We start from the raw sequence: 115343 nt of genomic DNA on the forward strand, positions 1-115343 counted from the left end.
GCAGACGGGCTACTTGGCGTAGGTACCAGGCTGCCGCTCAGGGATGATCTTGCAGAAATAACCGATTGGATCAATACCCGGAAAGCAAAAGTGGCCGCCATTGACGTACCGACGGGAGTGGCGGGGGATACGGGTGATGCCGATCCGCATACCGTACACGCGGATTATACGTTTTCTCTCCATGGATTGAAACCGTCCAGCCTGTTATTCCCTTCTTCCGCTTATTTTGGCAAAACAAAGGCTGTCGAAATCGGCCTGCCGCATACATCAAAATGGAAAATTTGGTCGGAAGAAGATGTCATCCGTTCGCTTCCCGAAAGAAGCGGAAATGTCCATAAAGGCACGTTCGGGACCGGGCTTTTGGTTGCCGGAAGTGACGATATGCCGGGCAGCGCGGCGTTGGCTGCGATCGGCGCGATGCGGATGGGGATCGGGAAACTCTCCGTTTTTACGGAAAGCGGTGCTCGGAATGTAATTGCCACACTCGTTCCTGAAGCCACTTATTTAAAAAGGGATTTTTCAAAGCGGCTGAACGATTTGGGGCAGAAGTTTGCCGGGGTGGCCATCGGTCCCGGGATTGAACCGGATAAGCAGCTGGAGTCTTTCATTCAGGGCGTTTTAAAAGAACCGCTTCCTGTTGTCCTCGATGCGGGTGCATTACATAAAAGGGCATACCCGAAACGCACGGCTCCGGTCGTTTTAACGCCGCATCCGGGGGAATTTTCAAGGATGGCGGGCATTCCGGCCGGGCAAATGGCATCGGACAGGATCAGGCTTGCTTCCGCTTATGCGCAGGAACACGGGGTCACCGTCGTTTTAAAAGGGCAGTACACGGTGATGGCTTTTCCGGATGGCAGCGGCTATGTAAATGCAACCGGCAACAGCAGCCTGGCAAAAGGCGGAAGCGGCGATACATTAACCGGCATGCTCTTGGCAAATATATGCACGTATGCTAATATCAAGGAAGCGGTTGCCAATGCCGTTTATATTCACGGGGCATGCGCCGACTTGTGGATCCGGGAAAACGGGTCCTCTACACTCACTGCCCATGAATTTTCCCGGCTGCTTCCAAAAGTGATGCACCAATTGGAAACGGCCGCAAAAGATGCAGGGAAAGCGCCGGGTTTAGGAGAACGGTGACCGTTTTATAAAGAGGTGACAAATGATGCAAAAAATCAAGAAGGCGATTATCCCGGCAGCGGGGCTTGGAACACGTTTCCTGCCGGCGACGAAGGCAATGCCGAAAGAAATGCTTCCGATTGTCGATAAGCCGACAATCCAATATATTGTGGAAGAGGCCATTGATTCCGGCATTGAAGATATCATCATCGTAACCGGGAAAGGGAAACGGGCGATTGAAGACCATTTTGACCATGCATTTGAGCTTGAGGACAATTTGATCGCAAAGAAAAAATTTGATCTGCTTGAAAAAGTGCGCCAGCCTGCAGAAGTGGATATCCATTATATCCGGCAAAAGGAACCAAAAGGATTGGGCCACGCGATTTGGTGTGCGCGCAAATTTATCGGAAATGAACCGTTTGCCGTGCTCCTTGGAGATGACATCATCCAGGCTGAACCGCCTTGCCTGAAACAAATGATCGATGTTTATGAACAGGTCCATTCCAGCGTGATTGCCGTCATGGAAGTCGCGCGCGAGGAAACCAACCGTTACGGGATTATTGACCCGCTCGATCAAAAAGGAAGAATTTATGATGTGAAAGGCTTTGTAGAAAAGCCGAAAGTGGAGGAAGCGCCGTCAAATGTCGCCATTATCGGGCGGTATATTTTAACACCGGAGATTTTTGATTTCCTTTCATTGCAAAAGACCGGTTCAGGCGGAGAAATCCAGCTGACCGATGCCATTGAACAATTGAATGAAATCCAAAAAGTGTATGCCTATGCTTATGAAGGGAAACGCTACGATGTCGGCGAAAAGTTCGGGTTTATCAAATCGACGATTGAAATGGCGCTTTCCCGGGAAGATCTGCGCGATGATTTGCTCCGGTATTTGGAAGATTTGCAATGGAGAATACAAAACGACCGGATCTGAAGCTGCCGGGTCTGCCGGTAAAAACGCCTGTTTCGCGAAATGTGCGAACGCAGGCGTTTTTTATCGGACCTGTGTGAAGGGGGTGCGGGATACAATCTGAAGCTCCGGCTGCTTTTATGCAAAAAACAAACCCTGTCCATTGGCAAAAATCACACGGCCGGATGAAAAAAGATGTAAGATAGTAGCGAAAGCAAGGAAAGGATGGCACATTTTGAAAAAAGATGACCAAAGATTTAAACAGGCGCATAAGGAAGCATGGATCGGCGTCGGGCTTGTGCTGTTCAATTTTCTCTGGTGGTACGGTTTCGCTTACGGCTTAGGTACACGGCCGGCCAAACAGTACCATTATATATTTGGCATGCCGTCATGGTTTTTTTACAGCTGCATTGCCGGCTATATTGTCGTGACGGCGCTTGTCATCTTCATTGTGAAGTTCTTTTTCAAAGATATTCCTTTCGATGATGAAGAGGGGGACAAGCCATGAACTGGCCGGTACTGGCACCACTGCTCATTTTTTTGCTCATTATTTTTGCCGTTGGTTTTTGGGCCAATCAATATGTGATCAAAACGCAATCTTTTGTACATGAATATTTTCTTGGGAAACGGCAGCTCGGCGGCTTTATCCTTGCGATGACAATGGTGGCGACATACGGGAGCGCCAGCAGCTTTATCGGCGGCCCGGGCGTGGCGTACACGCAGGGGCTTGGCTGGGTGCTCCTTTCCATGGCGCAGCTTTCAACCGGTTATTTTGTCCTGATGGTACTCGGGAAAAAATTTGCGATTATGGCACGCAAATATGATGCGGTGACGCTGATTGACTTTTTAAAAGGCCGCTATCAAAGTGATACCGTCGTCATTTTGGCGGCAGCAAGCATTATTATTTTTCTGTTTTCATCCATGACGGCACAGTGGATCGGCGGGGCACGCCTTGTTGAATCGCTGACCGGCCTGCCGTATACGGCGTCGCTCCTGATTTTTGCCGCTTCTGTTACGCTGTTTGTCGTAGTCGGGGGATTTCGCGCAGTGGCGGTGACAGATGCGGTCCAAGGGACGGTCATGTTTCTCGGCACGCTTATTTTACTGGTGGCAACCATTAAAGCGGGCGGCGGGATGGAACATATTATGCACAATCTTGCTGCGCAGGACCCGGACCTGATTACGCCGTTCGGGCATGGGCACAGCCTGGCCCCTGCCTATGTATCGTCGTTTTGGATTTTGGTCGGGATCGGTGTCGTCGGCCTGCCGCAAATTACGGTCCGGGCGATGTCTTATAAAGATTCCCGGGCGATGCACAGGGCGATCATCATCGGTACCATTGTCATTGGTTTTATTATGTTCGGCATGCATTTTATCGGCGTGATGGCACGCGCTGTCATACCGGGTGTGGAAGTGCCGGATACGGTTATGCCGCTATTAACGATGAAAGTGCTGCCGCCAGTGCCGGCCGGTATTGTGCTCGCTGCCCCGATGGCCGCGATTATGTCCACCGTTGATGCGCTGCTTATTCTCGTCGGTTCTGCGCTCGTCAAAGACCTTTATTTGAATTATGTGAAGCCGGACGCATCCGAAAAACAGATGAAAGTAGCGAGTTTCGGCGTGACCGCAGCGGTTGCCGCCGTTGTCGTGCTGTTGTCGCTCAGCCCGCCGAAATTGATCATATGGCTCAACTTGTTTTCCTTTGGCGGTCTGGAATCCGTATTTATATGGCCGGTTATTTTCGGCCTGTACTGGAAAAAAGGAAACAAGTACGGCGCGGTTTGTTCCATGATACTCGGTATGGGCTCGTACATTTTGCTGGACCGCCTGCACCCAAACCCGTTCGGATTGCATACAGTTGTGCTTCCGGTTCTTATTTCATGCGCCGGGTTTATTGCGGCGAGCCCCCTCTTCGGGCGCAAAAGGGCTGCCATTCGGGCCGGGGCCGAGTAATCCGGCGCCCCAAATTGAAATTTTGGCTAAAAATGCGCGGTGCCCGGGGAAAGCCTGCAAAATAAGAATCAATCGGACCGGGACGAGTCATCCTCCCGGCCCCTGATTGAAAGACAGCCTCGAAAATTTTGCCGAAAAAGCGAAGCTGCCCGCAAATAATTTGGTGTAAATCCGCAAAAAATGGCCAAAATTTTCCCCGGGATAAATGCACGGCAGATTGGAAGCGTTTCAAAATGGGGTAGCCAATTATGGTTGGAACCGAAGCTTTCGCTGTTCTTCTGCCTGAAGCAGGTTCATGATGGCTGGAATTTAAGGCTGCGAAAAAATTTTTCGTTGCATCTCTCCCGGAATTGTGGTAATATAATGATTGTCATCTGCGGGACATTAGCTCAGTTGGAAGAGCAGCTGACTCTTAATCAGCGGGTCGTGGGTTCGAGCCCCTCATGTCCCATCACGAAGCAATATGATGCACAAATGTGACATTATATTGCTTTTTTTATTTTTATAAAGTTTTTTAGGCGGATAAATCGGCTAAAAAATAACAAGCGGACATATTCAGGCATACTATATTGTGGTATAATAAAATAGTTGCAGGTTTCGCAGCTATTTATGAATCGAAGAAAAAAGGAGATGATAACTGATGGATTCTGACGCGCATCCGAGGTCGTGCATGAAACATAAGCAAGAGGAAGTCTTCATACTGGCCTCGACCAATCCTACAGGTTATCAGTTTCTGGAAGAGTAAAGTATGCTTGAGCTTCCTCAAAAGTGAAGAGGAGGTGGCCTGCATGTTAAATATGTATTTAACGGACGAAAACGGCAAACTGAAGGAAACAGAAACTTTGTCAAAAGGATGCTGGGTGAACCTGGTGAACCCGACAGAGGAAGAAATCAACCAGGTTGTCCAGCAAACGAATATACCGGCCGATTTTATTAAAGACCCGCTGGATGTCGATGAACGCTCCCGTATTGAAAAAGAAGACGATGATATTTTAATCATTGTCGGCCTTCCCGTTAAGGTAAAGGACGATGTGGACTCCGCGCTGTATGATACGATTCCGCTCGGGATTATCGTCACGCCTTTTTATTTCATCACGGTCTGCCTGCAGGATAATCCGATTATCGGAAAGTTTATCCACAGACGGGTGCGCGGGTTTTACACCTACATGAAAACCAGATTTACCCTTCAAATTCTATATGAAGTTGCAAGTTATTATTTAAACTATTTAAAATATATCGACCGCAGATCAAGCCTGATCGAACGCGAATTGCACGAATCGATGCGAAACGAGGAACTGTTCGAACTGCTGAGCCTTGAAAAGACACTCGTGTATTTTACGACCTCATTAAAAGCCAATAAAATCGTCATGGAAAAAATGACACGGCAGCATTTCCTAAAAGTATATGAAGATGACATGGACTTACTGGATGACGTCATGATTGAAGTCAAACAGGCAATCGAAATGTGTGAAATCCACAGCAATATTTTAAGTGGTATGATGGATGCCTATGCTTCTGTCATTTCCAATAACGTGAACGGCGTGATGAAATTTTTAACGACGGTCACGATTATCCTTTCCCTGCCAACGATGGTATCTAGCTTTTTCGGAATGAATCTTCACGGCCTGCCGTGGCAATCAAGCCCCCATGGTTTTTGGCTGGCGTTTTTGGTCTCTCTGGTTCTTTCCAGTGTCACAGCCATCATTTTTTGGAAAAAAAGGTATTTCTAACACATCCGGGAGATGGATTTGCATAAAATTCATCTCCTTTTTTGTTTCTTCCTTGTGAATGTGCAGGTTTCACAAGCGGGAAGCGGTTTTTTTGCGGCAATCTCTATACGGAATTCTGCATAAATATGCAAATATAAAATGGAAGCACTTACAATGTAAAAAGGCGGGAAAAACCTATTTTAATTGAATCGCGGCTGGAAAGCAATATTTGAAAGAAGAAAGTTTATAAATGATTTATTCATTTGTCACCAATCTGACACAGCCATAGCATGTGAAATCGCATATAATAGAGCCATAAAGAAAAGAAATATTGAAAAACAGCAGAAAATCATGTGAAATTATTCACAAACTTTATTTTTTACCCTTTTATGTGAAATTCTTCACAAAATCACCAGAATGGAGGCCACGATCATGGCAATTGATGAAAAAGTTGTTGGCAAATCCGCACAAATCACGGAAATGGTAAATTCCCTCGTCGCCAAAGGCCAAAAAGCACTGCGTGAATTTATGGAACTGGATCAGGCGCAAGTGGACAATATCGTAAAACAAATGGCGCTTGCAGGGCTGGAACAGCATATGGTGCTCGCCAAAATGGCCGTGGAAGAAACAGGGCGCGGCGTATATGAAGACAAAATTACAAAAAACCTGTTTGCAACAGAATACATCTACCACAATATTAAATATAACAAAACAGTCGGCATCATTGATGAAAACAATAATGAAGAAATTGTCAAATTCGCGGAGCCAGTCGGCGTTATTGCCGGGGTCACGCCTGTAACAAACCCGACATCAACCACGATGTTTAAAGCGTTAATTGCGATTAAAACACGCAACCCGATCATTTTCGCATTCCACCCGTCCGCGCAAAAATGCAGCAGCCATGCCGCAAAAGTCATGCTGGACGCTGCTGTGAAAGCCGGCGCGCCGGAAAACTGCATCCAATGGATCGAAAAACCGGCCATTGAAGCGACACAGCAATTGATGAAACATTCGGGCATTTCGCTGATTCTTGCAACGGGCGGTTCCGGCATGGTAAAGTCCGCATATTCGAGCGGGAAACCTGCGCTTGGCGTCGGGCCGGGGAACGTCCCTTGCTATATTGAAAAATCTGCTGATATCAAACGCGCCGTCAATGACCTGATTTTATCCAAAACGTTTGACAATGGCATGATCTGTGCGTCGGAACAGGCTGTCATTATCGACAAAGAAATTTATGACCATGTAAAAAACGAATTGATTGCAAATCATTGCTACTTCCTGAATGAAGCGGAGAAGAAAAAAGTTGAGAAAACCGTCATCAATGAAAAGACGCAATCCGTCAACAGCGCCATTGTCGGCAAACCGGCCTATGAAATTGCAAAAATGGCAGGCGTGGACGTCCCGGAAGATACCAAAATTTTAATTGCTGAACTTACAGGCGTCGGCCCGGACTATCCACTTTCCAGAGAAAAATTGAGCCCGGTTTTGGCCTGCTACAAAGCCAGCAGCACAAAACAAGGTTTCGAATTTGCGGAAGCCATGCTCGAATTCGGCGGACTCGGCCACTCGGCTGTGATCCATTCGACAAATGATGAAGTCATTGAACAATACGGCTTAAAAATGAAAGCCGGCCGGATCATTGTCAACTCCCCGTCTTCGCAAGGGGCAATCGGCGACATTTACAATGCCTACATGCCTTCTTTGACGCTCGGTTGCGGCACGTTCGGCGGCAACTCAGTGTCCACAAACGTCGGTGTCATTAATCTGTACAATGTAAAAACAATGGCGAAACGGAGAGTCAATATGCAATGGTTTAAAATTCCACCACGCGTGTATTTTGAAAAGAACTCGGTCCAATACCTGGAAAAAATGCCGGATATCTCAAGTGCCTTTATTGTCACCGATCCGGATATGGTCCGGCTCGGATTTGTTGAGAAAGTGCTATACTACTTGCGGAAACGCCCGGACTATGTCCACTGTGAAATTTTCTCTGAAGTCGAACCGGATCCGTCCATTGAAACAGTACGGAAAGGCGCCGAAGCAATGGCAAGCTTCCAGCCGGACGTCATTATCGCGCTTGGCGGCGGGTCGGCCATGGACGCTGCAAAGGGCATGTGGCTGTTCTATGAGCATCCGGAAGTTGATTTCAACGAATTGAAGCAAAAATTTATGGATATCCGGAAACGGGTTGCCAAATTCCCGAAACTGGGTGAAAAAGCGCAGCTGGTCTGCATTCCGACCACATCGGGCACCGGTTCTGAAGTGACTTCTTTCGCCGTCATTTCGGATAAAAAGAACAATACAAAATATCCGCTCGCAGACTACGAACTGACGCCGGATGTTGCGATCATTGACCCGCAGTTTGTCATGACCGTCCCGAAATCCGTAACAGCCGATACCGGGATGGACGTTTTGACCCATGCGATTGAAGCCTATGTTTCCAACATGGCCAATGACTATACGGACGGCCTGGCAATTAAGGCCATCCAGCTTGTTCACGAATACTTGCCGAAAGCATACGCAAATGGGAGCGATCAACTGGCACGCGAAAAGATGCACAATGCATCGACTTTGGCAGGGATGGCATTCTCGAATGCATTCCTTGGCATCAACCATTCGCTTGCCCATAAAATCGGCGCTGAATTCCATATTCCGCACGGGCGGGCCAACGCGATTCTCTTGCCGCATGTTATCCGCTATAATGCGCAAAGGCCGAAAAAATTTGCGGCATTCCCGAAATACGAACATTTCGTAGCGGATCAGCGCTACGCGGAAATTGCGCGTATTCTCGGGCTGCCGGCAAGCACGACAGAAGAAGGCGTCGAAAGCCTTTGCCAGGAAATTATCCGGATGTGCAAACTGTTCAATATGCCGCTTAGCCTGAAAGCAGCCGGCGTGAACCGGGCGGACTTTGAAAAACGGGTTGCCGTTATTGCAGACCGCGCATTTGAAGACCAATGCACGCCTGCAAACCCGAAATTGCCGCTTGTCAGCGAATTGGAAGACATTTTACGCAAAGCTTTTGAAGGCGTTGAAGAAAAATAAACGATTTTTTAAGAGCCCGGCTGTGAACCGGGCTCTTTTCTTTTCCGGCCGGGGTAGTGTATGATAAAAGGACTGGAAAAGGAAGGTCAGGGAAAAACAATGGAACCTACATTCATTCATCATTTACAGCCTTTTTTACAACAGGCATGGAAAAATTCAACATTTGAACATCCTGCTTTTGTACAGGAAAAAGTGATTCCTGCTGTGCTGGACGGCCGGGATGTGATTGCTGTGGCACCGACAGGATCGGGAAAAACACTCGCCTACCTGCTGCCTGTGCTCGACCGGATGGATCCCGGAAAACAAGCGGTCCAGGCTGTCATTTTGGCGCCCTCTAAAGAACTGGTCATGCAAATACAAGAGGAAGCCGGAAAATGGTCACAAGGAAGCGGAATACAGAGCATCCCGCTGATCGGCGGCGCAAATGTGAAAAGGCAAATTGAAAAACTGAAAAGACATCCGCACCTTGTGATCGGGACGCCCGGGCGCATCCTCGAATTGATCCGCCAGAAAAAACTGAAAATGCATGAAGTGAAAATGATGGTGCTCGATGAAGGGGACCAGCTGCTCGGAAAGGAATACAGCCTTACAGTCGGACAAATTGTAAAATCCGCCATGCGCGATTGCCAGATCCTTTTGTTTTCAGCCACTCTGCCTGATGCAGCAGCCCAAAAGGCAATAGACCAGATGAAAGAACCCCTATTGATCCGTATTGCAAAAGAGGAGGCGCGGAGCCCGGTTGAACATATTTATATCGTAACGGGCGACCCGCGCGGCAAAATCGAGCAGTTACGAAAAATTGCCCGGATGGGGGTCCGGGGGCTCGTGTTTTTCAATAACAAATGGGATGTTTCGGTTGCAGCGGAAAAGCTCCGGTTCAAAGGGCTGGCCGTCGCCGAACTGCATGGCGATATGCGCAAGGAAGAAAGGGAAAAAAGCATCCGGTTGTTCCAAAATGGCGATGTCCCGCTCCTTTTGGCAACGGATGTTGCTGCCCGCGGCCTGGATATCCCGGTGATTACGCATGTCATTCAATTTGATTTGCCGGGAGATGTATCCGCATATGTCCACCGCTCAGGGCGGACAGGCCGGCTCGGTTCGAACGCCGGCACAGTTGTCTCCCTTGTGACGCCCGGAGAAGAAAAGGTGTTGAAAAAATTCGCAAAAGCGCAGCATGTGGAACTGGGGCGGAAAGACATCAAGCGGGGCGAACTGGTGGATCCCGAATAAGCATGTGGGCAAAACCTGTTTTTTGAAATGCGGAAAATTTGTCGGATGGTGGCTTCATTCCGCGGGCGGATTCCGAAAGCGGGAAAATGATTCTGCTTTTTAGCTTTAGAGAAGAAGAAATGCAAAGTTCTGTACGCTTTATTATGCGGAAGAAAGGCCTGCCGGAAATCGATTTCCGGCAGGCCTTGTGTTTTGAAACTTCTTTTTGAATGAGCATCAGCAATCGCCCGGTCGTGTTTTGAACCTTCTTATGAATTAACATCGTCCGGGAGGCTGGCCGGTGACAAGCCGGCTTTTTTAAATACTTTGCCGAGTTCATCGTTGGCTTGTTCCAGCTTTTTGTTCGCAGCATCCAGCGAAGGGTTCGCTTTTTTCAACTCATCCGCTTTCATTTGGTAGGACTGTTGCAAATCTTTTACAGCGGTTTTTATCTCCGATTGATAGTTGTTTAATTTGGATGGGATTTTCGTATTTTTTACTTCCTTTCCCACATTTTCTGCGGATGACTGCGCCGCCTTCTGCATGGTGGCAAGCTCGGTTTTCGGCGGCCTGTCGTTCGTCTTAGCGATCGCCTGTTCATACGTATTTAAATCCCTGTCCTGGGCGTTGATACGATTGGTGAGATCCATGTAAAAATTCATCAAAGCCGTTTTTGTGGCGCTTTTTGCCGGTTTTTTTGCCCCGGACTGGCCCGAATTTCCGGAACATGCGCCAAGTGCGAGCACAAAGGCAAGGCTAAATAGTGCAAACCAAATTTTTCTCATGCTGTAACCCTTCCTAAATCTGTAAATTTTTAATAGATTTGCAGTACGATCATAGCATTTTTTGTTTCTTATGGTAAATAGGGGAGGGAAAAATAAGATTTATGGAAAAAGTTTTAATTCATCTTTTTCGTATCCTCGTTTAAATACCCAGGGAAAGGGTAGGGGCAAAAAAAAACATCGGGACTCTCCGAAGTTTTTTGTCTCAAAGCCTTTTCGCCCCGACGTACCGCGGTTTCCAATAAGGATTGCTGAGGAGGTCGATCTTGACGCCTTGCGATACGGAGTGGATGACTTGATTATGGCCGATATAAATGGCGACATGTGAAACGCCTTTTGAATAAGTATGGAAGAAAACCAGATCGCCCGGTTTTAAATTTGACTTGCTGACTTTTTTTCCTTTTTTGTAAATGCTTGCTGCTGTTCTCGGCAAGTTTTTTCCGTTCTTTTTAAATGTATAACCTACAAAGCCGGAACAATCAAAACCTGACGGGCTTGTGCCACCCCATCTGTATGGCGTCCCTATATATTTCTTTGCCGTACTGATGACTTTTGACGGGGAATAGGATGCAGCAGCCGCTTGTTTAGCAGGCAGTAAAAAACCGGTCCCCAGCATAAGCGCAAGCAATATTGGAGCTACTTTCTTCAAATTTCCCACCTCTGTCTATGAATCCCGTAATCCCACTATACCAATTTTTGTCGATTCTTTGATTACGCTCACATTAAATAATATTACAAAAACATTACTTATACGACAAAAGTGTGAAAAGATTGGCAGCATCCGGCATGCGGGGCGCGGTAGCTTTTTTTGTTCGGATGAACCATGGATTTTGATATCTAACGTTATTTCTATATAATGGAGTCATGACTTTAAAGCAGAAGGGAACGTTCAACATGATCGTCAAGTCAGAAGCAGATTTGGAAGGATTGAAGAAAATCGGGCGGCTTGTTGCCAGCATTCGCGATGAACTGAAGGAAAAAGCCAGGCCCGGCATTACAACGAAAGAATTGGATGAATGGGCAGGCAAAAGGTTTGCAGAAAACGGGGCGGTCTCCGGGCCAAAGGGAGAGTATGATTTCCCTGGATACACCTGTATCAGTGTGAATGAAGAAGTGGCGCATGGCATTCCGGGAGACCGCGTGTTAAAAGAAGGGGATCTTGTAAATGTGGATGTATCCGGATCGCTGGATGGATATTATGCGGATACAGGCATCTCTTTTGTTGTCGGAAAGGGAGATCCCGAATTATTTGCGCTGTGCGAATGTGCGCAGCGGGCGTTTGACAGCGGTTTGAAGAAGATCAGGGCCGGAAATAAGCAGAATCAAATTGGCCGGGCGGTTGAAAAAGCAGTGTACAGCAGCGGGTTTGAAGTGCTCCTGAATTTGACTGGTCACGGTGTCGGGAAGGCCTTGCACGAGGATCCCGAGTATATTTTAAATTACTATGATCCGGACGATACAGGTTTGTTACAGGACGGCATGGTCATTGCGTTTGAACCGTTTGTCTCGACCGGCGCCGATGAAGTGGTCGAATCGGGCGACGGCTGGACGTATGTAACGCCGGACGGAAGCTTTGTATCCCAAGTGGAACATACCGTCATTGTAACAAAAGGGCCCCCTATCGTTTTAACGCGATAAGGGGAACCTGCTCCGGAGTATGCCCCGCCCGAAGCATGCACCATTCGGGCAGACATGGAGCAAGTGGAATAAATGGCCCGCTCGTTTTAATCGTAAGCGGGGGCTGAAGTATGCATTTGAAAAGATCCCGCCGTCTTACCGCGTTTTAACGCAGTAAGCGGAGAAATGCCCTCTTCGGAATACCGCCCCGCCCGAAGATTGCACCGTTTCAGGCGGAGCAGTATAAGCGGGCCATTCTACCGTTTTAACGCAATAAGCGGGGAAACGGCTCTGATCCGGTGTGCCAGCCAGCCTGCAACCAAGGATAAAATAATGTCTTTCGGCAGCGGCACCGCCATCCACATCCAGGCGATTTTGTAGCTGAACGCTTGCGGGGCCTGCGCCCATATTTTATAAGCGGCGTACATCCAGTTGGTCCCAATCAAATAGTTTACAATCATGCCGATGATGGAAGCGGTAAAGTACGCTGCCATGTTTTGGCGCTTTTCCACAATCTTGCCCGTGGCCCAGGCTGCGGGGATAAAACTAAGAATAAATCCGAATGATGGGCTTAATACGGTTTGAAACCCGCCGCTGAATCGCGCAAAAACCGGTGCCCCCAATAAGCCGATCAGCATATAGGCGACCATCGAAATCGCTCCAAGCCTGCTGCCGAGCACTAAACCCGCCAGCACGGCAAAAAAAGTTTGCAATGTGATCGGCACCCCGCCGATGACAAGAAACGGCGCAATAGATGTAATATTTGCCCCGATGGCCATCAGCGCCGCAAACATACCCGCATAACAAAGATCAATGGCACGGAATTTTTTCGCTGCCATTTTTTTCACTCCCCTTTTTTTCTTTATCTATTAATAGATTAAAAAACCGCGGCATATATGTCAACTTAAAAATAAAATTAGTTTACATATTTTAAAGGATTTTGGGAAACATAAAAGTTGTAATAAATTATAACTTTTTATAAGTTTTCTGTAACGGCACTCAACCTTTCTCGCGTCTGCAATGCCGTTGCTTCAATCGGCATCATGCGCCGGGCATACCGGGAAGCGCGGGCCTATGCACTGAGACGGACGGCAATGGCGTTTGTAAAACATTTCGAAGAGATTGTGATGGAAAAGGTGCCGGCAAATGAAGGAAATTAATTGTCACCCACCGGCTTTTGGGCGAATACACTAAACGGAAAAAGCCTGGATAAAGAGGTGGTCCATTTGTATTGGCTCAAGCCAGATATGTATTTTTCCCGGACGGAACCGGGTTACCAAAATTACCGGCAAAAATATGCATTTCCGCCCCAGCACCAGCCGGAACAGCCGGGGATTGAAAAACTGATGCACCCGCGCCCGCTGATCGAAGACCCGTCCTATAAGGGATCTGGAAAGCTTGAAAATAAAGTGGCGATTGTAACCGGCGGGGACAGCGGGATCGGCGCAGCCGCCGCGATTGCGTTTGCGAAAGAAGGCGCGGATGTCGTGATCCCGTATTATTCCAATTATGAAATAGAAGATGCCGGGCGGACAAAGCGAAGGATTGAAGCGTTCGGGCAGCGTTGCCTGCTGATTCCGGGGGACTTAAAAGATCCGGAGCATTGCCAAAACGTTGTGAAGCAAACGGTGGATACATTCGGGCATCTGGATGTGCTTGTGAACAATCACGCCATGCAGTTTGTGCAGCATGATTTGCTGGATATTACGAATGAACAATGGGATTTTACCTTTAAAAACAATATTCACAGCTTTTTCTACCTGGTAAAAGCCGCACTGCCGTATTTGAAAGCCGGCAGCTCGATTATTTTCACTACTTCTGTAACGGCGTATGAAGGAAATCCAAATTTGATCGATTATTCTGCAACAAAAGGGGCAATTGTGGCTTTTACCCGGTCTTTGTCGCAAAATCTGGTTAGAAAGGGGATCCGGGTCAATGCGGTGGCACCGGGGCCGATTTGGACACCGCTGATTCCGGCAAGCTTCTATCCGGAACAGGTTGCCAAATTTGGCCGTGATGTGCCAATGAAGCGGGCCGGCCAGCCGTACGAACTGGCTCCGACTTATGTTTATCTTGCATCCCGTGATTCCAGCTATGTAACAGGGCAGGTGCTGCATGTAAACGGCGGGACGATTACTGGCTCGTAGGCAGGAGGCAAGACAGGCATGTCCGCCCGATTCCGCCCGGTGCAAACAAAGGCACATGACGGGTTTTCCCGTTTCCGCAAGACGGAACAAAAGGAAGTTTGTGCCATGCCGGGTTTTGCCTTTTTTCCAACAACGAAGCCGGCGGAGACGTAAAGCAAAGCAACTAAAATTGGTGCGCATGCTTTGCGCCAACTTCCGCAACGGAGGCGGTACAGCTGCAAACAAAATGCGTGAATGATCTGTCCGCCCTATTTAAAAACGAAACCAGTGCCGTGCATGGGGTGCCCACCCATTTCCGCAGCGGAACCGGTACCGGCGTACAAAAAGAAAACTAGTGGTGCGCTTTTTCCGCATCTGCATATAAATCATCCAAATATTGCACGGTAAAGTCGACGAGCGCCCGCTGGTTGATAAGCCTTGACGGGGCAGCGCCGACAAAACCGGTTTTTACCTGATGGCTGCGTTCAAAGGCGCGGCCAATTTTATTGAATAAGTCGGAGTTTTCCTCGTAATCTTCGTATGATTGCCAGACTCTTTTTCCGTTTATTTTCATCGCGCAGCTCTGCGTACATCGTTTTGTATGCTTGGACCTATATTCGCCGAGATGCATGGATGTATTGACTTGGTAATCGACGCCGAGCAGCAAAATACAGCCATCCCGGTCATAAATCCGGGCGAGCGGGGACTTTTCCCCGAACGGGAAGTCGAGCGAGTGCCCGCTCAAAATCGATTTTGCATCCCGGCCCCAGGCGGTAAACGAGCAGTTCGGATGGTTGCTCCTTAAAACTCCCGGAAACGTCCGGAAAAGTTCGGCAATCCGGCCCATGCCGTAAGTTGGGGTAATGGCAGGGTCAAAAGCAGGCAGGGTCCGCCGGATTTCTTCCCACCATGCTTCCGGAACGGGCGGGTTTTCCCAAAAGGCGGGGTCGGTATTATTCGCTGTTTGGGCCGGCATCACAATGGTGCCGCGGTCTGTCACCACTTCCATTAAAGCCCGAATGACGGCAACCTCTCCCCCGCAAACCCAGCCGAGCGCGCTTAAAGACGAGTGGACGATGACCACCATGCCTTCTTTCAGCCCGAGCTTGCGAAAATCGGCTACTAATCTTTCTTTTGTTACGAGCGTTTGTTTTTTTCGAATTACATTTTCTTCTGTCACAGGAGTTCCTCCATCTCTATTGATTTATTTGTAATGATTCTCCAGGCTTGCCTCATATCCTTTAATATTGAAAAAGTTTTTCTTGATAAGGAGAAGAGGAAGAACATGGCAGTGTTTTTTAAAGGGGCATTTATGCTGATTGGCGTTGCTTTTATCGGGGAGTGCATTGAATTTTTAACCAATATGGTACTTGCAAATGAACTTGGGGCGCACGGCATGGGGCTGTACATGTCTATTTTGCCGGCCATTTTTTTAATTGTCACCATCGCCAGCATGGAACTGCCCATCTCCATTTCAAAATTTGTTGCGGAACAGGAAGAAAAATATCATCGTGATATGCTGAGGTTTACCATCCGGCTGGCATCTTTGTTTGTCCTGTTGCTCATGGCGGCAGTTGCATTGTTGCTGCCGGCGCTTCCAATTTTCCATCATTACCACCCGTATCTTCGCTGGCTGATCATTGCGCTGATCCCGATGATCGCCTTTTCCTCAATTGCGAGAGGTTACTTTATGGGTGTCCAGCAAATGGGAAAGATCGCTGCTGCCAACTTCCTGAGGAAGATCATGCAGCTTATCCTGCTTGTCTTGCTATTTCATTGGATGGAATTTGATGTGCAAATGTCAATTTTTATTGCGATATGCACGCTTGTCGGCAGTGACCTGATTGTGCTGCTGTATCTTTTTCATATGTTTGTGCTGCAAATGCGGACGCTTAAGAAAAAAGAACAGGCTCCAATGGGGGGGAAGGAAATCAGAAGAAGCCTTCTTTCCGTATCATTGCCGACAACGGGCATGCGCGTGTTCCATGCCGTAACAAATGCGATTGAACCATTTTTTATCAAATGGGTATTGCTTAAATCCGGCATGACGGAGGGAATGGCAAACGAACATTTCGGACTGGTGGCCGGCGTCGCTTTTACGATCGGATTTTTTCCGGCCTTTATTGCCCATTCCCTGTCCACCGTATTAATTCCAACTGTTTCTGAAGCTTATGCCAAAAGAGATGGCATAAAGCTGCAGAAACTGCTTCAGCAGGTGATGATGATGACGTTTCTTTACGGGCTTCCGGCTGTCATTGTCATTCAGTTATTTTCCGTACCGCTAACAACCTTGTTTTCCCATTCGTCTGCCGCCGCCGTTTATGTCCGTCTGTTATGGCCGTATTTTCTGTTTCACTATTTTGTCATTCCGATGCAGGCGTTTTTAATCGGCCTCGGCCTGGTCAGGGATGCCCTCGCGCATTTTATTTGGTCAACAATGGTTACGTACTGCCTCATTTATTATCTTGGCTCAAATCCCCAGTACCAAATGGCCGGCGTGATCATTGCCATGAATACGGGAACATTGCTTATCATGATGATGCATTATTTGACGATTTGTAAAAAAATTGAAATTTCCTTGGTTCTCCGCAAACCGGCGAAACATACTTTTTAACGGGACATGCGGGTTCCGGCCTGGCATTTTGTATGATTGCCCGGGCTTTTTAAGCGTCCGCAGTATGCTTATGGAGGCTTTTGCCCAATTAGATTAGCCTGTCCGGTATTTCAGGACAGGCTTCTAAGCAGGGCTATTTTATAATCAGTACCGGGCATTTGGCGAGCTGGGTGACTTTCTGGCTGACGCTGCCAAGCATGAGCCCCTTCAGATTTCCGAGCCCTCTGCTCCCCATAATAATAAGCTGATAGTTTCCTTCTTCTGCCTTTCTGACAATCTGGGCAGCGGGATCGCCCGTTTCATAAAATTTTTCTATCTCAATTTCTTCCTCTTCGGCAAGAGCAGCGGCTTGGTCTAACAAAACATCTCCGTCTCTCTGCTGTTCAGAATAAAGGGTATCTATTGACGCATTTGGCATCCCATCCGGAATAACCGGATTTTTCTCCACATGGATCACACCGATTTTTGTAAACCTTTCTTTTGCAAAATTCAGTGCGGCTTTCAGTGCTTTGTCGCTCATTTTTGAACCGTCTATTGCCACAAGAATGCGATTAAACATAAAATCATCTCCATCGGCTTTCTTCTCATCAACCTTATCATATCATAAAAAATTGCAACAATTAACAGAGAATATGGAAGGAATACAAAAAATTTCCGCCCTTGGGGAAGACAGGCCGGGGTAGGCAGGCGCGGTTTTTTTGCATGTTCGCCGGATATTTTCAGTTCTTTTCGGAAAAATAAAGGGTATTGAACCATACGAGGTGATACGAAATGAGCGAAAACAAAAAGCAGGGAAAAATGGACAACCCTGAACAATTTGCAACAGAAAACGAAGACATGCATGATAAATTTATGAGTGAACAAACAGTTGACCCGATTCCAATGGAAGACTTGCGAGAAGAAAAGCTTGAAGAAAAAACGGATCATGACAAAAAAACGACTTCATCCAGCGAAAAAAAGTACAAACCGTAAACCTTGTAAGTAAAGCACCCGCGGGATGGCCGGTAAAATGGAATCCGAATCCCCGGGTGCTTGTATAAAATGAACTCAAATTACCCGCCAAGCAGCAATGTATCTGTCTTGCCCGGAGCGGGAGTGAAATAAAGCAATGCAGGCATACCCGCCATTAGAAACCGCTGTAAGAATGTTAACGGAACAGGCTGTTTGAGCACCTGTTCCGTTAATTTCTTACAACCAGTTATTGTCATCCGATCCGCTGTCCCATCCGCCGAAGTCATTGTCATCATTGGAAGTGAAATTGGCTAAATCGAAACCGGTACCCTGCTGGCCGTTGTCTCCATTATCCCCATTGTCATGGCCATCATGGCCGCTGTCTTCAAAGTTCCTTAACGAATCCTCAAGATGGTCAATTTCATCCTGCTGTAAAATATTTTGCTCTTCCAGCTCATGCAGCAGGTCGCTGCCGTCAAGATTTTGAAAATGCTCGAACTGGTCATAACCGATTCTGCCCTGTTCCAGTAAATACGTCAGCAAAGCGCCTGTTGCCATCCCGCCGGCAAACGTGCCAAACCGGCCGATTCCGGAGCTGCCCCCACCGTTCCATCCGGTTTGCTCCGGGTGCGGCTCGTAGGCATCCCCGTTGTAGATGCTTCTTCGCGGTTCAATAATTTGCGGCCGGTTCCGCTCGATCAAAGGACGGATGATTAAAAAATGCACGAGCACGATTATAATGATAATCCCGATCAACCAACCCAATTTCATTCCCTCCTGATCAAAAGTCAATTCGCTGCTTTTATTCATCTTTGCTGCGTATTTTAACGCAAAAGAAGGAAAATAACCAGGATAAAAGTAGTTGAGATTACGAGAAAGCATGGGGCAGGCGCGCCCCATTCGCCTGTTTCTCAGCCCATCCGGGAAGAGGGGCCCTGCATGCCGATGACAGCTTTTCGTTGGGTAAAATCAATATTTTTATAGTAAGCATTTTTGACTAAAATGTTCGGCCCGAGGCATCTGGCTTGCGGGCAATGGCAGTTCAGCGATTTTGCAATTGGCGTTTTGAGCCATTTTTCAAAGACGTCGGGCAGCCTGTCATGGCGGATATTGCCAAGCGGCGGTGTATCGCCGAAATCCGTGACAATCACATCACCGGTAAAAATGTTTACATTCAGGCGGGAGCGGCCGTCCGGGTCATTGCGGATGGTCACATTTTTGCTTTCGTACAATCTTTTCAACAATGCCTGGTCTTCTGGATTGCTGCTGCACGGATAAAATGGCAGCGTGCCAAACAGCATCCACACGCTTTCATCACGGATATCGAGCAAATGGTGGATGGCTTCCCGAATTTCATCCAGGCTGAGCACTTCAAGATCAGCAGCAAAATCGCTTGGGTACATTGGGTGAATTTCGTGCCTTGCACATTTCATTTCTTCGACAATCTGATGATGGATTTGTTCCATATAAGGCAATGTACGCTTGTTTAACATCGTTTCTGCAGAAACCATCACGCCCATCTCTGACAAGGCGCGGCTGTTTTCCACGATACGCCTGAACATTTTTTCACCCTGCTGATCGCTTGGCTTGATCCGCATGTTGGCAAACCCGCCGTCAATATAATCACGGACAGTTCCCCAGTTGTGGGAGATGTGCAGCACATCGAGATAAGGTGCAATTTGCACATATTTTTCGAGTTTCATTGTTAAATTGGAATTGATTTGGGTGCGGATCCCTCTTTCATGCGCATATTGTAACAGTGGCAGAACGTAATTTTCAACAGATTTGGTTGACAGCATCGGTTCGCCGCCGGTAATGCTGATGCAGCGCAGTGTGCTGATTTCATCCAGCCGCCTGAGCAGCAGATCAAGCGGTAGCGCATCCGGATCTTTTGGCTGCAGTGTGTAACCGACTGCACAATGTTCGCAGCGCATATTGCATAAAGTGGTCGTTGTGAATTCAATATTCGACAAAGTCAGTTTGCCGTGTGTCGTAATGTCCATGTATGCTTCCCACGGATCGTATTCAGGTGTAATGCTTCGTGATGTTTCTTCTTTTAACATGTTTGTGCTCCTTTTTTGAAAAATCAACCCGGGCGCCTGCTTTGCCCGTGTCCACCTCCAAATGGCAGGCCCCATCTTTTTTCTGCTTTTTTCCTATATATGCCATGGTTCATTATAACATGCAGCCTGTTTTTTTTTCGCACATTCCATTTCCTGGGGTCCGGGTGTCGAAAAACAGCCGGCGCAATTATCAGGACAGACGCTCCTACCACAATGCGTGCGGCAACCAAAAATCGGCGAAAACCGGCCAAAGCAATTTATCCGGCTTGTTATTTTTGGGATTGGATTTTGTTCTTTATAAACTGATTGAATTTTTCCGTTTCATCGCGGATGCTGATGCTTTGTTCCCATGACGCAGCAATGGGGCAGGAAGAACGTCATGATGATTTCGACAGCCCTTTCCCTGATTTCTTATGCCGGCTTGCAATTTACAGCATTTTCCTCCATTCCGCTGATTTTGTTTTTGTTGTTTGTTTCCGGTTTTTTTACCACCCCGCTGAACACGCTCGCATGGGGGATGCTTGCGGATTGTGTGGACTATGCAGAGTGGAAAACGGGAATCCGCGCAGACGGTGTGGTCATTTCCAGCATGAGTTTTACCAATAAACTGGGCGTTGCGCTCGCCGGTTCATTTTCAGCATTTTTTCTAAACAGGTCCGGCTATGTTCCGAATGCAGCCCAATCCGTTTCATCCCTTCAAGCGATTAAGGACATGAATGCAATCATCCCCGGCATTTTTATTCTGCTGTCTGTTTTGCTGATCAGCTTTTATCCTATTACAGAAAACAGATACAAGAAGATGATGAAAGAACTGGAGCAGAAAAGATGAAACCGCTGTACGAGGGTTTTGAACAGAAGACCGAGGGGTCGGTGCTTTTTCCCCGGTAAAACGGGAGGGCTGCAGCCACCAGCCCTTTTTTGCATGTCCCCATCTTTTTTAACAGGCAGGCTTTCTATTTCAGTGCCGAAACAGATTTTGTAAAAATAAAAATTGACATGAAATGCGTTTCATTATTTACACTATAAATACATAAAAATGAGCCTGCTGGCTGGGGCTTGGTTTAAACACTTCCATCCTAAAGCATGGATGCCTGCTGAAAAATCGCAAGTGTTTTAATAGGTGAGGTTATGACAAATATAAGAGACTTGGCGAAAATGGCCGGCGTGTCTGTGACGACCGTCTCCCGTGTGCTGAACAATCATCCGTATGTAAGTGAAGAAAAAAAGAACGCCGTCTTAAAAGCGGTGAAAGCGACCCGGTACCATAAAAACATCAATGCCGTCCATTTAAGTAAAGGGAAAACAAAATTGATCGGAGTCGTTTTGCCGTTTACAGATCATCCTTATTTTGCCCTTTTATTGAAAGGGATCGCAAAGCAGGCGCTTGAGTATAACCATAAACTGCTTTTGTTTCAAACAGACTATATGGAAAGCAGGGAAACGGAAGCCTTACAAATGCTGCAACAAAAGCAAATTGACGGTTTAATCATTTGTTCGCGTGCCTGCAGTATGCGCAAAATTGAAGAATACTTGCCATTCGGGCCGATTGCGCTTTGTGAATGTGTAAAAGGCGGAGAAATATCGTCAACCTATATTGACCACTATAAAATTTTTATGGATGCACTGGAATTTTTGTACCGGAAAGGCCATACGAAAATCGGGTATTGCATCGGCAGGAAATCCGGCACCAACAGCCGGAACCGCGAAAAAGCCTATTGGGATTTTCATAAAAAATACCATTTGCCGCACCATCCGGAATATGTTTTTGACCAATGCTACGACTACGAGGATGGAGAAAGGGTTTTGTGCTGGGTAAAAGAAATGGACCCGCCTCCTTCGGCATTGCTTGTAACAAGCGACCAGGTTGCAGCGGGGATTGTCATCAGTTGCAACAAACAGCAGATTTCTATTCCGGATGAGCTGGCCATCATCGGATTTGACAATGAACCGATTGCCGGAATGCTGAATATCACAACCATAGATATTCCGCTTGTTGAAATGGGCCGGAACCTTGTCCGCCAGGTTTTGACGAAGGAAATTAAAAACAAGGAAATTTCTGCAAAACTCATTGAAAGAGGCACGGTATAGGGAAAAGGGAGGCTGGAGAAGTTCCGTTCAGTTCTGCCGCGTGTAAAGCTCGGCCAGCCCCAGCCTGCCAAAACAATCACTGTGCCCGAAACGGCGCCGCAAAATGGATACTTTTGTTTGATCAAACGGGGAGGGAGAAAAGTGAATATACTGGAAGATGCAAAGGCCGTGGTTTTAGAACTGTATGCCAGTTTGTGCAGCAAAATAGGCGATCAACCATTAGAGAAGGTTGTAGAGGTGATTGGCCGGTCGAACCGTTTGTTTTTGGCAGGAACGGGCTGTTCGGAAATGATCCTCCGTGTCTTTGCCAACAGGCTGGTCCATTTGGGGTTCCGGGTTGGGATGATCGGCGATTTGATTTCACCTGTTCCTGAAAAAGGGGATACCATCCTGTTCAGCTCAAAATCGGGAGAAAATCCCGCTTTATTGAATGCCGCCCGAAAAGCTAGGCTCCACGGCATAAAAATGGTGGCCATAACGGCTTCTCCCGAATCAACTCTTGCAAAAATGGCGGATGTGACGGTTTTGTTGCCGGACGAATCGTCTGAATTTGAAAGCATAAAACAGGCCGGCCCCACCCCGGAAAGAATCGGAACCTTATTTGAACTGCTGAGTTTTTTGATTTATGATGTCATTACAGCATCTTTAATGAAAAAGCGCCAGCCTGAAAAAGTATGCCTGAAATAGAACGGGAAAGGATCAGGAAGAATATGAAACAACAAAGCGTGATTTTTTTTGATATAGACGGGACTTTGCTGACACATGAGAAAAAGCTGCCTGCCACAACCAAAAAAGCGATAGATAAGCTGAAAAGCGATGGCCATGTCACAGCCATTGCAACGGGCAGGGCCCCGTTTATGTTTGAAGATTTGCGGAAGGAACTCGGGATGGATACGTTTGTAAGTTATAACGGGCAATATGTTGTTATGAACGGAGAGGTATTGTTTAAAAATCCGTTAAACAGGCAATCGCTTGAAGAATTGACTGCATATGCCCTTTCCCACCAGCATCCGCTCGTCTATATGGACCATGAAGACATGAAAGCCAATGTGCCAAACCACGAGGATATTGAAAAGAGCATTGCGTCTTTGAAAATTGGCCGGTTGCCTGCGTATGACCCGCATTATTATAAAGGGCGGGAATTGTACCAGGCGCTCCTGTTCTGTTCAGAAGGGGAAGAGAAACAGTATGAACAGGCATTTCCGGATTTTGAATTTATCCGCTGGCATCCGCTCTCCGTCGATGTTTTGCCAAAAGGCGGGTCAAAAGCGAGAGGAATTGAAAAAATTGTTGAAAAATTGGGTTTTCCTCCAGAACGCCAATATGCATTTGGCGACGGGTTAAATGATATTAAAATGCTGTCCATGATTAAAAACAGTGTGGCAATGGGAAATGCGGAAGAAAAGGTAAAGGCCGCCGCCAAATACATTACAAAATCGGTGGAAGACATGGGCATTCCCCACGGCCTGCAAATTGTCGGGCTGCTATAACCTGTAAAGAGCTTACTAAATAGCGCTTGGTGAATAAGCACAACGCTTAGATTTGGCAAGGATGCTGACAGCTTTGGCAACCATTTAAATGCTAGGGTTTTACAACAAATCCGGTGAAAAGCTTGCACTCAAAAGCCAATTCAGATAAAATCACCCATTTTCGTAAAAAAATTCTGCTATATTTTGAGACAGAGCTTGCAGACAAACTCAGAAGCGAATTCGTTCAGCAAGCCCTAAATAAAGGTGTCACGTTTACTGTGGCAGGAATGTCTATGCCGTTTTTGGGCATTTAAAAAAACACACAAAAAAGAAGCGCCGGCAAAACTACTCCCTTCCGGGCGCTTCTTTCTCTTGGCTGATTTTGCTGAAGTATGCATATTCTGTTTCAAGTTCCGTCAATGTCAGGGTAAAAAGCTGCTTGTCATCTTCCCGATAGGCACCAAGGGCAATCAGCTGTTCTATCAAATATTGCCGTTTTTTCTCTATCGCGTGCCGCAGAAAATTTTTCAAATGAGCATCCTCCCATCCTTTTGGAGCATGATTTAAAACTCATCATATTTCCGTACGGGTTTCGATATGCGCAATTTCTTGAACAAATAATGAACATTGTGCCGCAATCCATTCTTTTTCATGATCCATTGTTGCGACATGATAAGAGTTGCGGAGCGGGATGATTTTTTTCCAGCTGGCATGAATATGCGCGGCAATATAATCTGTATTTTCAGGAGGCACGACATGGTCTTCTGTTGATTGGAAAAACAGTGCGGGGCAATGGATGGCGGAGAGGTTTTCCCGCGTTTCCCGCATCACGGACAGAAGTTCACGGATGGAAGCCACCGGCACTTTTTCATATGCAATTTCATGCACGCCTGCTGCTTTGATATCCGGCGGGCCCTCTTGAATAAACCGCCCTTTCGCCAGGCATTTTTCAAGTTCAGGGATGTTTTGGATAGCCGCGTTGATACACACTATTCCCTGGATATCCGGGTGTTTTTCCGCGAGATGCAAAGCCAACGTGCCACCCATTGACTGGCCGATAACAAAAATATCGCGGCAATGCTGTTTCAGCAACTGATAACCTTCTTCAAGGCTAGCAATCCAGTCTTTGTAAGTGCAGCGTTCCATTTCCAGGATATGCGTCCCGTGTCCCTTTAATCTTGGCGCGCAAACCGTAAACCCGTCCGCTGCCAGTGCCTCTCCCAAAAAGCGGACGCTCTGCGGGGTGCCGTTGAAGCCATGCGAGATGAGAATGCCCATTTCATTTCCTTTTATAAAAAAGGATTCTGCACCCGTAAGAACGGGATAGTTTTCATGCATAAAAAAGCTCCTTCCTAACGTTTATACGGTCAGTGAATTTAAAATGTTAACATAATTTTAAACCAATTAATCCTAGTTGTAAAGTATGTTTTATCGGTAAAATGACGCAGGATAGGTAAAAACCATTGTAAAAAAGGGCTAACTATAGTCCCGGATATGGAGCGGAAAATGCCTTTCAAGAATTTTTTTGAACGCCGGATCCTGGACATGCTGGAGCATATATGCCATGTTCGTAATCGAGTTGACACAGCCCATCGCCAGTTCATTTAAACCATACAGTTCATGTGCGGCTAATTTCATGATTCAACCTCCACTTTTTTTGAACCAACCTTATTTTGTTTTAAACGGGGCAGGATATACAGGAACGTTTTCATTGTTTTTTGCAATGGCCGGTGCTACTGTAAAAATGAAACCGTCCCGCAAATGGGCAGGAGGAGGAGAGGGTTGTGAAGACAGAAACTTTACGTTTAAAGGCGCATCAGGATGCTGAACTGACGGCGTACGTACTGGACGGATCCCCCGAGTTCAGCAATATCGGGGCGCGCCCGGGTGTGCTTATTTTTCCCGGTGGCGCCTACCGGTTTACCTCGGACAGGGAAGCGGAACCGGTTGCGATGGCATATTTGGCGGAAGGATTCAACGCGTTTGTACTGCGCTACTCGGTCGGGGAATCATTCCGTTTTGAAGCGGTTTTACAAGATGCGGAAGAAGCCATGGAGCGGATTCGCGACTATGCGGGGGCATGGCATACAGACCCTGAAAAAATTGCGGTTGCCGGTTTTTCTGCAGGAGGGCATCTTGCCGCCGCACTCGGTACGATCGGGAAAAATAAGCCCAATGCATTGATTTTAGGCTACCCTTGTATTTTGGATTCGATGAGCGGGAGCCTTGCTTTTCCGGTGCCGTCTGTTGACAAGGAAGTGACTGCCGAAACGCCGCCGGTCTTTCTGTTTTCAACGTTTGAAGACCAAACCGTGCCGATTGAAAACTCGATTGCCTTTATGCAGGCGTTGAATGCACACGGCATTCCATTCGAGTCGCATATTTTTCAAAAGGGAAAGCACGGGCTGTCTCTCGCCAAACCCCACACTTCAAACGGATTGAAAGCCAATGTGGATGCAGATGCGGCGCAATGGTTTGGCCTGAGCGTTTCCTGGCTTCATAAAGTGCTCGGCCAGTTTCCGGCTAATGCCTGATTGCGGAGATTTGACCGGCCGGAAAAACGGTTCCAGATTGATAAAATCAGAAAATTTTGCCACGCATAACTGGGGACGAGCGGCGCTGTATGACAAACCATTATGTAAAAATTGGGAGGTTTGCACATGTCATGTTTAAATGAAACCTTTGTATTGGAAAATGGGGTGGCGATTCCGAAAATCGGCCTTGGCACATGGCAAGTCCCGAACGGCGAAACCACTTACCATGCCGTATCCTTCGCTTTGAAAAACGGCTATCGCCACATTGATACCGCCTATGCTTACCATAATGAAGAAAGTGTCGGCAAAGCAGTGCGGGATTCCGGCATTGACCGGCGCGACATTTTTGTCACGTCCAAGCTGCCGGCGGAAATCAAGTCGTATGACAAAGCGCTGAAAACATTTGACGAAACAATGGAAAATCTTGGCCTTGAGCAGCTCGACCTTTATCTGATTCATGCCCCGTGGCCATGGAGCGAAAAGGGGGCCGATTATACGAAAGAAAATATTGAAGTTTGGAAAGCGATGGAGAAAATCTATGAAAGCGGGCGCTGTCGGGCAATTGGCGTTTCCAATTTCAGCGGTTCCGACCTGAAAGCCGTGATGGAAAATGCGAAAATCAAGCCGATGGTCAACCAAATCCGTTACTTTATTGGACATACACAGGAAGACGTGACAGCGTTCTGCCGGGACAACGGCATCCTGGTTGAGGCCTATTCGCCGCTTGCTACAGGAAAAATTCTGGAAAACGCCGAGATCCAAAAAATTGCAGACAAATACGGCAAAACACTTCCGCAAATCTGTATCCGTTACTGCCTGCAAAAAGGCGTGCTGCCGCTTCCAAAATCGACGCATGAGGCATTTATCCTGCAAAATGCGGATGTGGACTTTGAAATTTCCAGTGAAGATATGCAATATCTCGATCAGTTGAAAGAGACAGAAAAATAAACGGAAAGAAAAAGGCTGTTCATTTGGACAGCCTTTTAAATTGTATCGAAGCTGATTCCGAAGCGTGATTAAGTGCAACCGTTCTTTTTTCATATTATAATGGTTACAAAAGAACAAAGCTGTTGTTTACAGAAAAGGCATAACAGGAATGTTGGCGGCAGTCTGCTGTAAATCACTGGAAAGATTGCCCGGCCGGCACATGCTGTTTGAAAAAAATAGAGAAATCTGCGAACTTTTTACCGGCATTGAAAATATACAGCAAAGAACCAGGGGGAGCATAAATGAAGATTGTTGCACTTTCGGGCTCGCGCGTCGGCTCGAAAACAAGAACAGCGATGAACTACGCGGTAAACGTGATCCGCGGGAAATATCCAAACGCGGAAGTCACGCTCCTTGATCTGGCGGATTACGATGTGCAGTTCAGCGATGGGCGCCATTATATGGATTATGAAGGGGATACAAAATTTGTGGCGCAAACTGTCATGGACGCGGATGCGCTTATCATCGGCACGCCGGTTTTCCAGGCATCGATTCCGGCAACATTGAAAAATGTGTTTGACCTGCTGCCAGAAAAATCACTTCGGGATAAGGTGGCAAGCATCATTGTCACGGCTGGCTCACCGAAACATTATTTGATTGCCGAGCAGCAGATCAAACCGATTTTGTCTTACATGAGGGCCCAAATTGTCCAGTCTTATGTTTTTATCGAAGAAAAAGATTTTTACCGGAAAGAAATTATCAATGAAGACGTCCTCTTGCGGATCAGCCGGCTTGTGGAGGACACAGTCATGCTTACGGAAACGTATGCAAAAATAAAAGAAGCAAAAGAAGCAGCGTACACCTCCCGTGACTAAAGCCTCACGTGGATGGATCAGAAAAGGGCGGACAGCTAAAACTGTCCGCCCTTTTCTGGCTGAACGAGAGAATGCGACAAAAAGCGGAAGTTTTAAGAGATAAAGTTTCCTGTTGGTTAACTTTTTCCATCAAAGTCAACAGATAATCCATCGACAGGTATAAGCGAAGGAAATACAATGACGTTAAGAGGTGAACAGGATGAATGAACTGAATATTAGCAAATGTATCCTCCGCAAGCGAAAGAAAAATTACACCGGAACAGCCAAAAGGTTCTGTATTCAAGTGGAAAACGGGCAAAACTTTCCCCTGTTTTATGCAACGTAAATATGTGGAGTTATTAATAGAGAAAGGAGGGCACCAAATGTTACCATATTTTTTAACGAAAAAAAGACAATTTATACTATTGATGTTGAGCCTATTGCTTTCAATTGTTTTTTATTTTTTTATCGGTAAAGATATGGCTTTTCATCTTAACGGATATCTGCGCCCAGACTTTAGTGTAGACAAAAAATGGGCCTGTTTATTTTTCCTGCTGCCATGGTGATCTGTCTTTTTTTTAAAGAAAAATATATCATTCCGAAATATTTTTTCTGTATGTTTTTCGTGATTCATTTATTCATTTTATTCATGACAGTGCTAATTCAACTTTTACCTTTCCTTTAAAAAAAGTGAAACTCAACCGTCTTCATCAAAGTCAACAGATAATCCATCGACAGGTAGAGAGACAAGGAAATACAATGGCGTTAAGAGGTGAACAGGATGAACGAACTACATATTGGCAAATGCATTATCCGCAAGCGAAAGGAAAAAGGCATTACACAGGAACAGCTTGCAGATTACATGGGTGTTTCAAAAGCCTCTGTATCCAAATGGGAAACAGGGCAAAGTTACCCGGACATTGTGATTCTCCCCAAGCTGGCAGCCTATTTTAATATTACCGTCGATGAACTACTGGGCTATAAGCCACAACTTTCAAAAGCGGAAATTAAAAAAATCTATCACAGGCTGTCGGAAGAATTTGCCCGGAAACCGTTTGAAGAAACTATGGAAGAGGTCAACCAACTTGTAAAAGAATACTACGCCTGTTTTCCATTCTTGCTTTCAATCGCGCAACTCTTAATGAACTACGCCAATTTGGCAAAAACAGAAGAGCAAAAACAAGAAGTTTATACGTTTTGCATTGATTTGTGCCGCAGGGTAAAGGAAGAGTGGGCGGAAATTGGCGATTTAAAAACAGCAAACATATTGGAGGCGCTTTCCGAAATTGCGCTGGGGCATTATGACCAGGTTATTTTGCTGTTAAAAAACAGTTTAGCTCCGTATATGGGGGGAAGATGTGCTCCTCATCCAGGCCTATCAAATGAGAGGAGAGGAAGATCAGGCAGCCAGAACAGGGCAAATTTTCCTTTTTCAAAACATTTTGAGTACCTTACAGCTGTTGGTCCAAAACTTAGCCAGGGAGATGCAGGAACCAGCAAGATTTGAAAGAACGTACCGGATGGCAAAACACTTGATAGACGATTATGAATTGAAAAGCATCGGCACAAATGCTGCATTTACGGTCCATATTGTGGCTGCGCAAGGGTTTATCCAGCATCAGCAAAAAGAAAAAGCGCTTGAAGCCCTGGAACAATATGCAGAAACGGTTTGTAGCATCCCATTTCCTTTTAAACTGAGGGGAAACCGTTATTTTCCGGATGTCGAGCAATGGATAGAAGAAATAGGAATGATTGGTACCAACAGCCCGCGTGACGATGAAAGCATAAAAACGAGTTTCCTTTCACTGATTAAGGAAAATCCCGTTTTTGCAGTTCTCCGGGAAGAAAAAAGATACCAAAAACTGGTGAACGATATTCAATATAAACTGGGAATCGGCCGGGCGTAACTTCTCTGTTTCAATTGCAGCGGCTTGCAAAAGTATTTGGATAAATATAAAAATATTCAGAAAAACGTTTTTTCTCTTGATCATTCCCTCCCTGTCCATGTAAAATAAAAATAGCAAATAAATGTTCTCGTTTTTAAATTTGGGAGGGAGTGCCTTGTCTTTTTCATTTATCCATGCGGCTGATATTCATTTGGACAGCCCTTTGGCCGGCCTGGAGCAATACGAGGGGGCACCAGTGGAAAAAATCCGCGGTGCAACCCGTGAAGCATTTAAAAATTTGGTGGATGCGGCGATTGAACGGCAAGTCCATTTTCTCATCATTGCCGGCGATTTGTATGACGGCAACTGGAAAGATTACAATACCGGCCTCTTTTTCACAAGCCAGATGTTGCGCCTGCAGAAAGAAGGCATTCCTGTTTTCCTCATCCGCGGCAACCATGATGCGGCCAATTTGATGACGAAATCTCTGAAACTGCCGGAGAATGTCCACGAATTTCCGGTAAAAGCGCCGGAAACGGTTACCCTTGATGCCCTTGGCGTCGCCATTCACGGGCAAGGTTTTGCACAACGGGCAGTGGAAGAAAATCTTGTGAAAAACTATCCGCCGAAAAAAGAAGGCTATTTCAATATCGGCATTTTACATACAAGCGCGACGGGGCGTGAAGGGCATGAAAATTACGCGCCGTGCACGATAGAAGATATGATGGAGAAGCAGTATGATTATTGGGCGCTCGGCCATATCCATATGCGGGAATTGCTCCATCCGCATGATCCGGTGATTTTGTTCCCGGGCAATATCCAGGGACGGCATATCCGGGAGACAGGAGAAAAGGGCTGCACCTATGTGGAAGTAAAAGACGATACGATTGAAAAGTTGGAACCCATCCCGCTTGATGTGTTGCGCTGGACATTATGCCCGGTTGATATGGGCGACATCGAAACGATGGACGGGCTCATGGACGCGGCCCGCAGTGCGCTTGAAAAGGCATACGGGGAAGCAGACGGGCGTTACTTGGCGGTGCGTTTTGAATTGGCCGGCGCAACGAAAATGCACAGGGAACTGATTGCAAAAAAAGACCTCCTCTTGAACCAGCTGCGTTCCATTGCGCTTGAGACAGGTTTCGGTGAAATTTGGGTGGAGAAAGTAAAAATCAAAACAACAGGACTGAACGATGCCGATGCCTTTTCCGATGAACAGTCGCCAATCGGGACGGTGCTAAAATTTATCCGCAGCACGGCCGAAAATGAAGAGATGCTTGAAGCGCTGCTGGATGAGTTCAGTGATATCCGCCAGGCCATTCCGCATGAACTGAAAGAAGGGGAAGACGGGTTTGATTTTTCCAACCCCGGCCTGATCAAAAAGCGGATAAAAGATGTGGAAGACTTCATTCTTTACTCCTTAACGGAAACGGGGGCGGAAAAGGCATGAGATTTGATTATTTGAACCTGCTTGCTTATGGGCATTTTACAGACCAGATGCTTTCCTTTGATCCGGAGAAAAACTTCCATCTGCTGTTCGGGCCGAACGAAGCCGGAAAAAGCACAACACTCCGCTCGATTACGCATTTTTTATATGGATTTCCGCAAAAAACGAACGACGCTTTCCTCCATGGCAATACGAAATTAAGAATTGAAGGGCTTTTGCGCAACACAAAAGGGGAAGCTCTGCAGTTTACCCGCAGAAAAGGGAAAAAGAATACGGCACTTGGTCCGGACGGCAACCCGGTCCCGGAAAATACGGTCGCCGCTTTTTTAAACCATATGCCTGAATCCCAGTTTTTAAATATGTTTGCCCTTGACCATGTCCGTCTCCGTGAAGGTGGCGAAAGCCTTTTGGAAAGCGGCGGCAATGCCGGGGAAAGTTTTTTCACAGCCGCTTCGGGCATCAATGTGCTGCGCCGGGTTCTCGAGAACTTCGACAAACAGGCAGGCGCACTGTACAAAAAAACCGGTTCCGTCCCTGAATTAAATAAGCTGCTCAAGCGGGAAAAAGAACTTTCGAAAAAAATCAATGAGCAGCAGCTGAAAGTACAGGCATGGAAAGCTTTTGAGGCGCGTTACCGGGAGTTGGAAAAAGAACTCGGCCGCCTCACCGCAAAAATTAAAACGCTGCGCAGCCAAAAAGAACAGCTGCAACGGGTCAAATGGATTTTGCCGAAGATCGCAAACCGGAAAAATCTTTTGCAAAAATTGGAAGCGCTCGGCGATGTCCCGGATCTTCCGGATAATATTGCCGAAGTCCGTGCCGAAGCGGAAAACAAATGGAACGCTTCCCGGGCAAACTTGGACAAAATTTCCCGGCAACTGGCGGGCACCGAAGCGGAAATGAAAGAAATCAGCATTCCGGAACACATTTTGGAACAGGCTGCCGCGATTACCGGCCTTTACCGCCAAGTGCAACAGTACGAAGACGATGAAAAAATGCTGCCTGAGCTCGAAGGAAAAAAGCAGCAGCTCCAAGCCCAATTGATGTCCGTTATGAAGGAGATCGACCCGGACCGTGCAGCAGTTGAAAATATAGAACATTACCGGCTGCCTTCCGCCCAAAAAGAAATGATTCGCGAGCTTTGCAAGCAAAAGCCGTTGCTCGATCAGGCTTATGAATCATTGAAACGGGAAGGCGAAAAACTGGAAAAAGAGCTGGCAAAGAAGCTGGAAGAATTGGCTGCCTTGCCTGATCTGCCGGACGTGGAAAAACTGGAAGCCGTCCTGACCAAGGTGAACCGTGTGGGAGACGTGGAAGCGGCGATACACGAGCTGGCCGCGGAATGCCGGCAAAAACAGCGGCAAGTGGAAGAAGCCGTTCGTGCTTTGCCGTTATGGGATGGCGAGGCGGAAGAACTTGTCAAACTTCCGGTGCCCGGTTTGGAAGAAACGGTGAAAAAGTTTGAAAAAGAAGCGGAGCAATTGACGCGGCAGCTGGATTCGGTGCAAAGCCGGATTTCCCGGTTGAAAGAGGACATCGAAGCTTCAGAAGAAAGCATCCGCCGGCTTGATTCCATTGCCGAGATCCCGTCCGAAGAAAAGCTGTCGGCCGTCCGTGCCTTAAGGGATGCCGGCTGGCAGCTGATCCGCACCAAACTTGAAACCGGCCATTGGCATGAAACGGCTGAAACGTATACAAAGGGAGAGCCGGCCGCGTCGGTTTATGAGAAACATGTCCTTGAAGCTGACCAGATTGCGGATACGATGCGGCTGGAAGCGGAAAAAGTCGGCGAGAAGAATAAACTTTTAGCCGATATTAGAAAGTTCCGCGGGAAAAAAGAACAGCTTGAAAAAGAGAAATCAGGACTTGAAGAAGCTTTGCGTGCGTGGGAATCCGCCTGGCAAAATCTTTGGGCGCCGGCGCAAATCCGTCCGCTTACGCCTGGAGAGATGCGGGAATGGCTGCAAAAACACACGCAAATTAAAAGCTTGATGCAGGATTATGAGAAGGCGCAAGAAAAAATGCGCGCGCTTCATGATAGCCGTGCGGACTGCTGCAATGCGCTATCTGCCGTGCTGAAAACATTTGCCGCCGTTTCAGAAGGACAGCCGCTTGCGGAACTGGTGAGCCTTGCAGAAAATGAATTGAAACGAGTCCGCAATCTTGCAGCAAAGAAGGACAGCCTTGAAACGGCCATCCGCGATTTAAAAGAAAAACGGGAAGAAATGCAAACGGAGAAAGCGGAAATCGGGAAGAAACGCGAAGCATGGCTGGCAAATTGGTCTTCGGCTGTCGCGGGCACGGCAATATTGGAAGAGGTGCCGCCGGCGGTTGCTGAATCCCTGCTCGCCCGCTATGAAACATGTATGCAACTCTATGATGCATACAACCAGACTGAAAAAGAGCAGCAAGCCGTCACTGAAAAAATGGCGCGCTTTGAAGAAAAAGTGCAGCATATCCTTGAAACGGCCCAACTTCCATTGAGCGGGGAGAATGCTGCGGTTGCCGTAAGCCAGATGTATCAGCTGTTGCAAAATGCCCAACAGGACGATGCCGCTTTGAAAAAGCTCAAACGCCATTCAGAGGACTTGGAGAATGAGAGAAAAGAAGAAACAGAAGCACTGGAAGCAGCTGAAGCGGTTTTAACAGAACTTTTCCAACAGGCAGGCTGCAGCACAATTGAAGAACTCAAGCAGATTGAAACAGCTTTCCTGCTGAAAAAAAGTTTTGAAAAAGAAATCCGGCAAATCGAAGCGGACATGCTGGATGCGGGTGCCGGTAAATCACTGCAGGAATTGCTTGATGAGGCGGCCCGGTTTGATGCAGATTCGATTGACGCCGATTTGGCGGAAACCGGGCGTGAACTTGACCGTTTGGAAGCCTCGCGTTCCGAGGTGGAGCAGGAATATGGGGCGGTCAAAAAAGAATACGAAGAACAGATTCGCGGCGCCAACATGACAGCCATTGAAGCCGGCCAGGAAAGGGAAAGCGTGCATGCGCAAATCGCCAGTTTGACGGAGCAATATATCCAGTTGAAACTCGCTGCCGCTTTGCTGCAAAAAGGGATTGAATTTTACCGGAGCCAGAATCAGAATCCGATTTTAAATCGTGCGGGTGACATTTTTGCGCGGCTGACACTTCATTCTTTTGACGGGTTGGCGGTTGATTACAACGAGCAGGACGAGCCTGTTTTAATGGGCGTGCGCAGTGGGGAGAATGTGCCGCTGAACGGGATGAGCGATGGGACGACCGATCAGCTGTATCTGTCCTTACGTCTTGCGAGCATTGAAAAATACGCAGCTGAAAACGAGCCGCTGCCGTTCATTGTCGATGACATCCTCGTCCATTTCGATGACGAACGTTCAAAAGAAACATTGAAAGTATTGCTCGAACTTTCCAGCTGCACGCAAATCATCTTTTTCACGCATCATCAGCGCCTTGTCGACATGATGCAGGAAATCGCCCCGCCGGAAGCCGTCCAATATTTGGCTTTCCACGGGCAGAAAGTTGCCGTGCATTAAACAGGGCTTGCTGAACAAATCCGTTTTGGCTTTTTACCCGGCCCGTTCAGCAAGTGCTGCAAAGTTTGCCCAAAGTTTGCCATCGATAGAAAAGCTATAGGCTGATTTTTTTCTATCCATGGCTGCGGCTTTTGAATTAAGTTTTTTCCGCATTCTTGCATGTTGGCTGGAGCCTAAGTCCATGGCTTTTGCCCATTTAGCAGAGCAAAATAAAAAAGGCCCCGCTTTGTGTGGGCCTTTTTTTCACATCAGGAATTGGTGGAAGGATATTTATAAAAGCCTTCTCCTGTTTCTTTTCCAAGTTTGCCTTTGTCAATGTAATCCGTTTTCAGCAAGTCTGCTATTTTTCTATACAGTTCATCGCCGGTAGCTTCTGCTTTTGCCAAACTAATATTGTAGGCGGTGTTGATGCCGACCACATCCAGAATTTGGAATGGTCCGGCCGGGGCGCCTGTTGCAATGCGCCATGTTTTGTCAATCGTTTCCGGATCGGCAACCCCTTTTACCAGCAGCATTTGCGCTGCTTCCAACAGCGGTACGAGTAATGAGTTCAGAATATAGCCCGGCTGCTCTTTGTGCAAAGGCAGCGCTACCATGCCAATTGCCTCTGCGAATGCGATCACATCCTGAAACGCTTTTTCACCTGTACCAGGATGTTTCATGATTTCCGCTGTATTGTTTTTCCAAATTTCATTGGCAAAATGGAGCGCCAGAAATTTTTCCGGGCGGCCGGTTGCTTCTGCAAACTGGCTTGGCAGCAGGGTCGATGAGTTCGTTGCAAAGACCGTTTTTTCTGGTGCCAATTTTCCGAGTTTTTGGTAAAAGTCCGTTTTAATGGAAACCACTTCCGGAATGGCCTCAATGACCAGATCGGCATTGGCTACAGCTTGTCCCAGATCATCAGAAAAAGAAATTCTATGATAGGCTGCGTCCACTTCTTGCTCTGTTGCACCAAGATCTTTCTGGTATCGGGCCTTCAACCCGGAAATTCTTTCTTTTGCCTGTTCGATTGCCTCGGCAGAAATATCATAAACATATACATGAAAGCCTTTAAAAGCCGTTTGATAGGCGATTTGGCTCCCAAGTACACCGCTCCCTGCTATTGTGATATTTTGAAAGTCCATAACCATACTTCCTCGTATAATAAGTTTAAATCCAAAGTGGATGTCAATTTCCAGTTCATTCTGCTGCTCATTGACAAGTGAATATAAGATTTTGTATTCCGGGCGAGCCCGGAATACAAGTTCGGACTTGGACGCTTCGCGATGTTCCCGGATAATGGTCTTAGGATCGTTTGGGTCAATGCTTCCCCTCCTTGTAGCCTGACTACTCGAAAAGTCTGCATCCCCAGGTTCTTGCTTGAACGTCTAACCCGTAGGCCGTTCCTCCGGATCTCCGTGCTGGAAATGAGCAGTTCCAGGCAGCCCACGGCCCGGATGAGTTCTCATACGCGAGGCTGACAGATCGGCAAGCCATCTGGGGATATCCCGAAGCGTCCGATTCCATCGATCCCAATACAGAGAGGAGGAAATCATATGCCCTTATTTGTCGGTATTGACGTGAGCTCCAAAAACCTCGATGCCTGCCTGATGGATGGAATGGGGGAAACGTTAGCCACCCAAACGGTGACAAACAATCTTCCCGGTGCCTCTGAGTTAAGAGACACCATCCTCCAACATGCGGAGGCGGATGACACCATCCAGATCGCCATGGAGGCCACATCTGTGTATAGTTGGCACCCGGCAATGTTTTTCCATGAAGATCCCGAGCTGAAACAGCGTCGTACAAAGGTGTTTACCCTGAATCCGAAGCTGGTGAGAAATTTCAAAAAGGCTTATGCCGAGATGGACAAGACCGATCCCAAAGATGCCTGGGTAATTGCGGACCGCTTGCGTTTCGGGAGATTGCCGAAATCCGTGATTCAGTCAGAACAATACCTTGCCCTTCAACGGTTAACACGGATGCGCTATCACCTGATTCAAAGTTTAACCCGGGAACAACAGGTATTTTTGAATCATCTGTTTTTCAAATTCAGTGCCTTTAACCTTGAAGTGGATACATCGGTCTTCGGCCATGCCATAACGGAATTTTTGCTTGAGGCCTATAGCCTCGATGAAATTGCCCAAATGCCTCTGGAGGACTTAGCGATGTATCTCCAGACCAAAGGCCATGGCCGCTTTAGCGATCCCGAGGATTTGGCCGCATCCATCCAAAAAGCTGCCCGGTCCTCTTACCGGCTTTCTAAATGTGTGGAGGATTCGATTGACTTGGTCCTGGGCAGTTCTATTGAGATCATCCGGCATCTTAAACGCCAAATCAAGGATTTGGATAAGGCGATTGCCCGCGTTCTTGATGGAATCCCGAATACCCTCCAGACCATTCCGGGAATAGGCCCGGTGAGCTGTGCTGGGATTCTCGCTGAAATCGGCGACATTGAGCGCTTTGACGACCAAGCCGCGATCGCAAAATTTGCCGGATTGTTCTGGCCCCGCCACCAATCGGGTGATTTTGAGGCTGATGACAAAATGCTTGCGCGTACAGGCAATCGTTATCTCCGGTATTACCTGGTTGAGGCTGCCAATCTGGTCCGGCGACACGAACCTGAGTACCGCGCCTTTTACCAAAAGAAATATCGTGAGGTGCATAAGCACTCACACAAACGCGCCCTCGTCTTAACGGCAAGAAAACTGGTGCGCCTGATCGATGCGCTGCTCCGCAACGATCAAATTTATGCGCCGAAAAAGAAGGTGACGCGATGAGGTAACCAGGTAACCATCATCGATAGCCTGAACTTGAAAACTTCCAGATTATTCCAATTATCTGGAGGCTTAGTTCAGTATTGCCATTTTTATGACATAGAGCCAACAAAATTTCCAATTCACTTGTTTTTAACCCTTGACATCACACCGTAGGACTTTCCTATTTTATGTAACCCCTTACATATCCATCGTATCACCGTATCAATAGAGCGTCAAAATAAAAGATGCATATAAAATGAAAGAAATTTTGCCGTTTTCCCCCCACTGTAAAAGTAGGGCTTGCTGAATAAGCAAAAGTCCTAGACTTGGTAAGGATACTGACAGCTTTGGCCGAACTTTAAATGCAAGGGTTTTATAAAAAATGCAGGAAAAACTTTGCACTCTAAAGCTGATTCAACATACAGAGAGGACAGAATAAAGCATTTTCGCAGATGCATTCTCCTATGATATTGAGGTAGAGCTTGCTGACAAATCAGATACAAGCCATAATCGGATTCGTTCAGCAAGCCCAAAGTAGTTATCGTTCTTCCTGTGGAAAAACGGAAGTATATTTTATATGTAAATTTGGCGTGCTGGCGCTTGTTTTCCGGGTAATTTGCCATTCACAAAATCGTAAATTTCGCCAGGAGAAAAAGCTTTACTCTTTTTATTAAGGTGATATAATATGGGTTGCATTTAAAAAGAACGGACAAAAAAGCCCGCAAAATGAAGAAGAGAGGTCTTATGGAAATCAAAGCTGTCAAACTCAAGCAGAAGTCTACTTTTTACCTGAACAGATACTTAACGGGGGATTCTATAGATTACCGGGAAGTTATTGGCATTATTATCCCGGTTTTGGTGGACCAGGCGTTTTTGATCTTAATGAGTTTTCTCAACACGGCGATGATCAGTTCTGCCGGCGTCAGTGCTGTCAGTGCCGTGAACATGGTAGATTCATTGAATATTTTTCTTGTCAACGTATTTATCGCAATTGCAACCGGTGGAACGGTGATTGTTGCCCAGTATAAAGGAATTGGCAATAAAGAAATGGTATCAAAAACAGCGACACAGGCCATTTCTGCCGTTGCCATTTTTTCCGTCGTGCTTGCCGCGTTTGTGATTGTATTCAACACGCCGACGCTCAATTTACTGTTCGGGAAAGCAGATGCAGCCGTTTTTCATAATGCGAGAATTTATTTGATTGGCAGCTGTCTCTCATATCCTTTTATTGCGATTTTCCAGGCGGTACTGGGCGGTTTGCGCGGCGTCGGGGATACAAAGCCATGCCTCTGTTTGTCGCTGTTTATGAACTTAACGAACACCGTGCTCAATGTTGTGTTTATTACCTTTTTTCATATGGGTGTCGCCGGCCTTGTGATATCCATTTTATGTGCAAGAATTTTCGGCATGATCGCTTCCATTTTTTATGTCATGAAGTACAATGAGTCGGTTCGTTTTAAAATAAAAAATGCGCTTCACCTCGACTTTTCATTATTGAAGAAAGTGATGTTTATCGGGATCCCGTTTGCGGCGGAACAAATCTTTTTTAACGGCGGGAAACTGCTGACGCAGACATTTATTGTGCAGCTCGGGACATTGGCGCTGACGGAAAATGCGATCGCAAGTTCAATCACGCTGCTCTTCCAGATTGGACCGAACGCGCTCAGCATTGCGATTGTCACGATTGTCGGACAATGCATGGGCCGGCGGAATATCGTTGACGCGCGGAAATTTGCAAAGTCGTTTATTGTTATGTCTTCGCTGCTTTATGTCGTAACGTCAGCGGTTCTTTTGCCGTTTTTCCCTGTCATGATGAAGCTGTTTAATCCGCCTGAATCGATTATTCCGACGATCTTTACGATTGTCCTGATTTCTGCAGTCGGGCAGCCGCTGTTATGGCCGCAAAGTTTTATTATGCCGGCCGCGCTCCGGGCAGCAGGCGATTCAACATTTACATCGGTGGCTTCGCTGTTGTCGATGTGGCTTTTGCGGGTCATACTCGGTTATATTTTAGGGATCACATTCGGTTTTGGCATCACTGGCATCTGGGTTGCGATGATTGCCGAATGGGGCGTACGCGGGCTCATTTTCATGAACCGCTTCAAAGGTGCCAAATGGTATGCGCATAAACTGGTTTAACGACGGAAAGTAGTGCGGTCGCCCGCACTGCTTTTATATTTTCAAAATTTGAAAGCGTTAACAATTTCGACACAGCTTTTTCCGGATGCCCGTGCTATACTACAAGTGTAAGGAAGGAAAGCCCTTAAAGTTTGGGATTGCAGGAGACTCAACCATCCCGATTGGTTCCGTCTTCACGCGTATATTTCGAAAAGCCCGGAACGGTGAGCGCAACCGGTTCACGAAAAAGGAATTGGCGAATGTACTCCGCCCGTTCAGGCAGCTGAAAAGCAAACCTTTTGCCGGAACATAAACGATTGCCGAAAAAGTGATTTGAAGAATCATGGAAACTCCAGGCACTTGAGTAACATGAATGAAAGCAATTGGGGAACCTGTTTCCGAAGGTGAAAGTTTTCGAAGAAAGTTTTCAAAAAGGAAAAGGCCGCAAAGCAATTCATTCATGAGAAAAAGTGCTGAACAGTCAAATGAAATGTCAATGAACTTTCAGGCAAAAGAATATGGAAAGGCAAAGGAAAGCCGGATCAGTAACGGATCTTTTAAGGCACAAGCTTTAAAAGAAGCAAATCTTAACAAAGATTTGGATCTGTAACGGAGCCGACGACAGGCATCCTGATAACATCACACTCCGGCAGCCGGGAAAAGGCTGAAAACCCAATTCATACATTGGGGAGTGTACTCCCCGAAGGTGAAAATGTATACAGGATGCGGCATGGTTGGGTCCCCTGTAATACCAAACTAAAGGCAGTGCGATGAAGGACCCGTTCATCGCACTGCCTTTCATTTGGAAAGCATACTGTTTCAAGAACAGGATTGCCGGGGGACAAAAGGGGTGATCCGTGGTTGGAAATGTTTTTTAACGGCTTTCCGAAAGAAGTCTCCCATCCTCAAGGAATGTGGAGGTGCGAATCGCACCAATGAGTAGGTGGGAGATGAATTTCGGTTGGCTTTAGCCAAAGTTATTTTTCCAATCCTTTTTCTCAACAATTCTAAGATTGCGGCTTTTCTAGTTGGAATCCCATTTTCTTTTTGATATTGCTCCAATTTTTCTAATATCGTCTTAGGCATACGAATTTCTACACGTTCTTTCTCTTCTCTCATGATTATCACCTCATATTGATTGTACGGATTTTTTACGATATAATCAATATATACGAAATTTTTCCGCACAAAGTGAGGTGAATTGATATGGCCAAGCAAAACAAAGCTTTCAAGTTTCGTTTGTTACCAAACAAAGAACAATCCGCATTATTAGCTAAGACATTTGGTTGTGTTCGCTTTGTCTACAATAAGATGTTAGCTGAACGCAAAGAAACGTATGAAAAGTTCAAGGATGATAAAGAATTGCTTAAAAAGCAAAAGTTTCCGACTCCTGCAAAATATAAAAGTGAATTTCCATTCCTAAAAGAAGTGGATTCTTTAGCTTTGGCAAATGCACAAATGAACTTACAGACTGCTTATAAGAATTTCTTTGAAGGAAATGCGGATTTTCCAAAGTTCAAAAATCGTAAAGCAAAACAATCCTATACAACTAATATGGTCAACGGAAATATTAAGCTAGAAAATGGTCATATCAAACTGCCAAAAATCAAAAAGCCAATAAAAATGAAACAGCATAGAGAGATACCTGCTGATTATAAAATCAAATCTTGCACTATTTCTAAAACAAAGACAGGCAAATACTACATTTCAATTTTGACAGAATATGAGAAAGATATTCGTCCAGTTAAAATACAGAAAGTTGTTGGTTTGGATTTTGCTATGGATGGTCTATATGTCGAGAGTGAACAGGGTAAGAAAGCCAATTACCCACGTTACTATCGGCAAGCCTTAGATAAATTAGCAAAAGCACAACGAATTCTTTCTCGAAGAAAGAAAGGTTCTGCACGTTGGAACAAGCAACGACTAGTAGTGGCTAAGTTACATGAGAAAGTGGCGAACCAACGCATGAATTTTCTTCATCATAAGTCAAAAGAATTAGCTTCTAACTTTGATGCTGTCGTGATTGAGGACTTGAACATGAAAGGGATGTCTCAAGCCCTTCACTTTGGGAAAAGCGTTCACGACAACGGTTGGGGGATGTTCACTACTTTCTTAGCGTATAAGCTAAAAGAACAAGGGAAACAACTTGTGAAAATTGATAAGTGGTTTCCCTCCACTAAGAAGTGTTCATGTTGCGGCAAGGAAAAAGAAATGCCATTATCTGAACGTGTATATAAATGTTCTTGCGGCTTTGTATTAGATCGCGATCACAATTCAGCAATCAATATCAAAAATGAGGGATTACGCTTATTAGCGTTATCATAAGTAACAAAACTCTTGGAACAAGAGGGTTAGCTCGGTCAGTTTTCGTTGGCTAGTAAAAGCAACGATAAGTCGAGAAGCCCCCACTTCAATCAAACCGTAAGGTTGATAAGTGGTGGGTAGTTCACTCAGGGGAAACAGGTCGGGCTGCAGTGGTCAAAAGGACAAAAGTGCGTTTGGCAGCAGCCGAAATATCTTTTCCTTCGCTTTCCTAACGCGGCCAGCTACTTGGACAAAACCCGCACAGTGCGTGGTTCTTTTGTCCAATTGGGGCTTCTAACTAGACAAATCACTTGGGAACCGGGGGGCTTTTGTCCAATTAGGACATCATCCAATAACTTGGCTGTTCTCGAAACCTGCACGCTTTTACTGGAAAGACTGCCGTGAAAGGTTGCCGTTCCATTGACAGTGGCATTTTGTGAAACAATGTTTCCTTTAAAAGCCGCTATTCCATTGGATTCCAGGTTTTTACACTGGATCTCGCCGTTCACTGTTCCTTTTCCATTCACGATGACATCGCCAAAAGTCCCGCCGTTCGAGGATGCGACTCCGTTTATAACAAGATTTCCCACTTTTGCCCGCCTCCTATAGCCATTTTCCTTTTAATTCTGCCGATAACTCCATCAGATCAAGGTTGACAATCACTTTTGCTTCACGATCAAATAAAATGTCTTCCGCTTTTTTTGTCAAAAAGCAGGTGGAAACGCCGAACTTCCGGATCAGCCATACCTTTGTGCCTTCTGTTGCAAAAGATTTTTCCGCATCCTGCAAGAGCCGCACCAGCATTTTCCCTTCCTCAAGGGAAATCTCCCCGCCGTGCAGAAGTTTTTCCAATAAAAAAATGGCGAGCACTTCTTCAAATGGAAAAGCCTGTTCTTGCGCCTGCGTTTGTTCCATGTAAAAATGGAGTACAAAATCGGAAACAATGCCCCGTTTCAGCATGTCTGCCTTGCTGATCCGTTGCCCGCCGCCCGGTGCAAACATTTCGGCAAGCTCATCAAGCGAAAGGTTTTCTTTCATCGCCTGGATTTTTTCAATGCGCTCCAAAATGCGTTCGCGGGGGAAAAAGGTTTCCTGCCCGGTAAACGTGGATTTGCGGATAAACCAGTCTTCCGGAATCAGGTTTTTCCGTTTCCACCGGTATAATTGCCCATAGGAGATGCCGGTTTGTTCGAGCAGATCTTTTTTGGAGATTAAATCTTCATCCATTTTTGCCACTCCTTTGCCGCTTTTAATATAACATAACACTGTTGCGCTGTAAACAAGAAAGCAAATTTAGAAAATTTCATCTTAACGGGGCCAAAATATGGTATAGTTATATCTATACATAGGATGGATGTTCAGAAAGGAAGAAAAACATGATTGCGGAAGAATTCAAAAGGATGCTCGGCCAGAAATCGGTCATCCGGGAGATTGCTGAATACGGGGCAGTACGGGCGAAGGAAATCGGGTCTGAAAATGTTTTTGACTACAGCCTTGGCAATCCGAGCGTGCCGGTCCCACAAGCTTTTACCGAAAAACTCGTGGAACTTGCGCAAAACCCGGCGGTGCACGGCTACAGCCCGAGTCTTGGGATTGATCCGGTCCGTGAAAAAATTGCGGATTCCTTAAAACGGCGGTTTGGCCTGCCGTACCGGAAAGAACATATTTTTATGGCTACAGGGGCAGCCGGCGCCATTGCACACGCGTTAAGGGCGGTAACCGTGCCGGGAGATGAAGTGCTCACGTTTGCGCCGTATTTTCCTGAATACGTGCCGTACGTCAATCAAACGGGCGCGGTGTTAAAAGTCGTTCCCGCTGATACGGAAAATTTTCAAATTCATTTTGACGCGTTCCGCCGGATGATTTCGCCCAAAACGGCAGCCGTTTTAATCAACACGCCGAACAATCCTTCAGGCGCTGTCTATTCGGAAGCCACGATCCGGGAATTGGCGCAGATTTTGCAGGAAAAAGAGCGGGAATTCGGGCATGAGATTTATATCATCACAGATGAACCGTACAGGGAAATTGTGTTCAAGGATGTAGAGGCTCCGTACGTTGCAAAATATCATCCGTACACGATTACATGCTACTCTTTCAGCAAGTCGCTGTCACTGCCAGGCGAGCGGATCGGGTATGTAGCCGTGAACCCGGACTGCCCGGATGCGGAATTGATTGTCAATATGTGCGGCCAGATCTCACGCGGCATCGGCCACAACTGCCCGCCGTCGATCATCCAGCTCACTGTTGCCGAAGTGCTGGACATCACGGCGGATCTTTCAGTCTATGAAACCAACATGAATATTTTGTACGATACCTTGACCGATATGGGTTTTTCCATCACAAAGCCAGGTGGTACATTCTACATGTTTCCGAAAGCCTTGGAAGAGGATGCTGTGGCATTTTGCAAAAAAGCACTTGAATATGACCTGCTGCTCGTTCCTTCTGATACGTTTGGTGTTCCGGGCTACTTCCGGATTGCCTACTGCATCCCGACAGAGAAAGTGAAACGGTCGCTTGAAGCGTTCAAGAAACTGGCAAATGAATATCAGCAATGAAGCATTGGCCTGTCCGCCGTATTTCGTGTAAAAACAGACTAAAGTTTTCAAACTGGAGCCAAGCCGACGATTGCAGCCGGCAATAAAATAACAATGTTTCGCGCAAAATAAAGTGGACCTAACCTCAAAGCCATGCATCTATTTGCATGGCAGCTGCATTTTTTCAGAATGCGGTTCAACAGCCCAAATGGAAACCGGGCGTGCATAGAGAGAGGCAGGTTATGATTTTGAGATCATGGAGTCTAAATACTTGATGATCTCTTCTTTGTTTCCGGAGACGGATTCTTCCCTAAGCTGGTCTTTCTTCAATTTTTCGTGTGCTTTGTGCAATATTTTTTCTCCTTTTTCTGCCGGCACCACCACCACTCCGTCCGCATCGCCCACGATGATGTCCCCGGGATTTACGGCTACTCCCCCGCAGGAAATGGGGACGTTTATTTCGCCAACACCGCTTTTTCCGCTGGCTGCCACAGTTGTGCCCCTGCAAAAAACAGGATAGTTCAGTTTTATAACACCATCTATATCACGAATAACGCCGTCCACAACAATCCCGCTTATGCCCAAAGTTTTTGCCATCCCGACCACAAAGTCGCCGGCAATGGCTCTGTACTCGTCTCCTTTTGCGTCCACTACAAGAACATCGCCGGGTTGTGCATTTCTAATGGCTTTTAAGACGGCTAAATTGTCACCCACCGGCATTTTAACAGTAAAAGCTTTGCCGCAGAGAAAATAGGACGATTTCAATGGCTTAATCCGCGGGTGCAAGTTATTCAAACCATCCATAGCATCTGATATGCAGGTGGCAGGAATGGAACGGAATGCTTCTACTAATGCATCCATAGCTGAACCTCTCTTCCTTTAAGACTCGTTTTATGTATACTATACTGAAATAGAGAAAAAAATGAAAATAAAAAATTGTTATACCCATTCATAACAAAAATGAATAGGCGGGGAAAAGAAAACGGCAAGACACCGCCATTCACAGTGCCTCACCGTTTTTCAGTGCCCTCTGCCTGGGAAGAGGGGGAGTATTTTACTCGTACACCGCCTCAAACTCTGCTTTGTAGCTTGCAAAGTCCTGTTTGTTAAACAATGGCAAATACAGCCCGATGTTCATCAGTTCGTCGCCGCCGTAAATGTTGCCTGTTTCAATATGCCGGTAGTTTTTGTCCGGGTCAAGGCCTGCCAGTTTTAATATTTTCACCGGGCCGGCTGCTTCAGACAGTACGTTGAAAAAATAGGCAATGGTATGTTTCCGGTCCGGCGAGACAAATTGCCAGGCGGCGCTGTTGCCTTCAAAAGGGCTTATCAGGCGGTAAAACTGGCCAAACTGGAACAATTGACGGTGTGCTTTGTAAAATGCAATCTGCTCCCGGATCACCGCTTTTTCATCTTCCGTGCATTTTGTCAAATCCAACTCATAGCCGAAATTGCCGCCCATTGCCACGTCACCGCGCGTCGATAGCGGCGTAACCCGGCCGGTTTGGTGGTTCGGAACGGCCGAAACATGCGCGCCCATGGTAACCGGCGGATAGGCGAGGCTTGTGCCGTACTGGATTTTCAGCCGGTCGGCCGCATCGGTATTATCGCTCGTCCACGTTTGCGGCATATAATACAGCATGCCCGGATCAAAACGCCCGCCGCCGCCGGAACAGCTTTCAAACAAAATGTCAGGGTAACGCGACGTCAACTTTTCTAAAAAGTCATACAGCCCGAGCATATAGCGGTGGGCGGTTTCTTCCTGGTTTTCCGGTTCCAGCAGGGCGGAATGGACTTCTGTCATATGGCGGTTCATATCCCATTTGATATAATCGACATGGACATGATCCAGAATATCCGTCATCTGCCGGAAAATATTTTCGCGCACATCCCCGCGGCTAAAATCGAGCACATATTGGGAGCGCCCTTCGGAAATCCCGCGGCCCGGAATTTGCAATGCCCAGTCCGGATGTTCACGGAAAAGGTCACTGTCCCGCGAAACCATTTCCGGTTCAAACCAGAGCCCGAATTTCAAGCCGCGTTTATGGATTTCTTCCGCCAGATTTTTGATCCCCATCCGGATTTTTCCGGCGTATTCATACCAGTCCCCTAAAGAACTGCGGTCATTGTCCCGGTGGCCGAACCAGCCGTCATCCAGCACAAACAGCTCAATGCCGAGCTTTTGCGCCTCGTCGGCGAGTTCAAGCAATTTTTGATCATGAAACCGGAAATAGGTCGCTTCCCAGTTGTTGATCAACACCGGGCGTTCCGCATCTTTATGTTTGCCGCGCAAAAGATGGCGGCGGTAGAGCGTGTGAAACGTTTGCGACATCCCGTTCAGCCCGTCTCTGCTGTATGCCATCACTGCTTCAGGGGAATAAAAAGTGTCACCCGGCTGCAACGCCCAGCTGAACCCGAAATCATTCAGCCCGATCCCGAGACGCACCTGGCCGAACTGGTCCTGCTGCACAATTCCGGCAAAATTGCCGCTGTAAACGAGGTTCACCGCATATGCTTCACCTTGGAATTCCGTTGTTTCAGGCCGGACAAGCGCCAAAAAAGGATTTTCCTGGTGGCTGCTGGCGCCGCGTTTGCTGTCTACACGCCTGATCCCGTCCGTTACCGTTTCTCTTTTGATTTGCCGTTCGCGTTTATGGGCGCCGGGGAGATGCAACAGCTCAAAACGTCCGGCCGGGAAATCGACATTCAGGCTCATCAAACGTTCAATCCGAACAGGCTTGTTTCCGCCGTTTGTCAGCACAGCCGCGCGGGAAATCGCCGGCAAGTCGCGAAAGATGGTGTATAAAAGCGTTAATTGAAGGCCTGTGAGTTTGTCTTCCAGCATGATTTTCAATGTTTCGGCTTCATTTGGATTGGCAAAAGTAGCGGGAAGTCCGGGAAGCGCCGGCTTGCCTTTTAAAATGTCATACGCCCGGTAGCGGAAGTCCGTGACCGTTGACCCGTCCGCATGCCGGATAACATGCGCCGGCTCACGGAAATCGCCGTTGCCGTATCCCGGGAATTCCTGCAGCACCGTATCCAGTGAAAATTTGCGGTCTTTTGCACCGGGCGGGTTCGGGGAAAAACTGCGGCCGATGCGGGGATAGGCGCGCCCCCCGTGGTAGGCCCTGACCGGCGCTCCCCAATACAGATGTTCAACGCAGCCGAATGCATCCACTTGTAAGAGGTAACTCACTTCATCATTTTGCAAATGGAAAGTTTTCGTTTGTTCATCAAATGTAATCATCCATCTTCCTCCTTCAATAAAATGCAGAGGCCATTTTCAGTTATACTGCTGAAGTTGGAATGGCCGGGGCATTCCGATTTTGTTCAATATTATACATATGGGATAAAGCAATGGCACATCTGCTTTACCTCCGGAATCCGTTTACACTAATATCATTTTAGTATTTGCACCGGGCCTTGTCACTTGATTTGTAGAGAAGCTGTCCGGGCACATTCGTATCCCAAAAATGCAGCGCCCTTTCCTAGGAAAAATTTGGCATAAAAAAGTTAGCGCCGGGATATTGCATTCTTGTGCTGGCGTTGTAAAATGGCTATTATTAAAAGTAGATGAGAAATATTTTGTTCACATTTACACAATGGAGCTGATGATGATGCGGGAAACCATTTCAAAAGAAAATATCCGGGAAAGAGTGCGCGACATTGTGTTGAACGATTTCGATGATGACCCTTCGGAAATAAAGGACGACACCCTTTTTGTCGATGATCTCGGTGCGGACTGGATTGATCTATCAGAGCTGGCTGTGGAGTTATCGGATGAATTTGATCTCGATATAGAGGAAGATGAAATCAATAAGCTCGTTTCCATTGAAAAAGCAACAGATTATATATATGAAAAACAGCGAAAATGCCGTGAACATCTGGCAATCAAACTGCCGAGAATACTGGAAATGAGAAAGCAAAACAAGGCCCGTGGATAAGCCGAGAACACGGGCCTTGTTTTTGCTTACGGGGTGGTGCCGGTGCGCAATGCACATTTGCAAACCGCTTTTTTTCCATTATACTATTACAAGGCAGTGAAACGCCCCGTTTTTTGAATATAAGAACTTTACACATCAAATGTGTTGAGATATTCGTTTTTCATTGGAAGGAGAGATTGGATTGGCCATTTTGCAAGGGGAATCATTGATAACGGAAATCCGCGGCCTGGATGCAAAAGGTTCCGGGCAGGCGGTTGTCTGGCGTGAAAATGAACTTGGCAACGCGAAAAAATTAAAACTGACCATTCCGCGTACGCTTCCGGGGGAGAAAGTGCGCGTCACCGTGGACCAGCCGGAAAAAAGAAGAAGAAAGGCACTGCCGGAAGAAATTCTCGAAGCCCATCCGGAAAGGGTGGCGCCAATGTGCCCGCACTTTGACCGGTGCGGTGGCTGTGTCTGGCAGCACTGGGCATACGAGGGCCAGTTAAAGCAAAAAACTGCCCATGTAAAAGAAGCCATTGCCGCACAAGGCTTTGACCCGGCGCTTGTCCGTGATACGATCGGCATGGACAATCCCTGGCACTACCGCAATAAAATGGAATTTACATTTGCCCCGGACGGATCGCTCGGCCTGCATGAGCAAGGGAATTTCCGGAAAGTGATTCCGCTTGAAACCTGCCTGATTGCCGGAAAAGAAATGGTGGGTGGCGCGATGGAAGTGGCCGCATGGGTAAAAGGACATGGCTTAAAAGGCTATGACAAAGATGCGCACGAAGGCCTCTTACGCCACTTAATGGTGCGCCAGTCTTTTGTAACAGGGGAAATGATGCTCGCCCTGTTTGCAACAAAAGCGCCGGACGGGGAGCTGGCTGAAGCGGCCCGCGATTTGGCAGAACGGATCACCGGCAAATTCCCGCAAGTAAAAAGCCTGCTCTGGCTCGAAAATACCGATTGGGCAGACCGGACACAGGCGGAAAAAACACATGTCCTCTCCGGACGTGATTTTATTTACGATGAAATGGATGGTTACCGTTACCGGATATGGTTCGATACATTTTTCCAAACCAACCCAGTACAGGCACAGAAACTCGTCGATCTTGCGCTTGAAATGGGTCGGCCGGAGAAAGCGGAAAAAATGATTGACCTGTTCTGCGGCGTCGGCACATTCTCGCTGCCGTTTGCGGACCGTGTCAGGGAACTTGCCGGCATTGAAATTGTTGAATCCTCGATCGAATCGGCAAAACGGAATGCAAAAGACAATGGCATTTCAAACACATATTTCCTTGCCAAAGACGCACGCAAAGGGATTGATGAAGTGCTGGAAAGCTTCGGCAACCCGGAACTGTTGCTCCTCGATCCCCCGCGTTCCGGCGCCGGCGGCAAAGTCATGCGCAAAATCGGCCGGGCAAAACCTGCGCGCATTGTCTATGTCTCCTGCAACCCGGACACATTTGCAACGGATATAAAAGAACTCGAACCGTTTGGCTACAAACTGACTGCCGTCCAGCCGGTGGACTTGTTTCCGCATACGGTGCATGTGGAGTGTGTGGCGCATTTGGTTTTAGATGTGTAAACAGCAACGATAAAAAGCCCTGATTTTGTGAAAATCACCTTTCCAAAATCAGGGCGATTTTTTATTCAAAATCAAAAATCTCCAATAGCCGGCTTATTACCGGGACTATAATGAATATTTATGATTTGTAATAAAATTTTCCGAATTTTTCTTTCCAATGAGGTAAAATAAAGCTGGAGATAATGAGCGAAACATTGCTATTTTGTTACCGGTTGCAAAAGCAATCAGGATGTAAAATGGATAACAAAGCCATTGGCGGCTAAGGTTTTGGGTGAAAAAACGGGACAGCGGATAACCTGGACATACTTGCTTTTTGCTATGCCGGGAAAATATCGTCCCAGATGTTTTAGGAAATGATGCTAGTATAGTTTCATGGACACCCTTTAGTGAAATATAATATTAACGAAGGGATGTGTCCTGATATGGGTAACACAAGCGAAAAACGTAAAAGTTATCATGCTGAATTTAAAGAAATGGTGGTTGAGCTTTATCAAACTGGAACACCAGTAAAACAGATCTGCAGCGAATATGGCCTGTCTGAAACGACAATCTACAAATGGATCAGAAAACAAAAACCGGTTAAGCTGGATGACGGGAGCTCTTTTACCCCGGAAGAATTTCTGAACCTGCAAAAAGAATTGCACCGGCTGAAAGAGGAAAACGAAATCTTAAAAAAAGCTATGGCCATATTCGCAAAGAAGTAGATCAAACCACTGTTATATCCATGATTGACGAGATAAGAGCCAAACACCATTATGACCTTAAAACCATGTGTACGGTCCTTGACGTGCCGAGAAGTACCTACTATCAATCCAAACAAAAAAAGAGTCAAAAACAAAACGGGAAAACCGGGAGTTGACAGACAGAATACGAAAAATCCATACGGAAAGCAAGCAGAGGTACGGAGCGCCGAAGATCCGCCATATGCTTGAAAAAGAAGGGCTCAAAGTCAGCCTGAAACGGGTTCAGCGTTTGATGAAGGCTGCAGGCATTTATTCCATTATCAGAAAAAAGTACCGTCCCCATTCCAATAAGGGCAAGATGGAAGAACACGATAACCTGCTGAACCAGGACTTCTCAACGACAACCATCAACGAGAAATGGGTTACGGATATTACGTACATTCATACTTTGAGAGACGGTTGGTGCTACCTGGCTTCCGTAATGGATTTACATTCCAGAAAGATTGTCGGTTACGCTTTTGACCGCCACATGACGACTGAACTGGCTTTAAAGGCAGTAGAAAACGCTTATCAGGCACAACGTCCAGGTCCGGGATTGATCTTGCATTCTGATTTGGGATCCCAGTATACAAGCGAGAAATTTGCAGAATACATGGAAAAGAAGCAGTTCAAACACTCCTTCAGTAAAAAAGGTTGCCCATACGATAACGCCTGCATTGAGTCTTTCCATGCAATTCTGAAAAAGGAAGAGATCTACAGAGTCAACTATTTGAACTTTCAAGCTGCCAGAAGAGCCTTATTCGAATTTATAGAAGGCTGGTACAATCGGAAACGGATTCATAGCTGCTTGGGCTATATGACGCCACAAGAGACAGAAGACAGTATCAAAGGGGCAGCGTAGTGCTCTTCACAATTTTACAAGCATCCGCTTTACATGGAGTGGCGGGTGTGGCAGGCTTGTTTGCCATGCGAAAGAAATCATTGCCCCTTTCGCCCTTCGCATAACACCACGCCCGCAGAGGCTCCATGTCAAGCGACCAGCAGTCATGAAAAATATGGCATGAGATCAAAATTAAATTTCACTTATTGGTGTCCAAAATATTGACTTAAATCCACTTAGTCGCCAGGCCAGAGATCTTAAACAGTGATCAGGGCAGCCATTTTACCAGTCCCAAATACACGGATCTGGTGCTTGAGAACACGATTAAAATCAGCATGGACGGCAAAAAAAGAGCCCTTGACAATATCATTACCGAAAGGCTTTGGCGAACCATCAAGTATGAGGAAGTATATTTAAAAGAATACAATTCCCCTAGAGAAGCAAGGAAAGAGATTGGTAACTTTATACAATTCTATAATCACGAAAGACTCCATCAGGCCCTGGGCTATAAGACTCCTGCCTCCGTTTATGGCCTTTGAGTGATTCATCCTTCGGGTAGAGGATACTTCTCCGGGGGTGTTGTGTCAAGGGTTCGGCAAAGCCCTCGCTACACTCGCCCTTGACACAACACCCCCGGAGAAGGAAAAATAAAGCAGGATGAATCACTCCAAAAAATGTGAACTGTCCACTAACTGCCTCCAATGAGCATCCTCACGCTCTATTAGTCAGTATCTGTTTTTCAGATTCTGCCCCACCTTAAAAATTTTAAATTTGTGTCTTGACGATGGGGTCCACCTTAGAATAACGGTCTATGATGATAAACTAACTATTGAATTTAAATCTGGTGTAGAAGTAGATGTATAAACATAACCTACATGAATGACCCCCATTCAGGAGATATATTTATTCTCTTGATTGGTGGTTTTCTTCTTATTGACTAGAATTGGTAAAAGGTATATAATCTTATTAACAATGTTGTTAATATTGTTATTGATAAGGAGATGACAACATGGGTGATGTTAATGAGTTACTAGAACAAGCTATTAAGGAAACTGAAAACTTGAATGAAGGTGAAGTCTTTCTTGTCAAAGATCTGTTCAAGGGTTATGTATGGAATAGAATACCCAGAAAGGATCGACTTCTGCTTGGGACTTTATTTTTAAACTACGTAAATAAAATAGAAGGTAATATAAAGGCAATTGAAAAGACGTCATCTAACCAGCAGAGGTATCAGAAGGTTTGAGGATATAGCAAAACTATTGTGAAGGGCAATAAAAAACTATAAATTATATTAGGGTGTATGGGGTGGATGCTTTGCTTAATTTAAGGCAATTAGTAGAAGACTTTTTCTTACTTGTGCAGTCTAATAGTATTGAAATTTATAATGAGTTTAGCCTCCAGCATGAGCTGGGGATATTCTTACGTGATAAGCTTCCGGACTATCGTATTCAATTTGAAAGAAATGTGTCATATTTCACACCAGATATCAAAACTATTAAGAAGGAAATAGATATTACTATATTTAATGAAGACAAATCTGAGAAGTATGCCATTGAACTTAAGTGTCCATTAAATGGCCAGTATCCAGAACAGATGTATTCATTCGTAAAGGATATTAAATTCATGGAAGAACTTAAGAGCCGAGGATTTACTAAAACAGCTACTGTTACTCTTGTTTCTGATAGGTCTTTCTATGAAGGACGTAACAATGAAGGCATTTATAAGTTTTTTAGAGAAGAATATTCTGTTTACGGAAGTATTTTTAAGCCAACCGGCGTAGGAAAAAATAAAGATTACATTACGTTATCAGGTAGATATAATTTTATCTGGCAGGCCTTAAACAAGGGTCGTAAATATTACATAATCGAGATTTGAAGTAGTTAGGGGGACATGCAGATGGCTTTGCTTCAAGATGAATTAAAAATAAGAAAGATTCATGAATTACTTCATATGAAATTAACTTTACCATCATATCAGCGTCCGTATAGTTGGAGTGTGAAGTCTGCAAATACGCTTTTTCAAGATACTTATAATGCATACCATGAAGGTTTACAAGAATATAGAATTGGCTCAGTAATTTTACATAAAGAAAATGAAAAATATAATATTGTCGATGGCCAACAACGACTGACAACTCTTTCGATTCTTCTATACTGTTTAGGTGAGAAAAATCTGGGGTTATTACAAGAAAAATACAATCAATTGTCTAAGAGCCTCTGCCAAAATAAAAATATACCCTTGAGCGAGGCTCTGGAAAATTAATTATCCCGATTTTTTTGCCTTTTCATCCAGATTTTCAATTCAATAGAAGTAAAACGGTCATTTTTCTTCAAAAAAAGGGCATACGTATCCCGCCTTCACAAAATGGTTTTTTTCACTACCCTTTGTGGAAAGAAAACGTTCATTTGAGTTATTCACATATCCACCTGTGAATAACTTAATTTGCTCTTTGCAGTCGATTGCGTGTCCATCCACAATTGGCCTTTCCTGTCTGATGGTACGCCATATTTGCCATGATATGCATAGATATCATGCATCGATCTACATGAGCTTCAACTGCCTGTTTCCCACGCTTGTGAACACGACGGAGACTGTATCTGTTTATTGCAAAATTAAAGTGCAGAGATGTGCAAAATTTCTATGCAAATGGTTATGCAGAGGGGCTTTACATGGAGGGGTAGCCATGATAACCTGTTTGGGTTTGCCAAATCTGTTACAGCTGGCCGCTTGGCAAAAGAATCATGGCTGCAGAGGCTCCATGTCAAGCCCTTAATAGCGAGAATTCAGATTGAATTTTTATGCGGTATAAACGAATTTATATACTGCAATACTCTGCACTTTTTTCTTGCAAAAAACATGTATCCGTCTTTTAGAATGCCAAAGATTCTTTCGATGATCGTCCTGGCACTATATAACACTTCAAATGTGCGCCCATGTTGCGGCAACTCGACATCTACTTGAGGCGTTTGATCAAAGTCTATCCTAAATACTCTTCCTTGTGCTGCCCCATTACAACATTCCGCGTGATTCGCTAGCGGGCAGGTGAGACCTTCTTGCTTGGCATTTGGATGAAATACAGGACAAGTGTAAATATATTGCCCCTTTTCCCGATCAGATCCTCTAAGTTCCATTTTATGTCCACTGATACAGATGGGAGTGCCGTACCGGTTGATTTTTTCAATCCCCCGGGCGGTAGTTGGTTTATCTTTACGGTTCCGTGGATTGATCGGTGCCACCAATTTCGCCTGTAATACATCCTTTGTCACTTTTTGATTTTCCGGCGTTTGGTAGATTCCATCTGCCAGGATAAAGCTCAACTGCTCAGCCATCTCGGGGTGCTCTGTCTTAAACGTTTCCAATGTCGGTTCTAATGTTTTCCCATCGGGTGTATTTCCTTTAAATACTTCCCGCGTCAAAGGCAAACCGGATCTCACCCCGCATACCATTGATAATTTATGCGCAATATAGGAGACTGCATTACTTTTACGCATTACCCCTACATTGTCGTCCGTAAGGACTTTGGGGCAATCGCAATCACCCTCACAAGAACACGTCTTCCTTGTTTTATTCAAGGTTGCTTCTGCCTCTATATGCGATGTATCCACGGCGGCTGCTTCCTCATTCGTTTCAACCACGCCTTCCCCTTTATTATATTCAACAACCAATAGCCGGGCTTTTTCCCAAAGACCATTTGTTGTCATGATTTGATCAAAACGAGCAAAGGAACGGTAGCTCGGAATTTTCTCCGTAAATCCACACATGGTGGCAAATAGCGGGTTTGATTTCACTTGCAAATAGACACTCTCCACCATCACTTCAATATACTGTAAAGAGGCCAGTTCAAAAGCACGAAAAAAGGGCATGAAAGGATGCGGTTTTCTCCCAGTGGAAGGGAGATGAAATAATGAAGACGCAGACTTGTCTTCTTCCTCCGTTATTGAAAATAGTGCCGGTTGTATTTCATTAGAAGGATCATGTGCTCTTTCATTTTTTAGGTGCAAATATAAAAGGGTGTAGTATTCTCGTTCAATCGGCTTAAAAATCTCCCATGGGAAACACATGGCTGGAATGACAAATGGTATATCGGCATAGTCTTGCCAATTGTGGGGAATCAAATTTTGTTGTATTGAAAAGTCTCTGGTTTGTGTTAGAATAGAAATAGTCATGAAATCACTCCCTGGATATTTGGTCGTACTTATATCTTAACAAAGGAGTGGCTTTCATGGCTCTTTTTTTTCAAAAAAAATCATCCTTTTCCGTTTTACAATATTTACCACAGGAATGAGTAGCTTAATCTATTGAAACCCGCCCAAAACCGACCAAAATGGAAAAATTTAGACACTTATCATAAATAAATTTACCCCATTAAAATCAAAAACTCACAATTTCTTTTTACATTTGTCACAATGTTCCTACAAACGTCTTCTTTCTTTAGTGGAATAAATCAACGACCTTTAATTGTCTGACTGCTTACAGTTTCAGGGGATATAGCATTTTGGCAAGGGCTCTCAAAAAAAATCATCCTTTTCCGTTTTACAATATTTACCACAGGAATGAGTAGCTTAATCCATTGAAAACCGAACAAAGTGGAAAAATTTAGACACTTATAATAAATAAATTTACCCCATTAAAATCAAAAACTCACAATTTCTTTTTACATTTGTCATAATATTCCTACAAACGTCTTTTTTCTTTAGTGGAATAAATCAACGACCTGTAATCCCACATTTCGCACGTCTTAAATAAAATTCATTTTAATTTTTGAATGAACTATATTTAAACATTTTGGTGAGATGATATCTTCTTATTTTTGAGGAATTTTCGATAAAGTTCTATTGAATTCGACATTCTTTTCATGAATTCCTCCTGTTGTGTGTTATTCGCCTTTGTTTTCGACATTTTTTGACACGTATATTGATAGATCATACCCGCATAATTCAATGATTTTTTTGGCTTGTGAATCAATATTATCGGGTAAGAGCCTTAATTTTTGTCGATTTTGATTTATAAGGATCACGGTGATATCTTCTAATTGCTCTAACAATGCTTGACCTGTGGGTTGATAGAGTTTCCTTTTTCCTTTCAAGATTAGAGATAGGTTCTTTTCTTTCAGTTCTTTTCTAACTCGATATTCTAAAATTCCATAGATTAATAAAGCCATCACATACACAATCCCTAAGGCCTCAACCCTTTCCGGGGTTTTCAAGTAAATGGCATCAATCATTTGTGAATCTTTGATTAATCGGAAACGGGTCTCAACGGCCGACTGTCCTTTATAAACCCTCAAAACTTCTTGATTGGATAGTGTCTCCTCGTCTAATTTATTTGTGATTAAAACAAAAGTGCTGAGCATTCTTTTCTTATTTTCGATAAAATCATGATCTTTTTCAAACGATTCCAGTTGTATCTGATAGATTTGTTCTCGTTTTGTCTGTTCGTCCTTTTTAGGTCTTCCTCTCTTTTTTCGTTTGATAGGTTGATCACTCATCTGGACGTTTAGTTTATAACAGAAATATGAAGCCTTTTGTTTTTTCTTAAAAGATTGAATTGCTTCTAGTGCGTCCTCTTTACAATGAAAGATAACTTTACTTAGTTTTTCTATCTCTTTTTTTAATTTTATTTCTTCCTTTTCGATCGCCCGATTTAGGGTTTTCTCTTTTCGTTGATCTAAATTGTTTGAGTGGACAACAAGAAACCGGTAAGGAAGGTTTTGAATTTGTCTTTCAAAAGCTTGAATTTGGTAAATAGCTGCGTCTTTTTTATTGCTAAGTGAGCCTACCCTTTCCCAGTTATTGAGCAACCATGCCTCTTTCTTTAGTTCTGTGCTTAAACCGAATGTATCAGGTAAACGGGAAATAAACGATAAATTTTGTTGTTGAATTTCCGCTAGATTTTCCGTTGTGATTAATGCAGAATCGGCTTGATAAATGAGATTTTTCCAATCTTCATGGGAAAGGATTTTTCTCATCTTTTGAATGAATTCCACATTCCAAGATTTATCCGAAGTATTCCCATTTTCTACTTTTGCAAGAATAGGAATTCGTTCAGGTGTGACCCCCATCCCCAGAACGATTTGTTTTAAGTCAGGCCTATGGGCCTTACTATACCCGTACGTAATTTGCAGTCCATCTTCCTTCGGTTGTTTATATTCACCGTAAACAGAAATTGATGTTGTATCGTTATGGAGTACACCAATAGGAAGATTCAATTTTTTTAAGAGCCCTTGCCAAAATGCTATATCCCCTGAAACTGTAAGCAGTCAGACAATTAAAGGTCGTTGATTTATTCCACTAAAGAAAAAAGACGTTTGTAGGAACATTATGACAAATGTAAAAATAAATTGTGAGTTTTTGATTTTAATGGGGTAAATTTATTTATTATAAGTGTCTAAATTTTTCCACTTTGGTCGGTTTTGGGCGGGTTTCAATAGATTAAGCTACTCATTCCTGTGGTAAATATTGTAAAACGGAAAAGGATGATTTTTTTTGAAAAAAAAGAGCCATGAAAGCCACTCCTTTGTTAAGATATAAGTACGACCAAATATCCAGGGAGTGATTTCATGACTATTTCTATTCTAACACAAACCAGAGACTTTTCAATACAACAAAATTTGATTCCCCACAATTGGCAAGACTATGCCGATATACCATTTGTCATTCCAGCCATGTGTTTCCCATGGGAGATTTTTAAGCCGATTGAACGAGAATACTACACCCTTTTATATTTGCACCTAAAAAATGAAAGAGCACATGATCCTTCTAATGAAATACAACCGGCACTATTTTCAATAACGGAGGAAGAAGACAAGTCTGCGTCTTCATTATTTCATCTCCCTTCCACTGGGAGAAAACCGCATCCTTTCATGCCCTTTTTTCGTGCTTTTGAACTGGCCTCTTTACAGTATATTGAAGTGATGGTGGAGAGTGTCTATTTGCAAGTGAAATCAAACCCGCTATTTGCCACCATGTGTGGATTTACGGAGAAAATTCCGAGCTACCGTTCCTTTGCTCGTTTTGATCAAATCATGACAACAAATGGTCTTTGGGAAAAAGCCCGGCTATTGGTTGTTGAATATAATAAAGGGGAAGGCGTGGTTGAAACGAATGAGGAAGCAGCCGCCGTGGATACATCGCATATAGAGGCAGAAGCAACCTTGAATAAAACAAGGAAGACGTGTTCTTGTGAGGGTAATTGCGATTGCCCCAGAGTCCTTACGGACGACAATGTAGGGGTAATGCGTAAAAGTAATGCAGTCTCCTATATTGCGCATAAATTATCAATGGTATGCGGGGTGAGATCCGGTTTGCCTTTGACGCGGGAAGTATTTAAAGGAAATACACCCGATGGGAAAACATTAGAACCGACATTGGAAACGTTTAAGACAGAGCACCCCGAGATGGCTGAGCAGTTGAGCTTTATCCTGGCAGATGGAATCTACCAAACGCCGGAAAATCAAAAAGTGACAAAGGATGTATTACAGGCGAAATTGGTGGCACCGATCAATCCACGGAACCGTAAAGATAAACCAACTACCGCCCGAGGGATTGAAAAAATCAACCGGTACGGCACTCCCATCTGTATCAGTGGGCATAAAATGGAACTTAGAGGATCTGATCGGGAAAAGGGGCAATATATTTACACTTGTCCTGTATTTCATCCAAATGCCAAGCAAGAAGGTCTCACCTGCCCGCTAGCGAATCACGCGGAATGTTGTAATGGGGCAGCACAAGGAAGAGTATTTAGGATAGACTTTGATCAAACGCCTCAAGTAGATGTCGAGTTGCCTCAACATGGGCGCACATTTGAAGTGTTATATAGTGCCAGGACGATCATCGAAAGAATCTTTGGCATTCTAAAAGACGGATACAGTCTCCGTCGTGTTCACAAGCGTGGGAAACAGGCAGTTGAAGCTCATGTAGATCGATGCATGATATCTATGCACATCATGGCAAATATGGCGTACCATCAGACAGGAAAGGCCAATTGTGGATGGACACGCAATCGGCTGCAAAGAGCAAATTAAGTTATTCACAGGTGGATATGTGAATAAATAAAATGAGCGTTTCCTTTCCACAAAGGGTAGTGAAAAAAACCCATTTTGTGAAGGCGGGATACGTATGCCCTTTTTTTGAAGGAAAATGACCGTTTTACTTCTATTGAATTGAAAATCTGGATGAAAAGGCAAAAAAACCGGGATAATTAATTTTCCAGAGCCTCGCTCAAGGGTATATTTTTATTTTGGCAGAGGCTCTAATGCTTTTAATGCAAGGGTGGAATATACTTTCCATGCTTCGGCTTTATACAAGTAATCTAATGCTCTTCCTAATGCATCATCATTTAATTGATCGGGTGAAACCGATGTATCGAAAAGCATCTCAGAATCTAGGTTTTGATAGAATTCATGAACCTTATAAAGGGGCTTGCCACTGCATAAAATGTTTAAGACAAGGGCTTTAATCCTTGTTCCGGGTGAGATATGACAACGGACAGAATCCCATTTGACTAAATCATTAATGGTTTTTTCGAGTTCTATTTCATCACACAGTTTAGATAAAAGTTGAGACGGCCCCACATGTAAGGTTAAAATTTGATCTGACATAAAAATTTCCTCGTCTTCCCCTAGTTTAGATAATCATTCAATTCTACAAAGAAGGAGAAAATTCCTTTAAAAAAATCTTAAAATGGAAAAATTTACGTGCGGAATATGCGTTTAATTGTCTGACTGCTTACAGTTTCAGGGGATATAGCATTTTGGCAAGGGCTCATAATAAATGGTTGACTTAAAATGGATATTCATTCATAATAACCATATAAAAGTTAAATGTATTTTTAACTTGAAGGAGGGTTATTAACTTGGCTTATACAATCAGTAAGGAAAAGGTAAGATTACATATGAAAAGAAATAATATATCTACACAAAAGCAGTTAGCAGAGCAACTAGGCATTAGCAAAAGTCAGCTTTCAATGATACTCTCTCCTAATTTTAATCCTATTAAATCAAATGCAATGAAACTGTGTGAGCTCTTGGGTGTAAACTTTGAGGATATAATAGAATCAGAACAGTTAGAATTACCCCTAGATAGTACAGATTTTTTAGAGAAGTCTCAAGAAAAAGAAATCAATACAGCAGACTTTGAGGGGCATGACTTTGTAGAAGTTAGAGGAATAAAACCAAATAAAGACTATTCAGTTGTTGAACTATTTGCGGGAGCAGGAGGTCTCGCTCTTGGTCTTGAAATGGCTGGGTTCCATGCTAAGGGTCTTGTAGAACTTGATAAACATGCCTGTCAGACTCTAAGAAAAAATAGGCCTAATTGGAATGTTGTTGAGGAGAATGTAATAAAGATTGCTGAGCAAGGCATCAGAAACTTTTTTGATGTTCCTATAGGAGAACTGGATCTATTATCAGGAGGCTATCCTTGTCAAGCTTTTAGTTATGCAGGAAAGAAGATGGGATTATCTGATGCTAGAGGTACACTGTTTTACTATTATGCACAAATATTAAAACAACTACTGCCTAAGATGTTCCTAGCTGAAAATGTTAAAGGATTAGTAAATCATGATAATGGTAGAACATTAGCTCTGATGATAAAAGTATTTTCTGACATTGGTTATACTGTTAAATGGCATGTATTAAGAGCATTAGATTATGATGTGGCTCAAAAAAGGGAAAGAATTGTAATCATCGGAATTAGAAATGATTTAGTTGAAAAGTATAATCTTAAATACTATTTACCTAAACCCTATGGATATAAGCTTACTTTAAGGGATGTTCTCAAAGATGTTCCACCATCTGATGGGGTTAAATATCCCGAGTCTAAAAGGAAAGTTTTAGACCTCGTACCTCCCGGGGGATATTGGAGAGACCTACCTGAAGAAGTGGCCAAGGAGTACATGGGCAAAAGTTACTACTCAGGAGGAGGTAGAACAGGAATGGCTAGAAGATTATCATGGGATGAGCCATCGCTAACATTAACCTGCTCACCCGCTCAGAAACAAACTGAGAGATGTCATCCTGATGAAACTAGACCATTAACAGTTAGGGAATATGCAAGAATACAAAGTTTTCCCGATAGTTGGGAGTTTGAGTGCTCTACAGCTAATGCTTATAAACAAATAGGAAATGCTGTTCCTGTAAACATGGCTAAGGCTGTAGGATTATCCATTATAAATGTATTGAATCAAATTAAATAAATTGGAGTCAGTTCAGCTTCTGTAAAATTATTAGTTAGACTGATTTTCATATTACTAGCTAGGAAGTATCTATTAGATATAGGATTTTTGATGAGGCAGTAGCGAATTACAAAATTGAATAGAGAATAATAAAGAAATAAAAGGGGATGGATGCTTTAAACACATCCATCCATCCTATTCTTAAAAATCATACTTTTCTTTATCCTCGGCAACTAGCTTTTTTTCAACTTTAGATTCTAACTCCTTAGGTTTAAGGCTCTCCTCAATCTCTATAGCTAGGGAGTTAATTACTTTATCCATTAATTCAGTACCATCATATTCTGAGGCAACCTCTCCAATAGCACCAGTAAGTCTATCGTAAAAGTCCTCTTCACCAGTAAGCCTATACCAAAACTCCGCTCCAACAATGACAGGGTATTCTTGATTAATTTTTTTATAATGTCCACTTAGCTCTTTAGGAGTTCCGTAAAATACACCGACTATAAGGTCATTTAATCCAACGCTAAGGTTATTAGTTCTAGCAAGATTTTTTACTCCCGCAAAATGCCCTTTTATTGTTTCAACATCATCTTTATTGATTGTATTTGGTCCCGCCTTAATTTGGCAATATTTTCTCCTACCATCTGACTTATCAATAAATTCAATGTCAATCCCTGATGTAGTTGACGCAAAGCCCTCTAAAACCTCGCTACAAAACTTTTGCAGCTTGTTACCAAAAGTAGTATTTATAGATGTACCTAAAACTCTTGGATAAATGAGAGCTTTTGCAATGCTTTTGGGGTCATCATTACCAGTTAAAAAACTAGCCTTATACCTGTCTAAAAAAGGATTAAGATGGAATTCCTTTAACTTAGTTAGTTTTTCAGTATTGGAAATATGGCTAGGAGCAATTTCCTTTCTAAAAAATTCTTTTGCTTTCTCAATAATTTCATCATATTGACTACTCACTTTTGTCCTTCCTTCCTTTGCTCTAATAGGTAAAAATACTCTTTATTTCAATATTACTATTTTCCTCTCATAAACGAAAGTTGTATTTTGCAAAAAGTATTCATGATCGGCTTACTCCCAACCCGGGCATAAATAAATGAAATGACATCTTCCTTTTTGACAAAAACATTACCAGTAGAAGAGATGTTCCTTATATGCTAACGGATAAATAACCAAATAGACTATAATCTTCCATATTAAGAACTTTTTTAAGATGTTTTTTTCGTGATTACATCTATTAATTTGATGAATGCTTTTATTATAAATGTGATTACTGCAGCGATCACAAAAGATCCAAAGATCAAGGCAATATAATTAACATTTATACCTGGAGACATTATTTGTAATGCAAATGCAACTAAGACGATCAAATAAGTAATAATAAACGTTTTAGATAAAAAGAAGCTTTTCAAGCCGCACACCCCCATTCATCATTCATGTTATGCCCAGACCAAGCCTTTAAACAATTTTATTATAGCATCATTTAGAAATCGTTTCCATAAAGGCTAAGGAAAATTAATTTTTTTCTGAACTGTTATTCAACTCATCTTTGCATAATAAAGGCGTGAATACGTGGATCATCACATTTCTTCTTCGGGAGCAACCGTACGAGGTAATTGCGATGTTACAGACTCCTTGTAGCCCAAGGGTTTGAAAAAAGGATAAAAAAATTTTCCCCCTAAAAAGAGGGGGAAACAAGCAAAAATGATAAAAAAATAAGGAGTGGACAAAAATTCCACCCCACTGAAACAAAAACAGGTGAACCCGTTTCCCCAGTAGGTTAAAATAGTTTTAGGACTAACATCTTAACACTGGGAGTTAACACTGGGAGGTTCACCTGTATGGCTATTATACCACAAATGAGTCTGTTTACATGGAAAGAAATTGAGATTCTTGGAGATTTAGACCGTCTTCGCCTTGTACTGGACTACATGCCTGATGAAGCGTTCATGCAAAGCCTTGAAAAGAAAAGGGGGAAGGGTCGTAATGACTACCCCGTTCGTGCCATGTGGAATTCTATCTTGGCAGGCATTGTATTTCAACATGAAAGCATTGAGAAATTACGCCGTGAACTCTCCCGTAATGGCCAATTAAGGGAGATGTGTGGCTTTGAAGGGCAGGTTCCAACTTCATATGCCTATACGCGCTTTCTAAAATCCCTAATCCGTGACGAAGAAATGATGGATAAAATGTTTGAGACTTTGGTAGAACAGCTCCTGGAACGGTTGCCGGATTTTGGTAAACGCTTGGCAATCGACAGCAAGGCGATCTCATCGTTTTCTAAACATCCGAACAAGCATGAAACCAAGGATGGCCGCCGGGATCTGGATGCAAATCATAGCCAGAAGGTTTACAGTGGTGTGACAAAAGAAGGCAACCCATGGCAAAAAGTTGTGAAATGGTTTGGCTACAAACTGCATCTGGTGGTGGATGCAACCTACGAGTTACCGGTAACATTCAAGGTTACAAAAGCGTCTGAGTCAGACATTACGGAAGGGCATAAACTCTTAGAGCAAATGGAAGAAAAGCAGCCAAAGCTTCTGAAAACAGCGGAAACGATGGCGGGAGACCGGGGTTATGATGACACGAAGCTGATTACGAAACTCTGGGATACGTATAAGATTAAGCCCATCATTGATATTCGCAATATGTGGAAAGACCCCGACAAAACACGATTACTCCCGGGAAAGGAAAACGTCGTTTATAACTACAAAGGAACCGTATCCTGCGTATATGCCCTGAAACAGGTAAACAACGGGAAATGTGCAACGGGGGATTTGAGAAAGACCGCCAGAAACTAAAAAAACTTTGCCCGGCGAAACAAATGGGAGTGACATGTGAAGGCAAGGCTCAATGCCCCGTGGCACAAGGGCTCCGTATCTCATTATCTGAAGACAGGCGTATTTTTACACCCATTGATCGATCGAGCTATAAGTGGAAAAAAGAATACAACAGACGTACAGCTGTAGAGCGCGTGAACAGCCGGCTTGATACTTCTTTCGGCTTTGAACTTCATACAATTCGGGGAATGGCTAAAATGAAGCTGCGTTGTGGACTGGCACTCTGTGTCATGTTAGCCATGGCCTTAGGCCGGATCAAAGAGAACCAGGCTGAAAAAATGAGAAGCCTCGTTTCTTAACTTATCCATATAAAGAGCCTTTGCCAAAATGCTGTATCTCCTGAAGCAGTAGGCAGTCAGACAATTAAAGATCGTGGATTTATTCCACTATAGAAAAAGGTATTTGCACGAATATTATGACAAGTATAAAAGAAAAAATGGTGAGTTTTAATTTCAGTGGATAAATTCGCTTATTATCAATATCTGAATTTTTCCATTTCAGTCGGTTTTAGACGAGTTTTAATAGATTAGGCTACTCATTCCCCTGGTAAATATTGTAAAATGGAAAAACATAATTATTTTTGAAAAAAAAGTGCCATGAAAGTCACTCCTTTGGTAAGATATAAGTACTACCCAATATCCAGTATCCAAGGAGTGATTTCATGACTACTTCTATTCTAACACAAACCAGAGATTTATCAATACAACAAAATTTGATTCCCCACAATTGGCAAGACTATGCCGATATACCATTTGTCATTCCAGCCATGTGTTTCCCATGGGAGATTTTTAAGCCGATTGAACGAGAATACTACACCCTTTTATATTTGCACCTAAAAAATGAAAGAGCACATGATCCTTCTAATGAAATACAACCGGCACTATTTTCAATAACGGAGGAAGAAGACAAGTCTGCGTCTTCATTATTTCGTCCCTCTCCCGCAGGGAGAAAACCGCATCCTTTCATGCCCTTTTTTCGTGCTTTTGAACTGGCCTCTTTACAGTATATTGAAGTGATGGTGGAGAGTGTCTATTTGCAAGTGAAATCAAACCCGCTATTTGCCACCATGTGTGGATTTACGGAGAAAATTCCGAGCTACCGTTCCTTTGCTCGTTTTGATCAAATCATGACAACAAATGGTCTTTGGGAAAAAGCCCGGCTATTGGTTGTTGAATATAATAAAGGGGAAGGCGTGGTTGAAACGAATGAGGAAGCAGCCGCCGTGGATACATCGCATATAGAGGCAGAAGCAACCTTGAATAAAACAAGGAAGACGTGTTCTTGTGAGGGTGATTGCGATTGCCCCAAAGTCCTTACGGACGACAATGTAGGGGTAATGCGTAAAAGTAATGCAGTTTCCTATATTGCGCATAAATTATCAATGGTATGCGGGGTGAAATCCGGCTTGCCTTTGACGCGGGAAGTATTCAAAGGAAATACACCTGATGGGAAAACATTAGAAACGACATTGGAGACGTTTAAGGCGGAGCACCCCGAGATGGCTGAGCAGTTGGACTTTATCTTGGCAGATGGAATCTACCAAACGCCGGAAAATCAAAAAGTGACAAAGGACGTATTACAGGCGAAATTGGTGGCACCCATCAACCCACGGAACCGTAAAGATAAACCAACTTCCGCCCGGGGAATTGAAAAAATCAATCGGTACGGCACCCCCATCTGTATCAGTGAACATAAAATGGACCTTAGAGGATCTGATCGGGAAAAGGGGCAATATATTTACACTTGTCCTGTATTTCATCCAAATGCTAGGCAAGAAGGACTCACCTGCCCGCTGTCGAATCACGTGGAATGTTGTAATGGGGCAGCACAAGGAAGAGTATTTCGGCTGGACTTTGATCAAGCGCCTCAAGTAGACGTCGAGTTGCCCCAACATGGGCGGAAATTTAAAGTGTTATATAGTGCCAGAACGATCATCGAACGAATCTTTGGCATTCTAAAAGACGGATATAGTCTCCGTCGTGTTCACAAGCGTGGAAAACAGGCAGTTGAAGCGCATGTGGATCGTTGCATGATATCTATGCATATCATGGCAAATATGGCGTATCATCAGACAGGAAAGGCCAATTGTGGATGGACACGCCATCGACTGAATTAAGTTATTCACAGGTGGATATGTGAATAAGTCAAATGCAGCGTCTCCTTTCCACAAAGGGTAGTGAAAAAAACCCATTTTGTGAAGGCAGGATACGTATGCCCTTTTTTGGAGAAAAATAGCCATTTTATTTTTATTAAATTTAAAAATCTGGAAGAAAAGGCAAAAAACGAGATAATTAATTTTCCAGAGCCTCGCTCAAGGGTATATTTTTTATTTTGGCAGAGGCTCAAAGGAAATCAATTTCAAAAAAAGCGCTTGTGGATCATTGGATTCGTGCGCCTTTTTTTAGATACATTTCTATATTTTTTTCAACAATTATCTGATAACAGTACATTTTTTAAGCGTGCAAAATTGACTTTATAGTGAAAATGGGCATATATTTATCTGACAATATTATATTTCTGGTGGTGTTCTATTTGCATTGAAAGAAAAATTGTTAACATCGCAAAAAGCTCAGTAAGCAAAATCGATTGACTTATACAACCCGTGTTGCGGATCGTTCCTGGATTGACATGATGAAAAGTCTGCTAACTGTCGAGCATATATCAAACGCTTTAGATATCGGGTGCGGAGGAGGGATTTATTCGAAAGCCCTGGCAGATATGGGCGTTCAAACTGTTATAGGCATCGATTTTTCGGAACCGATTCTTGAAGGAGCGAAGGAAAATTGTAAAGACTATAAAAATATCTCCTTTCAACTCGGAAACGCTTATGATACAGGCTTAGAAAGTCAAAGCTTTCAATTGGTGATTGAAAGAGCGTTAATACACCATCTTTGGGATTTGCATGCTTGTTTTAAAGAAGCACACAGACTGTTAAAGGATGGCGGGGTTTTTATTATTCAAGATCGCACACCCGATGATTGCTTATTAGAAGGAGATAACACAAACATCAGAGGGTATTTATTTGAGTTATTTCCAAAATTAATTGATGAGGAAATAAAACGCAGGCATAGCAGCCAAACGGTCATCGAGGCTTTGCAAGAAGCAGGGTTCAAAAAAATTGAAGAAGTTAAATTATGGGAAACAAGAAAGGTGCACGAAAATAAAGCGCAATTATTAAAAGACATAAGTGAAAGAACAGGAAGAAGCATTTTGTATGAACTGGATGATAAAGAACTAAGTTTGCTGACCGATTATGTCCAGAAAAAGGTGACAAAGGAAAATAACATCATTGAAAAAGACCGGTGGACAATATGGAAGGCAACTATTTAGCTGATTGACCCGTCTGCAGGGCATCGGGTAAGACCAACCGCCTACTTTCCCCAATTTTTTCAGGCATAAAATTAAAAGGTCTGGAAATGTATCAAAAGGGGGATGTTCAATTTTATTTACTAAATCCTGAACAATATTTATGTGTTTGTGAGGCGTCCTCAAAGGATAGCTATAGAGCACCTGAAAAAATGATATATAAGTCCTGAAATTGAAGTATTTTTAACCATTTTCGGCCATTTCCTGGACAGTGCCGAAACGCGGCAAATTAGGGAAAGTGGCCGGTACTACTATTTTAGGCCGGGCCAGAATCAGTGCCCGTCAATGTCGAAGCAAACGCTATTGATTGAGCATCGTTTTAAAAAATGCAAGGGTCGTCTCATGGCTGACCCAGATTCTGCTATAGGACGTCCTGATATCTCACAGCACTTGAGCATCATTCTGGCGATGACAGCCCTTATATTAAATGTTAGAATAAGGTAATCTCATATATTCATAGGGGGACAAGATGGTCAAATTTGGATTTAAGTGCGTGATCTCTTTTGTAATGGCTTTCGCTTTTGTATTCCCCACTTTTTCAAATGGTTTGTTCATCAAGGCGCATGCATCTTCCATTACTGTCAAACATGCAACCAGATCGGTGAACCTTGTTTCGAAAGCATCAAGCGCCGGCAAAAAAGTTGGCACTTTGCCCGGCAATGCACCGGTATTTGTCACCGGTTCGTCGGGCAGCTATTACCGCGTTCAATTTCAAAATAAAACGGCCTATGCGTATAAAAAATATGTGGCAAACGGCAGACCAAAGGCGTGGTATACCGGCTATGCTGCTGATACAGTGTATTTGCACGACATTCGTACGGGAAAAACATTGAAAAATACGCTTTATCTCGCAACGCCGGTTACCGTTTATGCGAAACAGGGCCACTGGCTGACCATTGGTTATGCAGACGGCTATTACGGATATGCCCAAACTTACGATACCCATATTGTCCGCTACGCCAAACGGGGAATAGATTTATCATATTTGCAACCATCCGGGACAAACGGGATTGATTTCAAAAAAGTGAAAGCGGCGGATTTCAGCTATGCGATTATAAAAGCAAGTGAGGGAACCGATTTGCCAAAAACGGGCACCAAGGATTATTTTGTCCAGGATGTTAAAGCGGCAGCCAAAGCCGGTTTAAAAGTTCATGTTTATCACATGTTTGACGCCACTTCCATAACGGCCGCGAAACAGGAAGCAGACCATTTTGCGCAGAGGCTAAGTCCTGTGAAACAACAGATTGGCTATGTTTTTGTGGATGTCGAATACGAGAATCTATCGAAAAACAAAGATACTTTAACCCGCTATGTGGATGCCTTTATCACCGAGTTGAAAAGCAAAGGATTCCAACATACTGGGATCTATACGTACTACGATTTTTACAAGAATCGTTTAAATGCATCGAAACTGCCCAAGGGGAATCTATTATGGATTGCACGTTATAACGCAACGCTCGGCATGCAGGCTGACGTTTGGCAGCATCGTAAAACAAACTGTAAGATCAACGGCGTAAAAGGAAATTTTGATTTCGATCTGACTTACAACAAGGCCATTGGCGGCTAAGTTTTTTGTAAAAAATGGAACGGCAGATAACCAAACAGTATTTGTTTGTGTACATGATGGATAAAAATAAAACGCGGGGCATATGTATGAAATGGGTTGAAGTTCATGCGCATTTTCCGGACGTGGTGTCTGAATGGAAATGCCAGCCATTGATGACATTGAAAACGGTAATGAAGGTTGGAAAGTCTAGTAAAAGCGCGTGCAGAAAATCAAAATCGCGAATGATGTATTTTTCAGGCTGGGGTGCAAAGAAGCGTATCAGATTTCAAATGGATAGCCATGTACCTCTAGTATCTGTTGAAATGAAATACAAAGACCAGGGACCTACCATCAGGATGAAACCAGGTCTCCCAACAGCGGAAGACGGCTGTTGGGAGACCTTTATTTTTATGCGCGTGTGAAGAGGGGCCCTTCTGCCGTGGCGTTCGTTGCCTGTACTTTTTTGCCCTTATGGATTTGTAAGCAAATCTTCCAAAGCTTGCCGGAGCGTCGGGAACATGAATTCAAATCCTGCCTGCATGAGGACTTCCGGGCGTACATGCTGGCCTTCAAGCACAAGGCTGCTTTTTTGCCCGAGTGCCAGTTTCAAGGCAAAAGAAGGTACGGGAAGCCAATGCGGCCGGTGTAAAACAGCACCAATGGTTTTGCCAAATGCCTTCATCGTTATAGGCGAAGGGGCAGTGACATTGACCGGGCCGCGGATGTTCTCATTTTTAATAGCAAATAAGATCGATCTTACTACGTCTGTTATATGCACCCACGAGACCCATTGATTGCCGGAACCGACTGTGCCGCCAGCAAACCATTTATACGGCAATACCATAAGGGGCAGTGCTCCGTTTTCCTTTCCAAGCACAACGCCGAATCTCAATAAGACAGTACGGATGGCATGTTTTTCTGCTTGCTTCGCATTGGCTTCCCAACCCGATACCGTCCTGCCAAGAAAATCATTTGCCCTTTGCAATGATTTTTCAGTATACACAGCATTGCGTGATGGCGGATAGATGCCGATTGCACTTGCATTGACCAGCACTGCCGGTTTGCGCGGCATGGCAGACAGGATGCGCAACATTTCATCTGTTGCGCACATCCGGCTTTCATAAATTTGTTTTTGGTGTTTGGCACTCCATCTTCCATCGTTTATGGACACGCCGGCCAAGTTGATGAATACATCCGCATTCCCTATTTCATTTTCGGGAGAAGCATCTTCCACCAGCCATTTTACATACTGCACACGATTTGCCGGCTGCTTGTCTTTCCTTGTTAAAATGACCACTTCATGCCCTTCGCGAAGAAGCATATCCGTTAATTTCCGCCCGATAAATCCGGTCCCACCAGCGATCACAATCCTCATTTTTGCCCTCCGTTCTGCAAATTTCACCACGGTTTGCAACTTAAGTCAGGAATAAATGGGCACGAATGATGAAAAATCAAGGTTTCCAACTCATTCGTCCTTGTTTATGGGAAAAAGCCTTCTGTGATGTTCCCGGAGCAGTCCCGATATTAAAAAGTTAATGGAAGACGACATTTTAATCAAGATTAGGATGATAAATCTCCTGTTGCACAAAATTCGGGACTATGATATGGTAAAATTAATGAAAATGAATATTCGCAATCGTCTACTAGGGGCGCCGGATTGGCTGAGAAGTACCCTTAGAACCTGATCTAGTTCGTACTAGCGTAGGGAAGTAGGTAATGAAATTACACCTGATGATTTGTAATTGATACACCCGCTTTCCGATGGAGGGCGGGTTTTTTATTTTGAAGCTGCTTAGGGCAAAGGGAGAAACCAGCCTGCAAACCGCAATCGGTTTCCCGGTAAACAAGGAGGAATCATTGTTGAAACGATCTTTTACAGAAAGGCTATATCAAAATGTCCAGCCGATTTGGGAGAAAAACCATAACCATCCTTTTGTCGTGGGACTGGGGAACGGAACTTTAGAAAGAGATAAATTTATCTATTATTTAAAGCAGGATTACGTATATTTAGTTGAGTACGCAAAACTGTTTGCCATGGGTGTTGTGAAAGCGGGTAACCTGGACATGATGACGAGATTTGCTGCGGTTCTCCATGAATCGTTGCATTTTGAGATGGAACTGCACCGCCAATACGCTGCCGAGTTTGGCATTACACGCACGGATTTAGAAGCAACTCAACCAACGCCGGCCAATCTTGCTTACACAAGTTATATGCTGCAAGTGGCCGCCAATGGAAGCTTGGCTGAACTTGTTGCCTGCTTGTTGCCGTGTGCCTGGGATTATTGGGAAATTGGGAAACTGCTGAAATTAAATCATCGAGACACATTGGAGACCAATCCTTACAAGAAATGGATCGAAACCTATTCTTCAGAAACGTTCGGCTCCGGAACGCAGTGGTTAATTGACTTAATGGACCAACTGGCAAGCGGAAAATCAGAAACGGAACTGGCAGTCTTAGAACACCATTTCCAAATAGCCTCAAAGTATGAGTATTTATTTTGGGATATGAACGATAAAAAACAAGACTGGCCGGTCTGATTTTCATTCGCAACTAAAAAGGAGGGAGGGTTGGTTCTAATGAGAAAAACACAAAAAATAACAGCAACTGCAGTTATTGCGGCTATCACAACTGTATCCAGCAGCTTGATTTATATCCCGGTAGGTTTTGCAAAAATTTTTCCGGTATAGCATTTTGCCAACATACTCTCGGCTGTTCTGCTCGGCCCCGGTTATGCGGTTGCGCAAGCTTTTATATCCTCGCTTTTACGTAACTTGCTTGGGACAGGGAGTATTTTTGCCTTTCCGGGAAGCATGATCGGCGCGTTTTTGGCAGCTTATCTGTACGCGAAGACGAATAAGCTCATTTTTGCCTTTGTTGGGGAGGTCATGGGGACAGGCATTCTCGGTGCCTTGGCATGTTATCCCATTGCTGTTTTCTTACTCGGCCAAGCGTCAACGCTTTTCGGATTTATCCCTGCCTTCTTTTTAAGCTCTTTTGCAGGGGCCATTTTTGGCTATGTTTTGATAAAAGTTTTACAAAAAAATAAAGGGTGGGACAGAATGATCAATCATACCGTAAGCAACCGTAAGCTTTGAGCGAAGCACCACGGAGGATTGAAGGCATTTGCCACGGTACATACAGGTTGCAAGCAGCCGGTCAAAATCCATGCCAGCAAAATCAGGCTCTTGAAAACAGAGCCTGATGCTGTTGGCATTATGACGCACTCCGGCATAGTCCCATTCATTGCATGCCATTTTGCTATAATCCCAGATTACGAAAGTAAAATAGTAATTTAAAATAAAAAAGTGCCCCATCCTTTGGTATAATTGATTTTGAGAAAAAACAATAACCAAGAAAGGGGGCACCTTTAAGGTGAATTATATCATTCCTGTCTCAAGAATTAAATATGAATTCAATTTAAAGAATAGTACAAAATTTAGTGGCATCCTCCCATTTCTGCAATTTCTGGAACGGATGAAAATCCAGCAGACTTTCCGGGGGTTTGATTGCTTAAAGAAAGACAATGCCAAATTTCCTCTAAGTAAAATATTTGTATATCTGATTGCGGGCTGGATGGCAGATTGCTCCCGTATGTTTCATTTTCAATCACTCCGGAATGACCCTTTGATTCGTGCTTTCTTAGGAGGAAAATGCCCGCATTATACGCTTTTAAGCAAGGATCTATTAAGGTTGGAGAAAATCGAGGATGCTGCCATAGAATTCAAAGAACGGGTGATGGACATCATCGAACCATGGCTGGATTCCGATCTCATTCTTGACTTTGATTCAAGTGTCGAAACGGTTTATGGAAACCAGGAGGGAGCAAAAATCGGGGTGAACCCCCATAAGCCGGGCAGAAAAAGCTACCACCCCCTTCTCGTTTTTGAAGGAAAATCCCATCTTTGCTTAAACGGTGTGCTAAGACCGGGAAACGTCCATTCAGCTGACAACGGAATTGAATTTGCCGAGGAAACCTATCGATTGCTTTCCGCTCAGTACCTTATCCGGTACGCCCGTTTTGACAAGGGATTTGGCGGAGAAAAGTTTTACAGTTATTGGGAGCAACAGAAGATTAACTACGCCGGCAAACTGAAATGGACATCAAGATTGAAAAAGTATGTTGAAAACGACAATTCTCCGTGGATCCGGTATGTTGATAATGAGCTGATTGTTATAGAGGGAAAAACAGTCTACTACCAAGCAACTTCCTGGGAAAAGCCAAGAAGAGTTGCGGTCATCCGAAAAGCTGACAAGTATGAGGAAGACCAGCTTCAATTGTTTGATTTTCTCTGGGATTATGAAGCCATTGTGACAACGATGGACTGGGAACCTATGGATATTTGGAGATTTTACATCAGAGAGCCTGTCTGGAAAACTATATCAAAGAGTCTAAATAGGGTTTTTCGATGGACAAGATTCCAACAGATTCTTTCGGGGCAAATCATATGGATCTTCTGATTAAATTACTGGCGTACAATTTATTCGAGATCTTTAAAAAGGACCATTGCCCGGCTGCGTTCAAGTCCTATACCATCAGACGGTTTCGAAGAGAGTTTATTTATTCGGCCGGCGTGCTGACGTCTCACAGCCGGAGGGTCTCATTGAACATTTGTGAGACATATGCCCACAAATGGGCATTCCGGAAAATGATTCAAAGTGTGCGCATGATTGATTGAGAGACAGGAACTGAATACTGGAAATTAAAAAGCCCGCAAAGGTGGGGAGGGGGAAAGTATACCTTCAACCACCTGAAATTATAGATTTGGATTCCATATTTTACATTTACTTCCACGTGTGTGGATTTTAGCTATCAAATCGCTGCACTTTCGTAATTTGGGATAATATAGAACCTTAAATTAGGGTTCTCATTATCGGATTTGTATGGATTTTTTTGCTCCTGATCAGGACTTTGCCATTTCGCTACTTGTAATGAGACGACCGTCATTGATCCGTAAGATTCGATCACCCAGCTTCGCTACCTTATCATCGTGTGTCGCCACAAGCACTGTTGCTCCCTTTTCTTTGAAAGAGAGAATGAGCATCATTACTGATTCAGCTGTCTCACTATCTAGGGCTGCTGTTGGCTCATCGGCAAGTATTACAACGGGGTTGTTCACCAAGGCCCGAGCAATAGCAACACGTTGTCGCTCGCCGCCAGAAAGCTCTGATGGTTGCTTTTTTAAAGCCCACTCCATACCGACGTCTTCCAACGCCCGCAATACCTTAGATTTGCGCTCTAGACGTCCAGGAAGCGGGCTGGCATATTGAAGGGGAATCATAACATTACTTTCGACGGTTTCGTTCTCAATTATTGCGTAATCCTGATGGATATACCCAAAATACGCATTTCGTAGCCGAGACCGGTTTCGATCGCGTTCCGGTACCTCTTTTCCTTGAATGAGAATATGACCCTTGGTTGGCTTACTCATTAACCCTAATATATTTAATAATGTAGATTTACCGCTGCCTGACGTCCCCATCAAAATCACACATTCTCCAGCGTTAAGTTGCAAGGAAACATTGTCAAGTGCTGTTACTTGTGTACGACCACTACCATATACTTTAGAAACGTTTCGAGCTTCAAGGATTGGTTTCATTTTCATCCCCCTATCTTTTTTGTGCTACTTATAGACCAGAACCATAATAAGAAAAATGTCAGTAAGATTACTAACATGACCCATAATGGTACATTCGGTGAGGGTGCACCCGAAATATGTAGATAGAATAGAAGCAGTGAAAGCAAGGCAACCGGTGGAATCAGCACAACCACTGCCAAAAAACCACCAATACGAAGACTAAGATGAAAAGGCGTAGCTCCATACATAGCCCTGATTTTGAAAGCCAAATGCTCTTGACGAATTGTCAAGCGAGCAGAGGACACGAAAGCAATGAAAACTAACAATAAAAAACTCAACATACCAACAATATATATAGCAGAACGTTCCATTACTTCACGGAATTGTAGGGGCTGATCCACGGCAATCTCGTGGGGAATAAGATATAATTCGGTATTTGCATTCATGGTAACGAACGTATCCACCACTTTAGCTTCCGGATCCAAGAAGACCGTTCGAGTTATCGCCTCTTCTTTTTCAATAGAATGGAGTAGAGGAAGAAGTTTAGTTGGCGCTCTAATCACGATGCGGTTGTCTAAGGGTAGACCGGCAGCCGAAGGATCAAAAAGGGTAGCCCCTGCAGGTAGCGTTCCTACTACTGGGATGTTTTCGCCTTCAATGTTTACAGCATTGATTTTTTCATCAACAATTTTAGATCCTTTCATCGCACAAGGTACGGATTTGCACAACGAAAGTTCAGGAAATAAATCTGGGATCACATCACCGAACAGTACCAAGGTAGGATATCCACCTGCAAAATCAGGATTATCAAGCTCCATGTTGTGAATGATTGCAGTGTAGCCCTTTCGATTGTTGATTTGGTCTATCACATATTGTATTGTATCGTTCTTTACTTGAGTTGACTTACCTTGTGGATAGAAGGGTGTAAAAGTGACGGCGTGCTGTTTCCGTAAATGCTGGCCTCCTTTTAAAACAGCAACCTCCGATACAACATCCTCTAAGGCCAGTGCGAAAACAACGCAGGCTGCGGCAATCATCCCTGAAATTCCTAACATGGCCTGCCAACGTCGGCATGCCATTATAACCCCTGCCCACAACTCACGCATCAACATTTACCTCCTCGTATAATAAGTTTAAATCCAAAGTGGATGTCAATTTCCAGTTCATTCTGCTGCTCATTGACAAGTGAATATAAGATTTTGTATTCCGGGCGAGCCCGGAATACAAGTTCGGACTTGGACGCTTCGCGATGTTCCCGGATAATGGTCTTAGGATCGTTTGGGTCAATGCTTCCCCTCCTTGTAGCCTGACTACTCGAAAAGTCTGCATCCCCAGGTTCTTGCTTGAACGTCTAACCCGTAGGCCGTTCCTCCGGATCTCCGTGCTGGAAATGAGCAGTTCCAGGCAGCCCACGGCCCGGATGAGTTCTCATACGCGAGGCTGACAGATCGGCAAGCCATCTGGGGATATCCCGAAGCGTCCGATTCCATCGATCCCAATACAGAGAGGAGGAAATCATATGCCCTTATTTGTCGGTATTGACGTGAGCTCCAAAAACCTCGATGCCTGCCTGATGGATGGAATGGGGGAAACGTTAGCCACCCAAACGGTGACAAACAATCTTCCCGGTGCCTCTGAGTTAAGAGACACCATCCTCCAACATGCGGAGGCGGATGACACCATCCAGATCGCCATGGAGGCCACATCTGTGTATAGTTGGCACCCGGCAATGTTTTTCCATGAAGATCCCGAGCTGAAACAGCGTCGTACAAAGGTGTTTACCCTGAATCCGAAGCTGGTGAGAAATTTCAAAAAGGCTTATGCCGAGATGGACAAGACCGATCCCAAAGATGCCTGGGTAATTGCGGACCGCTTGCGTTTCGGGAGATTGCCGAAATCCGTGATTCAGTCAGAACAATACCTTGCCCTTCAACGGTTAACACGGATGCGCTATCACCTGATTCAAAGTTTAACCCGGGAACAACAGGTATTTTTGAATCATCTGTTTTTCAAATTCAGTGCCTTTAACCTTGAAGTGGATACATCGGTCTTCGGCCATGCCATAACGGAATTTTTGCTTGAGGCCTATAGCCTCGATGAAATTGCCCAAATGCCTCTGGAGGACTTAGCGATGTATCTCCAGACCAAAGGCCATGGCCGCTTTAGCGATCCCGAGGATTTGGCCGCATCCATCCAAAAAGCTGCCCGGTCCTCTTACCGGCTTTCTAAATGTGTGGAGGATTCGATTGACTTGGTCCTGGGCAGTTCTATTGAGATCATCCGGCATCTTAAACGCCAAATCAAGGATTTGGATAAGGCGATTGCCCGCGTTCTTGATGGAATCCCGAATACCCTCCAGACCATTCCGGGAATAGGCCCGGTGAGCTGTGCTGGGATTCTCGCTGAAATCGGCGACATTGAGCGCTTTGACGACCAAGCCGCGATCGCAAAATTTGCCGGATTGTTCTGGCCCCGCCACCAATCGGGTGATTTTGAGGCTGATGACAAAATGCTTGCGCGTACAGGCAATCGTTATCTCCGGTATTACCTGGTTGAGGCTGCCAATCTGGTCCGGCGACACGAACCTGAGTACCGCGCCTTTTACCAAAAGAAATATCGTGAGGTGCATAAGCACTCACACAAACGCGCCCTCGTCTTAACGGCAAGAAAACTGGTGCGCCTGATCGATGCGCTGCTCCGCAACGATCAAATTTATGCGCCGAAAAAGAAGGTGACGCGATGAGGTAACCAGGTAACCATCATCGATAGCCTGAACTTGAAAACTTCCAGATTATTCCAATTATCTGGAGGCTTAGTTCAGTATTGCCATTTTTATGACATAGAGCCAACAAAATTTCCAATTCACTTGTTTTTAACCCTTGACATCACACCGTAGGACTTATTTGTCTTAATAACAACATAAAGTATCAAAGACCATGTCAGGGTTACAATAGTGAATGAGATAGCAATGCTAGTAATTGTCTGGAAGTTAAATAACTGTATGTCAGTTTGGCTAATTTCTGCGACCAGGAGATTTGACATGATTCCTCCTATTGCACTCCCTATTAAAAGGCCAGTTATCCCAACGATTAGATTTTCTTGCACGAGGTTAGTGGGCAAGGCTCCGTAACGTATGCGAATGCCAAACTCCCGCACACGTTCTTGATTGTATAGAAACCAGTCAAAGACAATACATAGAAGGCCCATGACAAGAAAAAGAACCGTGATTACGAGAAATGGATTATTAGCAAAATATATAAATATTGGGATTTCTTTGCTAACTTGAGGAACAAGCCCCATCTGATCGAACAAGTCTAAGATATGTTTTACTTGAACCGGATCCGATGTATTTATTGTGTAGTTACCAGGAGGTAGTGGATCCTGACCAATAGTACGTGCGTATTGAAGATCACCTGTTTCGGATGGAGCATCAATCACTCCGGAAACTTTAACTTTTTTTGGTAAAAGAGGAGCTTTAGCAAAATTGGACCACTGTTTTTCTGTGTATGTACCGCGGAAAAGGTAAGCATGAGAAGTTGTGAAGTCAAAACTTTCATCTGTAACTCTTGGGAACCAAGGGAGAAAACCATGTGGGTCGTAAACCAACATTTCAGGTCGACCATCGCCTATCGAAGAATAGACTAGGGATAGGGACTGTTTATCAATATAGTCTTTTAACATATTTTGTGCATAAGTAGCATCTGTCTTCGTAACCTTCTGTGGACCATTTACCATCGTCAAGACTGTTATTTTACCTGTAAGTCCGAATGTGGATTCTTTACGGCTTTCAAGCGTCAACAGAAATGCATGTACCATGAAGGAGGTAAGCATGCTGAGAAGGACGCTACTCAGTGCAAGTCTAAAATTCAAAGATAACCATTTATTTGTTTTCATGCGAACGCCCTCCTCAATGATTCAAAAAAATAAGAAATATACTACTGGTTAGATCTTAACCTTTAAAATAAATAAAACCGTAGTAATAGCGGGTTACATGTTTGTCACCCCAAAGTGGTGAGTCCCATACAACGTCTTCGCGAGAATGGACTTTAGTATCCTTTTTTGAGCGTGCTTTAGAAGTAAAGAGGCGACCCGTATCAAGAGAAGGCCCTGCCTCTCGCTTAAACCGGTGGTACCCCTGTTTGGCGTGTTTGCCATGATCATTGTACGAGGCTTTGATTTGGACATAGCCATGCCATCTTGCACCAGCTAGTGTTTCCCATGATTTGGCATAGTTCTGACCAGCTGCTTGTGCTGGAGTCAAAGAGATACATAAGGTAAGTAAAATCCCCACAGTGATTAATACAAATGCATTACATATCTGGCGACTAATTCCAACATTACTGTTCATTTTCCTTCTTCTCTCCCTTCTCAATAAAATTTTCCTGAGGCAAAATTAGTACAGTGTCTTTAGTACAGTGCCCTATGTTTTTGTCTTGCAAAGCTTTGCACTTTTATTTTAGCAGACACACCGATTATTTTACAATAGGAAAGTTTAAAAATATTCAATTAAACGGAATAATGTATAAATGATAAAAATCCAGTTCAACCCTTTGTTTTTCAAATCTTTCTGACTTTCTTGCCTTGCCCGACAGAAAAAGAATCCTTCTCTGCTAAGGTTAAATTTACGAGCCAAACCCACAGTTAGGATTCCTTACATGGTTACTTAAACGTAAAACAATCGATTTCTGTCGAAAAATGAAATTTCTAAATAATGGAGGATCATATGGATCTGATCCGTGTAAATTCCTTTTGGAGAAATCTATCAAATATTTAAATCAATTTAACAATCCAAGTCATGCTGCAGAGATTGCAATTGATACTTTAATCAAGATGCAGCACAGATGTTTTCCTTGAATTTATCAAGCAGGAAAAACCGTTATCACTTTAGATAATGCCCGACTTTCATCACGCCAAACTTCTAAATTCATTTTTGGAAGCCACTAAGTCATGTCTTACACTGGTTTTTCTTCTACCCTACAGCCCTGAACTGAATCTCATTGAAGGGTTTTAGAAGTGGATGAAAGAATCCATTGTTAATAACGTCTTTTACTCCTCGTTTCAGCAAATCAAAAACAGTTTATTAGAAACCTTAAGGAAAAGTCGAACCAAGTAATTAACCGACTGTGCTTAAAGATATAAATAAATCTCAACTTATTTAGGGCTTGCTGAATAAGCAAAATTTCTAGATTTGGCAAGGATGCTCACGACTTTTGCTTAAATTGAATGCAAGGGTTTTATAAAAAATCTAGGGAAAAGCTTGCACTTCAAACGCACCCTATATGAAGGAAGGCCTTCGTTTTTTCGTGCTTCCTTAACATAGACGGGTTCTATGTGAAGGAAGACCCTCGTTTTTTCGCGCTTCCTTAACGTAGACGCACCCTATATGAAGAAAGACCGTTCATTTTCCTCGCTTCCTTCACATAGGGCTTGCTGAGAATAAGCAAAATTCCTAGACTTGGCAAAAATTTAATCTTGCACTTGAAAACTGGTTCAAAGTATAGAGCAGACAGAATCGCATTTTCAAAGATGGATTCTTCTATATTTTTAGGCAAATCTTGTTGACAAATTGGGTACAAACTCAGAGTCGGATTCGTTCAGCAAGTCCTATTTAGTTTGGGATATGAACGATAAAAAACAAGACTGGCCGGTCTGATTTTCATTCGCAACTAAAAAGGAGGGAGTGTTGGTTCTAATGAGAAAAACACAAAAAATAACAGCAACTGCAGTTATTGCGGCTATCACAACTGCATCCAGCAGCTTGATTTATATCCCCGTAGGTTTTGCAAAAATTTTTCCGGTACAGCATTTTGCCAACATACTCTCGGCTGTTCTGCTCGGCCCCGGTTATGCGGTTGCGCAAGCTTTTATATCCTCGCTTTTACGTAACTTGCTTGGGACAGGGAGTATTTTTGCCTTTCCGGGAAGCATGATCGGCGCGTTTTTGGCAGCTTATCTGTACGCGAAGACGAATAAGCTCATTTTTGCCTTTGTTGGGGAGGTCATGGGGACAGGCATTCTCGGTGCCTTGGCATGTTATCCCATTGCTGTTTTCTTACTCGGCCAAGCGTCAACGCTTTTCGGATTTATCCCTGCCTTCTTTTTAAGCTCTTTTGCAGGGGCCATTTTTGGCTATGTTTTGATAAAAGTTTTACAAAAAAATAAAGGGTGGGACAGAATGATCAATCATACCGTAAGCAACCGTAAGCTTTGAGCGAAACACCACGGAGGATTGAAGGCATTGCCACGGCGCATACAGGTTGCCAGCTATTGATAACCGGTCAAAATTTATGCCAGCAAAACCAGGCTCTTGAAAACAGCAAGCTGTCTTGCGTTATTTTTATTCCTGTCCCGAAATCTGTGCCAGTAACACCAGGCTCTTGAAAGCAGAGCCTGATGCTGTTAGATTATGACGGCACTCCGGCATAGTCTGAAACCTTCGCTGGCCGGATCCATTTGCCAACCGGCTCGCCTGTATACAGCAGCTATCCAGATTGAATACGAGCTTCCTCTTACATTTGAGCATAACGCCTGAGAGGATTGAAGGCATTTGCCACGGTGCATACAGGTTGCCAGCCATTGATAACCGGTCAAAATCCATGCCAGCAACATCAGGCTCTTGAAAGCAGAGCCTGATGCTGTTAGATTATGACGGCACTCCGGCATAGTCTGAGACCTTCGCTGGCCGGATCCATTTGCCAACCGGCTCGCCTGTGATACCACCGCCATCCAGATCAAATACGAGCTGACCTCTTAAAAAAGTTTTCGTAACCCGGCAATCAATTTTTCTGCCGATATACGGGCTGTGCTTATGGCGGTAATAGAGGTCTTCCGCACTTACCGTGTATGGCCGGTCGGGATCGAGAAAGAGAAGATCCGCATCTTTTGCGAGCGCAATTTCCCCTTTCGATTTTAAGCCAAAACGTTCGGCAGGGTTGGTTGCAATCATGCGCGTAAATTGCGTAATGGGAATATTGCGCTTTTTGACAGCCTCATCGAACATCAAATCGACATTATTCTGGCACCCGGTTATGCCGCCCCATACCTCAAAAATATTACCGGTTTCGCTGTCCTTCATTACAGGCGGGCAAGGGGAATGGTCGGATGTCAGCATATCAATTTTTCCTTGTTTCAATCCTTCCCAAAGTTTTTCCTGCTCCGCTTCGCTGCGCAAAGGCGGGGAACATTTGGCAAGTGGGCCGATTTCCGCAAATTGGGCTGTTGTGATGGTAAAGTAATGGGGGCATGACTCAAGCGTGACATCCTGTCCTTCGTTCCGCACTTTCGTAATTTCTTCCACCCCTTCCGCACTGCTGACATGGACAAAATGCAGTCTGCACCCGGTTTGTTTCGCAAAATATAGTGCCCGCTTGATGGCATCCACTTCTGTAAATACAGGCCGTGTTGCAACATAATCAGCCGGACTTGTTTTCCCTTGTTTGATCATCTCCTCTGCTAACCCATCGGTAATGGCGGCATTCTCTGCATGAATCAATAAAATATGTCCCAGCTCGGCTAATTTTTTCATCCCCGCATAAAGCGTGTAATCATCTACATTTTTAAAGTCTCCCGGCAAATCGGTTCCGCAGCTGGCCATAAAACATTTATAAGCGACCACGCCGCAATCGGAAAGTTCTTTTAAGTGATCGAGATTACCGGGCACTAATCCGCCGTAAAAGGCGTAGTCCACATAGTTTTTTCCGGCGGCAGCGGCAAGCTTTTTTTCTAAAGCATCTTTTGTTGTCGTGGCAGGCAGCGCATTTAAAGGCATATCTACATAGGTTGTGGTTCCCCCGGCGGCAAGCGCCTTTGTTCCGGTTTCAAATCCTTCCCATTCCGTCCGCCCCGGTTCGCACATATGCACATGGATGTCGACCATTCCCGGCATCACATATTGGCCTGAGGCGTCATAAACTTGTTTTGCCGTTTCCTCAATTTTATCTGCAATTACAGCAATTTTTCCATTTTGGATGGCAAGATCAGCGATTTTAACGCTGTTTCTAAAAACAACTTTTCCATTTTTTATGAGCGTATCATATTTCATTGTGAATCCCCTCCCTGTGATTTGATTCGAGAACGACTGTGTTTTGAAAAATTGTATCCTTTTTAAATTTTGAAAATGGAAATGCGTATTTTGACAGAATGATATAGGCTAAACCAGCCGCAACAAAGCCGATGATCCATGCCAGTTCCACTTTTGCAAATGCGGCAGCCGCGCCAATTACTAATGAAATGACAGCCGCAGGGTTATAGCCGGAATAAGGCCCGTCTTCCGCGTACAAGTCGGCGATATTTACCTTTTGTTTTCGGAAGATGTAGTACTCAATCAATAGAATGGCTACAATCGGACCTAAAAACGCCGAGTAAGCCAGAATGAAAATGTCGAGCCCCTTTGCTGAAGAATCCCGGACAAGCACCCATGGAAAAGATGCAAAAGCAAGCAGCCCTGTAATGGTGACAGCATACTTAAATTTTAATTTCGTAAGCAATGTAATGACGTAAGTTGGTGGAATAATATTGGCAACCATATTCACCGAAACGGTCCCGATCACGATAAACGCAGACACGAAAAATGTAATATAAGGATTATCGACCACTGCTGAAAAAGCCTTTACAGGATTTGTAATTCCGGTAGCAGAAGCAAGCATGGCCCCCATCGTTAAAGCAAACCCGTATGCGATAAAGATCGGAATAAAATACAATAACCTTCTTTTTGTATGGCTGATCCCGGCTTTCAATTCTCTTGAATAATCCGCTGCACTTAAAAAGATGGCGGCATAATTGCCCATAAACGTCATGATAAAAGCAAAGAATGGCAGCCCCCACGTTCCTTTTGCATGCACCCATTTGTTTGCAATCGTGGCTCTATGGGATGTGAGAAGAATGCTGAACACATAGAAAAGTGCAGCTAAAATCACGACTGAAGTCAGGGCCTCCACCCACTTAATCGCATGAAAGCCATAGAGGGAGAGCGCAATTTGAAACAATTGGAGCACGATAAAGCAAACAGCCGCATTGTCAAAAGCTCCGCCCGTTGCAATTTTGGCCATTTCATTTAAAGCCGTGCCGCCAATCCAGCTTTGGTATCCGTACCAAACAATGGCAGGTATACCGCGGCAAAGCGATGTGAATATCGAACCCTTTACGCCGAAGGACATTCTCAGCTGGACAACGTACGGAATGCCTGTTTTGTAGCCTAATCTGTCGTTCAATGAAAAGATGGTTGAAATAATACTGATGGCGATCAATGCCGCAGCAAAAGTTTGATAAATGTTTAATATCGCCATCCCGGCCACCATCAGGCTTGCGCCAAGCGTAATGTTTCCAATATTGACCCCGTCCCCAATCCACATAAAAATATAATTCAAAGGGCCAACTGTTCTGTCCGCATCTGTTTTCGGGATCAGGGAGGGATCCATACTCGACTTCTTCTGCGGTTGCGGATAAGCACTTTCCAATTGAGTAGCCATTGCTTCAGCTCCTTTTCAATAGATTTACGGTAGTGAATTTGGAATGTTTCTTTTGATGTCATTTAATATCACATATAATGTCATCTATATTTTTAATATAGCAAAGGATAAACGGTTTTTCATTAGCGATTTTGCACAATTCTTTATCTATTTATTATTCAAAATAGATAAAGTAGAACCAGTGTTGGTGTTTTTCTTGTTTTTTATGTAAGGTAACTTAACATGAATAGGTGGGAGAGCTGAAAGATTTTTTCTTGGTGAAAACAAAAGCTTGGGTTTGAGGAGACATTCTTTATCCAAATAATCGCTGCTGTAGGTAATGTAAAAACAGCCGATTCTGCACATGATTCAACCAGGATTTTTTAGTAAAAATGGTCACGGCCGGATTTGTATGGATGTTTTGCACCGAAAACTCGCCTCAGCAATTTCCCCATTCAGTGCTACCAATTTTGCTACAATAGAAATGCTAGGTGAGAGCACAAAAATATCAGTGATCATTTCTGGTGAGCGAGGACAAATATTGTAAACGGTTAAGTATAGAATAGGTTTTATATATTGTTGTGTTTACATCAAATCCATTTAGGAAAAGGAGCGTTGCGCATGTCCTATATCGTTGATTTCAAAAATGTGTCTGAGGTTGGTCTGGAGTCTTCACCTGTTGCGAAGGCGCTAGCTGGTTTGCGTGCGAATGAGGCGCGCTATTTTATGAATAAATACAAACACGTATTTACTGTTTTGCCAGCTGCAGAAAGCGGAGAGACACTAGAATATGTGAATAGGATTTTGAAAGAGGAACGCGACATTGAATTTGCAGCCAAGCCATTGGAAACTTCGCGTTTTCAAGTGGAAAATATCCAATTTGCTTACGTCTTTTACGAGGATGGCCTCGTTGTCAATGTAATGTATTCCGTAGATGATCCGAAGAAGCGGGCGGTTGGTTTTAAACTTTCTGAGGGGATGGAAGTACCAAAGGAATTAGAAGGGAAGTTTAAATTTGCCAGACAAAAGTCAAAACTGGGCGGCACCATACGGGGATCATTTTTTGTCATAAAAGGCGAGTATTAAAAGCAATAATCTGGACGAACTTGCTGGACGAGTCAGAACAGGCCAAAAGCTGATTCGTCCGGCAAGCTTTCGTTACTTTTCATTCTTCAAGGACGTCAACTATTCTATCAACTGCCAGTCAACTATTCTATCAACTGCCATCTACATAACCAATGCCACATTTTCCATCACTTTTTATTAATTTCATTTTTTTTAACTTAACTGTAAGATATTCCAATTTCCGCCTAGCTGAGGAAAACTCCCCGTCCTAGTCATGCTGTTTTAGTTGATCCTTCAATTAAGCAGCCCAATTTTGCACATAGTCTTCTGCACTGATTGCGCTTACATGTTTTAACATTTGTTATATGATGAAAATGTAGGAAGGAGGAACAAATGGGAGTGAAAAATATGGGCGCTTCCAAGAAAAAGCTGATTTTAAATTATTTAGCGCATCAAGAAGGATACACATCTGTTGAAGATTTATCAAGCACCTTTAAAATTTCCAAAAGAACGGTCTATTATATTTTCAACGCTCTAAATAAAGAATTGCTTGCAAAAAAAATGGAGCCCATTCAAAATGTCAGGAATGAGGGCTACTACCTGAAAAAAGAAACGAAAGAAAAAATACTTAAAACAGGGGATGCCATCGAAGAATCAACACCGATTAAATATGCAAAAGATGAAAGATGCAACATAGATATTCTGCTTAGTTTAATCAGTACGAAAAAAGTTACCCTTGAAGGGCTGTCTGAACTTGAAAATATCTCAAGAAATACTGCTATAACAGATATTGATCGGGCCAGAAGCCTGCTTAAAAAGTCTAATCTTACTCTTAAGAATGATCCTAAACACGGCTACTGGTTAAGCGGAAAAGAAGAAGATACCCGTTGGTGGTTTCATGAATTTATTAGCAATCACTCAAATTTGTATAGAAAAATGATAAGCAGTGAATATTTTCAACGCTTCATCGATTGCAAAGCTGAAAATCAATTCATACGTGGAACTGGTGCATGGTTAGAAGATGTAGAAAGATTGACAGGAAAACATTTTTCGGACGACGCTATAAACATTTTATCGGTTTATATCCCGTTTGTTATTCAGCGAATTAAAAAGAATAGAACAGTCGGACCATTAAAAGAATACGAATTAAATGTTCTAAAAACGTACCCTGAATACGAACTGGTTTCGCAGCTGTTAAAGTTATTTGATATTAATCCTGAAACATATGAAAACGAAATCTTTTATATAGAAACACTTCTTTTAAGCAGCCAGATCAATTTTATCAGTTCGGAGTCCAAATATGCACCGCAAAAATTTACCGGATTGGATACGGTCGTTGAAAAAGTGATTTTACGTTTTCAACAAATATCCGGCATCAATTTCGATAATATTTATGAATTGAAAAAGAATCTGTACGTGCATCTTCTTGCTTGTTACTATCGGGTGCGTTATGGCGTGAAGTATCAAAACAGGCTGTTAAAGGAGATCAAAAAGAATTACGGGAATGTATTTTCCTTTACAAGATTCTCCATTCAGCCTTTTGAAGCCTTTTGTAAACATTCTATCAGTGAAGATGAAATCTCGTTAATTTCGATTTATTTTGGTGCGGAAATTGATAAACAAAGGAAAAACTGGCCTACAAAAGCAGTTCAAAAAGTTTTGCTTGTCTGCAGCAGCGGTGTTGGAACTGCAGCCATCTTGAAACAAAAACTTCAATCGTTGTTTCCATTTGTAAGTTTTGAAGGTCCAATCACAGAGCGAGAGTATTTAAAACAATCGGAAATACAGGAAAACCTGGTGATTTCCACGGTAAACATTCCGGAAAAAAATAAAAAAGTCATTACAGTTCATTCCATCCCGGATCATCAGGATTTAAAAATACTCACCAAAAATCTTGTTCAATTTGATATTTATCGAAATGAACTTGTCTCATCTATTTTGGATGTTGTTAGTGATTATGCGAAGATTCATGACTTTAATGGCTTAACACAAGGATTAATTCAGCTGTTTAATAAACCAAACTTCAAGAGTGGAACAGGAGGGATCTATCAGCCAATGCTGAGTGAGCTATTAACTGATCATACAATTCAAGTTGTAAAAAATGATGGCCTCGATTGGATGAAAGCCATTCAAAAGAGCGCAAGCCCGCTCTTAATGGAGGGCAAAATTAACCAGGAATATATTGATGCCATGATAAACGTTGTCAATCAGCATGGGCCGTTTATCAATATTGGCAGAGAAATTGCCTTGGCGCATGCACGTCCCGAAAATGGTGTCAAGCACTTAGGAATGTCACTGTTGAAGCTTGATAAACCGGTTGATTTAGTAGATAAAGAACATCCGGTTAGGATTTTTATTACTTTAGCAGCCATCGATAATACGGCCCATTTAAAAGCATTATCCGAGCTTGCAACATTGCTGGGGAAGGAAGAAAAATTAGAGAAACTTTTACATGCGAAAACGAAAGAAGAAATTTTATCCATTATTACAGAGGAGGAGAATATTCAATGAAAATTGCAGCTGTATGCGGATCAGGTTTAGGTTCCAGTTTCATGATTGAAATGAACATCAAGTCGATTTTAGATCAATTAGGGATTAATCAGGATGATATTGAAGTGACTCACTTCGATATGGGAAGTGCTACCCCGGATTCTGCAGACCATTTCTTTGTCGGCCAGGATTTAGCTGAGGCAACTGAAAAACTTGGAGCCGAGAAAGTAACAGTATTAAAAAGTATTATTGATAAAAATGAATTAAAAGAAAAAGTGGTTCAATTTTTGCAAGAATCCGGTCGTTTGCCTGAATAATTCATGGATAAGCAAAAAATTCGTGCATGGATGCGTTTTTATCCAGATCTAACCAAAGATGAATGAACAAAGCATTATTTTTTCATTCAGACAAATTGAGGTGACGAGATCATGAAAGATTTTTTAAATGTATTAATTGGTATTGCCAGTACGCCGGCACTTCTTGTTGCTTTAATTGCCGTTATCGGTTTAATCCTTCAAAAGAAATCGATCAGTAACATATTGCTGGGCGGTATAAAGACGTTTGTAGGATTCCTGGTTTTAACAGGGGGTGCGGGTATTGTACAGAATTCTTTAACACCATTTGGGGAAATGTTTAAACATGCTTTTTCCGTTCAGGGTGTTGTCCCAAATAATGAGGCGATTGTAGCCCTTGCCCTCACAAAATATGGTACACCGACAGCATTGATTATGCTGGTTGGCATGATTGCCAATATTTTCATTGCACGATTTACGAGATTTAAATATATCTATTTAACAGGGCATGCGACTTTATATATGTCCTGTATGATTGCGGTCATTATGACGGTATCCGGTTTTACATCCGTACCCTTAATCCTTTTAGGCGGATTGATTCTCGGAATGGCAAATGCCTTGTCACCGGCTATCGTGCAGCCATTCATGAAAAATGTTACTGGTACAGATGAAGTTGCACTTGGACATACCGGTAATTTTGGATACATGATTTCAGCTGTTATTGGTAAATTTTTCGGAAATCAAAACCATTCAACAGAAGATCTTAAAGTCCCAAAAGGCCTTTCCTTCTTGCGTGATTCAACGGTTGCCATAACGCTTACGATGGGAGTTATTTATATAATTCTAGCTATTTTTACTGGCAAAGGATATATTGAAGCAAAACTAAGCGATGGAACAAACTTTATTATTTATGCCATCCAAATGGCAGGTACTTTTGCTGCAGGTGTGTTTGTCATCCTTTCGGGTGTCCGTTTGATCTTAGGCGAAATCATTCCGGCGTTTAAAGGGATTTCTGAAAAATTAGTTCCAAACTCTAAACCGGCACTTGACTGTCCAATTGTTTTTCCATATGCCCCAAATGCTGTTTTGGTCGGCTTTTTCTCAAGCTTTATCGGAGGAATCGTGAGCATGTTTCTGATGATTGCCTTCCACACGATAATCGTTTTACCAGGTGTCGTTCCCCACTTTTTCTGTGGTGCAACAGCAGGGGTATTTGGCAATGCAACAGGCGGGCGCAGAGGTGCGATACTCGGTTCATTCATCCATGGAATCGTTATTAGTTTCATGCCGATTGCGTTGATGCCGGTATTAGGCAATCTTGGCTTTGAAAATTCTACATTCTCTGATACAGACTATGGTGTTGTCGGCCTTTTCTTAGGAGGTTTAGGAGGATTAGGAGGCGCTGTACTGATAACGACAGGAATTTTTGCTGTTCTTGCCATTATGCTTATTCTAACCGCGTTCAAAAAGAAAAATGCAAATCCTGCGGGAAATAAATAACCAATTGGTTTGGGGAATTTGAGAGATGAGATAAGTGTAAATGGTCCGGACATCCATGGCTGCCATTTTAAAAGACTAAAGCGGATGAATGGATCCGTATGAACGCATGTACTGCTAAAATGCTGTGGGACTCTTCAAATCACTTAAAAAGAAAAAGCAATTGGCTTAAAAATGAAAGAAAGCTCTTCTTGTAGCCGCGAAAAGAGCTTTCTTTTAATGTAGAAAGCCGAGTTGCTGATGGTGCCTACTCATGCGAATGTTTAAAATGAAAACAACGGTGTTAAGAAAAAGCCCTTATTATATAAAATGAACTTAAGTTTTTCATCAAGCATGAGCAGCAATTTGCATGAGGCCTACTTTATTCAGCAGGCAACGGAGCCGCGATATTTTGTTCATTTATATAGGAGCTTTTTTAAGATGTTTTTTTCGTGATTACATCTATTAATTTGATGAATGCTTTTATTATAAATGTGATTACTGCAGCGATCACAAAAGATCCAAAGATCAAGGCAATATAATTAACATTTATAGCTGGAGACATTATTTGTGATGCAAATGCAACTAAGACAATCAAATAAGTAATAATAAACGTTTTAGATAAAAAGAAGCTTTTCAAGCCGTACACCTCCATTCATCATTCATGCTATGCCCAGATCAAGCTTTGAGCAATTTTATTATAGCATCCTTTCGAAATCGCTTCCATAAAATCCAAGGAAAATTAATTTTTTCCGAACTGTTAACTGTTTTCTCTTTTCTATGTGGTTATCTTCCCGATCATAGGTTACAATCTTGATCAGACACGGCTGCAATAAAACCTTTTCTGCCTGTGGTCAGAAAAAAGGTATTGAAAAGAGAAAAAATTCATTCTATAATATGCGCATAGTGTTGTTTAGCCAACCGTTGTGATTTTCCGGGCATGGGGACCCCTTTTATATCCAAAATTCTGGCTACTGGTTTCTTCAGTTTTATGGTTGGAGGATGGTTCTCTGTCGGAATGTAATGTGAATAGGTGAATCATTTGTCAAACCCTTCGCTGAATCCGCTTACAAAAAATGACTTCGAACAGGGGTATGGCATGGCAGATGGCGAAAAATCGATATGGGTGGCAGTGGGGAGGCGCCCGTTTCGCAGAGAAGAATGAAAGTCATCCAGTACATTTTTCAGGATGAATGCCATGCCAGGGCGAACATGGCACCGTCAAAAGAACGGAAGCCCATACCCGCCAGCAGCAAGGCAGTCGGAATATTGCCATTGAGCTGCTTTTGGCCGGGAAATGGGGGGAAGGATGCACACTGTTTTTACGCGCAAAAAAGACGACAGCGTGTAACTTAATCAAGGGGATGGGAGGATGAATGCATTTGCAAACAAAAACGTTACAGGAAACAGATGAAAAATATTTATGGCATGCCATGAGGGGAGCCGCAAGTCCCGGGCAGCCCAATTTGATTATCACAAAAGCGGAAGGTGCTTGGGTAACGGACATTGAGGGTAACCGCTATTTGGACGGGATGGCCGGGTTATGGTGTGTGAATACCGGTTACGGCCGGAAAGAATTGGCGGAAGCGGCATACAAGCAGCTTCTTGAGATGCCGTACTATCCGTTATCCCAAAGCCATGTGCCTGCCATTCAACTGGCCGAAAAATTAAACGAATGGCTTGGCGGGGATTACGTCATTTTCTTCTCTAACAGCGGTTCGGAAGCCAATGAGACGGCTTTTAAAATTGCCCGCCAATATCACCGGCAAAGAGGGGATCTGGACCGGTACAAGTTTATTTCCCGTTATCGGGCGTATCACGGCAATACGATGGGGGCGCTTGCGGCAACAGGCCAGGCACAAAGAAAGTATAAGTATGAGCCGCTTGGACAGGGATTTCTTCATGTTGCACCCCCTGATACGTACCGGCATCCGGATGACGTGGAAACGCTTGAAAGTGCCAAGGAAATTGATCGTGTAATGACCTGGGAACTAAGTGAAACGATTGCCGGCGTCATTATGGAACCGATCATTACCGGCGGGGGGATCTTACTGCCGCCCGATGGTTATATGGCGAAAGTGAAAGAGATTTGCGAAAAGCACGGTGCCCTTCTGATTTGTGATGAAGTGATCTGCGGATTCGGACGGACCGGAAAGGCATTTGGTTTTATGCACTACGGCGTGAAGCCGGATATCATTACAATGGCAAAAGGGATTACGAGCGGTTATCTCCCGCTATCAGCGACTGCTGTCAAAAGGGAAATTTACGAGGCGTATGCAGGCAGTGAAGATTATGACCGCTTCCGCCACGTCAACACATTCGGAGGAAATCCTGCAGCCTGTGCGCTGGCGTTAAAGAATTTGGAATTAATGGAAAATGAAGCGTTGTTTGAACGTTCCCGCATACTAGGTGAACGGCTGCTAGAAGCGCTAAAAAGCCTGAAGGATCATCCAAATGTAGGGGATGTCCGCGGAAAAGGATTGCTGATTGGTATTGAGCTGGTGGAAAATAAACAAACAAAGGAACCGGCTGCAGTCGAAAAACTGAATAAAGTGATAAGCGCCTGCAAAGCAAAAGGCCTGTTAATCGGCAAGAACGGTGATACTGTTGCGGGATTTAACAACGTATTGCAGCTTTCCCCGCCGTTAAGCATAACCGATGATGACTTTCACACGATCGTGCAAGTTTTAAAAGAAGGCATCTCCCAATTGTAAAAACGTTTCTTGTTAGAAAATGTGCTTCAAAGGAGAGAGAGGATTTGGAGAATCAGCAACTGAAGAAGGACTTGAAAATTCGCCATATTACGATGATTTCGATCGGAGGAGTCATTGGCGCCGGTTTGTTCATGGGAAGCGGCGCCGTCATCCATTCGGCCGGCCCGGGTGCAATCATTTCGTATGCTTTGGCAGGTTTACTTGTCATTTTTGTTATGAGAATGCTGGGGGAAATGGCATCGGTGAACCCGACAAGCGGTTCGTTTTCCACCTATGCGCGTGAAGCCATTGGCCCTTGGGCAGGGTACACGATTGGCTGGCTGTACTGGTTCTTTTGGGTTATTGTCATTGCGATTGAAGCAACTGCGGGGGCAGCGAATATTCAATACTGGTTCCCGGAAATGCCGTCGTGGCTTTTAAGCTTAATATTAACCGTTTTATTGACGCTCACAAATGTATACTCCGTTAAATCGTACGGTGAATTCGAATACTGGTTTTCAATCATTAAAGTGGCCACCATTGTTTTATTCCTGCTGCTCGGCCTTTCCGTGATTTTTGGTATCGTTCCGGGCGTGCAGTCCCCGGGGCTTTCCAACTTGATAGGGCATGGCGGCTTTATGCCAAATGGCTTTGGCAGCGTCTTATTGGGTATTACCGTTGTCATCTTTTCTTTTATGGGAACTGAAATTGTTGCGGTGGCGGCGGGGGAATCCTCTGAACCGGCAAGGGCAGTCAGAACGGCTACCAACAGTGTCATTTGGCGGATTCTGATCTTTTATGTCGGTTCGATTGCGGTTGTAGCCACCTTGCTTCCGTGGAACTCGGCAAATCTTTTAAAAAGTCCGTTCGTCGCCGTTCTTGAACATGTCGGCATTCCGGCAGCGGCCCAAATTATGAATTTCATTGTGCTAACCGCTGTACTTTCCTGTCTAAATTCGGGATTATATACCAATTCAAGGATGTTGTACGGGATGGCGAAAACGGGCGATGCTCCGAAAATTTTTCTGAAGTTAAATAAAAACGGTGTACCGGTTTATGCTGTCTTGTGCGGCACGGTTTTCGCTTATGTCGGGGTAGTCTTTAATTATATTTCCCCGGATAAAGTATTCTTGTTTTTAGTAAACAGTTCAGGCGGGATCGCTTTATTGGTTTATCTTGTCATTGCCTTTTCCCATTTGCGCATGCGTCGGACGGTGGAAAAAACGAACCCGGACGCCTTGAAGGTGAAAATGTGGCTGTATCCGTATTTAACTTATGTCACCATTTTGGGCATTGTTGCGGTTTTAGTCGCGATGATCTTTATCGACTCATTGCGCCCGCAAGTATTGCTGACTTTGCTTATTGCCGTTCTCGTCGTCGGCTCGTATTTCCTTTTGCATCCTAAAAAAACGAATGCGGTGCCGCTGGACAGTGAAGATTCAAGTGTAAAATCTTAAGCACAGCAAAAAGCACCGCCTCTTTTTTAAGGCGGTGCCCAATTTGTTAATCTGAAGCCGGTTTTGTTTGCATGGTTTTCTTTCTGTTTTCCTTTTTGGCGCCTGGTTTAAATGTATCTACCCGTTTCACAAACAGGGACATGATCAATACGACAATATTAATCGCGAGCGCGACGTAGAAGGAATATTGGATGCCAGCCAGCAACGCTTTTTGTCCTAAGGCGGCTTTATCAGCTGCTGTAAAGTGAAGCGGATTGATCCCGGACATCAAGTCTTCCGCTTTCGATTTTGTGACAGCATTCATGATCGTGACAAAAACGGCTGTTCCGATAGATCCGGAAACTTGCTGTGCTGTATTGTTAACCGCCGTTCCATGCGGATTCAGCCGGGCAGGCAATTGATTCAAGCCGTTCGTCATAATCGGCATCATCACCATCGACATCCCGAACATCCGGAGCGTGTAAACCAGAATAATATACGTGTAACTTGAATCAATTTGCAAATTCGCCAGCATATAGGTGGAAACAGCTGTGATGGTAAGCCCCGTGACGGCCAGCACGCGGGGGCCGAACTGATCAAACAGCTTTCCGGTGATCGGCGACATAATCCCCATGGCAATTGCGCCCGGCAGCATCATTAAGCCGGAGTCAAGCGGAGAGATGCCCCGTACGTTTTGCACATAGGCAGGTGTTAAAATCATGCCGGAAAACATGGCTGCCGCATTTACAATGGCAATGACAGAGGCAAGGGCAAACATCGGATATTTATACACGCGCAAATCCAATAATGGTTCATCCATCCTAAACTGCCGAATAACGAAGGCGATTAAAGCCACACTACCGGCAATCAGCGCCGTTAAAACCAGCGGATCTGTCCAGCCGTCCGAACTTGCAGAACTGAATCCGTAAAGCAAACCGCCAAACCCGATGGAAGATAAGACGACCGAGAGATAATCAAGCGTTGCTTTTTTATTTTGCTCCATGACGTTTTCCGCTTTCCAGATCCCCAGAACGAGACTGATAACGGCTAATGGCAAAATCATTTCAAACAGAAAGCGCCAGTCAAAATATTCGACAATGTAGCCGGATAACGTCGGGCCGATTGCCGGGGCTGTAATCATGACAAGGCCAAAGACTCCCATGGCTGTTCCGCGTTTTTCAATCGGAAAACTAACCAGCATAATATTCATGAGCAATGGCCCCATGACAGAAGATCCTGCAGCCTGGATCATCCTTCCTGTCAGCAGCAGCCCGAAGTTCGGGGCAAATGCTGCCAGCGCAGTCCCTAATGTGAAAATCAACATGGCCGTAATAAACAACTGCCGGTTTGTAAAACGGGTCAGCAGGAAGGCGGATGCAGGAACCAGCACGCCGCTGACCAGCATATAACCTGTTGCGAACCACTGAATGGTGGAATAATCTTTGATGTGTAAATCTGCCATGATGGAAGGCAGCGCTACATTTAGCAGCGAGTTATTGAGAAATGAAACGAAAGCGCCGATAAAAAGAACCCCAATCATGAGATAGGGCGGCTTTTTATGTTGTATTGCTGGATTCATATTATCTTTTTCCCCTTTTTGTAAGTTGTTTTTATTTCTTGCCTGAAATTTCCGGAGAGGGTTCCCTGTACAATCCTTTTTTGAGCAGTTTCATTTGGGTAAGATAATGATCGAGTGCTTCTTCAGCCGTTAATTCCCCGGCGAATGCTTGCACAAGATTATGAAAGGTGACGGCCTCCAAAATCGTGATCATATCCTGCAGTTCCCGTTCATCATGGATGTTCAGTTTTTTTGTGTTGACGGACCGGAGCAAAGCCAAATCCTGCTTTTTCAGATCCTCTTCAAAAAAATTTTCTGCCAAAGTATTTTCGGTTTTATAATTCATATTGGAAAAAGCATTTTTGAAAAAATTAGCATTTTCCTGGTTTCGAATGTCTTGAATGGCAAATTGAAAGACCTCGGTAAAAGCCGCAAATAAATCCCCGCCCTTTTGTTGGAGAGTGGAAATAAACTGTTCCTTGCTTTTTCGTGAGAGCAAACGCAGCAAATAATAAAACAAATCCTCCTTATCTTCAAAGTATTGGTAAAAGCTGCCTCTTGGAATGCAGGCCTCCTTTACAATGTTTGCGACAGAGGATTCATGCAGCGGCGCTCTTGAAAATTCCTTTTTTGCAGCTTGAATCAAAGTGTCCTGTTTTTCTTTCGGCAACCGGAAAAAAGTTGGCTTTGGCATGGCGGCATATTCTCCTATCTTGAAAAATGGCGGCACGGGCGTCCTGGAAATGACACCGTGTCATAAAAGAAACAATATGAAGATTATATATGACACCATGTTAGGATGTCAATGAAAAGATGACACGGTGTCACTGGAAAAAATTTCTTCCTCAAACGCACAAGCTTCCGTGAGTTCGATGAGTTAGGGATGCTAAAAAATGGGCTGCAGACCTGGCGATAAACGTGTCTAAGTGAAGGAAGCTGGCGTGCAAAATGCTGGTCTTTCTTAATGTAGAACGCGTTTACGTGAAGGAAGTGCGGAATAAATGCGATGTTCCTGAATGTATGGCGTGCTTAAGTAAAGGAAGCTGGCGTAAAAGCCGCTGGTCCTTAACGTAGGGCGTGCCTAAGTGAAGGAAGCTGGCGAAAACTCCGATCTTTCTTAACATAGGGCACGTCTATGTGAAGGAAGCGAGCAAAAACTCTGAAGTTCCTTAACATAGAGCGCGTCTAAGTGAAGGAAGCTGGCGAAAACTCCGATCTTTCTTAACATAGAGCACGTCTATGTGAAGGAAGCGAGAAAAAACTCCGATCTTTCTTAACGTAGAACGCGTCTACATGAAGAAAGCGGATGAAATTCCGGAAAATAATGTACGTAAACGCCCATATCACAAAAAAACACGCCAGCGGAAGAATAAAAATCCCGTCGCAAATTTTCAGGATGGACCGCTCGAAATACGCAACCGCCGCCAAACTGTCTTTTAGCATGTATCAATTTCCGGGATTCCTCTATACTAAACGTAAAAGCATTTTAGAAAGAAGGGGCTAGCATGAACTATTTTGCAGGGTTGCTAATTGTCTTTGCGCTGGTGCTTGGAAATGCGGGGTGCTCTGCTGAAGGCGGCAAACAAAACCGGGAAGCTGCCGTCATGAAGACGGTTCCGGTTACGGGCTGCACGGCAAAGCAAAAAGCGGAACAGATCAAAATGGGGGTTGCCTGGTACCGGACATCCGGGGAAGCAAGAGCGCTCTATTATCAAGGATACAATATCGGAAAACAGCGTATGGAGGAGAGCCTGAAAACAAAGGTAAAAAAGAAGCGGGCCATCGTGCTGGATCTCGATGAAACGGTGCTGGACAACGGGCCGTATTTATCTTATATGGCAGAAAAGGGCATTTCGTTTGGTAACGGCTGGGGAGCATGGGTGAAAAAAGCAAAAGCAAAACCGCTCCCGGGGGCGCTTTCCTTTTTAAAATATGCCGACAAAAAAGGAATCGATATTTATTACATTTCAAACCGTGACGAAAAATATATGGATGCCACCCTTCGCAACTTGAAAAAAGAAGGGATCCCGCAGGCCGTCCGTTCCCATGTGCTGTTGCAACAAGGAACAAGCAGCAAAGAAACGCGCCGGCAGGCTGTTGAAAAGGACCACGACATCATTGCCTTGTTCGGTGATAATCTGGGGGACTTTTTTAAGGCATTTGACGCAAAAGGAAACAAGGCGCGCAGCCTGGAAGCAGACCGTTTCCGCCATGCATTTGGCCGCAAATTTATCGTATTCCCGAATCCGGTTTACGGGGATTGGGAACATGAACTGCCATGTGGTTCATAAACGCAAAAAAATTCCGGAGTTTTTCCGGAATTTTAATATGCGCTATGTATGGCGGAGAAGGTGGGATTTGAACCCACGCGACGGTCACCCGCCCTAACGCATTTCGAGTGCGTCCCCTTCAGCCGCTTGGGTACTTCTCCATATGGAAAAAAGAAAGATGCTGGTGAGAGGACTCGAACCTCCGACCCCTTCATTACGAGTGAAGTGCACTACCAACTGTGCTACACCAGCATGGAATCAATCAGGACAATGTAAATTATATTATAATAAAATCCGGATTGCAAGAGGAAATTTAAAAAAAGTGTTGTCATGTTTTTCCGGCATGTTTCCGGTAAAATAAAAGGAAAGAGTTTTTACGGGGAGGAAAGGATATGGATTTTTTACAAACCTCAACGCTGGAGGAAAAACTGGAACTGATTCAAACGCTTGCCGGCCCGTTTTCCGAAAGGGCGGCTGCCAATGACTTGAAAGGACGGTTTGCTTTTGAAAATATTCAGGATTTAAAAGAAACAGGCTATACAAAGCTGACTGTGCCGCAAAACTACGGTGGGGGCGGCATTTCGCTGTATGAGCTTGTCCGCCTGCAAGAGGCCATCGCGGTTGCGGACGGGTCGACTGCCCTTTCCATCGGATGGCATATGGGGATTTTCATGCATTTGTCCGAAACAAGAACATGGAACGAACCGCTGTTTGAACGCATTTGCCGTGCGGCAGCAGGGGAGGCCGCCCTCATCAACACTTGCGCAACCGAAGCGCAAACGGGCAGCCCGACGCGCGGCGGCATGCCGGAAACAACGGCAACGGAAAAGAACGGCGAATGGGTGTTAAACGGCAGAAAAACATTTGCCACCATGTCCCCGGTGCTCGACTTTTTTATCATTACCGCAACAATTCCGGAAAAAGAAGCGGTTGGCAGTTTTGTCGTTCCGCGGGATACGGCAGGCCTTTCCGTCATCGAAACATGGGACAGCATTGCTTTAAGGGCAACCGGCAGCCATGATGTTGTGCTGGAAAACGTCAAAGTCCCGCTTGCGAACCTGGCGGAGATCCAGACGAAAAAGAAAGAGCCGGCCGGTTATCTGCTCCATATCCCTGCCTGTTATTTAGGCATTGCCGAAGCAGCGAAACGGGAAGCGGCCCGGTTTGCGAAATCGTATACGCCGAACAGCCTGAACCATCCGATTGCGGAACTGCCGGCGATCCGCCAGAAATTCGGTGAAATCGAGCTGAAACTGATGCAGGCGCGACATTTTCTGTATTCAGTTGCGAAAATGTGGGATGAAGCCGGGGCAGAACAAAGAAAAGAGATGGGCCCGGAACTGGGGGCGGCGAAAATGGCGGTTACAAATCATGCGATAGAAGCAGTTGATTTAGCGATGCGAATCGTAGGTGCCAGAAGCCTGTCTGAAAAAAGCCCGCTCCAGCGTTATTACCGGGATGTGCGTGCGGGATTACACAATCCGCCGATGGATGATGCCGTCCTCATGCAGCTCGGCGCGCGGGTGTAAAACAAAAAGATCCGATGGTCTAAATAGCCGGGAAGAAAGGGGGGCGCAAAGCAGCAAAGCGCCGCCTCTTTTTTTGGCCCGCTTTGCCGCTGCCGCTAAAAAAGCGGCAAGTGCTGAATTTGCACCGTTGCCGCTCCATGGTTCGTTTACATTCTATGATTTGCCGGATAAGCCCGTACGTTTTCATCCTGCCATTTTTCAAGGATTTTCCTGATATTTTCCGGGGCGGTTTTCGGCTTGCGGGTATATGACAGCAGGCCGTTTGTTTCTTGCTCAAAAAACCTCGGCACATGGACGTGCCCGGGAAACTTTTCGGATATCCGCGGCAAATACAATCCCGGCTGGTGGGAGAGCAACCACAGCCAGTACGGCCTTTTGAAACATTTGCGGATCAACCAGTATGGCACGTATATGGACGGGGAATGCCTGTCGGATGTCAAAATTTCGGATTTGCCGCTCCGAAACAGCCTGATCACTTTCCGGATTGCTGTACTGGAAGATACGGAACATGTCGGTGGCGCGACCATTTTTGGAAAGGGTTTTGGCAACCACGACCAGGACATCGAATTCAAACTCTATTATTCAGATGTTGAATGATGCAGGTAAAATTTTAGTAAAAAACATTGCATTTTTTTACTTCCTCGTGTAAGATGAAAACGAAGAAACCGTTTACAATCTATTACACTTAGGGGGAACGAACATGAGCAACCCAAATTTGCCTCAGGCTTTCAAGGAGTATTTCGGGACGGCGGCGGAGCGCGCGTTTTTTGCGCCGGGCCGGATAAATCTGATTGGGGAGCACACTGACTATAACGGCGGCCATGTGTTTCCGTGCGCGATTACCATGGGGACGTATGCTTTGGCGAAAAAACGCGGTGACCGCAACATCCGCTTTGTATCTTTAAATTTTAAAGAAAAGGGCGTCATCGAATTTACGCTCGACAACCTTGAGTACACCAAAGCGCATGACTGGGCCAATTACCCGAAAGGCATGCTGAAATATTTGAAGGAAGCCGCGCATGAAATAGAACGGGGTTTCGACTGTCTCGTGTACGGCAATATTCCGAATGGGGCCGGCCTGTCTTCTTCCGCCTCCATTGAACTATTGACCGGCGTGATGCTTGAAAAATTGTTCAACCTAAAAGTGGAACGGCTGGATCTTGTCAAGCTCGGGCAAAAAACGGAAAACCAATTTATCGGCGTAAATAGCGGGATCATGGACCAGTTCGCGGTCGGGATGGGCAAAAAAGACGCGGGCATTTTGCTCGACTGTGCCACGCTTGCATACGAATATGCCCCGATCAAGCTGGATCACCATAAAATTTTGATTATGAACACGAATAAACGCCGCGAACTTGCGGACTCTAAATATAATGAACGGCGTGCGGAATGTGAATCGGCACTGAAACAGTTGCAAAAGAGACTCGATATCGAAACGCTCGGCGATTTGACAGAAGAAACATTTGAAAAAAACAAGGAAATCATAGACAATGAGATTGTGAGGAAACGGGCAAAGCATGCCGTTTATGAAAATGCGCGCACGCTTAAAGCGCTTGATGCATTAAAACGTGGCGACCTGCCCGCTTTCGGGGAACTGATCAATGCCTCCCACCGTTCGCTGCGGGATGATTACGAGGTGACCGGCAAAGAACTTGATACGCTGGCCGAAACTGCCTGGAAGCAGGAGGGCGTGCTCGGGGCGAGAATGACGGGCGCAGGATTCGGCGGATGTGCAATTGCAATTGTCGAAAATGACAAAGTCGATGCGTTTATCAAAAATGTCGGGGACGTCTATGAAAAAGAAATCGGCTACCGGGCGGACTTCTACACCGCAAGCATCGGCGACGGGGCAAAAGAAATCACAATGGAGGAACTTGCATGAGCATTTTAGTATTAGGCGGAGCCGGTTATATCGGCTCGCATGCCGTATATCAACTGATCGACCAAAAATATGACGTGGTGGTGATTGACAACCTGCAGACCGGCCACCGCGGCGCAATCCATCCAAAGGCAAAATTTTACGAAGGCGATATTCGCGACCGTGCCTTTATGCGGGACGTGTTCGGAAAGGAAAAAATTGACGCGATCATTCATTTTGCAGCCAACTCGCTTGTCGGCGAATCGATGGAACAGCCGCTGAAATATTTCGACAACAACGTATACGGCACGCAAATTGTGCTTGAAATGATGAAAGAATTCCATGTGCCGCATATTGTGTTCTCTTCGACCGCCGCAACATACGGGGAACCGGAACGCGTGCCGATTACAGAGACAATGCCGACCGTTCCGACCAACACTTACGGCGAGACAAAACTGGCGATGGAAAAAATGATGAAATGGTGTGAAAAAGCGTACGGCATTAAATACGTTGCACTTCGCTATTTTAACGTAGCCGGCGCAAGATCAACCGGCGAAATCGGCGAAGACCACCATCCGGAAACGCATCTTATCCCGGTTGTATTGGAAACGGTGCTTGGAAAACGCGAGGCGATTACCATTTTCGGCGAAGACTATGATACAAAAGACGGGACATGCGTCCGCGATTACATCCATGTGGAAGATTTGATTGATGCCCATATTCTTGCGCTTCAATATTTACAGAACGGCGGCGCAAGCGATGTGTTCAACCTCGGATCAAGCAACGGATTTTCTGTCAAAGAAATTGTGGATACCGTCCGGGAAGTGACCGGCAAAGGCTTTAACGTCAAAATCGGCGACCGCCGCGCCGGGGATCCGAGCACGCTCATCGCTTCATCCGAAAAGGCTAAACGTGTGCTCGGCTGGAATCCGCAAAAAACGGATATCCGCCAGATTATCAAAGATGCATGGAACTGGCATGAAAGCCATCCAAACGGTTACGACGACAGAAGGTGAAACCAGTGGAAATTTTTGAAACGGTCGAGCAGCTTGTAAACAAGGCTGTCCGCACCCGGTTAATCGGGGAAGAAGATCGGGTGTATGCGAGAAACCAGGTGCTGTCGCTTTTGCATCTGGATGAATTCCGTGAACCGGAAGCAGGCGGGGCAGATCAGGATATTCCTGATCTCCTCGGCATGCTTGTCCGTTACGCGTGCGAAAAAGGCATCATTCAGGATGTACTGGATGAGAAAGACATTTTTGCAAGCCACGTCATGAATGTGTTTACACCGCGCCCATCAACGGTAAACCGTATTTTCCGGGAAAAATATGCGGAAAGCCCGGCTGAAGCGACCGATTATTTTTACGCGTTAAGCAAACACAGCAATTATATCCAAACGAAGCAGATTGCGAAAAACATTGTATACAAGACATCAACGGAATACGGCGATCTTGACATTACCATCAATCTTTCAAAACCGGAAAAAGACCCAAAGTCCATTGCCAGGGAAAAAAACGCCAAAAAAGGCCATTACCCGAAATGCCTTCTTTGCATGGAAAATGAAGGATATGCCGGCAGAACGGGGCACCCGGCACGGTCGAACCACCGGCTTATCCGCCTTACCCTCGGCGGCGAGCCGTGGTATTTGCAATATTCACCATATATGTATTACGACGAACATTGCATTGTGCTGTCAGAAACACACCGCGATATGAAAATCGACAAAGCGGCTTTTCAAAGATTGCTTGAATTTGTCGGGCGGTTCCCGCATTATTTCCTGGGCTCAAATGCCGATCTGCCGATTGTCGGCGGTTCGATTTTGTCGCACGACCATTATCAGGGCGGGCGTTATGAATTTGCGATGGCAAAAGCGGCTGACGACTGGCGTTTTGAAATGAAGGCATTTCCGGATGTGAAAGCCGCCGTTATCAAATGGCCGATGTCGGTCATCCGGCTGCGGAGTGCAGAGGCGGCACGTCTTACCGAGGCTGCGGATCATATTTTGCAAATCTGGAAACAGTACAGCGACCCTTCCGCCGATATCCTCGCGGAAACAAACGGGACGCCGCATAACACGATTACGCCGATCGCAAGAAAACGCGGGGACAGGTTTGAACTTGATCTTGTACTCCGCAACAACCGGACAAGCGAAACCCATCCGCTTGGCATTTTCCACCCGCACGCCGAGGTCCATCATATTAAAAAAGAAAATATCGGGCTGATTGAAGTGATGGGGCTTGCGGTTCTGCCGGCACGGCTGAAAAATGAGCTGGCCGAAGTGGAGAAATATTTGCTCGGGCAGCCGAATGCCATTGCCGCCTACCATCTTGACTGGGCAAACGGTTTAAAGAAAAAATACGAAGGCACGGTGGCAGCGGAAAACGTGGAAGGCATCGTCCGCAACGAAGTGGGCAAAGTCTTCTTGCAAGTTTTGCAGCACGCCGGCGTCTTTAAACGGGACGAAAGAGGAAAACAGGCATTCCGGAATTTTTTGCGTAAGTTGTAGCGGCGGTCCGTTCCAACCTTTTTTGCGCATGTTCACGACGAAAGGGTGCAGGCTGCTAAACGCCTTCCGGAATGTACCGCGCACACCAAACAGCAGACCGGTTTTTACGGGGCTTTCAGGCCTGCCGCGGATTCCGGAAGCGATTGGCGCGGTCGCGGGGAACTGGAGCCGGAAACACTTTAACGCGGGCTCAACCGAAGGCTATACATCACATTCCGTAACTTTTAGCTCGAACGGGTACACCGGGCCGTTTTTTATGGCCCGCAATCTTTAACGGAAAAGGGATGATCAAAATGGAAATCAAAAAGGCATTGTTTGGGGAATTGGAAGGACGTCCGGTCCATGCTTATGAATTGAAAAATGACCGCGGCATATCTGTAACGGTGCTTGAATACGGTTGCATCATCAATAAGATCATCGTGCCGGACAAAAACGGCAAAGCGGAAAACATCGTGCTCGGGTATGACAACCTTGACGGCTACCTCCATGGTGTTCCGTATTTCGGCGCTATCATCGGCCGCGTTGCCGGCAGGATCGCCGGATCTTCTTTTGAACTGGACGGCAAAACATACAAGCTTTCTGCCAATGAAAACCGCAACCATCTCCATGGCGGCTTCAAAGGGTTTAACGCCGTCATCTGGGACAGCACGCCCATTGAACAAGACGGCGCAGTTGGTGTGAAATTTACGTATACAAGCCCGGACGGCGAAGAAGGCTATCCCGGAAATCTCGATGCCACCGTGATCTATCTTTTAACAAATGAACAAGAACTGAAGCTGTCTTATCAGGCACATACGGATAAAAAAACGATCGTCAACATGACCAATCATGCATACTTCAATTTAAGCGGCGACATGAAACGCGATGTGCGCGGCCATGAACTACAAATCCCGAGTGGCCGTGTGCTGGAACTTGGCCGGGAAACGCTGCCGACAGGGAAAACATTTGATGTTAGAGGTACCGCGTTCGATTTCCGGAACGGGAGAAAAATCGAAGACGGCACGGTATCGGATCATCCGCAAAACGTCCTTGTCGGAAACGGCTATGACCACGCGTTTTTATTGCCAGAAACGGAAAAACCGATCCGCTTAAAAGACGAAGAGAGCGGGCGCATGCTAACGGTGGAAACCGACCAGCCTTGCGTCGTCGTTTATACTTGCAATACGATGGGAAATGACACATATGAAATCCGCGGCCGCAAGCCTTGTGATTATTTGGCGGTCTGCCTCGAGACGCAGGGTGTGCCGGATGCGATCCATCACCCTGAATACCCGTCTGTGATTCTGGAGCCGGGTGAAACATACCGCGCCCATACAAAATGGATTTTTGGCTGAAAAAGATTGAGGTGTAACAATGGCAACGATTAAAGATATTGCTGAGAAGGCGGGTGTTTCCATTTCAACGGTTTCACGCGTGCTGAATAACGACCCGTCACTTTCCGTAAGTGACGATACGAAAAAAAGAATCTTTGAAGCAGCAGAAGCACTTTCTTACAAGAAAAAGGCAGCCCGGAAACCGGAAAAAATCAAAATTGCGCTTGTGTACTGGTATACGGAACAAGAAGAACTGAATGATTTGTATTATTTATCAATCAGAATGGGCATTGAAGCACGCTGCAGCATGAAAAATATCCGGCTGACGAAATACGATTTGACCCATTTGGAAGAGATGGGGAAAGAGCAAATCCAGGGCATCATTGCCGTCGGGAAATTCAGCCTTGCGCAAGTGGAGAAGCTTCTCTCTGTTACCCCGAATATCGTATTTGTCGACTGCTCGCCTGATGACAACCGTTTTGATGCCGTTGTGGCCGATTTTGAAAAAGCGACGGAAAAAGTGCTCACCTATTTTACGGAAAAAGGCCATACGCAAATCGGCTTTATCGGCGGCAGGGAAAATTATAAAGATGCCTCCGCCACGATTGAGGATCCGCGCGAAATGGCGTTCAGGCGCTGGATGCAGGCAGCGGGCCGCTGGAATGAAAAATGGGTATATATCGGCGCGTTTTCGACTGAAGATGGGTACCGGTTGATGAACGAGGCGGTCCGCGAACACGGGGACGCGCTTCCAACTGCTTTCTTTGCCGCCAATGATGCGATTGCGATCGGTTGCCTTAAGGCGCTTGCGGAAAACAACATCCCGGTGCCCGTCCGCGTAAGCCTTATCGGCGTCAATGACATCTCGCTGTCCAAATACGTTTTCCCGCCGCTTTCTACTGTGAAAGTGTATACGGAATTGATGGGCGAGACAGCAGTCGATACGCTGCTGGAACGTTTGGAAGGCAGAACAGTTGCCAAGAAAATTTTTATTGCCTCAAAACTCGTTTGCCGCAAAAGCGGATGAACGGGCAGCAAAATGGCGAAGCCGGAAAAATGATTGGCCGGGCGTTGCAATGCAGTGCGGATCTCGGTTTCGGAATAGCATGTGCGTGTAAAGAAAATGGCCGCGACTTTGCGGAAAGCGGGGCAAATTTTAGGGCAGATCATGCAAAGGCGCCGAAGCAGGGCAGGTTCCTGTTTCAAAATGGCATAGATTGCAAACAAAATTGCCGAACCCTTCGAAAAGTGGGCAGGCATTTAGGGCAGATCTTGAAGCAGTGCAAGTACCGGCTTCAAAAATAGCAGGGGCGCGAAAAAATAGCCGCGAACTTGCGGAAAGTGGATCAGAATGTAAAGCGGGTGCTGCCAATGCATCAAAGCAGGGCAGGCACCGGCCCCAGCCCGGTTGCAGGCCGCAGCCCTTGCCTGGTGCAAAGCGGGCGCATAAAGCCGGGGAAGCATGCATATAATAGAAGTATGCATGAATGCACCGGGACGGTTTGCACACACTTGCCTGCATACGTTAACGCAGCAGGTCCGGTCCCCTTTTTTGTGTTAAAGTGTGTTATACTAAACATAAGAAGGGAGTCTTTTATGATGGCATATTTTAATAACCAGAAGGAGCCGGTGCCTGAGGTGGAAACAACTGTATGGGCCTGCACAAACGTTGATTGCAACGGTTTTATGCGTGAAAACTTTACTTTTGAAGAAAAGCCGCACTGCCCGCTCTGCCAATCCGATATGAAAAAAGAAGTACGCGTGCTGCCAGTTATCGGAAGTTAAAAAAACAGTTATTTTTTGTTGCCATTTTTCGGGTCTGTTGAAACCTCTGTTTTCAACGGGTTTTTTATTGTCTGCGCCCGCTATGGAATCGTTAAGCCATTTCGGAAAACCTGATTGGGCACGGTCTCCAGCATACAAAAGGGGTGCCATAAAAGCACCCCTTTATCTCACTTTTTCTCTTTCCATTCGGCGAATATCTCATCCGCGATTTCTTCCAGAGATTTCACTTTGCCGTGCGGGTTTTGCGATTCTTTCCGGACTTTCCACTGTCGTTCTTCTTCGCGCTTTGATTTACTCACTTGGATCACTCCTGTTTGCCATCTGTAAATTTCGCGAATCTTTTCATATCCTCATCCGTTTCCAGTGCTGTCACAGCAAACGGTTTATAAGGCTTATGTTCACTGAACAAGCCAACCTGGTTGCTCCCATGCGCATCATTGACAACCGTTTCCGCCTCATTGTCCCGATGCGTCACCTCACGTTTGTCAGGCATAGTATTTCCACTCCTTGTTCAAAATAAAATCATGTTTTCCGCCGATCAATGTTATAATTACCTATTATGAAGCAAACGATTTACGGAGGAGGAAACTGCTGCAATGGATTTAACACCAGGAACCGTTGCCGAACTTACGGTGGTGCGGGAAGCGCCGTTCGGTTATTTTTTATCTAACGGGACAGAAGACGTGCTCCTGCATCACCGGGATATTACGGAACCCTTTGATCCAGAAGCGGTGCAAACCGTCTTTCTATATCAGGACCATCAGGGGAGGTTGGCCGCGACAAACGTGATTCCAGACATCCGGCTGGGGACATCCGGCTGGGCGGAAGTTGCCGGCACCAAAGAAAAACTTGGCGTTTTCGTTTCGATCGGCATTCACAAAGATATGCTTCTTTCTGTTGATGACCTGCCCCCGATCCGCTCGCTCTGGCCGGAAAAAGGCGATCATTTATACATTACCCTTGATCTTGACAAACATGGGCGATTATTCGCAAAATTAGCCGGGGAAAACATAGTCAGGGATTTAGCGAAAAAAGCCGGCAGGGAAATGTGGAACAAAGATGTCACCGGGCATGTGTTCCGGCTGGCAAAAGCGGGTTCGACCATCATCACAGATGACGGCTATATCGGTTTTATCCATGAATCGCAGCGCGACGACGAACCGCGCCTCGGGCAGAAAGTGGAAGGCCGCGTCATTGATGTAAAAGAGGACGGGACGCTGAATATCTCGCTTTTAGGGCGCGCTTATGAAGCATTGGATAAAGATGCGGAAAATATCCTTGCCTATATGGATTCGCGCGGCGGAAAAATGCCGTATTGGGATAAAAGCATGCCGGAAGAGATTCAGGAGCGGTTTGGCATCAGCAAAGCGGCGTTTAAACTTGCGCTCGGCCGTTTGATGAAAAACGGCACCGTCTACCAGCAAGAAGGCTGGACATACCGGAAGGAGGGGAAATAATGGCAGTTCCAAGGTTGAAACGCATTCACCATATTGCCATCATTTGTTCCGATTATGCAAAATCAAAGCATTTTTATGTGGATTGCCTCGGTTTGGAGCCGGTGCGGGAAGTATACAGGAAAGAACGTGATTCCTACAAACTGGATCTTTCGGTCGGCAGCGTATATCAGATCGAACTGTTTTCCTTTCCGGATCCGCCCGCGCGCCCGACATTCCCGGAAGCTGCGGGCTTGCGGCATCTTGCATTTGAAACGGACGATGTAGAAGCGGATAAAAAGCGGCTTGAAGAAATGGGCATTCAAGTAGAAGAAATCCGCATTGACCCGCTTACAGAGAAAAAATTCACCTTTTTCCAGGATCCCGACGGCCTTCCGATCGAATTGTATGAAAGCTGACGGCGCGGCTGCAGGAGCGGTATGCTATAATGAAAAGGACTGAAAATGCTTTGTTCATATTTGAGCAAAGGATTGCCTTTCAAGGAGGAAAATTTGTATGACCGAGCCTTTATTTCTTGAACCGGTTTTTAAAGAAAGAATTTGGGGAGGCACCGCGCTGAGGGACCGGTTCGGTTACAGCATCCCGTCTGACCATACAGGGGAATGCTGGGCCATTTCCGGCCATCCGAACGGCCCGTCAACTGTAAAAAACGGCGAATTTGCCGGCAAAACGCTGATGGAGCTGTGGGAAGAAAGGCGTGACGTATTCGGCGGAATGTCTGGAAAAGGATTCCCGCTCCTGACAAAAATCCTCGATGCAAATGCAGATTTATCGGTCCAGGTTCACCCGGACGATGCATACGCCAATGAACACGAAAATGGAGAACTCGGCAAAACGGAATGCTGGTACATCATTGACTGCAAAAAAGGCGCACAGCTCGTTTACGGGCATCATGCCAAAACGAAAGAAGAATTTGTCCGCCTGGTTGAAGAAGGAAAATGGGACAGCCTGCTGCGCAAAGTGCCGATTCACCCGGGGGACTTTTTCTATGTGCCAAGCGGGACGATTCATGCGCTTTGCGAAGGGACACTTGTGCTCGAAACGCAGCAAAGCAGTGATACAACGTACCGCGTTTATGACTACGACCGGACGGATGCTGCCGGCAACAAACGCGAACTGCATTTGCAAAAAGCGATTGATGTTACGATGATACCGCACCGGGATGCCGCAGTCCGCCCCCGTACGGAAGAAAAACCGGGCGTTACCATCACAACGTTTGCAAAGGAAGCCTTTTTCTCTGTATATAAATGGGATGTAGAAGGGACCGCACTTTTTACGCAAAACGAACCGTTCGAACTGGCCAGTGTGCTTGACGGGGAAGGGACCATGAAAGCCGGCGGAAAAACTTATCCGCTTGAAAAAGGGATGCATTTTTTGCTTCCGTCCGGATTTGGCAATTTTGAACTGGAAGGCCGTCTGACGCTGATCGTATCCCATCCGTAAAATGTCTGTCTATCAAGAATATTGCAGCAAACGGCAGAAAACCGATATAATGAAAAATACATGACAACTGAGTATGGGGGAGACGTTGAAAATGCCAATCAATATACCGAAAGATTTACCTGCCGGAGAGCTGCTGAGACAAGAGAAAATTTTTGTGATGGATGAGGACAGGGCGAGAACGCAGGATATCCGTCCGCTGAATATATTAATCTTAAATTTAATGCCGGAAAAAGAAAAAACGGAGTTGCAGCTGCTGCGCCTCCTCGGCAATACGCCGTTGCAGGTCAACATCACTTTTCTCCGGACGTCGACTTACCAATCCAAAAACGTCAGCAGCTACCATTTAGAACATTTTTACACGGTTTTTGACGAAGTGAAAGGCCGCCGTTTTGACGGGATGATTATTACCGGCGCCCCAGTTGAAAAAATGGACTTCGAAGCGGTGGATTATTGGGACGAGCTGAAGAAAATCATGGATTGGACCAAAACCAATGTCACGTCGACATTACATATTTGCTGGGGTGCGCAGGCTGCATTGTATTACCATTATGGCATTGAGAAGTACGAACTGCCGGAAAAGTGTTTCGGCATTTTCAAACACCGCTTGTTTTTGCCGATGGTTAAGCTGGTCCGCGGATTTGATGAGGTTTTTAACGCGCCCCATTCCCGTTATACGGATGTTGCGCGCGCAGCCATTGAAAACCATCCGGAACTTCAGCTCGTTTCCATATCGGAAGAGGGCGCGCCGTTCATTGTAATGGATGAAAACGGGAAAAATATTATGATCACCGGCCATTTGGAATATGATGCAACAACCCTCGCTGATGAATATGTGCGCGATCAGCAAAAGGGGCTTGGCACCGCCCTCCCGAAAAATTATTTTCCGAATAACGATGCCAATGAGAGGCCGCTCCATACGTGGCGCTCGCACAGCTATTTGCTGTTTTCCAACTGGCTGAACTATTATGTATATCAGGAAACACCGTATCAATGGTAAACAAAGGGCTGTCCCGCAAACAGGGGCGGCTTTTTTAAAAATCCGCAACTGCCCTGCCGGAATCATCTGAAAAACAAAAAAGAGGCAGCCCCGCGTATCAGGACAGCCCCTTTTCCCCTTCCGCTTTCGGAACCGCGAAAGAGAGAAGAAAACAAACAAGTGAAATTACGGCAAGCAGGATGAAAATCGAATGAATGCCTGAAAAAAGCACATGCCGCAGCCATTCGCGCGCCGCTTCCGAAAATCGGCCCGCGCTTTCCGGATTGATCAGCCTGTTCAGCGAATTCGTCGTAAACCCGCCCGGATTGCCTTTCGCAAGTTCCCCGGCAATCTTTGCATTAAAATACGTACCGAATACAGCGGAACCGGCCGACTGCCCCAGATTCCGGAAAAATGTATTCGATGCCGTCGCCGCCCCGCGCAATGACCAGTCCACCGCCGACTGCACCGAAACGAGCGAGATCGTCATGACAATCCCGAACCCGAATCCGGAAATGGCGGAGAAAACGTAAAAACTCCATTCCTGCGTTCCCAATGAAAACAGGCTGAGCCAGACTGTGCTTCCCAAAATGAAGGCCATTCCCGTTAAAAACGCCAAACGGTCCCCGTATTTCAGCTGAAGCCTTCCGCCGGCAAAAGAGCCGAGCATCCACAGGACGGGGCTCGGTGCCAGCATGAGCCCGGATAGCGTTGCGCCATGCCCTTCAAGCCCTTGGATCCACATCGGAATATAAACGTTAATCCCCATCAGAACGGCACTGCCCAAAAAACAAACCAGATTTGAAACCGAAATGGCCCGGATGTGGAACAACGAAAGCGGCATTAATGGATCCGGATGCCGGTACTCAATCAAAATGAATAAACCAAGGAGAATGACACTGCCTGCTAACAATCCCAAGATCACCGGGTTTCCCCAGTCGTTTGTATCCCCGCCTTTTTGCAGGGCGTAAAGCAATGCGAGCATCCCGGCGGAAAAGGTGGCAGCCCCCCATACATCAATCGCATTTTCCGTTTTTTCCACCCGCTCATGTAAAAACAGGATGACCATCAAAACGGAAATCGAGCCAAACGGGAGATTGATGAAAAAGATCCAGTGCCAGGTGAGCTGGTCGACAAAGAAACCGCCGAAAAGAGGCCCGATGACACCGGCAATGCCCCATGCCGCTCCCATAAACCCGAGCATTTTCGCCCGTTTTTCATGCGGATAAATATCGGCAACGATGGTATTCGTAACCGGCATGATCGCCCCGGCCCCGATTCCCTGAATGGCACGGAACACAATCAGTTGCCCCATCGAACCGGCGAGACCGCACAATGTCGAACCGGCAAGGAAAACAATGGTGCCGGCCGTAAAAATTTTTTTGCGGCCGTACAAATCCGCAAGCTTCCCAAAAATTGGAACCGTTACCGCGGAAGTGAGCAAGTAAATGGCAAATACCCAGTTCATCACGCCGATCCCTTTCAGATCGCTTACAATCCGCGGCATCGCGGTGCTGACAATGGTTCCCTCAATGGCTGTTAAAAAGGTGGCCACAAACAAAGCAATCGTGACCGCCTTGATATTGGTTTGCTTCATAAAAAATCCTCCATGATTTGTTCGTTCTGCACTTTTTCTAGTATATCTCAACTTGCCGCGGAAAAATAGATTTACAGACAATCAGGAAAGAACCTGTATAAAAAGAAATCCTTTCTCCATAATAAAGATTGACAACTGAAACACAATAAATGATAATTGGTATAGACAACTATATAAATTTTAAAAAAGAGGTGTTTTCCGTTGGCGGAAAAAGTGCTGATTCACAGCAATCTTTATACAGGAAATGAACATATTGCAGACGGATTTATCCGGTTTACAGATAAAATCATTGAAACCGGCAAAATGGCAGATTACCGGCCGAAAGCAGGAGAAGAAGTGATCGACGGGAAAGGGATGACAGCCATCCCGGGCATGATTGATGTCCATATCCACGGCGGTTATGGCATTGATGCTATGGATGCCGATCCGGAGGCGCTCGTTACATTAAGCCAAAAATTGCGGAAGGAAGGTGTAACTTCCTTTTTCGCAACAACGATGACCCAGGATTACGGAAAAATCGAAGCCGCCTTGCGTGCCGTGAAAGCGGCAAAAGAAAAAGGGGGCACAACGATCGAAGGGATTCATCTCGAAGGGCCGTTTGTTTCAAAAAAAAGAGCGGGGGCCCAGCCGCTTGAATATATCAAGGCGCCGGATACGGAACTGTTTTTAAGATGGGTTGAAGCTTCCGGGAATCTTATTAAGCTCGTCACCTACGCCCCAGAAAATGAAGGTGCACGGGAATTTGAAAATGTGATGATTGAACGCGGCATCGTGCCTTCCATGGGCCATTCAGATGCCGTCCGTGCTGAACTGTTACAAAGCAAGGCAACCCATGCGACCCATCTTTATAATGCCATGCGCGGCCTGCACCACCGCGAGCCCGGCGTTGCAGGGCATGCGTTGCTGTCACCTTATGTACAAGTGGAACTGATTGCTGACGGCCTCCATGTGCACCCGGATATGGTGAAGTTCACGTATGAAATAAAGGGGCCGGAAAAAATCTCCGTCATTACCGATGCGATGCGGGCGAAAGGATTGCCGGACGGGGAGTCGGAGCTCGGCGGCCAGAAAGTGCTGGTGAAAAACGGGGAAGCCCGGCTTGAAAATGGTGCGCTTGCCGGCAGCATCTTAAAGATGGACGATGCGTTCCGCAACATCATGAAATTTACCGGCTGCTCCATTTCGGAAGCGGTACAGATGACTTCCGTGAACCAGGCGCGCGAGTTCGGCCTCACGCAAAAAGGAAGCCTGGCAGCTGGTAAAGATGCCGATTTCGTACTGCTGGATGAACAATGGCAAGTCAAAACAACATACCATCTTGGAGAGCAGGGATAACGCGCATAAACTGTTGCCAACCACAGGCGTGCGGGTTCGGTCCCGGCTAAAACTGGAAAGATGCCGATTTTGTCCCGCTGGATGCACCATGGCACGTTAAACTAACGTATCATTTTGGAAAGCGGGATAACACGCAACCTGCTGTGGACCATGCGTGTAAGAAATGTGTCTGATGGCCAGGAAAGACAGATTAAAAAACGATGATCTTGGAAAGCGGGGATAAAAATGAACGTGGAAATTTTTAAAACAAGCGATGAAGCAGCAAAATACGCCTATGAACTGATCGAAAAAGGGATCCGGGAAGGGCAAATCCGCACGCTCGGGCTTGCGACAGGGGGCACGCCGCTGAAACTGTATGCGTACATGCGGAATGCCGGACTGGACGTTTCAAATGTCACCACCGTCAATCTTGATGAATATGTGGGCCTCAAAGATACAGATGAACACAGCTACCACTATTACATGGAAAAAGAACTGTTTTCGCATATGAATTTTAAACAATCGTATCTGCCTGATGGAACGGCAGAAGACCTCGAAGAAGAATGCGCGCGGTATGAAAGAATTTTAAAATTGCATCCGGTCGACCTGCAAGTGCTCGGCATCGGTAAAAATGGGCACATCGGCTTTAATGAACCGGGCACTTCCTTCCATTCCAGAACGCATATTGTCGAACTGACCGAATCGACGCGGGAAGCAAACCGGCGCTTTTTCGAAAGAGAAGAAGATGTGCCGGAGCGCGCCCTTTCAATGGGGATTGCTTCGATTATGGACGCGAAAAAAATCGTTCTGCTGGCATTCGGCAAAAGCAAAGCTGAAGCAGTCCGCAGCATGATCAAAGGGCCGGTGGACGAAGCCTGCCCGGCATCCGTTCTGCAAATGCATCCGGATGTCGTTGTCGTTGCTGATGTAGATGCCGCTTCTTTGCTGGAGGATGCTGGAAAGCGCCATGATTGACAAAACCTCCCCGATCCCGATTTACTTTCAAATTCAGGAAGAAATCCGGAAGAAAATTAGGGAGAGGGAATGGAAAACAGGTGAAGCCATTCCGTCTGAACGGGTACTAAGCGAACTTTTTGAAGTGAGCAGAATGACAGTCCGCCAGGCGGTACAAGGTTTGGTGGATGAAGGCATTTTAATGAGAAAACGGGGAAGCGGCACGTTTGTCAGCGAACATAAGGTGGAGCAGCCTTTGGAAGGGCGGATGAGTTTTACGCGGCTGATGGAAGAGCGCGGGATGAAAGCTTCGAATAAAATCGTGGCGTTTCTGGAAAGGGAAGCCTCCGTGCAGGAAATGGAGGCACTCGCGCTGGAAGAGCCGGAACACGTTCTCCATATCGAGCGGCTCCGTTACGGGGATGAGATCCCGATTGTATTCGAATCGATCATCACCCCGGCAAGGATTTCGGCAGGGCTTACGGAAGAGAAATTAAACCGTTCTTTCTACCAGTTTCTCGAACGCGAAAAGGGATTGCGGCTCGGAAAAGGGGTCCAGACAATTGAAGCCGTTGCGGCGAGCGCACGGCTGGCAAAACTGTTAAAAGTGGCCCCGGGTTCGCCGGTGCTGTCCATTGAACGCGTAACTTCGCTTTCGGATGGCACGCCGTTTGAATATGTCAAAGCGCAATACGCCGGCAGCCGCTTTAAATTTTATATGTAGGAAGGGTCAAACAGGTCATGCCGGGGCAAGCCGGTACAGATGCAAAAAAACCGCGGA

General features: G+C 45.0%; 97 protein-coding genes, 3 tRNA genes, 7 pseudogenes and 1 riboswitch (1 of these 108 running past the window's edge). Of the genes and pseudogenes, 70 read left to right on the forward strand and 37 right to left on the reverse strand.

All coding sequences use genetic code 11. The features are described 5' to 3' along the window. The 8 genes from NST20_RS03010 to NST20_RS03045 all read left to right on the forward strand — a co-directional run. Positions 1-1140: the 3' portion of an NAD(P)H-hydrate dehydratase gene (locus NST20_RS03010; protein ID WP_342400043.1), read on the forward strand. It extends 345 nt beyond the left edge of the window; only the last 1140 of its 1485 coding nucleotides appear in the window; its start codon lies off the left edge, out of view; it ends in the stop codon at positions 1138-1140. A gap of 22 nt (positions 1141-1162) precedes the next feature. Beyond that, positions 1163-2050 (forward strand): UTP--glucose-1-phosphate uridylyltransferase GalU, encoded by an 888-nt coding sequence (gene galU / locus NST20_RS03015; RefSeq protein ID WP_081105606.1) that lies wholly within the window; start codon positions 1163-1165, stop codon positions 2048-2050. Positions 2051-2261: 211 nt separating this feature from the next. Further along, positions 2262-2534, forward strand: a complete 273-nt coding sequence (locus tag NST20_RS03020) for a YhdT family protein (protein WP_013858520.1) — start codon at positions 2262-2264, stop codon at positions 2532-2534. Beyond that, positions 2531-3979 (forward strand): sodium/pantothenate symporter, encoded by a 1449-nt coding sequence (gene panF / locus NST20_RS03025; RefSeq protein ID WP_342400044.1) that lies wholly within the window; start codon positions 2531-2533, stop codon positions 3977-3979. Before NST20_RS03020 ends, panF begins: the two co-directional genes overlap by 4 nt. Positions 3980-4357: 378 nt before the next feature. Next, positions 4358-4430, forward strand: a tRNA-Lys gene (locus tag NST20_RS03030). Positions 4431-4767: 337 nt separating this feature from the next. Beyond that, entirely contained in the window at positions 4768-5709 is a 942-nt protein-coding gene (locus NST20_RS03035; protein WP_237348957.1) for a magnesium transporter CorA family protein, read from the forward strand. A gap of 411 nt (positions 5710-6120) precedes the next feature. Then, positions 6121-8733, forward strand: coding sequence for a bifunctional acetaldehyde-CoA/alcohol dehydrogenase (gene adhE, locus NST20_RS03040; RefSeq protein ID WP_237348958.1), 2613 nt, complete (start codon positions 6121-6123; stop codon positions 8731-8733). A 99-nt stretch (positions 8734-8832) separates the two neighbouring features. Beyond that, positions 8833-9963, forward strand: coding sequence for a DEAD/DEAH box helicase (locus NST20_RS03045; RefSeq protein WP_041819607.1), 1131 nt, complete (start codon positions 8833-8835; stop codon positions 9961-9963). 248 nt (positions 9964-10211) lie between these two features. On the opposite strand, the gene NST20_RS03050 is transcribed toward NST20_RS03045, so the two are convergent. Then, positions 10212-10727, reverse strand: coding sequence for a hypothetical protein (locus tag NST20_RS03050; RefSeq protein WP_328013785.1), 516 nt, complete (start codon positions 10725-10727; stop codon positions 10212-10214). 202 nt (positions 10728-10929) lie between these two features. Beyond that, a complete protein-coding gene (locus tag NST20_RS03055; RefSeq protein ID WP_342400045.1) occupies positions 10930-11373 on the reverse strand; it encodes a C40 family peptidase in 444 nt (147 codons plus the stop codon). A 245-nt stretch (positions 11374-11618) separates the two neighbouring features. On the opposite strand from NST20_RS03055, the gene map reads away from it, so the two are divergent. Next, entirely contained in the window at positions 11619-12362 is a 744-nt protein-coding gene (map, locus tag NST20_RS03060; RefSeq protein ID WP_342400046.1) for a type I methionyl aminopeptidase, read from the forward strand. A 236-nt stretch (positions 12363-12598) separates the two neighbouring features. Here the strand turns inward: map and NST20_RS03065 are convergent, their stop codons facing one another. Beyond that, positions 12599-13180 carry a biotin transporter BioY gene (locus NST20_RS03065; protein WP_013858529.1) on the reverse strand — a complete coding sequence of 194 codons (582 nt, stop codon included), beginning with the start codon at positions 13178-13180 and terminating at the stop codon, positions 12599-12601. Between the two features lie 144 nt (positions 13181-13324). Here NST20_RS03065 and NST20_RS03070 point away from each other — a divergent pair. Both NST20_RS03070 and NST20_RS03075 read left to right on the forward strand, forming a co-directional pair. Then, positions 13325-13435: pseudogene (locus NST20_RS03070) on the forward strand (acyl-CoA dehydrogenase family protein); the annotation flags it as partial. 66 nt (positions 13436-13501) lie between these two features. Continuing rightward, the gene (locus NST20_RS03075; RefSeq protein ID WP_342400047.1) at positions 13502-14488 is read left to right on the forward strand and encodes an SDR family oxidoreductase; all 987 of its coding nucleotides are present in this window, start codon (positions 13502-13504) and stop codon (positions 14486-14488) included. 331 nt (positions 14489-14819) lie between these two features. Here the strand turns inward: NST20_RS03075 and NST20_RS03080 are convergent, their stop codons facing one another. Next, a complete protein-coding gene (locus tag NST20_RS03080; RefSeq protein WP_342400048.1) occupies positions 14820-15647 on the reverse strand; it encodes an AAC(3) family N-acetyltransferase in 828 nt (275 codons plus the stop codon). 105 nt (positions 15648-15752) lie between these two features. Here NST20_RS03080 and NST20_RS03085 point away from each other — a divergent pair, with 105 nt between their 5' ends. Then, complete coding sequence (locus NST20_RS03085) at positions 15753-17081, forward strand: polysaccharide biosynthesis protein (protein WP_342400049.1); 1329 nt, start codon at positions 15753-15755, stop codon at positions 17079-17081. 133 nt (positions 17082-17214) lie between these two features. Here the strand turns inward: NST20_RS03085 and NST20_RS03090 are convergent, their stop codons facing one another. Next, positions 17215-17640 (reverse strand): universal stress protein, encoded by a 426-nt coding sequence (locus tag NST20_RS03090; protein ID WP_013858534.1) that lies wholly within the window; start codon positions 17638-17640, stop codon positions 17215-17217. Between the two features lie 212 nt (positions 17641-17852). Here NST20_RS03090 and NST20_RS03095 point away from each other — a divergent pair, with 212 nt between their 5' ends. After that, positions 17853-18053, forward strand: coding sequence for a hypothetical protein (locus tag NST20_RS03095; RefSeq protein ID WP_013858535.1), 201 nt, complete (start codon positions 17853-17855; stop codon positions 18051-18053). A 216-nt stretch (positions 18054-18269) separates the two neighbouring features. On the opposite strand, the gene NST20_RS03100 is transcribed toward NST20_RS03095, so the two are convergent. Both NST20_RS03100 and yfkAB read right to left on the reverse strand, forming a co-directional pair. Beyond that, positions 18270-18803, reverse strand: a complete 534-nt coding sequence (locus NST20_RS03100; RefSeq protein WP_327076272.1) for a hypothetical protein — start codon at positions 18801-18803, stop codon at positions 18270-18272. 140 nt (positions 18804-18943) lie between these two features. After that, entirely contained in the window at positions 18944-20095 is a 1152-nt protein-coding gene (gene yfkAB, locus NST20_RS03105) for a radical SAM/CxCxxxxC motif protein YfkAB (protein ID WP_013858537.1), read from the reverse strand. A gap of 340 nt (positions 20096-20435) precedes the next feature. Between yfkAB and NST20_RS03110 the strand changes: the two are divergent. From NST20_RS03110 to NST20_RS03125, 4 genes and pseudogenes are all read left to right on the forward strand, one after another. Then, a pseudogene (locus NST20_RS03110) lies at positions 20436-20924 on the forward strand (MFS transporter); the annotation flags it as partial. Between the two features lie 299 nt (positions 20925-21223). After that, positions 21224-22183: a LacI family DNA-binding transcriptional regulator gene (locus tag NST20_RS03115; protein ID WP_046721239.1), complete on the forward strand. Its 960-nt coding sequence runs from the start codon at positions 21224-21226 to the stop codon at positions 22181-22183. Between the two features lie 141 nt (positions 22184-22324). Then, positions 22325-22870, forward strand: a complete 546-nt coding sequence (locus tag NST20_RS03120) for an SIS domain-containing protein (protein WP_046721240.1) — start codon at positions 22325-22327, stop codon at positions 22868-22870. Positions 22871-22893: 23 nt separating this feature from the next. Beyond that, positions 22894-23673, forward strand: a complete 780-nt coding sequence (locus NST20_RS03125; RefSeq protein ID WP_342400050.1) for a Cof-type HAD-IIB family hydrolase — start codon at positions 22894-22896, stop codon at positions 23671-23673. Positions 23674-23997: 324 nt separating this feature from the next. Here NST20_RS03125 and fbpA read toward each other — a convergent pair whose 3' ends face one another. The 3 genes from fbpA to NST20_RS03140 all read right to left on the reverse strand — a co-directional run bounded on the left by fbpA (position 23998) and on the right by NST20_RS03140 (position 25290). Beyond that, the gene (fbpA, locus tag NST20_RS03130) at positions 23998-24183 is read right to left on the reverse strand and encodes a Fur-regulated basic protein FbpA (protein WP_342400051.1); all 186 of its coding nucleotides are present in this window, start codon (positions 24181-24183) and stop codon (positions 23998-24000) included. A gap of 42 nt (positions 24184-24225) precedes the next feature. Beyond that, positions 24226-24990, reverse strand: a complete 765-nt coding sequence (locus tag NST20_RS03135; protein WP_342400052.1) for an alpha/beta fold hydrolase — start codon at positions 24988-24990, stop codon at positions 24226-24228. Positions 24991-25128: 138 nt separating this feature from the next. Continuing rightward, positions 25129-25290, reverse strand: coding sequence for a hypothetical protein (locus tag NST20_RS03140; RefSeq protein ID WP_235430878.1), 162 nt, complete (start codon positions 25288-25290; stop codon positions 25129-25131). Between the two features lie 146 nt (positions 25291-25436). Between NST20_RS03140 and NST20_RS03145 the strand changes: the two genes are divergently transcribed. The 8 genes from NST20_RS03145 to NST20_RS03180 all read left to right on the forward strand — a co-directional run bounded on the left by NST20_RS03145 (position 25437) and on the right by NST20_RS03180 (position 34821). Next, positions 25437-26186 carry an alpha/beta hydrolase gene (locus NST20_RS03145; protein WP_013858544.1) on the forward strand — a complete coding sequence of 250 codons (750 nt, stop codon included), beginning with the start codon at positions 25437-25439 and terminating at the stop codon, positions 26184-26186. A gap of 126 nt (positions 26187-26312) precedes the next feature. Continuing rightward, a complete protein-coding gene (locus NST20_RS03150; RefSeq protein WP_342400053.1) occupies positions 26313-27134 on the forward strand; it encodes an aldo/keto reductase in 822 nt (273 codons plus the stop codon). A gap of 281 nt (positions 27135-27415) precedes the next feature. Then, the gene (locus NST20_RS03155; RefSeq protein ID WP_342400054.1) at positions 27416-27988 is read left to right on the forward strand and encodes an NADPH-dependent FMN reductase; all 573 of its coding nucleotides are present in this window, start codon (positions 27416-27418) and stop codon (positions 27986-27988) included. Between the two features lie 362 nt (positions 27989-28350). Further along, positions 28351-28533, forward strand: a complete 183-nt coding sequence (locus NST20_RS03160; protein ID WP_342400055.1) for a hypothetical protein — start codon at positions 28351-28353, stop codon at positions 28531-28533. A gap of 215 nt (positions 28534-28748) precedes the next feature. Continuing rightward, positions 28749-29474 (forward strand): helix-turn-helix transcriptional regulator, encoded by a 726-nt coding sequence (locus tag NST20_RS03165; protein WP_342400056.1) that lies wholly within the window; start codon positions 28749-28751, stop codon positions 29472-29474. A 13-nt stretch (positions 29475-29487) separates the two neighbouring features. After that, on the forward strand, positions 29488-29874 hold the full coding sequence (locus NST20_RS03170) for a hypothetical protein (protein WP_342400057.1): 387 nt from the start codon (positions 29488-29490) through the stop codon (positions 29872-29874). 154 nt (positions 29875-30028) lie between these two features. Further along, positions 30029-31303 carry a DNA repair exonuclease gene (locus tag NST20_RS03175; RefSeq protein ID WP_342400058.1) on the forward strand — a complete coding sequence of 425 codons (1275 nt, stop codon included), beginning with the start codon at positions 30029-30031 and terminating at the stop codon, positions 31301-31303. Continuing rightward, positions 31300-34821, forward strand: coding sequence for an AAA family ATPase (locus tag NST20_RS03180; RefSeq protein ID WP_342400059.1), 3522 nt, complete (start codon positions 31300-31302; stop codon positions 34819-34821). Before NST20_RS03175 ends, NST20_RS03180 begins: the two co-directional genes overlap by 4 nt. Before the next feature lie 33 nt (positions 34822-34854). Here the strand turns inward: NST20_RS03180 and NST20_RS03185 are convergent, their stop codons facing one another. The 3 genes from NST20_RS03185 to NST20_RS03195 form a co-directional block, all read right to left on the reverse strand. Continuing rightward, positions 34855-35004, reverse strand: coding sequence for a hypothetical protein (locus NST20_RS03185; protein WP_342400060.1), 150 nt, complete (start codon positions 35002-35004; stop codon positions 34855-34857). Between the two features lie 65 nt (positions 35005-35069). Further along, positions 35070-35945, reverse strand: a complete 876-nt coding sequence (locus tag NST20_RS03190; protein WP_017551025.1) for a 3-hydroxyacyl-CoA dehydrogenase — start codon at positions 35943-35945, stop codon at positions 35070-35072. Further along, positions 35921-36124: a hypothetical protein gene (locus NST20_RS03195; RefSeq protein WP_342400061.1), complete on the reverse strand. Its 204-nt coding sequence runs from the start codon at positions 36122-36124 to the stop codon at positions 35921-35923. The genes NST20_RS03190 and NST20_RS03195 overlap by 25 nt, the downstream gene beginning before the upstream one ends. Positions 36125-36356: 232 nt before the next feature. On the opposite strand from NST20_RS03195, the gene NST20_RS03200 reads away from it, so the two are divergent. Continuing rightward, complete coding sequence (locus tag NST20_RS03200; RefSeq protein WP_237349286.1) at positions 36357-37580, forward strand: IS110 family transposase; 1224 nt, start codon at positions 36357-36359, stop codon at positions 37578-37580. Positions 37581-38303: 723 nt separating this feature from the next. After that, entirely contained in the window at positions 38304-39698 is a 1395-nt protein-coding gene (locus tag NST20_RS03205) for an MATE family efflux transporter (protein WP_013858554.1), read from the forward strand. 798 nt (positions 39699-40496) lie between these two features. Here the strand turns inward: NST20_RS03205 and NST20_RS03210 are convergent. After that, a complete protein-coding gene (locus tag NST20_RS03210) occupies positions 40497-40796 on the reverse strand; it encodes a ribbon-helix-helix domain-containing protein (protein ID WP_265115615.1) in 300 nt (99 codons plus the stop codon). Between the two features lie 87 nt (positions 40797-40883). On the opposite strand from NST20_RS03210, the gene NST20_RS03215 reads away from it, so the two are divergent. Continuing rightward, entirely contained in the window at positions 40884-42002 is a 1119-nt protein-coding gene (locus NST20_RS03215; RefSeq protein WP_014095882.1) for an RNA-guided endonuclease TnpB family protein, read from the forward strand. A 221-nt stretch (positions 42003-42223) separates the two neighbouring features. On the opposite strand, the gene NST20_RS03220 is transcribed toward NST20_RS03215, so the two are convergent. Further along, positions 42224-42571 (reverse strand): polymer-forming cytoskeletal protein, encoded by a 348-nt coding sequence (locus NST20_RS03220; protein WP_258433157.1) that lies wholly within the window; start codon positions 42569-42571, stop codon positions 42224-42226. Positions 42572-42584: 13 nt separating this feature from the next. Continuing rightward, a complete protein-coding gene (locus tag NST20_RS03225) occupies positions 42585-43208 on the reverse strand; it encodes a YhbD family protein (RefSeq protein ID WP_013858555.1) in 624 nt (207 codons plus the stop codon). A gap of 149 nt (positions 43209-43357) precedes the next feature. Between NST20_RS03225 and NST20_RS03230 the strand changes: the two genes are divergently transcribed. After that, on the forward strand, positions 43358-44536 hold the full coding sequence (locus NST20_RS03230; protein ID WP_342400062.1) for a pyridoxal phosphate-dependent aminotransferase: 1179 nt from the start codon (positions 43358-43360) through the stop codon (positions 44534-44536). A 219-nt stretch (positions 44537-44755) separates the two neighbouring features. Here the strand turns inward: NST20_RS03230 and NST20_RS03235 are convergent, their stop codons facing one another. Both NST20_RS03235 and NST20_RS03240 read right to left on the reverse strand, forming a co-directional pair. After that, positions 44756-45376 (reverse strand): RraA family protein, encoded by a 621-nt coding sequence (locus NST20_RS03235; protein ID WP_017553165.1) that lies wholly within the window; start codon positions 45374-45376, stop codon positions 44756-44758. Positions 45377-45569: 193 nt separating this feature from the next. Then, on the reverse strand, positions 45570-47762 hold the full coding sequence (locus tag NST20_RS03240; protein ID WP_342400063.1) for an alpha-galactosidase: 2193 nt from the start codon (positions 47760-47762) through the stop codon (positions 45570-45572). Positions 47763-48132: 370 nt separating this feature from the next. On the opposite strand from NST20_RS03240, the gene NST20_RS03245 reads away from it, so the two are divergent. The 7 genes and pseudogenes from NST20_RS03245 to NST20_RS03275 all read left to right on the forward strand — a co-directional run bounded on the left by NST20_RS03245 (position 48133) and on the right by NST20_RS03275 (position 53857). Then, positions 48133-48459 (forward strand): acyl carrier protein, encoded by a 327-nt coding sequence (locus tag NST20_RS03245; protein ID WP_017553163.1) that lies wholly within the window; start codon positions 48133-48135, stop codon positions 48457-48459. 181 nt (positions 48460-48640) lie between these two features. Beyond that, a complete protein-coding gene (gene rlmD / locus NST20_RS03250; protein ID WP_342400064.1) occupies positions 48641-50032 on the forward strand; it encodes a 23S rRNA (uracil(1939)-C(5))-methyltransferase RlmD in 1392 nt (463 codons plus the stop codon). A gap of 422 nt (positions 50033-50454) precedes the next feature. Continuing rightward, a pseudogene (locus tag NST20_RS03255) lies at positions 50455-51616 on the forward strand (IS3 family transposase). Positions 51617-51843: 227 nt separating this feature from the next. Beyond that, positions 51844-52134: pseudogene (locus tag NST20_RS03260) on the forward strand (integrase core domain-containing protein); the annotation flags it as partial. 470 nt (positions 52135-52604) lie between these two features. Continuing rightward, the gene (locus NST20_RS03265; protein ID WP_017554272.1) at positions 52605-52838 is read left to right on the forward strand and encodes a single-stranded DNA-binding protein; all 234 of its coding nucleotides are present in this window, start codon (positions 52605-52607) and stop codon (positions 52836-52838) included. 62 nt (positions 52839-52900) lie between these two features. Beyond that, entirely contained in the window at positions 52901-53470 is a 570-nt protein-coding gene (locus tag NST20_RS03270) for a hypothetical protein (protein ID WP_061574998.1), read from the forward strand. Positions 53471-53491: 21 nt separating this feature from the next. Further along, a complete protein-coding gene (locus NST20_RS03275; RefSeq protein WP_342400065.1) occupies positions 53492-53857 on the forward strand; it encodes a DUF262 domain-containing protein in 366 nt (121 codons plus the stop codon). 521 nt (positions 53858-54378) lie between these two features. Here NST20_RS03275 and NST20_RS03280 read toward each other — a convergent pair. Together NST20_RS03280 and NST20_RS03285 are read right to left on the reverse strand one after the other, a co-directional pair. Beyond that, entirely contained in the window at positions 54379-55761 is a 1383-nt protein-coding gene (locus NST20_RS03280; RefSeq protein ID WP_342399745.1) for a transposase, read from the reverse strand. 710 nt (positions 55762-56471) lie between these two features. Continuing rightward, a complete protein-coding gene (locus NST20_RS03285) occupies positions 56472-57854 on the reverse strand; it encodes an IS1634 family transposase (protein ID WP_342400403.1) in 1383 nt (460 codons plus the stop codon). Between the two features lie 300 nt (positions 57855-58154). On the opposite strand from NST20_RS03285, the gene NST20_RS03290 reads away from it, so the two are divergent. Continuing rightward, positions 58155-59618: a transposase gene (locus NST20_RS03290; RefSeq protein WP_342399897.1), complete on the forward strand. Its 1464-nt coding sequence runs from the start codon at positions 58155-58157 to the stop codon at positions 59616-59618. Between the two features lie 210 nt (positions 59619-59828). On the opposite strand, the gene NST20_RS03295 is transcribed toward NST20_RS03290, so the two are convergent. Continuing rightward, positions 59829-60194 (reverse strand): DUF4277 domain-containing protein, encoded by a 366-nt coding sequence (locus tag NST20_RS03295; protein WP_342399539.1) that lies wholly within the window; start codon positions 60192-60194, stop codon positions 59829-59831. A gap of 254 nt (positions 60195-60448) precedes the next feature. On the opposite strand from NST20_RS03295, the gene dcm reads away from it, so the two are divergent. After that, the gene (dcm, locus tag NST20_RS03300; protein ID WP_013860441.1) at positions 60449-61789 is read left to right on the forward strand and encodes a DNA (cytosine-5-)-methyltransferase; all 1341 of its coding nucleotides are present in this window, start codon (positions 60449-60451) and stop codon (positions 61787-61789) included. A gap of 180 nt (positions 61790-61969) precedes the next feature. On the opposite strand, the gene NST20_RS03305 is transcribed toward dcm, so the two are convergent. Then, the gene (locus NST20_RS03305) at positions 61970-62737 is read right to left on the reverse strand and encodes a PmeII family type II restriction endonuclease (RefSeq protein ID WP_013860442.1); all 768 of its coding nucleotides are present in this window, start codon (positions 62735-62737) and stop codon (positions 61970-61972) included. Between the two features lie 881 nt (positions 62738-63618). Between NST20_RS03305 and NST20_RS03310 the strand changes: the two are divergent. The 5 genes and pseudogenes from NST20_RS03310 to NST20_RS03330 all read left to right on the forward strand — a co-directional run bounded on the left by NST20_RS03310 (position 63619) and on the right by NST20_RS03330 (position 69951). Then, positions 63619-64916: pseudogene (locus NST20_RS03310) on the forward strand (transposase). 362 nt (positions 64917-65278) lie between these two features. Further along, on the forward strand, positions 65279-66733 hold the full coding sequence (locus NST20_RS03315; RefSeq protein ID WP_342399540.1) for a transposase: 1455 nt from the start codon (positions 65279-65281) through the stop codon (positions 66731-66733). A gap of 470 nt (positions 66734-67203) precedes the next feature. Continuing rightward, a complete protein-coding gene (locus NST20_RS03320; protein ID WP_061086788.1) occupies positions 67204-67947 on the forward strand; it encodes a class I SAM-dependent methyltransferase in 744 nt (247 codons plus the stop codon). Positions 67948-68452: 505 nt separating this feature from the next. Beyond that, positions 68453-69550, forward strand: coding sequence for a GH25 family lysozyme (locus NST20_RS03325; RefSeq protein WP_328194180.1), 1098 nt, complete (start codon positions 68453-68455; stop codon positions 69548-69550). An 86-nt stretch (positions 69551-69636) separates the two neighbouring features. After that, positions 69637-69951 (forward strand): hypothetical protein, encoded by a 315-nt coding sequence (locus NST20_RS03330; RefSeq protein ID WP_237348977.1) that lies wholly within the window; start codon positions 69637-69639, stop codon positions 69949-69951. 47 nt (positions 69952-69998) lie between these two features. Here NST20_RS03330 and NST20_RS03335 read toward each other — a convergent pair whose 3' ends face one another. After that, positions 69999-70904, reverse strand: a complete 906-nt coding sequence (locus NST20_RS03335; protein ID WP_327076450.1) for a TIGR01777 family oxidoreductase — start codon at positions 70902-70904, stop codon at positions 69999-70001. A 260-nt stretch (positions 70905-71164) separates the two neighbouring features. Then, a riboswitch (TPP riboswitch) is annotated at positions 71165-71254 on the forward strand. Between the two features lie 36 nt (positions 71255-71290). Between NST20_RS03335 and tenA the strand changes: the two genes are divergently transcribed. The 3 genes and pseudogenes from tenA to NST20_RS03350 all read left to right on the forward strand — a co-directional run bounded on the left by tenA (position 71291) and on the right by NST20_RS03350 (position 74206). After that, positions 71291-72067, forward strand: coding sequence for a thiaminase II (gene tenA, locus NST20_RS03340; RefSeq protein WP_342400066.1), 777 nt, complete (start codon positions 71291-71293; stop codon positions 72065-72067). A gap of 39 nt (positions 72068-72106) precedes the next feature. Beyond that, positions 72107-72625 (forward strand): annotated as a pseudogene (thiW, locus tag NST20_RS03345) (energy coupling factor transporter S component ThiW). A 277-nt stretch (positions 72626-72902) separates the two neighbouring features. Then, positions 72903-74206 (forward strand): annotated as a pseudogene (locus tag NST20_RS03350) (IS1380-like element ISBco2 family transposase). Positions 74207-74431: 225 nt separating this feature from the next. Here the strand turns inward: NST20_RS03350 and NST20_RS03355 are convergent. From NST20_RS03355 to NST20_RS03365, 3 genes are read right to left on the reverse strand one after another with little or no spacing between them, the layout of a single operon-like run. Beyond that, positions 74432-75133, reverse strand: coding sequence for an ABC transporter ATP-binding protein (locus NST20_RS03355; protein WP_342400067.1), 702 nt, complete (start codon positions 75131-75133; stop codon positions 74432-74434). Continuing rightward, complete coding sequence (locus tag NST20_RS03360; protein WP_237348982.1) at positions 75130-76212, reverse strand: hypothetical protein; 1083 nt, start codon at positions 76210-76212, stop codon at positions 75130-75132. Before NST20_RS03360 ends, NST20_RS03355 begins: the two co-directional genes overlap by 4 nt. Next, positions 76205-76393: a hypothetical protein gene (locus NST20_RS03365; RefSeq protein WP_342400068.1), complete on the reverse strand. Its 189-nt coding sequence runs from the start codon at positions 76391-76393 to the stop codon at positions 76205-76207. Before NST20_RS03365 ends, NST20_RS03360 begins: the two co-directional genes overlap by 8 nt. Before the next feature lie 232 nt (positions 76394-76625). Here NST20_RS03365 and NST20_RS03370 point away from each other — a divergent pair, with 232 nt between their 5' ends. Continuing rightward, entirely contained in the window at positions 76626-77849 is a 1224-nt protein-coding gene (locus NST20_RS03370) for an IS110 family transposase (RefSeq protein WP_237349286.1), read from the forward strand. A 119-nt stretch (positions 77850-77968) separates the two neighbouring features. Here the strand turns inward: NST20_RS03370 and NST20_RS03375 are convergent, their stop codons facing one another. Further along, a complete protein-coding gene (locus NST20_RS03375; RefSeq protein ID WP_342400069.1) occupies positions 77969-79000 on the reverse strand; it encodes a hypothetical protein in 1032 nt (343 codons plus the stop codon). Between the two features lie 55 nt (positions 79001-79055). Beyond that, on the reverse strand, positions 79056-79454 hold the full coding sequence (locus NST20_RS03380) for a hypothetical protein (protein WP_237348984.1): 399 nt from the start codon (positions 79452-79454) through the stop codon (positions 79056-79058). Between the two features lie 1344 nt (positions 79455-80798). Between NST20_RS03380 and thiW (NST20_RS03385) the strand changes: the two genes are divergently transcribed. Beyond that, on the forward strand, positions 80799-81317 hold the full coding sequence (gene thiW, locus NST20_RS03385; RefSeq protein ID WP_029142551.1) for an energy coupling factor transporter S component ThiW: 519 nt from the start codon (positions 80799-80801) through the stop codon (positions 81315-81317). A gap of 432 nt (positions 81318-81749) precedes the next feature. Here the strand turns inward: thiW (NST20_RS03385) and allB are convergent, their stop codons facing one another. Both allB and NST20_RS03395 read right to left on the reverse strand, forming a co-directional pair. Continuing rightward, entirely contained in the window at positions 81750-83147 is a 1398-nt protein-coding gene (allB, locus tag NST20_RS03390; protein ID WP_342400070.1) for an allantoinase AllB, read from the reverse strand. After that, complete coding sequence (locus tag NST20_RS03395) at positions 83137-84573, reverse strand: NCS1 family transporter (RefSeq protein ID WP_342400071.1); 1437 nt, start codon at positions 84571-84573, stop codon at positions 83137-83139. The genes allB and NST20_RS03395 overlap by 11 nt, the downstream gene beginning before the upstream one ends. Positions 84574-85173: 600 nt before the next feature. Between NST20_RS03395 and NST20_RS03400 the strand changes: the two genes are divergently transcribed. The 6 genes from NST20_RS03400 to gabP all read left to right on the forward strand — a co-directional run bounded on the left by NST20_RS03400 (position 85174) and on the right by gabP (position 94026). Then, on the forward strand, positions 85174-85638 hold the full coding sequence (locus NST20_RS03400) for a phage tail protein (protein ID WP_342400072.1): 465 nt from the start codon (positions 85174-85176) through the stop codon (positions 85636-85638). A 372-nt stretch (positions 85639-86010) separates the two neighbouring features. Further along, positions 86011-88128: a BglG family transcription antiterminator gene (locus NST20_RS03405; protein WP_342400073.1), complete on the forward strand. Its 2118-nt coding sequence runs from the start codon at positions 86011-86013 to the stop codon at positions 88126-88128. Continuing rightward, positions 88125-88424, forward strand: coding sequence for a PTS sugar transporter subunit IIB (locus NST20_RS03410; protein ID WP_035182291.1), 300 nt, complete (start codon positions 88125-88127; stop codon positions 88422-88424). The genes NST20_RS03405 and NST20_RS03410 overlap by 4 nt, the downstream gene beginning before the upstream one ends. A 111-nt stretch (positions 88425-88535) precedes the next feature. Next, complete coding sequence (locus NST20_RS03415; protein ID WP_342400074.1) at positions 88536-89900, forward strand: PTS ascorbate transporter subunit IIC; 1365 nt, start codon at positions 88536-88538, stop codon at positions 89898-89900. 1352 nt (positions 89901-91252) lie between these two features. Then, positions 91253-92590 carry an aspartate aminotransferase family protein gene (locus NST20_RS03420; RefSeq protein WP_342400075.1) on the forward strand — a complete coding sequence of 446 codons (1338 nt, stop codon included), beginning with the start codon at positions 91253-91255 and terminating at the stop codon, positions 92588-92590. Positions 92591-92634: 44 nt separating this feature from the next. Further along, complete coding sequence (gabP, locus tag NST20_RS03425; RefSeq protein ID WP_272907866.1) at positions 92635-94026, forward strand: GABA permease; 1392 nt, start codon at positions 92635-92637, stop codon at positions 94024-94026. A 46-nt stretch (positions 94027-94072) separates the two neighbouring features. Here gabP and NST20_RS03430 read toward each other — a convergent pair whose 3' ends face one another. Both NST20_RS03430 and NST20_RS03435 read right to left on the reverse strand, forming a co-directional pair. Next, positions 94073-95584 carry a DHA2 family efflux MFS transporter permease subunit gene (locus tag NST20_RS03430; protein ID WP_342400076.1) on the reverse strand — a complete coding sequence of 504 codons (1512 nt, stop codon included), beginning with the start codon at positions 95582-95584 and terminating at the stop codon, positions 94073-94075. 31 nt (positions 95585-95615) lie between these two features. Further along, entirely contained in the window at positions 95616-96257 is a 642-nt protein-coding gene (locus tag NST20_RS03435) for a TetR family transcriptional regulator (RefSeq protein WP_207368353.1), read from the reverse strand. A gap of 811 nt (positions 96258-97068) precedes the next feature. Between NST20_RS03435 and NST20_RS03440 the strand changes: the two genes are divergently transcribed. Further along, positions 97069-97854, forward strand: coding sequence for a 5'-nucleotidase, lipoprotein e(P4) family (locus tag NST20_RS03440; RefSeq protein ID WP_342400077.1), 786 nt, complete (start codon positions 97069-97071; stop codon positions 97852-97854). 49 nt (positions 97855-97903) lie between these two features. On the opposite strand, the gene NST20_RS03445 is transcribed toward NST20_RS03440, so the two are convergent. Together NST20_RS03445 and NST20_RS03450 are read right to left on the reverse strand one after the other, a co-directional pair. Further along, a tRNA-Ser gene (locus tag NST20_RS03445) sits at positions 97904-97994 on the reverse strand. An 18-nt stretch (positions 97995-98012) separates the two neighbouring features. Beyond that, positions 98013-98085, reverse strand: a tRNA-Thr gene (locus NST20_RS03450). A gap of 140 nt (positions 98086-98225) precedes the next feature. On the opposite strand from NST20_RS03450, the gene NST20_RS03455 reads away from it, so the two are divergent. The 8 genes from NST20_RS03455 to NST20_RS03490 all read left to right on the forward strand — a co-directional run bounded on the left by NST20_RS03455 (position 98226) and on the right by NST20_RS03490 (position 106824). Beyond that, positions 98226-99362, forward strand: a complete 1137-nt coding sequence (locus NST20_RS03455) for an acyl-CoA dehydrogenase family protein (RefSeq protein WP_342400078.1) — start codon at positions 98226-98228, stop codon at positions 99360-99362. A 237-nt stretch (positions 99363-99599) separates the two neighbouring features. Further along, positions 99600-99959: a hypothetical protein gene (locus NST20_RS03460; protein ID WP_029142556.1), complete on the forward strand. Its 360-nt coding sequence runs from the start codon at positions 99600-99602 to the stop codon at positions 99957-99959. Positions 99960-100062: 103 nt separating this feature from the next. Further along, positions 100063-101244: a galactokinase gene (locus tag NST20_RS03465; protein ID WP_342400079.1), complete on the forward strand. Its 1182-nt coding sequence runs from the start codon at positions 100063-100065 to the stop codon at positions 101242-101244. Beyond that, positions 101241-102236, forward strand: coding sequence for a UDP-glucose 4-epimerase GalE (galE, locus tag NST20_RS03470; protein ID WP_013858580.1), 996 nt, complete (start codon positions 101241-101243; stop codon positions 102234-102236). The genes NST20_RS03465 and galE overlap by 4 nt, the downstream gene beginning before the upstream one ends. Positions 102237-102241: 5 nt before the next feature. Next, a complete protein-coding gene (gene galT, locus NST20_RS03475; protein WP_342400080.1) occupies positions 102242-103726 on the forward strand; it encodes a UDP-glucose--hexose-1-phosphate uridylyltransferase in 1485 nt (494 codons plus the stop codon). A 293-nt stretch (positions 103727-104019) separates the two neighbouring features. Beyond that, complete coding sequence (locus NST20_RS03480) at positions 104020-105060, forward strand: aldose epimerase family protein (RefSeq protein ID WP_342400081.1); 1041 nt, start codon at positions 104020-104022, stop codon at positions 105058-105060. Positions 105061-105079: 19 nt separating this feature from the next. Continuing rightward, positions 105080-106066 (forward strand): LacI family DNA-binding transcriptional regulator, encoded by a 987-nt coding sequence (locus NST20_RS03485; RefSeq protein WP_342400082.1) that lies wholly within the window; start codon positions 105080-105082, stop codon positions 106064-106066. A gap of 569 nt (positions 106067-106635) precedes the next feature. Further along, entirely contained in the window at positions 106636-106824 is a 189-nt protein-coding gene (locus NST20_RS03490; RefSeq protein WP_342400083.1) for a cold-shock protein, read from the forward strand. Between the two features lie 167 nt (positions 106825-106991). On the opposite strand, the gene NST20_RS03495 is transcribed toward NST20_RS03490, so the two are convergent. Both NST20_RS03495 and NST20_RS03500 read right to left on the reverse strand, forming a co-directional pair. Continuing rightward, positions 106992-107123, reverse strand: a complete 132-nt coding sequence (locus tag NST20_RS03495; RefSeq protein WP_014095912.1) for a DUF6254 family protein — start codon at positions 107121-107123, stop codon at positions 106992-106994. A gap of 5 nt (positions 107124-107128) precedes the next feature. Beyond that, positions 107129-107317 (reverse strand): hypothetical protein, encoded by a 189-nt coding sequence (locus tag NST20_RS03500; RefSeq protein ID WP_019721660.1) that lies wholly within the window; start codon positions 107315-107317, stop codon positions 107129-107131. Positions 107318-107420: 103 nt separating this feature from the next. Between NST20_RS03500 and NST20_RS03505 the strand changes: the two genes are divergently transcribed. From NST20_RS03505 to metA, 4 genes are all read left to right on the forward strand, one after another. Beyond that, positions 107421-108281 carry a S1-like domain-containing RNA-binding protein gene (locus NST20_RS03505; RefSeq protein ID WP_342400084.1) on the forward strand — a complete coding sequence of 287 codons (861 nt, stop codon included), beginning with the start codon at positions 107421-107423 and terminating at the stop codon, positions 108279-108281. Further along, the gene (locus tag NST20_RS03510) at positions 108281-108676 is read left to right on the forward strand and encodes a VOC family protein (RefSeq protein WP_013858588.1); all 396 of its coding nucleotides are present in this window, start codon (positions 108281-108283) and stop codon (positions 108674-108676) included. Before NST20_RS03505 ends, NST20_RS03510 begins: the two co-directional genes overlap by 1 nt. Before the next feature lie 97 nt (positions 108677-108773). Then, on the forward strand, positions 108774-109721 hold the full coding sequence (gene manA / locus NST20_RS03515; RefSeq protein ID WP_342400085.1) for a mannose-6-phosphate isomerase, class I: 948 nt from the start codon (positions 108774-108776) through the stop codon (positions 109719-109721). A 91-nt stretch (positions 109722-109812) separates the two neighbouring features. Continuing rightward, positions 109813-110718 (forward strand): homoserine O-succinyltransferase, encoded by a 906-nt coding sequence (gene metA / locus NST20_RS03520; RefSeq protein WP_019721663.1) that lies wholly within the window; start codon positions 109813-109815, stop codon positions 110716-110718. A gap of 97 nt (positions 110719-110815) precedes the next feature. On the opposite strand, the gene NST20_RS03525 is transcribed toward metA, so the two are convergent. Then, positions 110816-112294 (reverse strand): MDR family MFS transporter, encoded by a 1479-nt coding sequence (locus NST20_RS03525; RefSeq protein ID WP_258921859.1) that lies wholly within the window; start codon positions 112292-112294, stop codon positions 110816-110818. A gap of 201 nt (positions 112295-112495) precedes the next feature. On the opposite strand from NST20_RS03525, the gene nagA reads away from it, so the two are divergent. The 3 genes from nagA (at position 112496) to NST20_RS03540 (ending at position 115286) form a co-directional block, all read left to right on the forward strand. Next, complete coding sequence (nagA, locus tag NST20_RS03530; RefSeq protein WP_029142736.1) at positions 112496-113629, forward strand: N-acetylglucosamine-6-phosphate deacetylase; 1134 nt, start codon at positions 112496-112498, stop codon at positions 113627-113629. 231 nt (positions 113630-113860) lie between these two features. Continuing rightward, on the forward strand, positions 113861-114583 hold the full coding sequence (gene nagB / locus NST20_RS03535; RefSeq protein WP_275450055.1) for a glucosamine-6-phosphate deaminase: 723 nt from the start codon (positions 113861-113863) through the stop codon (positions 114581-114583). After that, positions 114576-115286 (forward strand): GntR family transcriptional regulator, encoded by a 711-nt coding sequence (locus tag NST20_RS03540; protein WP_013858594.1) that lies wholly within the window; start codon positions 114576-114578, stop codon positions 115284-115286. Before nagB ends, NST20_RS03540 begins: the two co-directional genes overlap by 8 nt. The last annotated feature ends 57 nt before the right edge of the window (positions 115287-115343 follow it).

This window comes from Weizmannia sp. FSL W8-0676 (genome assembly GCF_038593015.1).
Classification (GTDB): Bacteria; Bacillota; Bacilli; order Bacillales; family Bacillaceae_C; genus Weizmannia; species Weizmannia coagulans.

Bases quoted from the DNA above. Each gene is read 5' to 3' on its own strand.
- galU (WP_081105606.1), top strand. From the start codon at position 1,163: ATGATGCAAAAAATCAAGAAGGCGATTATCCCGGCAGCGGGGCTTGGA.
- panF (WP_342400044.1), top strand. From the start codon at position 2,531: ATGAACTGGCCGGTACTGGCACCACTGCTCATTTTTTTGCTCATTATT.
- NST20_RS03035 (WP_237348957.1), top strand. From the start codon at position 4,768: ATGTTAAATATGTATTTAACGGACGAAAACGGCAAACTGAAGGAAACA.
- adhE (WP_237348958.1), top strand. From the start codon at position 6,121: ATGGCAATTGATGAAAAAGTTGTTGGCAAATCCGCACAAATCACGGAA.
- NST20_RS03045 (WP_041819607.1), top strand. From the start codon at position 8,833: ATGGAACCTACATTCATTCATCATTTACAGCCTTTTTTACAACAGGCA.
- NST20_RS03050 (WP_328013785.1), bottom strand. From the start codon at position 10,727: ATGAGAAAAATTTGGTTTGCACTATTTAGCCTTGCCTTTGTGCTCGCA.
- map (WP_342400046.1), top strand. From the start codon at position 11,619: ATGATCGTCAAGTCAGAAGCAGATTTGGAAGGATTGAAGAAAATCGGG.
- NST20_RS03065 (WP_013858529.1), bottom strand. From the start codon at position 13,180: ATGGCAGCGAAAAAATTCCGTGCCATTGATCTTTGTTATGCGGGTATG.
- NST20_RS03085 (WP_342400049.1), top strand. From the start codon at position 15,753: ATGGCAGTGTTTTTTAAAGGGGCATTTATGCTGATTGGCGTTGCTTTT.
- NST20_RS03090 (WP_013858534.1), bottom strand. From the start codon at position 17,640: ATGTTTAATCGCATTCTTGTGGCAATAGACGGTTCAAAAATGAGCGAC.
- NST20_RS03095 (WP_013858535.1), top strand. From the start codon at position 17,853: ATGAGCGAAAACAAAAAGCAGGGAAAAATGGACAACCCTGAACAATTT.
- NST20_RS03100 (WP_327076272.1), bottom strand. From the start codon at position 18,803: ATGAAATTGGGTTGGTTGATCGGGATTATCATTATAATCGTGCTCGTG.
- yfkAB (WP_013858537.1), bottom strand. From the start codon at position 20,095: ATGTTAAAAGAAGAAACATCACGAAGCATTACACCTGAATACGATCCG.
- NST20_RS03115 (WP_046721239.1), top strand. From the start codon at position 21,224: ATGACAAATATAAGAGACTTGGCGAAAATGGCCGGCGTGTCTGTGACG.
- NST20_RS03125 (WP_342400050.1), top strand. From the start codon at position 22,894: ATGAAACAACAAAGCGTGATTTTTTTTGATATAGACGGGACTTTGCTG.
- NST20_RS03135 (WP_342400052.1), bottom strand. From the start codon at position 24,990: ATGCATGAAAACTATCCCGTTCTTACGGGTGCAGAATCCTTTTTTATA.
- NST20_RS03140 (WP_235430878.1), bottom strand. From the start codon at position 25,290: ATGAAATTAGCCGCACATGAACTGTATGGTTTAAATGAACTGGCGATG.
- NST20_RS03150 (WP_342400053.1), top strand. From the start codon at position 26,313: ATGTCATGTTTAAATGAAACCTTTGTATTGGAAAATGGGGTGGCGATT.
- NST20_RS03155 (WP_342400054.1), top strand. From the start codon at position 27,416: ATGAAGATTGTTGCACTTTCGGGCTCGCGCGTCGGCTCGAAAACAAGA.
- NST20_RS03160 (WP_342400055.1), top strand. From the start codon at position 28,351: ATGTTACCATATTTTTTAACGAAAAAAAGACAATTTATACTATTGATG.
- NST20_RS03165 (WP_342400056.1), top strand. From the start codon at position 28,749: ATGAACGAACTACATATTGGCAAATGCATTATCCGCAAGCGAAAGGAA.
- NST20_RS03170 (WP_342400057.1), top strand. From the start codon at position 29,488: ATGGCAAAACACTTGATAGACGATTATGAATTGAAAAGCATCGGCACA.
- NST20_RS03180 (WP_342400059.1), top strand. From the start codon at position 31,300: ATGAGATTTGATTATTTGAACCTGCTTGCTTATGGGCATTTTACAGAC.
- NST20_RS03185 (WP_342400060.1), bottom strand. From the start codon at position 35,004: ATGGACTTAGGCTCCAGCCAACATGCAAGAATGCGGAAAAAACTTAAT.
- NST20_RS03190 (WP_017551025.1), bottom strand. From the start codon at position 35,945: ATGGACTTTCAAAATATCACAATAGCAGGGAGCGGTGTACTTGGGAGC.
- NST20_RS03200 (WP_237349286.1), top strand. From the start codon at position 36,357: ATGCCCTTATTTGTCGGTATTGACGTGAGCTCCAAAAACCTCGATGCC.
- NST20_RS03205 (WP_013858554.1), top strand. From the start codon at position 38,304: ATGGAAATCAAAGCTGTCAAACTCAAGCAGAAGTCTACTTTTTACCTG.
- NST20_RS03210 (WP_265115615.1), bottom strand. From the start codon at position 40,796: ATGAGAGAAGAGAAAGAACGTGTAGAAATTCGTATGCCTAAGACGATA.
- NST20_RS03215 (WP_014095882.1), top strand. From the start codon at position 40,884: ATGGCCAAGCAAAACAAAGCTTTCAAGTTTCGTTTGTTACCAAACAAA.
- NST20_RS03225 (WP_013858555.1), bottom strand. From the start codon at position 43,208: ATGGATGAAGATTTAATCTCCAAAAAAGATCTGCTCGAACAAACCGGC.
- NST20_RS03230 (WP_342400062.1), top strand. From the start codon at position 43,358: ATGATTGCGGAAGAATTCAAAAGGATGCTCGGCCAGAAATCGGTCATC.
- NST20_RS03235 (WP_017553165.1), bottom strand. From the start codon at position 45,376: ATGGATGCATTAGTAGAAGCATTCCGTTCCATTCCTGCCACCTGCATA.
- NST20_RS03240 (WP_342400063.1), bottom strand. From the start codon at position 47,762: ATGATTACATTTGATGAACAAACGAAAACTTTCCATTTGCAAAATGAT.
- NST20_RS03245 (WP_017553163.1), top strand. From the start codon at position 48,133: ATGCGGGAAACCATTTCAAAAGAAAATATCCGGGAAAGAGTGCGCGAC.
- NST20_RS03265 (WP_017554272.1), top strand. From the start codon at position 52,605: ATGGGTGATGTTAATGAGTTACTAGAACAAGCTATTAAGGAAACTGAA.
- NST20_RS03275 (WP_342400065.1), top strand. From the start codon at position 53,492: ATGGCTTTGCTTCAAGATGAATTAAAAATAAGAAAGATTCATGAATTA.
- NST20_RS03280 (WP_342399745.1), bottom strand. From the start codon at position 55,761: ATGACTATTTCTATTCTAACACAAACCAGAGACTTTTCAATACAACAA.
- NST20_RS03290 (WP_342399897.1), top strand. From the start codon at position 58,155: ATGACTATTTCTATTCTAACACAAACCAGAGACTTTTCAATACAACAA.
- NST20_RS03295 (WP_342399539.1), bottom strand. From the start codon at position 60,194: ATGTCAGATCAAATTTTAACCTTACATGTGGGGCCGTCTCAACTTTTA.
- NST20_RS03315 (WP_342399540.1), top strand. From the start codon at position 65,279: ATGACTACTTCTATTCTAACACAAACCAGAGATTTATCAATACAACAA.
- NST20_RS03325 (WP_328194180.1), top strand. From the start codon at position 68,453: ATGGTCAAATTTGGATTTAAGTGCGTGATCTCTTTTGTAATGGCTTTC.
- NST20_RS03330 (WP_237348977.1), top strand. From the start codon at position 69,637: ATGAAATGGGTTGAAGTTCATGCGCATTTTCCGGACGTGGTGTCTGAA.
- NST20_RS03335 (WP_327076450.1), bottom strand. From the start codon at position 70,904: ATGAGGATTGTGATCGCTGGTGGGACCGGATTTATCGGGCGGAAATTA.
- tenA (WP_342400066.1), top strand. From the start codon at position 71,291: ATGGAGGGCGGGTTTTTTATTTTGAAGCTGCTTAGGGCAAAGGGAGAA.
- NST20_RS03355 (WP_342400067.1), bottom strand. From the start codon at position 75,133: ATGAAAATGAAACCAATCCTTGAAGCTCGAAACGTTTCTAAAGTATAT.
- NST20_RS03360 (WP_237348982.1), bottom strand. From the start codon at position 76,212: ATGCGTGAGTTGTGGGCAGGGGTTATAATGGCATGCCGACGTTGGCAG.
- NST20_RS03370 (WP_237349286.1), top strand. From the start codon at position 76,626: ATGCCCTTATTTGTCGGTATTGACGTGAGCTCCAAAAACCTCGATGCC.
- NST20_RS03375 (WP_342400069.1), bottom strand. From the start codon at position 79,000: ATGAAAACAAATAAATGGTTATCTTTGAATTTTAGACTTGCACTGAGT.
- NST20_RS03380 (WP_237348984.1), bottom strand. From the start codon at position 79,454: ATGAACAGTAATGTTGGAATTAGTCGCCAGATATGTAATGCATTTGTA.
- thiW (WP_029142551.1), top strand. From the start codon at position 80,799: ATGAGAAAAACACAAAAAATAACAGCAACTGCAGTTATTGCGGCTATC.
- allB (WP_342400070.1), bottom strand. From the start codon at position 83,147: ATGAAATATGATACGCTCATAAAAAATGGAAAAGTTGTTTTTAGAAAC.
- NST20_RS03395 (WP_342400071.1), bottom strand. From the start codon at position 84,573: ATGGCTACTCAATTGGAAAGTGCTTATCCGCAACCGCAGAAGAAGTCG.
- NST20_RS03400 (WP_342400072.1), top strand. From the start codon at position 85,174: ATGTCCTATATCGTTGATTTCAAAAATGTGTCTGAGGTTGGTCTGGAG.
- NST20_RS03405 (WP_342400073.1), top strand. From the start codon at position 86,011: ATGGGAGTGAAAAATATGGGCGCTTCCAAGAAAAAGCTGATTTTAAAT.
- NST20_RS03410 (WP_035182291.1), top strand. From the start codon at position 88,125: ATGAAAATTGCAGCTGTATGCGGATCAGGTTTAGGTTCCAGTTTCATG.
- NST20_RS03415 (WP_342400074.1), top strand. From the start codon at position 88,536: ATGAAAGATTTTTTAAATGTATTAATTGGTATTGCCAGTACGCCGGCA.
- NST20_RS03420 (WP_342400075.1), top strand. From the start codon at position 91,253: ATGCATTTGCAAACAAAAACGTTACAGGAAACAGATGAAAAATATTTA.
- NST20_RS03430 (WP_342400076.1), bottom strand. From the start codon at position 95,584: ATGAATCCAGCAATACAACATAAAAAGCCGCCCTATCTCATGATTGGG.
- NST20_RS03435 (WP_207368353.1), bottom strand. From the start codon at position 96,257: ATGCCAAAGCCAACTTTTTTCCGGTTGCCGAAAGAAAAACAGGACACT.
- NST20_RS03440 (WP_342400077.1), top strand. From the start codon at position 97,069: ATGAACTATTTTGCAGGGTTGCTAATTGTCTTTGCGCTGGTGCTTGGA.
- NST20_RS03455 (WP_342400078.1), top strand. From the start codon at position 98,226: ATGGATTTTTTACAAACCTCAACGCTGGAGGAAAAACTGGAACTGATT.
- NST20_RS03465 (WP_342400079.1), top strand. From the start codon at position 100,063: ATGAGCAACCCAAATTTGCCTCAGGCTTTCAAGGAGTATTTCGGGACG.
- galE (WP_013858580.1), top strand. From the start codon at position 101,241: ATGAGCATTTTAGTATTAGGCGGAGCCGGTTATATCGGCTCGCATGCC.
- NST20_RS03480 (WP_342400081.1), top strand. From the start codon at position 104,020: ATGGAAATCAAAAAGGCATTGTTTGGGGAATTGGAAGGACGTCCGGTC.
- NST20_RS03485 (WP_342400082.1), top strand. From the start codon at position 105,080: ATGGCAACGATTAAAGATATTGCTGAGAAGGCGGGTGTTTCCATTTCA.
- NST20_RS03490 (WP_342400083.1), top strand. From the start codon at position 106,636: ATGATGGCATATTTTAATAACCAGAAGGAGCCGGTGCCTGAGGTGGAA.
- NST20_RS03500 (WP_019721660.1), bottom strand. From the start codon at position 107,317: ATGCCTGACAAACGTGAGGTGACGCATCGGGACAATGAGGCGGAAACG.
- NST20_RS03505 (WP_342400084.1), top strand. From the start codon at position 107,421: ATGGATTTAACACCAGGAACCGTTGCCGAACTTACGGTGGTGCGGGAA.
- NST20_RS03510 (WP_013858588.1), top strand. From the start codon at position 108,281: ATGGCAGTTCCAAGGTTGAAACGCATTCACCATATTGCCATCATTTGT.
- manA (WP_342400085.1), top strand. From the start codon at position 108,774: ATGACCGAGCCTTTATTTCTTGAACCGGTTTTTAAAGAAAGAATTTGG.
- metA (WP_019721663.1), top strand. From the start codon at position 109,813: ATGCCAATCAATATACCGAAAGATTTACCTGCCGGAGAGCTGCTGAGA.
- NST20_RS03525 (WP_258921859.1), bottom strand. From the start codon at position 112,294: ATGAAGCAAACCAATATCAAGGCGGTCACGATTGCTTTGTTTGTGGCC.
- NST20_RS03540 (WP_013858594.1), top strand. From the start codon at position 114,576: ATGATTGACAAAACCTCCCCGATCCCGATTTACTTTCAAATTCAGGAA.